The following is a 111,843-nucleotide window of genomic DNA, read 5'->3' as shown; positions in this document are numbered from 1 at the left end:
TTGCCTACTTTTCTTTGCGGCGGCAAAGAAAAGTAGGTGCCGCCCCGCACAGGGGCGACGCTTGAAGCACGAAGGCAAATCGCGGATGCCAGCGCAAAGGCCAAACACGGATGCCAGCACAAAGACCAAAACACCAATCCGCCCGCGCCGCGAAAAAACACCATCCCAGACTTCAGATAGTTTTTCTATCCCACCCCCAAAGATCTTCTCATTTGTCGCCAAGCGCGCCAGCGCCGATAGTTCAGTCACCGAGACGCGAACAGATTTCAGATCTCAGGTCTCTCAAACCGAACACCGAACTGGAGCACATCATGAAGCTTGCAAACAAGATCGCATTGGTAACGGGCGGCACGTCGGGAATTGGCCTGGAAGCAGCCAAACTCTTCCGCAACGAAGGCGCCAAGGTCATCATTATCGGTTCAAATGCACAACGCCTGAAAGAAGCAGAACAAGCCCTCGGCGAAGGGATCACAGCACTCCGCGCCGACCTCCGAGACCCATCGCAAATCGACCGCGCCATCGCAGAAGTAGTCGAAACACACGGCCGCATCGACGTGGTGTACGCGAACGCTGGCGCAGGCAAGGCCGCACCCCTCGAAGCCGTGACGCGTGAACAGATCGACGAGCAGTTCGGGCTGAATTTCAATGGCCTCTTCTTCACGATTCAAAAGGCAGCGCCCTATCTGAGCAATGGCGCCAGCATCGTCGTGACGACATCGTTCCTCAACGCCGTCGGCACACCGGGTCTCTCGATTCTGTCCGCAACGAAGGCCGCTGTACGCTCGCTGGTTCGCTCACTAGGCGCGGAACTCGCGCCGCGTGGAATTCGCATCAACGCCGTCAGCCCCGGTCCGATCGACACGCCTTTCGCAACCAAGCTGGGTATCCCGGATGCCGACTTGCAAAAGACGGGGGAGGCGCTCACCGCAGCAGTGCCGCTCAAGCGCTTCGGCACGGTGGCCGAAGTCGCAAAGGCAGCGCTTTTCCTCGCGAGCGACGACTCGTCGTTTGTCACGGGAACGGAAGTGGTCGTCGACGGTGGTCTGTCGCAAATCTAGATTGTCAGTTGAGACGCCGGCGCAACCGTATTGCGATTTCGCCGGCGACGATTGCCAGTGCCTCATTTGACCGCTGCCGGGCTCGCCGCCAAAATCGGCAAGACGCCAATCTTCTGTCTCTGAAAATGCGAGCTCCGAACAATCTGAATGCCCTGCGCGCCTTCGAAGCGGTTGCGCGTCACTTGAGCTATCCGGCGGCAGCCGCTGAGTTGAACGTGACGCCTGCCGCCGTCGGTCAGCTGATTCGTGCATTGGAAAGTTATCTCGACGTCGAGCTGTTTCATCGGTCGACATCGGGTCCGTCGCGGCTAACCTTGACCGACGCCGCGCGGACCGCGCTGCCTGATCTGCAAAGTGGCTTCGACCTGCTCTCGACGGCAGTCGAGCGACTCAGGGCGAGCAAGTCGCGCATCATCTTCACCGTGACCGTCCCGCCTGCTTTCGCGGACAAATGGCTGCTGTGGCGCCTCGAGTCGTTCCAGAAGCAGCATCCGTACTACGACCTTCGAATCGACACGAGCCGGCATCTGGTTGATTTCACCGCCGACCGGGTTGACACGGGCATCCGCTACGGCGCTGGAGCGTGGCCGAATCTGGTCTCGATGTTTCTGCTCCGAGACGAGTTTTTCCCGGTGTGCAGTCCCGCGCTCCTGAAAGGAATACACGCTTTGAAGGACCCTGGAGACCTTCGACATCATCCGTTGATCCATGACATCTCGATGACCAACTTTGGCGTGTTTCCGACATGGCGTTCGTGGCTCCAGAAAGCCGGATATGGAAAGACCGTCGATTGCGATCGCGGGTTGCAGCTCAATGATTCGGCTGCAGCGATCCAGACGGCCATCTCGGGAAATGGCGTTGCACTCGGCAGAACCACGCTCGTCGAACGAGACCTCGCCGAGGGACGACTGGTGCGGCCTTTCCACGAGATTCAAGGCTGCGAACTTGCCTACTATCTGGTGTTCCGAAAGGAAAGCGAAAACTCAGCGCCCGTCGTGGCGTTCAGAGAATGGCTACTCGCTGAAATTGGATCGCGGTGAATGAGCGTCGGCAACGAACTAGCTCAAATGCTCAGCGAGCATCTCCCTGACACCCGATACAAACGACGGCTCGCCGCAACGTGGCGGAACCAGGCTGAACTCGACTTCCGGCAATTGCGGCAACTGCATGTGGTGTTCGAAAGGCGCAGCCGTCGAAGGAATCGCAGAAGCATTCACACAAGCGACGCCGAGTCCCGCCGCCAGCGCCAAATGCAATCCACCGATATTCGTCGCCGAATGCGCAATCGAATACGCAATGCGATGCTCATCCAGCATCCGTATGACAAATCGCTGCAACGAGCAGGTTTCGGGCAACACAATCAGGGGAAGCGGAACGCCGTCCGGTAAAACAAAAGACTTGTCCGCAACCCAGTGCATAGGCTCGCAGCCCAGCATTCGGCGCTCGCCCGGCGCGACATCCAAAGAATATTCATCGTGCAGCACCCTCATCGACAACCCAATATCGAAAGTGCCCGTATGCGTCTGCTCTTCGATCAACGCGCTATTTCGAAGCGCCACACGAAGCCGCAACTGCGGAAATTGCGCGCCTACGCGCTCGAAAATACCCGGCAAGGCATGAGGGCGAAAATAGTCGGTGACTGCGAGTCGTAGCTCAGTGCCCGATTCTGCACCGCGCAGGTCTCGCAAGGCGGCATTGCTGAGTGCCAGGATCTTGCGCGCATGCACGACCAGTCGTTCGCCAGCGGGTGTGAGGCTCGCACCCATCTTTCCGCGGACCATCAGTGACAGACCGCATACCTGTTCGAGTTTTCGCAACCGCTCACCGACCGCAGAGTGAGACCGGTACAAGCGAGACGCTGCCGCTGACAGACTGCCGGAGTCTGCGACGACAACAAGCGTGTTGAGAAGATCCAGATCCAAAGCGCGAGGCATCTATCCACCAAAAGGCACACGTCGTCGCGAATGGACGCGGCTATCCGCGCTGAGGAAATGCCTGCATCAGTGATGCGCAGCGCGCAGAGGTGGGATGCAATGGGAGAGCCGCACGCAATCCGTACGCGACGATTGATCCCGCAAGAATATCACTATGATAATCATAGTGCAACACGACGCGATGAAGGTAGCCGGAACCTCGACGGCCCCGGCCTACCGGAATGCACGCAGTGATCGTTCTGTTCCGGCGACTTCACCGCAAACGCTCAGCCCGGCAACTTGCTAGCCGGCCTGCTCGCGGACGATGAATTCGGCGTACCAGTCAGGCCAGTTTTCATCGTGCTGACCGGTCGTTTTCTCGTGTTCGCCGTGCGCGGCGGCAGCGCGGCGAAGCGCGCCCGCAAGTTCCTTGGACGAACCGAATGTCGTGTCGCCCGCCTCCACCCGGCCGGGGAGCCGTGTCGTCACTTCCTGGAAAACCCAGCCATTTCCATCTGGGTCGCTGAACGATGCGAACGAACCATAGGTGGCGCGCGACGGATGCGGGCCGCTCAGACGCCCTTCTTCACCAGCATGATGGAATACGCCGCCGACATCGTGGAAGACTTCGCTCACCTCGACGCCCCGCTCCACAAGCTCCGCGTGCGCGGCCTCCACGTCCGACACGATGAGGTGAAGTCCCTGCACTGAGCCGGGTTCTTCCGTCGTCACACCCTTGCCAAACAGGACCGAGCAATGCGAGCCTGGCGGCGTGAAGTGCACGACCCGAAACTGATCGTCTTTCACGAGATCGATGTCGAGCCTCCAACCCAACTGCGTGTAAAACTGCTTCGCGCGGTCGACGTCCGCCACGGGAATGACGACAACCTCCAGTTTCATGTCGACCGTTCTCTGTCCATTGCTCATGTCTAGCTCCTCACGATTGGCCAATCCAAGGGGGCAAATGCAAACAGGCAAGCTACAGCGGGGGAAGCAGACGGCCGGATCGAGTGGACGGGATAGCGGTCGGGTGCTGGCTCAGGGCTGCGGCGGCTTGCGCACCTGATAGGCAAGCAGCGCCAGCACCGATTGACCGACCGAATCTTCGTACAAGCGGGATCGCCACGGATCGCTGCGCCTCACTCAAAGTCTGTGAAAGACATCCAGATTCGTCAAGAGAATTTCCGGTGAAAACCCTCTGTTGTTATGCAACACATTCACGCGTCCGCAGCTTAAACATATCGTCATTAGCACAATCGTGCAGACAAGCGCCTTCCCGCCTCTCGCCGCGGCGCAGACGGAACCCGCCTTCCATCGACAGCTGAGACGCAACGAGTCTACAGCCAGCCCGTTTCAAATCCGCATGATGTGAGCGGCTCGCAACCGTGCTCCGTGAGGACGACCTGCTGTTCGAGTTTCACGCCCTCGCTGCCGCCATCCGCGCCGATATAACTCTCGACGCAGAGCGTCATGCCGGCTTCGAACTGGCCGTCGTAGCCACCGCTTTCCCAATCGACCTGATGCGCAATGGACGGATATTCGTCCACCATACCGATGCCGTGCGCAATGCAGCTATATCGGTTCTTCAGATACGCATCTGGGATCTTCCACGCTTTCTCGGAGAACTCACGGAATGTCATCCCCGCACGCAGCAGACTCATGTTGAAATGAACCTGCGAATAAGCGGTTTCATAGAGTTTGCGCTGCTCGTCCGACGGTCGAGTGTGGCCGACTGTCCACGTCCGGGAGATATCCGCGCAGTAGCCATTCGGCCCGACCATATCGGTGTCGAACGCCAGCAATTCCCCATGCTGCAGCACACGCGCAGAGCATTCCTGCATCCACGGATTGGTCCGGTCACCCGAAGACAGAAGGCGCGTTTCGATCCACTCGCCTCCGTGGCGGATATTTTCATAGTGAAGATGCGCCCAAAGATCCTGCTCGGTAATGCCCGGCCGAAGCTCGTGATGCATGCGCTCGATGCCCTTCTCGCACGCACGGATCGACTCGCGCATCAGCACCTGTTCATCCAGCGACTTGATGCTCCGCGCCAGCTCCATCATCGCTTGCCCGTCCAGCAGCGTCACGCCGCTTTCGACAAGGCAAGCCGCACCGAATGGATCGAGCCGGTCGACCGCAAGACGCGATTCGTTCGGCGCATGTGTGCGCAACACATCGATGATTTCCGCGCTCCAAACCTTCGCACGACGTTCAGCATCGTGCCCCGCGTTGAAGAAGGTCCAGCTGATTGCATGACGCAACTCGACGTTCAGGCTCAGCCCTTTCCACACATGCTCACAGCTATGAAACTCCCAACCGATGACGCGGCCATCGGCGAATACCATCACATACCGCGACGGGTTTCGCCCCGTCCATATCTGCATGTTCGACGTATCCGTGGCGTAGCGGATATTCACCGGGTCATAGAGCAATATCGCGGGACAGTTGGCCTTTCTTAGCTGCTCCTGCACGCGCGCCAGGCGGTACGCCCTGACATCGTGCAGCGTGTGGTTCGTTCTCGTCGAATCGACAAGCGCGTCGATGACCTCGCATTCAGCCATGCGCTCGCTCCAAACGTGTCAAAGTTCCAGCACCAGATCGGACGTCGGACGGCTGCAACATAAAAGCCTGAAGCCCTTGACGACTTCCCGGTCACGAATCCCGCCGTTGTGTTGCATATCGACGCTACCTTCAAGCAGCTTCGTCTTGCAGGTTCCGCATACGCCCTGGCTGCACGACGATGGGATCGGCACGCCGGCCTTTTTCGCTGCGGCGAGCACCGTTTCCGTCGCGGTCATCGTGAACGACCTCGCCGAGCGGGACAGCTTGACCGTGTACGTTTCCTGGCTCACAGCGCTCTCGGACGGACGTGACGCCGGCGCCTGCACGACGACATCGGACGCGATGTCGAAACTTTCCTGGTGGTAGCGCGCCGGATCGTGACCGCCTTCGCGGAGAATCTCCCTCGCCGCGTCCATATAGCCTGCCGGCCCGCAAGTGAACACCTCGCGCTCGGTGTAATCGGGAATCCACTTTGCAAGAAGCGCGAGACTGAGCCTGCCTGTCTCCCCCGTCCAGTCGAGTTCATCGCCGACGCCTTCGCATACGAAGAACAGCCGAAGACGCGGCGACAGCTTCGCGAGCCTGCGCAGCTCGTCGCGAAAGACGATGTCGGCGGGCGTTCTCGCGCTGTGCACGAACGCGATATCGCGGTCGAGGCCAAGGTCGATGCTGGCGCGCGTCATCGACATCAACGGCGTCACACCCGAACCCGCCGACAGATACAGTGACTTCACCGCGCAAGTACCCGTCGGCGTGAAGGTGCCGGAAGGCCCGTACGCCTGCAACTGGTTCCCCGGCTTCATATTGTCGTGAAGCCAGTTGGACATGACGCCGCCCGGAACCCGCTTGACCGTAATGGACAGCAGCCAGGGACGCGTCGGCGGCGACGAGATCGTGTAGCAGCGCTCGACAGGTTGCCCCTCCACATTCGCCGACACCGTCAGGAATTGCCCTGGCTCGAAGCGCACCGGCAAGCCGTCACCCGTGCGGAACTCGAAGCTCTTCACATCATGCGTTTCGTCCACCACGCGGCAGCACGTCAGCACCTGCCGCTCGTTGCTCGGCCAGAGCCTGCCGCCGGACTCCCACGTGCTGGCATCAGTGAACCGGTCCGCTGCATCGGGCGCCGGGTCGAATACCCTTTCGACAGAATTCATGACAGTGACCTCGCTCAGATGCCGTGCGCGCTCAAACGCGCTGCATACCAGCGCGAGAACTGGTCCACATAGGTTTCGGTGAACGGCGAGAACGTGCCCGGCGTGTAGGCCGGATCCTGCGTGCCCTCATGCGTGATTTCGACGAGGTGCTTGTCTTGCGTGTTGGTCGCGACCCACACTTCGGTCAGGTCCGACACCTTGTAATCGACGCCTTCCACTGCATCGGCATGAACGAGCCATTTCGACCGCACCAGCGTCTTGTCCGGCGCTAGCGGAATGATGTAGCTGATCACTGCGTGGTCGCTCATCACATGGGTCCATGAGTTGTGCGTCCAGAGGTGCATATCGCCGAGATCGCGGCGCTGCAGATTGCCTAACAGCCTGGTACTCGCCACTTTGGTGCTGAGCGTTTGCGATTCGCCGTTGCCCGCAATGACCAGTTGCTGCGTTCTGAACTGGGTGACGGCATCCTCGTCGAGCCGCTCGAAGGCGGCACTGATAAAACCGTCCCGCTCCCAGCTTGCCTGACACGCCGCGTTGCGCGATTTGTATTCGTCCAGCGCGCGCAGCGATTCTTCGGTCAGATTGTCCGGGCAAAAGCCGAAGTCTTCAGGAAGAAACGAGGCCGTCAGTTCGGGATGCGTGGCCGCGCAGTGATAACACTCGCGGTTGTTTTCCATCACGAGTTTCCAGTTGCCTTCTTCGATGATCTCCTGCTCGAAAGCAATCTTCGTATTCCGCAGGTCATACGGAGCGAAACGCGGCACCATGGTTTGTTCGAGTTTCGCGATGTCTTCGGGCGGTTCCGCGGCGAGGCACACGAAAATATGCGTGCCGACAATTTTCGTATGCACCGGGATCAGGCTGCGACACGTGGCATCGAAATCCTTGCCCATATGCGATGCGTGGCGCAGGCTGCCTTCGAGGTCATAGGTCCACTGGTGGTAAGGACAGACCAGCATGCCCACCGTCGACTTCCCCGCCTCCTTCAGGCGCGCGCCGCGATGGCGACAGACGTTCCGGTAGGTGCGGACGTTTTCATCGTCATCCCGCACGATCATGATCGACGCCTTGCCGATATCGACGACGGAAACGTCGCCCGGTTCGGGAACGTCCGCTGTCACGCCGACGAGAATCCAGTGCCTGTGAAAAAAGACCTCGACGTCCGTCTCGAACACGTCCTGACGGCCGAACAACTCGCCAGGCATGCCGTGACCGGACTGACGGCTGCGGATCAATTCGCCATGGGTTTTGAATGACACTTCGGACATCGTCTTCTCCAACGTTCGGGGGATGTGGGAACGTCGAACGTTCCCGCGATGAACCCAGTATTGGATTGACGAAAAAGAGCGTCAATGCGCTTTATTTTCGGTCTGGCATTACTTTGGATTATGTGAGCGAATCCTGCCGCAGCCAGTCGATCAGGCCGTCCGTGGCGGCCGTGATGGTGCGCCCATGCGGCACCACGATGAAGTACGCGTCGTTCGGCTTGAGCGACGCGACGGGCAGCCTCACCAGTTCACCGGCTTCGACGAGATCGTGAACGAGCCTTCCCCAGCCAAGCGCGATGCCCTCGCCATAACGCGCGGCCTGGATCGCGTCCGTGTAGAGGCTGCAGCGCAGCGCGAAGTTCAGACGCAGCGGCCGCAGGCCCACGGCGTTGAACCACGCTTCCCACCCCATCCAGCCTTCCGACGTCGAATCCGACTCGATCAGCGCCGCGTTCGCGACGTCCTGCAGCGATTCCGGCATGCCGCGCAACTCCACCCACTTCGGCGAGCACACGGGAAAGACTTCCTCGTCGAACAGCAAGGTTGCCGTGCCGTCGCTCCATCGTCCGTTGCCGAAGCGCACCGCGACATCGATCTCCTTGTGCCGCAGGTCCGCCGTGAACATCTGGGTGGAAAGGCGAAGCTGAAGATTCGGCTGCGCTTTCTTGAGCGAGGCGAGACGCGGCAACAGACGAAAGTGCGAGAACGCCGACGTCGCCGCCAGCACCAGTTCCTGCTGCACGGGGCCGCTGGAAAGCCGGTCGAACACGCCGGCAATTTTCTGCATCGACTCGGCGACGACGAGGTACAGCGCCTCGCCTTCGTCGGTAAGCTCGATCGAACGATGCAGGCGGTGAAAGAGCCGCACGCCGAGCGTATCTTCGAGGAATTTGACCTGCCGGCTGACGGCCGCCTGCGTAACGCCGAGTTCGTTCGCCGCGACCGTGAAGCTGCTCAGGCGCGCGACCGATTCGAACTCGACGAGGGCCGTCATCGACGGAATGAGACGTCGGTATCCTTTGGTCCCTGCAATGGCCGGTTTCATCTCGACTCTCTGGTCAAATAGCTGAACTCATTCGGCGCTTATCGTCGTCACGGGTACCCATTTGCCGTTCTTCACCTGATACAGCGTCGACGTCGGATGCTTGAGGTCGCCGTATGCATCGAACTCGATCTTCCCGGTGATCCCGTCGTATTGCGTCGTGCGCAGCGTGGGCATGAACACCTCGGGCTTTGCGGAGTTCGCCTGTTTCATCGCGTTGATCGCCACCCATGCGCAGTCATAGGCGAATGGCGCATAAGTCAGCGTGTCCGCGCCGAAGCGCTTCTTGAACTTTTCCGCGAACGCCTTGCCTTGCGGCAGCGACTCGACAGGCCGCCCGTACTCCCACGCCATCGCGCCTTCGGCCGCACTGCCCGCGACACTGAGGAAGATGCTATCGGCGATGCCGCCGCTGCCGACGAACTGCGCGCGCATGCCGAGCTGTCTCATGCGCTTGGTCAGCAACGCGGCCTGATTGTCGAGTCCGGCGAAGTACAGCAGATCGGCATTGGCCGCCTTGATGGTCGTGAGTTGCGCGTTGAATTCGACGGCCTTCTCTTGCGTGTATTCCGACGCGACGATCTGGCCGCCCGCCGCCACCGCGGCCTTCTTGAATTCGTCCGCGGCGCCCTGGCCGAATGCCGTGCGGTCGTCCATCACGGCGATCCGTTGCGCCTTGGTGACGGTGACTGCGTACTTACCGGCATTGCCGGAGTTTTGCGCATCGGTGGCGATGATGCGGAACACGTTCTTCAGGCCTTGTCGCGTGATCGCGGGATTGGTCGCGGCGGGGTCGATCAATGGGATGCCCGCCTTGGCGAATATCGGCGATGCGGGTAATGCGACACCCGAGTTGTAATAACCGACCACGGCCACCACGCCGTCGTCGACCAGTTTCTGCGCCACCTGCACGCCGACGCGCGGGTCGCCCTGATCATCCACGGAGGCCATCTCGAAGCGCACGTCCTGCCCGCCCAGCTTGATGTGCTGGGTGTTGGCTTCTTCGATGGCAAGCCGGACACCGTTTTCGATGTCCTTCCCGTTGGCCGCTCCGACACCCGTCAACGGCGCTGACACGCCTATCTTGACGATCTGCTGTGCAACGCATGGGTGACTTGCAAGCGTCATCGCGACGGCAGTCAGCGAGGCGAGAAGAAATCTTCGTGAAGTATTGACCATCGGTTCACCTCCGTTTGTGGGCACATGAGGCGCAAGACCCACTGAGGTTGCTTCCTGCTCAGTCTTGCGCGCGAGAAACGATCGTCGAGCCGGTATGCGCGACCACCAGCACGGTGCAGCCGCCTTCTGACGACGTGCTATGCCGCGAACCCGCCGCGTAGCACACCGTCTGGCCGGGAAGGAAATCGGTGCCGTCGTCGTCCGTGAACACGCCGTCGAGAATCATGATCAGCTCGGTTGAATCGTGCTGATGCTCGAAAGAGCGCGCGCCCGGTTGCAAACGCATCCAGTAGCTGCTCCACGCGCCGCGTTCGTCTTCGGCAACGGGAATCCAGAAGAAACCGGGCAGCACCGTGTCGCCGATCTTCATCGCGCGCCAGTCGCGCTCGTCGATCGAATACCAACGGCGCGCGTCCTTGACGTTCAGGCCGAAGAGAACCAGTTCATCACGCAGTTGCGCGGTCGTCATGGGGTGTCGTTCCTTTTGCCTGGGTTGTACGTGCTCACCGCACCTGTCAGCTGGCGGCCAACGCGGGTGAGTGGCTTTGCGGCCTCGCCACGCGATACGCGTTTGGCGATTCGCCGAATTCTTTTCTGAACTCGCGGCCAAGATGCGAAGCGTCGGAAAAGCCACACGACGCGGCGATATCGGCAACCGTGCGGTCCGAACTCGTCAGCAGCCACGACGCCATGCGTATGCGAATCTGCCGTCCATACGCATGCGGCGACTTGCCCGTTTCGGCCGCGAACAGCCGCTCCAGTTGCCTGACCGACATATCCAGCCGTCGGGCCAGTTCCGCGAGACTCAACGGCTGCCCGATATGCTGCTCCATCAACAGGATCGCGCGCCGCACCTTCGGGTGTGTTGCCGGTTCGAGCCCCGGCGGATGCGGCTGCGGCGCGTTTCCTTTTTGCGCATCGTCGACCAGCATGATGCGCAATGCCTTCTGTACGATCGTCGCCTCGACATGCCGCAGCAGGATCGCGGCAGCGACATCGATCGATGCGCGCCCGCCCGAACAGGTAATACGCCGCCCGTCGATCACGAACAACCGGTCCGCAACCAGATTGCGCTCGTCGACGCCTGGAAAGCGTTCGACGAAATCCCAGTAGTGGAACCAGCTCACGCAGAGGCGATAGCCGTCCATCACTTCGGCTCGCATCAGCGCGAACACGCCCGTGCATATGCCGACCAATGTCGCGGAGGTTTTCGCGGCGTCCCGGATGAACTGCAGCGTGGCCTTGCTGGCGGACGGCCCCGAATGCAACAGGCCGCCGACGACCACCACGTAATCGAAGGCGCCCGCTTCATCGAACGTGATCCACGGCGCGACCTGGATGCCGCAACTCGCCCTGACGGGCACCAGCGATTCCCCGACGATGGTCCACGAACAGCGCACGGGCCGGCTCATGTCGCCTTCATCGCTTGCCAGCCGGAGCAGATCGACGAAACCCGAAAACGCCGTCAACGTGAAATTCGGCAGCAACACGATCCCGAAGCGCAAGGGTCGGGACGTTCGGCTTTCGGCGTGAAGGGTGTCGCTCAACATGGCACTGCCTGCGTCGACGTTTTGTGAATCGTGGCCGCTCACGCGGCCTGAACGGATATCGGTCAATCTATTTCGCAGCTTCGGTTTCGACGCTTCGCCATTCGCGCATCATCGCGCCGACTTCTTCGCCGAGCCATTCACGGAACTGCACATACTCGGGCCGTAGCTTCGCGTTCTTGTGCGTGATCACATAGTGATGACGGTCGTGGAATTCGAGCGCGTCCTGCACCGGACGCAACAGCCGGCCCTGCTCGACCTGACGATGCACGAGATGATGCCAGCCGAGCAGCGTGCCCTCGCCCGCCTCGGCCTGCGCAACCAGCAGCCGGTAGTCGTTGCTCTCCAGGTGCTCGTTGTCGACCAGCCGGTCCGAACCGTCGCCTTGCTGGAACCAGTTGCGCCACACGCGCCAGTCGACATGCTCGCAAACCTGAGCGCGCCCCAGCAGCGACAGATTCAATGTGGGATACGACAACAGATCCAGCGGCTTCAACGATCTGCCGTGAAAATGCCGTTCATGAAACGACGGGCTGCACACGGGATACACCACGTCGTGAAAGAGCGGCTCGATTTCGTACTCCGGCTCGCGCGGCGGATTCTTCGTGATGATGACGTCGGGTTCCATGAGGTCGTCCAGCTCCATGAAATGCTCGGTGACCATCACGTGCAAACGGATGTCCGGAAAACGCTTGCGAAACGACGGCAGCCTGAACGACAGCCACAGCGCCGAGAAAGTGTGCGAAACGCACACCGTCAGCGCATGCCGGTCGGTGCGGCGCACGGCTTCGGCCGCTTCGGCGATGTTCATGATCGACAGATAGGACGCGTTGTACAGAATGCGCCCGGCATCCGTCAGCGCGATATGCCTGCCCGTCCGCTCGAACAGCGCCACCTCCAGCGAATCCTCCAGTTCCTTGATCTGCCGGCTGATGGCGGCTTGCGTGACGCACAGCACTTCGGCGGCTTGCGTGAAGCTCTCGTATCGGGCAGCCGTGACGAAGCATCTCAGTGCCCGCAGAGAAGGCATCTGCGCGAGCAGCCGGTCGGCGAACAACTGTTTCTTTTGCATGGCTTTCACCTGTGAAGCGGATGCGCAATGCGGCGACGGCGCGTCGAGCAGACAGCTCCCGCGAAAAATAGTGTGCGATTCTTCCTGGCAACTGGCAATGGCGGGCAACCCGAGGATGCAGCCGCATCCGCCGCGCCCGCAATAGCCTGCAGTCGCCTGCGTCTAACGATTATCCGCTGCTGCCGCGCTCACTGCGCATTCGCGCGCCAGCCGCTAGGCGCGGCCCCTGATACGCCGCAGCACGCCGTCGAGCGCTTCGCCGTAGTAAGCGTATGCCCCACGGCGGGAAAGCTCGGTATGTACCTGTTCGTTGATGCCGCCCGGTGTCATGCAATGCATGACCATTGCTGAAAACGGTTGCTCCGTCCGGGTCGTGTCGTGGGCGAGTCCCACACAGTAGCCGGACAAAAATGCCCGCGCGTCGGCGTAGTCGATGCCCTGCTTGGCAAGCCACGACGCCTGGGTTTCGAGCACGGCGTAGAAACTCGCCATCGTCGCTGTCACGGCGGACAGCGCATCGAACTTGTCTTCGCTGTCGACTTCGACGGCTTCACCGAGTGCCGCGAAGATCGCTTTGGCGACCTCGTCGGCGGGGCAGATCGCGGTGCTGCCCTTACCCTCGGCGACGGCGGGCAGCGGCACGGCGCGCGCGATCTTGCCGCTCGTGCGGACAAGGCCGCGCAACTGATCGAGAGAAATGCCTGCCATGAAGCTGATGACGTGATGACGCGCGTCGAATTCAAGTTCGCCCAGCACCTCGGCCGCGATTTGCGGCACAACCGCAAGACAGGCGACATCCGAGTTATCCAGCACTTCCTGGTTGCTTGCGCAAACGTGGATGCGCCCGTCGAGCGCGGCAAGTTCCGCCGCCGTTCGCGCGTTGCGCGGCGACAGCGATATCCGCTCGAACGGCACGCCGAATCTGAGCATGCCTGTCACGACCGCTTGTGTGATCGTGCCCGTTCCGATGAATCCAGCTCGCATTTGGCCTCGCGTGTGTGTGATGCGGACCCAGCCTGCATGGCTGGGTCATCAGTTGTGTCGAACCGGTCTAGTCGAGCTTCAGCCAGGTGGTCTTCAACTCGCAGTACTGGTCGTGTGCATAGACGGATTTGTCACGGCCGCCGAAGCCCGATTGCTTGAACCCGCCGAACGGCGTCGACAGGTCGCCCTCGCCGAAACAGTTCACCGTCACCGTGCCCGCACGAATCCGCGCCGCGATCTTATGCGCGTGGTTCACGTTGTCGGTCCACAGCGAGGCAGCGAGGCCGTAGCAGGTGTCGTTGGCAATCTGCACAGCTTCGTCGATATCCGCATATTCGATGAAGCACACCACAGGGCCGAACACTTCGTCGCGCGCGATGCTCATTTGCGGCGCCACGTTGTCGAAGATCGTCGGCTCGACGAACCAGCCGCCCGAGTCGGTACGCGTAGCCTTGCCGCCGCATGCGACGCGCGCGCCTTCCGCCTTCGCTTTTTCGATATGTGCGAGCACCTTTTCGTAATGCTTCTCCTCGATCAGCGAGCCGAGTTTGACGTCGGGGTCGAGTGGATCGCCCGTTTTCCATCCTTCCAGAACCGCTTGCATTTTCTCCAGCAAGCTCGCCTTCAGCGACGACGGAACCAGAATGCGCGAGCCTGCGCTGCAGTTCTCGCCCATGTTCCAGAACGCGGCGGCGACGGCCTGCTCGGCGACGGCATCGAGATTCGCGACGTCGGGCAGCACGACCTGCGGGTTCTTGCCGCCGCATTCGAGCACGACGCGCTTCAGGTTCGTATCCGCCGAGTAATGCAGAAACCGCTTGCCCGTTTCCGTCGAACCGGTGAACGCCACCAGATCGACGTCCGCGTGGCGGCCCAACGCCTGACCCGCGCTTTCGCCGAGGCCGGTCACGACGCTCAACACGCCTGCGGGCACGCCCGCTTCCAGCGCGAGATCGGCGATGCGCAGCGTGGACAGCGAGGTCTGCTCCGCAGGCTTCACGATCACGCTATTGCCGACCGACAGCGCCGGGCCGATTTTCCACGCGAGCATGAGCGCCGGAAAATTCCACGGCAGCACCGCGCCCACGACGCCGATCGGTTCGCGCGTGATCATGCTGACGACGCTCGCGCCCGACGGCGACAGCGCGTCGTATCGCTTGTCCGTGACTTCCGCGTGCCAGCGGATGCACGCCGCCGACTCGGGAATGTCCAGTCCCAGGCATTCGCTGATCGGCTTGCCTGCCTCGAGTGCTTCTAACAGCGCCAGTTCTTCCGCGTTGTCGTCGATCAGTTGCGCGAGCCGCAGCAGCACCGCTTTACGTTGCGCGGGCGCGGCCTTCGACCACACGCCGGATTCGAATGCCTCCCGCGCCGCCGCGACCGCGCGGTCGATATCTTTCGCATCGCACTTTGCGATGTCGGCCAGCACTTTACCCGTCGAAGGATTGAGCGTCGCAAACGTCTCATTCGACGCCGCGTTTGCGCGTTGCCCCGCGATAAAGGCTCTACCGTCGAGCGACAAGGCTTGCGCTTTCTGCTTCCATTCCTGATACGTCGTCATGTCCTGTCCTCACAGATTTAAAGCTCGGCCCCGGCCGAAAATTCCTTGACCCAGATCGCCGCCGACACCGCGACGTCCGCAATGGGACGCACGGGCAGCGAACGCGGATGCGGCTGATTCAGAAGCTGACGGACGAGATCGCTGGACTGACCGAGCGCGTATTCGGCGATCAGCTTGCCTGACGCCGACCCTCGGCTTAAGCCCAGGCCATTGCATCCAACCGCTTCGAACACGCCATCGGCCCTGCGTCCGAATAAAGCGCCGTTGTTCGCCGACAGACACAACGGACCGCCCCACGTGTATTCGAGTTCGACGTCCTTCAACATCGGAAAGCGCCGGTCGAATGAGCGTTGATGCAGGCTCTTCGCTTTCGCCAGATCGGCTGGCGATACTTCGAGGTTCGGCCGGAACGCAAAGTGATTGCGAACGCAAATGCGGTCCGTGATCAGGCGGCGTACGGTCGAACCCATCGGGTCAGCGGGAATCAGCGACCATGAGCGCGTGCCGCCGAGCCGCCGTACTTCTTCCGGCTTCATCACGCGTGTCATCGACGCGAACGTGTACACAGGCAATAGGCCGTTCGGATGTCCGCCGAACGTCGCCGCGTAGGCGTTGGTGCAGAGAATCACACGCTTCGCGACGATCTTGCCTCCCGCGAAGGTCAACACCTTCGAAAGCCCCTGGTCTTCTATCCGCGTCGCCGCGCTGAGTTCGAACACCTGCACGTTCGCGGGCAAGCTCGCAGCGAGACCGCGCATCAGCGCCGCGGGCTGTACCGTGCAGCACCCAGGCGTAAAGAGCGCGCCCTCGTAGAAGTCCGTGCCCGTCACCTTCGCGATGGCGGCTTCGTCGAGCCACTCGAATGCTTCGTCGATGCGTTCCAGGCCTTCGGCGAAATGCGCAAGCGCCGTATGTCCCTTCCGGTTCACCGAAGCGTGAAATTTCCCGTCGTCGCGCCAGTCGCACTCAATGTTGTGTGCCTTCACGACCGAGCGCACATAGTCAATGCCGTGACGCTGGAAGCGGACGTCCGCCTTGTCCGCTTCCACGCTGCGCGAATAACTCTCGCTGCTGATGTCGTGCGGCAGATCGACGAAGAAGCCGGAATTGCGCCCGGCCGTCGTGCGCCCGATACGATCCGCCTCGACCAGCGCAATCGACGCATCGGGCGCAAGCTCGGCCAGGCGCCGGGCCGCGCACAAGCCCGTAATACCGCCGCCGACCACGACCCAGTCGTAGCTGCGCTCAGACGACACCGCGACCGCAGGCGCGGGCGGCGGCAGGCTTTCCCACCATCCGTTCACACCATCGGGGGCGGGAAACCGCGCGAATTCCAGTTTCGAGGTCATGCACGTTACTGAGCGTTAGGCAACAACGGGCGTACGAGCTTGGCGAAGCCGCTGCGTTCGTTTTCATCGAGCGTGCCGAGCGGCGCGCGTGCGACGCCGACGGGCGTGCCTGCCAGCTCGCAGCCGTATCGGACGTATTGAATGAACTTGCCGCTGCGTTCCAGCAGCTCCAGCACGGGCAGCAACTGCGCCATCAGTTTGCGGCCGGTTGCGAAGTCGCCTTGCTTCACGCAGGCATCGAAGAGCGCGGTGTGCGCTTCGGGCAGGAAGTTGGACGCACCGCCCACCCAGCTCTTTGCGCCCCAGACGAAGAATTCGAGCGCCTGGTCGTCCATCCCGCAGCTCAGCACCAGTCGCTCCTTGAAGTGCGTCGCGAGATGATGCAGATGCGAAATATCGCCCGTGCTCTCCTTCATCGCGATGAAGTTGGGACGCTCCAGCAGTTTCGACAGCACGTCGTCGCTGATGTCCGTTCCCGTGCGCGCCGGAAAGTTGTACAGCATGACGGGCATGTCGAGGCTGTCGTCCACCTTCAGCAGATGGCTCAGCAGTTCGTCCTGAGTCGGCTGCGCATAGTACGGCGCGGCAAGCAGCAGCGCGTTCAGACCCGCGCGCTTCGCTTCCTCGCCGAGGCGGATCACTTCTTTCGTCGTCGTCGCGTTGATGCCGGCCGTCAGCCAGGTCTTGCCACCCGCCGCTTCGGCGACGGTATTGAACGTCTGCACGCGTTCGTCGAAACTCAACGCGTAGTATTCCCCCGTCGTTCCGCCAATGCCGAGGCCCGAGACACGCCCGGCGAGATTCGCGGCGTGCTTGCCGAGCAACGTGTGATCGATTTCGCCATCCGCCTTGAATGGGGTGACGAGCGGTGTGTGTACGCCCTCGAAGCTCATTTCGATTCTCTCTTGAGTAGGTAATCGGCGAATCGCTTTACACAAGCGCTTCGGCATGCGAGTAAATGGGGAACTGGCTGCACAGGTCTCTCACGCGACTACGGACAGCGCGCTCGACCTGTTCGTCGCCCGCCGGTTCGTGTTCCAGCGCGGACAACACTTCCAGAATCATCTGGCCGATCTGCTCGAATTGCACAGTGCCAAAACCGCGCGTCGTGCCTGCCGGTGTGCCGAGGCGAATGCCCGACGTGACCGTAGGGTTCTCCGTGTCGAACGGAATGCCGTTTTTGTTGCAGGTGATGCCGGCCCGCTCCAGCGCCTTCTCGGCCTGCGTACCCGTCAGACCCTTCGGGCGCAGATCGACGAGCAGCAAATGGTTGTCGGTGCCGTCCGTCACGAGGCTCAGTCCGCCCGACTTGAGCACATCGCCGAGCGCCTGTGCGTTGCGCAGCACCTGGTCAATATACGCGGTGAACTCCGGCCGAAGCGCTTCGCCGAATGCGACCGCTTTGCCCGCGATGACATGCATCAGCGGCCCGCCCTGCAAGCCGGGGAAGACGGCCGAATTGATCTTCTTCGCGATGTCGCCGTTGTTGGTCAGGATGAAGCCGCCACGCGGACCGCGCAGCGTCTTGTGTGTCGTGGACGTCACGACGTCGGCGAACCGAACCGGGTTCTCGTGCCGCCCCGCTGCGACGATACCGGCGATGTGCGCCATGTCGACCATCAACAGCGCGCCCACGCTATCGGCGATTTCGCGGAACGCGGCGAAGTCCAGCGCGCGCGGATACGCTGAATAGCCCGCAATGATGAGCTTCGGCCGATGCTCTTCAGCCAGCCGGCGCACCTGCTCATAGTCGATGCGATACGTTTGCGGATTCACGCCGTACTGGACCGCGTTGAACCACTTGCCGGACAGCGCGGGACGCGCGCCGTGCGTCAGGTGGCCGCCCGCATCGAGCGACATGCCCATCACCGTGTCGCCCGGCTTGACGAGCGCGAGCATCACCGCGCCGTTCGCCTGCGCGCCCGAGTGCGGTTGCACGTTGGCGAACTCGGCTTCGAACAGCGCCTTCACGCGGTCGATGGCGAGCGCCTCGATGCGGTCCACATGCTCGCAGCCGCCGTAGTAACGCTTCGACGGATAGCCTTCCGCGTACTTGTTGGTCAGCACGGTGCCTTGCGCTTCCATCACCGCCGCCGAGACGATGTTCTCGGAAGCAATCAGTTCGATCTGCGTTTGCTGGCGGCGCAACTCCAGCGCAATCTCCGATGCGATGACAGGGTCGCGGCTCTGGAGCGGTTCTGCAAAAAAGCGCGAGTTCTCGTTCACGTGGTTACTCCGGGAAAATTCGTGAAGCATGTAGTGCAAGACGGCAACAACCGGTTGATGCCATACGGGGTGCTCTGCGGCTTATTGCTGCAACCAGGCCTTCAGCTTTTCCGGATGTGCATCGACGAATTTCTTCGCCGCCGTCGCGTAGTCGTTCGTGCTGTTGCCTTCGAATTCAATCGCCTCGACGTCGGCGAGGCTCAGCTTGAAGTGCTTGAAGAACACGTCAGCACGGGGGAATTTCGTTGCGAACTGCTTCGATGCGAACGCGTGTACCTGCTCCTCGCCGCCCAACGTGCCTTTCGGGTCCTTCAGGTAACGCATCTGCCATTTCTGGAACAGCCAGTGCGGGCTCCAGACCGTGGCAACGATCCATTGTTTCGACTGATAGGCGCGCGACACGCCCGCGAGCATGCCCGCCTCGCTCGACGATTGCAGGTTGTAACCGTTCAGGTCGTACGCCTTGAGGGCTTTTTCGGATGCCTGCATCAGACCGCCGCCGGGTTCGATACCTTGAATGGTGCCGTTCAGCTTGCTCTTCACGTCCGGCTTTTCGAGGTCGGAAATCGTTGCAACCTGCGACTCGGGAATGTAGGCGGGGACCGCCCAACCGTTCTTGCCGCCCGTATAGATTACGCCGACGTCGTCCATGTCGTTCTTGTACTTCGCGTAGTAGGCGCCGTGCGTCACTGGCAGCCATCCGCCGACCATGATGTCGAGATCGCCGCGTGCAACGCCCTGGTACTGGATGCCGATATCCGCCTGCACGAACTGGACGGGCTGCTTGAGACTGGTCTCGAGCGCGTACTTGGCCACGTTGGCGACGGCCAGCACGTCCGCCCAGTTGGTCACCGCAATCTTGATCGGCTCGGCCGCCACAGCGTGGCCAGCGCTTATCGCAACCATCGTCGATACAGTCAGTTTCGCAACCAGCGATTTGAACAGATTGATCTTCATACAGTACTCCTACGCGATTATGAAAATTTTAGAAAAATGGACAAACTTAGCGTTGTGGTGTGTTGTTGCTTTACTGCGAGTGACGGTGTGCGCTGGCGTCAGGTGCGCACCGCCGCGTTCGTGCCGGGTTTTGCGGTTCGTACGGTGCGCTTCGCCTTCTTTGCCTTCACGCCGAAGCTCTCCGTGAGGCGGTCGAGTACGATGGCAAGCAGCACAACGCCCAGCCCACCCTCGAAGCCGATCCCGATGTCGAGCCGCTGGATGCCGCTCAACACGTACTCGCCGAGACCGCCCGCGCCGATCATCGATGCGACCACGACCATCGAAAGCGCCATCATGATGGTCTGATTCACGCCGGCCATGATCGACGGCAGCGCATTCGGCAACTGGATTTTCCAGAGCAGTTGCGAATCCGTGCTGCCAAACGAGCGTCCTGCTTCCAGCAGTTCTTCGCGCACCTGGCGAATGCCCAAGGTGGTGAGGCGTACGACGGGCGGCATCGAGAACACGATGGTGGCGATCACGGCGGGCACCCGGCCCAAACCGAACAGGATGACGGCGGGAATCAGATAGACGAATGCCGGCATCGTCTGCATGAAATCGAGCAGCGAGCGCAGAACCATTTCAACGCGTTTGTTGCGCGCGCCCCAGATGCCCAGCGGCACACCAATAACAAGACTGAAGACCGTCGCCGCCATCACCAGCGCCAATGTCGAAACGGTCTGCGCCCAGAGTCCCATGTAGTGGATCGCCAGCAGCGCAATGCCCACGAAGACCGAGAACACGACGCCCCGCCGCCACAATGCGAACGCGACGAGAAGCACGAGCATCGCGACGAACGGAACGGCAGCGAGTCCATCTTCCAGCAACTTGATGACTGCGCCCAATGCGGCAGAGAAAGCGTCGAAGCCGCCGCGGAAATGCTGAAAGAGAAAGTTGACAGCGTTTTCCGCAAACTTCCCGATGACTGACGAGTTCATGCTGCTCTCCGTTCCATGACCTGCTTGAGAATCGTCCGGCAGGACACGACGCCTGCGAGCCTGCCGGCTGTATCGGTGACGGGTACGTCGTGTTGCTGGCTCAAGGCGATCGTGGCCAGTTGATGCAGATCCGTATCCAGCGCAACAGCGTTCACGTCGTTCACGAACGCTTCCCGGATCGAATGGGCACCCGTCTTGTGCAGCGAAGCCGGCGTGACGCAGCCCTGATATCGACCCGCTTCGTCGCACACGTAGCCGCATTCGACGCCGCTATCGATAAGCTGATTCAGGTAGCGCTCCGAAGGCGCGGCGACGTCGCAGGAAATCAGCCCGCGCTCGACCGTCGTCATCAGGCTTGAAGCTTTCAGAAAGCGCGAAACATCGACATTGCGGAAGAAGTCGCGCACGTAGGCATCGGCGGGCGACTGGATCAGTTCGGCAGGCGTGCCGACCTGAATGAGGCAGCCATCTTTCATGATGCCGATACGGCCGCCGATCTTGATCGCTTCTTCGATGTCGTGCGAAATGAACACGATGGTGCGCTGCTCTTCTTTCTGAAGCCGCAGCAGCTCGCTTTGCATTTCGAAGCGGATCAGCGGATCGAGCGCCGAGAAGGCTTCGTCCATCAACAGCACGGAAGGATTCACCGCAAGGGCGCGAGCGAGGCCGACCCGTTGCTGCATGCCACCGGAGAGTTCGCCCGGCAGCAGCTTTTCATACGAACCGAGACCGACCCGCGTCAGCGCGGTGCGCGCAATGTCGTATCGCTCGGCCCTCTTGAGACCCGCGACTTCGAGTCCGTAGGCGATGTTGTCGAGCACCGTGCGGTTCGGCAGCAGCGCGAATGACTGGAACACCATCGCCATCTTCTTGCGGCGCACATCGCGCAGTTCCGGCGTCGACATGGGTGCAATGTCGCGGCCCTCGAGGATGACCTGGCCGGAGGTCGGCTCGATCAGCCGGTTGAGCAGACGCACCAGCGTCGACTTGCCCGAACCGGACAGGCCCATGACGACGAAAATTTCGCCTGCCTTGACGCTGAGGCTTACGTCGTTGACGGCAACCATGTTGCCCGTCTGCTCGAAGATTTCATTCCGGCCGAGACCTTGCCTGATCAGTTCAGCGGCACGCTCGGGCTTCGGTCCGAAGATCTTCGACAGGTTCTTGACCGTGAGAATATCGGTCCCGGAGATAGCGACAGGTTTCACCGCTGCGGAAGTATCTTCCGCTCCGAAGGTACCCGGATGGATCATACTGTCCGGCGCGAATGTCAGGTTTGGCGTCATTCTGTCATCCCAACTGGCGAGTTCAGGAAATCGGCGCCGCGCATTGCGTTTGCTTGATATGCGGCAGCACTCGATTGCGAACCCGGGTTTCTCCGCGCAATATGCCGCCTGTCTTCTGACGGGCAGAAGATTTGTGCGTCACATCCGGCGAACCGCGGGCTTAATGCATGAAGTGCAGCGTATCAAGCCAATTTGCTTCATCCAGCTACATTTTCTGCGCTCTTTCCCATACCTCAGGTAATGCAAGGTTTTCGTGCATTGGGTGCAAGAGCGTGCATTCGACGTTGCAATGACTCGCGCTTCGAGATGGGGCGGGGGTTTGCGGGCGAATGACTCGCCCGGCGGCGGGGGAATGGGTCGCGAGGGACCCGCGCTGTTCTAGCGGCTTTGTAGGGAATGTACCAGGGCGGGGTAGTTATATAGCGGAATTGCCCCGTGGGACAAGGCTCTCAGCCGGCCGGAAGCGTGAAGCTTGCAAATCACTTCCGGCCTGTGGCGCATGCGGCGCCGGTGTCGCGATTCAGCGAGCCGGACCATCCTCGATGAATGCCGGCGGATCGCTCGCCGGGAACGAGTCGTCGAGCGCTTCGTCGAGGCGCGCTTCGGAGTGCTCCTCGGCTGCTGCCTTCGCGCTTCGACGCGGCTTCCTGGCTTTGGTCTTGCCGCTGCTTCCGCCTGCCTTCGGTGCATCTTTCGCGGTGACGTCTTTCGACGCAGTCGGCGAGGCAGTCTTAGAACGCGGCCGGCACCGCTCCAGCCGGGTGGAAGTCGCGTTCGAGCTTCTCGCTTTTATAGCGTTGGAAAGCTTGCTCGTCGCCCTTCAGCAGACAAGCACATGCATTGGCGTCTCGATAGAGAAAAACATCGACATCGCCTCGTTTTATCTTCACGATGCGCCCGGACGGCAAGCTGTCTACTCCGAGTTCTTTTAGTTCGTTAGCCGGAACCGTCTTGAAGCCCGCCGTTGATAGCAGGTTTTCCTTCGCGCTCGCGCTCTCGCCAACACTCGTGCATGCGCCAAGCAGCAATGCAGCTATTAAGACCGCACCACGTATGATCGACGTTCTCATCAGAAAACCTCTTGAACTGCTATCGCATCTGCCAATTGCAAGCATCGAGATCACGCGTGACGTGATCCTCGGCACAGTAGAACGAGATCGATACAGCCGCCGTGGTCTTGACCACAACTTCCACGAGCGACAGATAGAAGAAAGTGCGCGACAGCGTGTACAAATCAGGCAGCGTCACGCCGATCACGACGATGCTAACCACGCAGAAGAATGCACACGCCGCAAGCGCAATGAACGAGCCGCACAGCGCGGCCAGCGCAATGCCCGCGATGATCAGCTTCGTGAATAGGATGATGGCAATGTGGATCTTACCCATCGGGTAAAGCAGATCCCAATACGTTTCGACAAGCGACCACAACAACATCGCTGCAATGGACGCTCTGCATGCGATGCCGGGCGTGGCATGCGAAGGTTGCGTAGCTTCGTCGCGCTCAAGCTCCGCGACCAAGGCATATTGTTCGGCGCGCATGGCGACCTCCTTCCAGACACAGCGAGTGAATCGATTTCACCGAGTATCCAAGGATGGTCGTGCGCGCAAGCTCGCGTTCTCTACGGAAATTGCCGATATGAACGGCGTCGTGCGCGTCAGATCGTGCTCTATTTGTTCGCGGGCTCGGGACGCCGCAATTCCTCACGTCCATCGTCATCGCGCGCGGGGTAACGATGCTGGCCATACCGAAGGATGTACACGCTGATCGCGAGCACGGCGATACCTAACGTGGTGAGCAGAACGTGCTGGTCAGCCGTGTCACCAGCGCGGAGTATCAGGTCCCGCGCAAGCGACGCCATCGCGATGTACAGTGGAAAGCGAACGGGCATTTGCCCGAGACGCAGATAGCGCGCGTCCATCGCCAGCACTTCCAGATACAGAAACATCAGCAACAGATCGGTCAGCGAAACTTGCCCGGCCATCAACACTCGCCAGGCTTCGATCGCCATCGCATACGCGGTCGCAAGACCGATCAGGATCAGGCCCGCAAGTTCGACGACGTTGATGAAGCGATCGAATCGGCGCCGTATGTTCTCGGTCAGATTCTGTTCAGGACAATCTTTCATATCGACAATCTCGCCATCTCAGCATGCAATGGCACAGAGCTTATCGCGTCCAATTAGTCCGAATGACGTACACATCCATCGCTTCATGTGAAGCACAGAATACGTGTCACGACGGCAGATCTTCCGTCGAGGCATGTTGTGCAACGGTGAGATTCGGCAACTGTTCACGCAAGAACTGAATCCACGTCTTCAGCCTGGTATTGAACGAGTGTCGCGGTGGATAAATCGCAAAGTACTGAACCTGTTGCGTGCTGTACTCGGGTAACAGATGAACGAGCTTTCCAGTGCGCAAATACGGCAGCGCATCCGCGATCGGCAGAATGCCCACACCCATCCCGCGACACAATGCCACTGCCATCGCATCGGCCAGATTGACGGAGAATACGATCCTTCCCGGCACGGCCGATTCTTCGCCATCTGGTCCGTCGAAATGCCACTCACTTTGTGGCGCAAGCGGCGACCGCAATTCGAGGCATGCATGCTGTTGCAGCTGGGCAAGCGAGGCCGGCGAACCGTGACGCTCCACATACTCCGGCGACGCACAAAGAATGCTGTGCGCGCTGCCGACACGTTGCGACAACAAGCCGCACTCCGCAAGCTCCACCCCCTGAACCAGCGAGACGTCATACCCTTCCTCGATCAGATCGGGCACTCGCTGAGCCAGCGTGAGTTCGATCTGCACATTCGGAAAGCGTTCGCGATAACGTGAGATGACGGGAACGACATAGTGTTGCCCGAAGCCCGTGACGCAATGAATCTTCAACTTACCGGACGGGTTCGGCAGACCGCTTTCCGCTTCTGTTTCGGCTGCGTCGACGCTAGCAAGAATGTGGACGCACTGCTGCAGGTATCGCTGGCCTGCTTCCGTCGGCGAGATGCGGCGTGTCGTGCGATTCAGCAAGCGGGTGCTGAGGCGCAACTCGAGATCGCTCACGGCTCTCGATGCATTCCCGACTGTCGTTCCGACATCACGTGCGGCCGCCGTAAAGCTCCCTGTTTCGACGACGCGCATGAACATGCGCATGTTTTCGAAAGTATCCATCGTGACGCTCTTCAATGTTCATCTGCGTCGGATTCTTGCATGAAGCACTCGCGATATTGCGCGACATTTCAGCAAGATTGCCTTGTCCATCGAGAGGTAATGCGCTGACCGGATTCCACGACATTCGGCAAAGCAGATTTCAAGGCGAGCGGGTTTATTCCCGCGCGCTGGGCGCCTAGACTGAACCTCAGATTCGCGAACAAACGCTTCGCGATGTTACCGGCCCAGCCACGAGGTAGAGATCATGAAGAACTTGTTGAAGGCTGCTGCACTGGTCGCAGCGATTGCAATGCCGCTGACGTCTTTCGCGCAGACCACCCAACCCGTCACACGCGCACAGGTAAAAGCCGAACTGGTGCAGTTGGAAAATGCGGGCTACCACCCGTGGGACTTCAGCGACACGGACTACCCCGACAAGATCCAGGCGGCCGAAGCGAAAGTCGCCGCGCAAAACCAGCAAGCACAAAACAGCGGATATGGGCCGTCCACGACTGGAGACTCGCAGTCGGGCCATCGTTCAACGGACACACTGACTCCGTCTTCCAACCCAACCTATGACCACCACTGAAAGCAATGCCGGCTGCTCCATCTTCATGACGGATTAGCCGGCAACATCGAACGCCATAATTCGCCCTCCAGCGTCGCAATCACTGCGACTGCTTCGACATCACAAACCCAAACAGCTCTTCGCTCAACAGCGCGCCTTCTTCGGATAGCGCCGCATAGCCGCGCCCATCGTCTGCGACTTCAAACCTAACCAGATCCGCCGACTCAAGATCGGTCAACGCCCTGCGCAACGTGCTCATCGGCAACGCGCTACGCTTCGATAACTTCGCAAGCGACCAGGGTTCCTCGCGCTCCTCATTGAATGCAGTCCACAGCTGTTCGAGCACATCGATAAACACCGGGTCGAATTCGATGCTTGCGGGTCCGGCTTCGCTATCCAATTCCATCTCCATCACGGTTCACAAAGACGGCGCGATTGTAGTCACGAACGTGCGGCTCGCACTTTCTCCGAAGCACTGCATTGCGCAGAGGAACGAAGCGTGCATTTACGAAAGAACGCGCGCTATCCGGTCTTATTTCGCAGTGAAAACGGCAGTACGGCTGTGCTTTTCCAACTGTACTCTTCAGCACCCCGTCAATGTGTGCGCTCCGGTCAACTGTATTTGAATTTATTCTTCCCTCCAGTCGGATGCGTGAATGAAGAACCTGTTTCCAGGCTTCAGCGCAGCACAGTCAACGGGAGCCGAACTCATGGACAAACCGAAGCAGCAGGGCCGTATCGAGCCATATCATCACCCCGCAGCAGGCTGGGGCGCACTCAAGTACGTCGCCATCAATCTGATCAAGGAGCGGGTGGCAGGCGGAAGCTACCGCACGCTCTTCAAGCAGAACCAACCCGATGGTTTCGATTGCCCGGGTTGTGCATGGCCCGATCGCGAGCACGCATCCACCTTCGAGTTCTGCGAGAACGGCGTGAAGGCCGTTGCCGCCGAAGCGACGACCAAGCGCGTCACGCGCGACTTCTTCGCGGCGAACACGACAGAAGCGCTGATGAAGCAGACCGACTACGAGCTTGAGCAGCATGGCCGGTTGACCGAGCCGATGGTGTACGACCCGATGACCGACACGTACAAGCCGATCGAGTGGAACAACGCATTCGCACTGATCGCCGGGCATCTGAACAAGCTGGCGTCGCCGCACGAAGCCGCGTTCTACACGTCGGGCCGCGCGAGCAACGAAGCCGCGTACGTGTATCAACTGTTCGTGCGGATGTTCGGCACCAACAATTTCCCCGACTGCTCGAACATGTGCCACGAAGCAACGAGCCGAGGCCTCCCCGGCACCGTCGGCGTCGGCAAGGGGACTGTGACGCTCGAAGACTTCGAGCACGCTGACACGATCATCATCTTCGGCCAGAACCCGGCGACGAATCACCCGCGCATGCTCGGCGAACTGCGCGAAGCCGCGCGTCGCGGCGCAACCATCGTGTCCGTCAATCCGCTGCGCGAGCGCGGACTGGAACGCTTCGCGAGCCCGCAGCACCCCGTCGAAATGCTGACGATGGGCAGCACGAAAATCGCATCGCTGTTCATCCAGCCGAAACTCGGCGGCGACTTCGCGCTGATCAAAGGCGTCGCAAAACACATCCTGGAACTGGACGACATTGCCGTCGAAAACGGCACGGAACGCGTGCTCGATCTCGACTTCATCGCGCGTCATACGCTCGGCTTCGAAGCATTCGCCGAAGACTTGCGCAATGAAGATTGGTCACTGCTCGAACGCGAATCGGGTGTCGCGCGCGAAGACATCGAAGCACTCGGGCGCATCTATGCGAACGGCAAGCGCACCATCGCGACGTGGGGCATGGGCCTTACCCAGCACAAGCATTCGCATCAGACGGTTCATATCCTGTCGAACCTGATGATGATGAAGGGCAATATCGGCCGGCTCGGTGCGGGTCTTTGCCCGGTGCGCGGACATTCGAACGTGCAAGGCAACCGCACGGTCGGTATCGAGGAACGTCCAACGGCTGAGTTCCTCGACCGCCTTGCACAGGTCTACAGTTTCGAGCCGCCTCGCGGGCAAGGACTGGACGTGGTCGAAACCGTGGAAGGCATGCTCGAAGGTCATGTGAAGGTTTTTATCGGATTGGGCGGCAATTTCGCCATGGCGACGCCCGACACGTACCGCACATGGGACGGGCTGCGCGCCTGCGATCTGACGGTTCACATCACGACCAAACTCAACCGCAGCCATCTCGTGCACGGCAAGCACGCCCTCATTCTGCCGACGATGGGCCGCACGGAAATCGACGTCCGCAACGGCGTCTCGCAAGGCGTGACGGTCGAAGACTCGATGAGCATGGTGCACATCTCGTATGGCATGAATACGCCCGCTTCGAAGCATTTGATGTCCGAGACGGCCATCGTCGCGAACATCGCGCATGCGACGCTCGGCGACAGCAAGGTCAACTGGCTCGCATTTGCGGACGACTATTCGCTGATCCGTGACGACATCGCCAAGGTGTTCGACGACTTCGCCAACTACAACGAACGCATCAAGCATCCGGGCGGCTTCCATCTGCGCGTCGCGTCACGCGAACTCGAATGGGAGACGTCGACGGGCAAGGCGAACTTCGTCATCCATGCCGTTCAGGAAGACACGCCTATCAAGCGCGCGCAAAAGATTCACGGCGAACGTCTGATGACGCTGATGACCACGCGCTCACACGATCAGTACAACACCACCATCTACGCGCTCGACGATCGCTATCGCGGCGTGTTCGGCCAACGCCGCGTGGTCTTCATCAATCCCACCGATATCGAAATGCTGGGATTCAAGAATGGCGACTGGGTCGACATGACGACGGTCTGGGATGACGGCATCGAACGACGTGCGAATTCGTTCCGCCTCGTCGAATACGACATTCCGCGCGGCTGTATTGGGGCTTACTACCCGGAGACCAATCCGCTCGTGCCGCTGCATAGCGTGGGCGACGTCTGCAATACGCCGACCTCGAAGTCGATTCCGGTGTTGCTGCATCACTCCGCCGAACCGGCCGTCGCGCATCCGTTCTGAGCCGTCAGCGTCACTTTTGTATCGCGCCGGGCGCGGCGTCCCCTTCGCGCCCGGCGTCAACCTGGAAAATGGTATCCGTCATGTCTCTGGAAGCCCTACACCTCGCACGCGGCCAGTTCGCGATGACCGCGATCTTTCACATACTGTGGCCGATTCTCACGATCAGCCTCTCCGCGTTCCTGCTCGTAGTGGAAACGCTGTGGGTCAAGACGAATGAAGTCGTCTGGTACCGGCACGCGCGCTTCTGGAGCAAGCTGCTTCTGCTGAATTTCGCCGTCGGCGTGGTCAGCGGCATTCCGATGGAGTTCCAGTTCGGCACCAACTGGGGCCCGTTCTCGAACTTCACGGGGCAATTCTTCGGCAACATCCTCGGCTTCGAAGGCGCGATGGCGTTCATGCTCGAAGCGGGCTTCGTCGGCATCATGATGCTCGGATGGGGCCGCGTGCCCAAAGGCGTACACCTGTTCGCGACGGCGATGGTCGCGCTCGGCTCGACGCTGTCCGCGTTCTGGATCATGGTCGCGAACTCGTGGATGCAAACGCCCGCCGGTGTGGCCGTGGAGAACGGAAAACTGGTCGTGACGAGCTACATGAAGGCCATTTTCAATCCAGACATGATCTGGGGTGTCACCCACATGTGGTTCGCCGCGCTCGAAACGGGCCTCGTCGTCGTGGCGGGCATCTCCGCGTACTACCTGTTCAAGCGCCGCAACCCGGAGTTCTTCGTCCGCTCGTTCAAGGTTGCGCTGCTTTTGCTCGCGTTCATCGCTCCCGTGCAGATCTGGCTCGGCGATTCGAGCGGCGTCGACGTGTTCGAAACGCAGCCTGCAAAGGGTGCGGCCATTGAAGGCCACTGGGAAACCAATGCACCGGGCACGGGCGCCTCATGGTCGCTGCTCGCGTGGCCCGACAAGGCGAAGCAGGGCAACGACTGGTCGCTCGAAGTACCGGGCATGCTGAGTGTGCTCGGCACGCACAGTCTGCACGGCCAGGTTAAAGGCCTGAAGGATATTCCCGTTGCCGACCAGCCGCCGATGCTGCCGCTGCTGTATTACGCATTCCGCGCAATGGCGGGCATTGGCTTCCTGTTCATGGTGCTCGCATTCTGGACGATCTATGTGTTCCGCAAGACGCGCGGCAATATGCAGGCGCTGCTTGATCAGAAGAAGCTGTTCCTCGCGTGGGTGCTTGCGATTCCGCTGCCGTATATCGCGGTGGAATGCGGCTGGATCGTGCGCGAAGTCGGTCGCCAGCCGTGGGTCGTGTATGGACTGTTGCGCACCGAGCACGCCGCGTCCGCGATCTCGCCGACGGCGATCAGCGGCAGCATGCTGATGTTCGCGGCGTTCTATGTGGTGCTGATCACGTCGTTCTTCGTCTTCGCGCGACGCTGGCTCAAGAATGGCCCCGACCTGACGCTGACGCCGCCCGCCGAACCCGCGCCGCGCACGACGCAACAGGCAATCGAATACTGATCTCTTATCGACAGGCTGAAAAATGAACGCCGTGACAACACAGGAATTACTCAGTAACGCATGGTTCGGCATCATCGGACTCATGCTCGTCTTCTACGTGGTGACGGACGGATTCGACCTTGGCGTCGGCATCCTCACGCTGTTCCGACGCGACGAATCGGACCGCGACGTCATGATCCAGTCGATCGGTCACGTATGGGACGCCAACGAAACGTGGCTGGTCGCACTCGGCGGCGCGCTGTTCGGCGCGTTCCCGGCGGCGTACTCGCTGCTGCTCACCCAGCTGTACGTGCCCGTGATGCTGCTGATCGCGAGCCTCATCATGCGCGGGGCGTCGATCGAGTTCCGCCATGCAGCGCATCGCAGCAAGCGGGTCTGGGATGCCGTGTTCGGCATCGGCAGCCTGCTCACCGCGATCTGCCAGGGCATCGTACTCGGCAAGGTGTTGACGGGATTGGTCCCGGGCGTCGACAGCGCCGCCTTCATCGCGATCACGGCGATCGGCGTGGTGTCCGGCTACTCGCTGCTCGGCGCGACGTGGCTCATCAAGAAGACGACGGGCGCCATCGAGGACGCTTCGCGCCGTTACGCAACCTACGCGGTCTTCACAACGGTGATCGCCGCCATCGTGGTGTCGCTGGGCACCGTGAAGATCACCACTGTTGGGGTGACGCGCTGGGACGACGTCGGCGTTTTCCACGTGCTGCTTGCGCTTGCCGTGCTTGCCGCCGCCGCGTTCGTGTATATCCTCTACGCGATCCGGATGCGCGGCGAACATAGCCCGTTCATTGCGTCGATGGTGTTGTTCGTCGTGTCGTTCGCGGGTCTCGCGATCAGCCTGTTCCCGTACATCGTGCCTGGACAGCTGTCGATTGCATCCGCTGCGTCGGACGGCACGACGCTCGTGTTTATGCTGTTCGGCATCGGCATCGTGTTCCCGGTCATGATCGGCTACAACCTGTTCCAGTACCACCTGTTCCGCGGCAAGGTCGTGCCCATCAAGCACTGATTCTCACGCCCGCCACGCAACGCCGGTGCCGCACTCGATGCGCGCACCGGCGTATGCGTCAGACTCGCGGCTTAAAGCCGCATACCTTTGTGTGATTTCATCGCACTATGCATCTTTGTAGACTGGCGGGAACAGTGTCACGCATTGCAACGGAATTAAGAATATGGACCTGACGGAGTGCGACGGTACGGTGCAGCAGCGTGTGACCCGCGTGCGCGACAGCGCAGTCAGCACGGCGGACGATCTCGTCGTGCAGGAAATGCCCGTTTCCCTCGTGTATAACGGCATTTCGCACGCCGTGATGATGTGCACGCCATGCGACCTCGAAGCGTTCGCCGTGGGGTTTTCGTTGACGGAAGGACTTGTCGATCGCGCCGCCGATATCCTCGACGTGGCAGTCGAACGTCATGCGGACAGCGTCGTGATTGACATGACGGTCGCCAGGGAAGCGTTCGCACGAATCAAGCAGACGCGGCGCACGCTAGCTGGCCGGACCGGCTGCGGTGTATGCGGGATCGAAAGCATCGATCTGCTCGACCTTCAACCGCAACCTGTCCGCGATTCGAGCGCCGCGCGCGAAGTGCGTGCGGCGGCGATCGGGCGCGCCGCGAGAGAGTTTCCCGAATGGCAGAACCTGATGCGTAGCACGGGCGGTGCGCACGCTGCTGGATGGTGCTCGCTGAACGGCGCTGTACTGGCTGTGATGGAAGACGTCGGCCGGCACAATGCGTTGGACAAGCTGATCGGCACGCTCGCAGGGCGTGACGTCGATCTGACATGCGGCTTCGTCTTCATGTCCAGCAGGGCGAGCTACGAACTCGTGCGCAAAGCGGCGAGACTGGATATTCCAATGATCGCGACGATTTCCGCGCCCACGTCGCTTGCGATACGCATCGCTCATGACGCGCAGATGCGTCTCGTGAGCTTTTGCCGCAGGGACGGATTCGTCGAATATTGCGCAACGTCTGCGTTGAAACCGGCATGAGGTCCGATGCAATGAGACAAAGTCCCGACACGTGCATCGCTGAAAAGCCGGATGTGCTCGCTGACTTCGATTCGGTGCAGCAGTCGCTACTCGCCAGTACCTTTTCTCTCGATCTATGCGAGCAGGTATCGGTCGAAGAATGCGCGGGGCGTGTGCTGCTCGACGACGTGATCGTCGTTCACGATATGCCGCATGCCGACAACAGCGCAATGGACGGCTACGCCATTCGTTACGCGGACTTTGCCGCGAGTACTGCATTTCCCGTTCAGGACCGTCATTACGCCGGCGCGATGCCGGCGCCGCTCCAACTGGGCAAAGCAACGCGGCTCTTCACGGGCAGCCTGCTGCCTGAAGGCGCGGACACCGTCGTGATGCAGGAGCACGTATCCGTAGACGGCGAACGCATCGAGATCGACAGGCCCGTGCGTGCGGGACAACATGTTCGGCGTCGCGGGGAATTCGCACGGCGCGGCGATACGCTGATCGCCAAAGGCACGGTGCTGAATGCGGCACACGTCGGATTGCTCGCAATGCAGGGAATCGATTGGGTCCGCGTGCAGCGCAAGTTGCGCGTCGGCATTCTGACGACGGGCGATGAACTCGTGCGCGTCGGCGAGCCGATGCGGCCCGAGCAGAGCTATGACAGCAACGGACCGATGCTGTCGGCACTGGTGCGCGGCATGGGCGCGTCCGTCAGTTCGCGGCTTCACGCAAAGGACGAGTTCGCGCAAACGCGCGGCGCCATTGCTCATCTGCTTGCACATTCCGATGTCGTCATCAGCGCGGGCGTCATTTCGACGGGAGAGAAAGACCTGTTGCGGTCCGTGCTCGATTCGCTTGGCGGCGAGCTAGAGGTTTGCAAAGTACGCATGAAACCCGGCAAGCCCTTTTCCGTCGGCACCGTGGCGGGCAAGAAACTGGTCTGCTTGCCGGGCAATCCGGGCGCGGCGTATGTCGTGTTTGCGTTGTTGGTCAGCCCGATGCTGCGACAACTCCAGGGGCGACGCGCTGCGCTGCCTCGCACGCAGATGCTTCCGTTTAGCGGCCACACACGCGTTGCCGGCCACCGCGACGAGTTCCTACGAGTCGAGTTGCGCGTCGCGCCCGACGGCACACCACAACTGCATCCGTTCGATCAGCAAAGCCCGGGATCGCTCAACACGCTGGCCGCAGCGACGGGCCTTGCGCGCATCCGGGCGGGCGGCACCGTGAACGACGGCGAGCTTGTCGAGTACTACGACTTCGGGACGTGGCTCGCGTAACCAGCCGCGCGCCCCTCTCCCGCCGCGATGTTCATGACCGGCGACGTGCGATTACACAAGCAGATTCGCACGTAGGGCCGCACCATCGAGCCATTGCCCGTGCCACGCCCGTACCGATCACTCAAAATCGAAATCCGAGTCTTATGGACATGATTCAAAACATGCGCGTATTCACACGCGTTGTCGAAAGCGGCAGCTTCACGGCTGCCGCTTTGACCTTCGATGCGGCGCCTAGCGCCATGTCGCGTGCAGTCACCGAACTGGAGACGCACCTGCGCGTCCGGCTGCTGACGCGTTCCACGCGCAGTCTCGCGCTGACGCCTGCCGGGCAGGTGTATCTGGAGCGCTGCAAGCGGATTCTGTCCGACATCGCGAGCGCCGAAGAAGCCGTGAGCGAAGCGCATCAACGTCCGGCCGGGACGCTGCGCATCGTCAGCTACGCGAGCATTGGCCAGCACTACATTCTTCCCGCGATCTCGAAGTACCGCTCGATCTATCCCGACGTGCGCGTGGAGTTGACGCTGACGCAAAGTACGCCTGCGTTGTATGCAATGGGCGCGGACGTCGCTATTTTTCCGGCGTCGTCGCTGTCCGACTCGGAGATGATTTCGCACACGCTCGGTTCTACGCGCAACGTGCTGTGCGCTTCGCCGGAATATGTTCGCGCGCGCGGATTGCCGAATGCGCCCTCCGAACTCGCGATGCACGATTGCCTGACGCTCAGCATGCCTGGATTTCCAACCTGCGAATGGATGTTCGAGAAGTCCGGCGACACGGAAGTCGTGCACGTCGACAGCCTGTTGCAGGCCAATATTGCCGAATCGCTGATCGTCGCGATACGCAACAGCATGGGAATCGGCGCACTGCCTTCCTATGCGGCCGTTCCCGCGTTGAAAGACGGTAGCCTCGTGCGCGTGCTGCCGCAGTACTCGCTGCAGAAAATGAACATCTACGTGCTGTATCCCGCGGGCAAATTCGTCGATGCGCGCACGAAGACGTGGGTATCCTTCGTTCGCGATTACGTCTCCGAGCTGATCACACGCGATGAGGCCGCGCTACAGCAGCCCGTTATCGAGAGTCTCTGCTCGACCTGATTGTCCGCCCCTGCCCCGCTCTAGCCGAAGTGAAACGGCGCTTCCGTATCGACGAGCGTGCTGCGCATGAAACGCAGACACGCTCGCATACGCCGCACCTGCTGGATCTTCTGCGTCGCGCCATATAGTTCGTCGATCATGCGGCACGTCACGCTGATTTGCGCGTCGATCGCCGCAATGCATTGCGCGAGATTCGACTGCGACGGATCGTCGAACAGCCGTGCGAGACCGTTCATGGTCTTGTCCGTCAACGCCTGCCAGTCGGGACGTATGATCGAAACGAAATGCGCTTCCCGGTTGCCCGTTCTCAGATCGATTGCGGCATGGCCGATTTCGAGCACGGCCAGCATCCATAGCAATGCGTCGTCGTAGCCCTTCGGATGTTGCGGCGAAAGCGCCCGAAGTTGCGCCGTCATGTCGTGCGTGCTCGACTGGAAGACTTCGTTCAGGCCTTCGAGAGACTCCGTGCACGTCAATCGAACCTGTCCGCGCAGATCACGTGTCAATGCAGCAAGCCGCCACGGAATTTCGACGGGAAACACCACAGCGAAGGCGAGCGCACAGGCCAGCATCGATATCGTAATTGCAAGCCCATTGTTCAATAACTGCTGCGGCATGTAATGGATCACGTTATCGGGCCCAGCCAGCACGCAGAAGAAGATGCAGAAGCTCACGCCGCAGCCCGTCAGCTTCGGACGCGTGGCGAGAAATGCGCCAAAGCCCAGCACCGGCGCGAGGACGAAGCACAGCAGCGGAAAACCCGTGATGTTCGGATACAGAAAGCCAAGCGCGACATAGCCCATCGCCGTGGCCATGACGGCGCCGCCTGCCATCTGCATGCAGAACTTCGCTGGCGTCGGAGAATTCGAGCTGAGTGCCGCAGTCGCCGCCGCGCCAATGATCGCGTATCCGCCGCTCGGCCAATCACTCGACAGCCAGAAAGCGCCAATCGTTCCGAGTATCACGGCCGCCGTGACGAACGTGAGCAGGACCACGTAGCGGTTCGTCTTGACCACGTACTTCACTTCAGTATCTTCGAGTGCATGCCGCTGGTAGGCAAGCGACACATAGGTTTGCGCATACCGCACATAGCCCGATGCAAAGGCGTCGAGCAATTCGATGGCCGTATCGAAGTCGAGTTGCTCTTCGTCGTTCAGCAGTTCGCCGGTGTCGTTCAATGCCGCGCGTGCCTGACTCGATAGCGTATTGCGAAACGCCGCGGCATTGGCCGCTTTTTCACCGACGTAGACATCGTCCACCAGCGCAGGATCGTGATGCACGGCAATCGCGTGCGCCAGTTCTTCACAAAACGGCCTGAGGACATCGACGATGCGATGCCGGTCCGACGCGCCGATTCGCGTCATGAAACGATGCAACGCATGCAGCCGCGTGCAGAGATCCATGAAGTCGCTATTGAGCCGCGCGAGCCGTTTCGTTCTTGCGCGGATGTCCGGGTCTTCGAACGAGGCGAAGGCGCGCGTCGTTTCGAAGCCCACCACGCTATCGACGAATTCGCCGTATTGGGTCCGGAAAACGGCCGCGTCGATCTCTTCGCTCAGCGACCGCGCGGCAAAGCTCGAGAAATTGCCGAAGCGTTCGCGCCGCATATGCTTGAGCCGCGTACCCGACCATTGCGGAAACACAATCGCGCTGACAAGGCCCGAGCACAGAATGCCGAGAAGCACTTCGGCCGCGCGATTCAGCGCAGCGATAAAGAGACCATCGGGATTGAGCACCGTCGGAATGCCGATCAGCGCAGCCGTGTATCCGGCGAGCACGAACGCATACCACTGGAAACTCCGGTAGCGCAGCGCCGCCGCCGTGCACAGCGCAACCCACAGGCTCATGCCGGCGACGTACAACGACGCCTGCTGCGGAAACAGCGCACCGAGCGCGACGGCGGCGATGGCGCCCGCCGCCGTGCCCAGCACGCGGTAGAAGCTCTTCGACAACACCATGCCGCTGAGCGGCTGCATCAGCACGAAGACGGTTGCCATCGCGGTTCGCGGCGCGGGGATCTCCAGCTTCATGGCGATGCCCATCGCGAGGAACGCGGCCGTCAATGTCTTCGCCAGATGCAGCCAGATCAAGCCGTTCGTCGCGGCCCAATGCGACACGTGCATGCGGATCGATCTGAGCCAGGCGCGCTCGACTCGCGAGACCGTCATTTCCATGGAAAAGCCTTTCTTCGATGTTGCCTGGGATGCTCGCCTTGCAGCGACTAAAAAAATACCCAAGCCGCAGGGGCTTGGGCGAATCCATCAGGGTCGATGGAGAGAGTCGACACTATCTTGAACGTTCGATTCCGCCCCCGCTGCCCTGCGCGAACGGAATTTTCGATAACGCCCGCTACCTGCGGGTTTCAACTGTCCCCTGTGGGACTCGGTGCAACTGTGCATCCCGTGCGCCGCGCACGCCGGTATTGTGTGGACATGAGGCAGCCCCTTTCATCCGGCTGCCCGCTACACATCGCGACGTCATATGGAACACGACACATACACTGAAGAAACCCTGCTGAATCTGCTGCGCGTGATCGCGCAAGCAACCGATCCCCAGGGCAAGCTCGTCACCACGAAAGCCATTGCCGAGCAAACGGGTTTGCCGCTCGAACTCGCCACCCGATTCATCTTCGGCCTCGCCGACGCGGAAGCCGTCGAACTGGAGTCATGCGGAAGACGGGACACGTCGGTACGCATCACGCGTTTCGGGCAGGAGATTCTCCAGACGGAATCCTGATGTCACAAAGTCGCGCCGTGTAATGAAAGCGGCCGCGTCTTGTCGTCGCTCTTGACGACGACGGTGCAGGTCGTTCCCGCTGCAAGTTCGACTCCATCGGGCACCGAATCGATCTTGATCCGCACGGGCACGCGCTGCGCCAGTCGCACCCAGTTGAACACGGGATCGACGTTCGCAATCAGTTCCTTGCTCTCGGGGTTGTCCTGATCGTAGATGCCGCGCGCAAGGCTCTCTACATGCCCTTGCAGCACGCCGCCACTCAGCAGCCGCATTTCGGCCTTGTCGCCGACTTTCACGTGCGGCAGCTTGGTTTCTTCGAAGTACCCGTACACCCAGAACGAATGCGCGTCGACCACGGCGAGCTTCGCCGTCGAGATGGTCGCGTAGTCGCCTTGCCATGTCGTCAGGTTCGTCACGTAGCCGTCGACGGGAGACACGACCCGTGTTCTCGACAGATTGAGCTTCGCGGCATCGAGCGCGGCGACGGCTTCTTCGTAAGCGGCTTGCGCGGCGTCTGCCGTGTGCTGCGAGTCTTCCTTCGTTTCCGTCGATACCACTTCGTTATCGAGCGCCGCGCGTCGTTGCGCGTTGTCGCGTCTTAGCGCCAGTTCCGCCTTGCGGGCGGCAACCGTGGCTTCTGCCTGCTGAACGGCGATCTGGTAGTGCGACGGATCGATCTGCATCAGCAGGTCGCCTTTCCTGACGTACTGATTGTCATGAACCGGCAAGCCGACGATGATGCCCGACACGTCAGGCGCAACGGTCACGATCTCGGCATGCACGCGCCCGTCGCGCGTCCACGGTGCGTACATGTAGTGCACCCATAGCGTGCGTCCCACCACGGCAGCGATCAGAACGAACAGCGTCGTCGCGAGCGCCCCTACGATTTGCTTGCCTTTCATTTCGTCCTCTTGTTCTCGTCACCGGTACACAAACAGACTCAGGCCGCCGCAGACCATCACGAGCAGACTCGCGCGAAAGAGCGCCGGATGCCACACGAACTTGTAAATCGACACATAGGCGAGCGCGCGATCGAGCAGCCACGTCAAACCCGCGCCGCCGACGCAGATCAGGATCAGGCTCGGCATATAGGTGTCGAAGAATGCAATTTCACGCGGCATGGCGGGTTCTCCGTGTGGAGCTTGAATGAAGTTCGAAGCGCGTCATTGGCTCAGTCCAGGCGCAGCGGGCTTTTCGCCCAGTCCAAATGGATGAAGACTCGCCTTCGGCGCGGTCTGATCGGACGACGGGCCGTCTGAAGGTTGCACCAGCCCGCCGCCCAACGCGACCACGAGCGACGCGCGATTGTCGAGGCGTGCCGCCTGAACCTTCGCGACGCTTTCCTGCGCGTTCAACAACTGCGTCTGCGCGATCAGTACGTTGACGTAATCGGTCAGGCCGCGCGTGAAGCCCTTTTTCGCGAGGTCATAGTTCTTCTGCGCAATCGATACGGAACGCTCCGCGTCGTCCTGTTGCGTCTGTAGCGAACGCATGTGCACGACTTCGTCGGAGATTTCCTTGAGCGCGTTGACGATAGTCTGGTTGTACCCGTCGACAGCTTCGTCGTAGCTCGCCGAGGCCGCGCCCAATTGCGAGCGCAAGCGGCCGCCGTTGAAGATCGGCAGCGATAGTGCCGGGCCTGCTGTCCAACTGCCGCTCATCGATTTGAAGAACTGGAATAGCGGACCGGCCGCAGCATAACCGCCCACCGATGCGAGCAGATTGATGTCCGGATAGAACTCAGCTTTCGCCACGTCGATGCCGCGCGCCTGCGCCGCTACCGTCCATCTTGCTGCAACGACGTCGGGGCGATGCCCGATCAGGTCGGCGGGGAGCGTCGAGGGCAGACCGATTGGTGTGTTCATCGACAGACTCGGGCGCGTCAACGCGTCGCCTGCGCCCGGCCCTTTTCCCGCCAGCGCGGCAAGCCGGTTCTTGTTCAACGCAATCGATTCTTCGACGGCATCCACGCGCCGCTCGTAGTCGGGAATAGGCGTCTGCGCCTGCGTGACTTCGAGTTCCGTGCCGAGCCCGCCGTTGAAACGCCGCACCGCAATGTCCGCGATCTTCTTCTGTTGATCGAGCGTGGCATTGGCGATATCGAGCAACTGATAGTTCAGCGACAGGTCGACATACGTCCGCACGACATTCGCTTCGAGTTCGAGCTGCGCCGCTCGTTCATCCGCCGCAGTCGCGTGCGCGAAGTCGAGCGCCTTCAGCGTGTTGTTCTGGTCCTTGCCCCACACATCGAGGTGATACGAAAACTGCAGCGCGGCCGTGTTGTCCCAGGTGGTCGCATCCGCGAGCGGCCCCGGTCCATAGAACACGTTGTCGGGCCAGCCGTGACGCTGCACGGACATCGTGCCGTTCACCTGCGGTGCCATCGCCGAACGGGCAATGCCCGTCATCGATTGCGCTTCGCGAATGCGCGCCTGTGCCGCCGCCAACGACGGACTGCCGCTCACGGCCATCGCAATCCATGCATTCAGCTGCGGATCGCCATACGCGGTCCACCAGTCCGATGCGGGCCATTGCGCGTCGGTATCGGCCGCACGTATCGCATTGCCCGCATCGAGCGACGCGGGATCGAGATGCTTTGCCTGAGCGTGGATGCCACCTGTGCTCGCGCATCCGACTAATGTCAACGAAGCGCCGAGAACCGTAGCGATGGCCACTCGTTTCCATATTGGCGCCAACACAGTTCAACCTCTCCAAAGAAACCCGACGAATGGCGTTTATGTTTTTGCCAGGTCAGACACGAAACACGATACGGGCTATCGCGCCCGCTCACTTTCGGAATCCTTCCGTGCGCATTCGAAATGCACGCTGACAGTAAGGACACGCCGTGCCCGTCGATCGAAGGCGAAAGTCTAAGAGCGCGCGCAAACACGAATAAGGGGGCGATCCGGTAAGGAGATTTGCTCGATTTCGTCGATATCGACCGGCCCAGATGCGCGGATTCGACAACATGGCATTTCGGTTTGCGGATTACTCACGAATCCGGCAAGTAAGCGTTCCCACCAGAGGCCTTATTCTCTTCGGCTTCGCCTTATAGACTGGTTTCAACGTTGACGCACATCCGTTCAACGAATTTTCGATCCCTAAACTGTTTCTGGAGGTACCAGCCATGAAAACCAAACTTGTCGCCGCCGCCCTTCTCGCCGCTACCGCTTTCGTATCGGCTCCCGTCTTCGCAAGCGGCTTCGGTCCGGCTCCTTACTACAACCCGATCGCTGGCGCGCCTGCTTCGGAACGTGGCCCGGCTGCCACGACGGCTCAAGGTGGTGATACGGGCGCAACGTCGTACGGCGGTGTTGCTTCGGGCACGTCGCAAACCGGCTCGGGTGGTCTGTTCCACAAGCACAATACGGGCGCTAATTCGTGTGTCGGCCCCGTCAGCTACTGCAACATCTACTTCGGCAGCTGATCGTCCATGCGCGGTCTTGCGTTGGACATGAATTTCCCTTTACATCAGCGGTTCGCTTCTCTTTGAAGCTGCCGCTGACCTGCATCCTTTATCTTCTCTTCGCCATTGCACTGATTAACGCTGATCAACGCGTTCAGCGAATCGCCAGGTCCCGTTCCTCGCCTTCCTCTTTGCGTTCAAGCGCCGCATATCGCGACGCCAGTTTGCCGAGCGTGACGACTGCGCCTTCGATTTCGGGCGTCCATGCATAGCTATAGTTCAGGCGAAACGCGTCGCCGAAATTCCCCGACCTCGAAAACATGCAACCCGGTCCGATCGTGATGCCGTTGTCGAGCGCGCTTTTGTATAAGCGCATCGAATCGGTCGAGTGCGGCAGCTCTACCCATAGCAGATAGCCGCCTGCCGGGTTCGTCATCTTCGTGCCTCCAGGAAAGAATCGTTCGACGGCGCTGCGCATCAGACTGGCATGCTGCATCAGCGTGCGCCTGACGCGTCGCAAATGATGGTCGTAACTGTCGTTCTCCAGAAACTCGGCAATCGCGAGTTGCGCGCTGGAAGGCGTGGTAAGCGTATTGAGCAGCTTCAGCCTCTCGATATTCGCGCGATAGCGTCCCGCCAGTACCCAGCCGATACGCAATGCAGGCGTCAAGCTCTTCGAGAACGACGCACACTGCAATACCAGTCCCTCCGTGTCGTAGCTTTTCAAGGTGCCCGGCGGTGCGTCGCCGAAATATAGCTCGTTATAGACGGCATTCTCGATCACCGGGACATGATGTCGATTCGTCAGTTCGACGAGTTCACGCTTGCGCTCGTCGGGCATCTGATAGCCAAGCGGATTGTGAAAGTTCGGCATCAGCAGGCATGTATCGACCTGCTTCGATTCAATCAGCTTTGCAAGCGCGCTCACGTCGATGCCCGCTTTCTGATCGGTCGGCACTTCTACCACGCGCATGCCCATCCGCTCGATGATGTGCGATATCGCGTAGAACGTGGGCGACTCGACAGCAATGGCGTCGCCGGGCCGCGCCACCGCCTGAAGGCAGAGATTGATTGCTTCCGTCGCGCCGAGCGTGACGACGATCTCATCGGGATCGACGGCTGCGCCGTTCTCCAGATAACGGCGCGCGATCTGCCGGATCAGTTCGGGCTTGCCGGGCGGCAATTCGGACGGCACGCCCCAGAACGTCTGTTGACGCGCAATCGCATGCGCGTAGCGGTTGATCCGCTGCAGCGGAAACAGCGCGGTATCGGGATACGGCGAGCCAAGCGGCACAGCGCCATCGACGCCAATCGACTGCAGCGTGGACAGCACCAGACCGCTGATGTCGATCTGCGAAGGCTCCGGGCTCGCATCCGGGGTGGCGGCCTGAAGTGTCGCTGGCTTTGTCCCCGCGACGCTGCGGACGCGCACGAAGTAGCCGGATTGCGGCCGGCTCTCGATCATCCCGCGGCTTTCGAGCAACAGGTACGCCCGAATCACCGTCGTAATGCTCAAGTGATGATTCTGGCTAGTCTGGCGGACGGAAGGAATGCGATCACCGGGCAGCAGCACGCCGCGCTGGATCTGATCGCCGATAGCGTCGGCCAGCTTTTCATATAGCTTCACAGTCTGTCATCCAGCAAAATGCACGTCCAGCGGCAGGATGAATTGCATCGTCGTGCCTTCTCCTTCCTGCGACTCGGCCCAGATGCGCCCGCCATGCGCTTCGACAATCGAACGGCAGATCGACAGCCCGATGCCCATGCCCTCCTTCCTCGTCGTGAAGAACGGGCTGAACAGACGCCGGCTGTTCTCTTCGCTGATGCCCGTGCCCGAGTCTTCGACGCGCAATTGCGCATGCCCGTCATCGACCTTGTGCGTGACGATCTTCAGCCGGCGCGCGCGGTTCTTCACCGCCGACATCGCCTGCACCGCGTTCATCATCAGGTTGATGACGACCTGCTGGATCTGCACACGGTCGACGGACACGCGCAGAACATGCTGCAGATTGCCTGTCTCGACTTCGATTGCGTGCGCTTCCAGTTCACGCCGCAACAGTTCGATCGCCTCTCGCGCGAGCGCATTCAGATCGAGCGGCATGGGACTCGGATCGCGCTTCTGCGCCATCGCGCGTATCTGCCGGATGATGTCGGTGGCGCGTTTCGCGTCGCGCGTCATGTGGCCGATCGACAGCCCAACCTCGTCGAGATCCGGGCGCGGCCGGTTGAGCCAGCGCGCCGCCGCGTCGCCTGCCGTGACGATCGCCGCGAGCGGCTGCGTGACCTCGTGCGCGATCGACGCCGCCATTTCGCCCAGCATCGTCACGCGCGTGACATGCGCGAGCTCGGCCGTCGAGCGGTCCAATGCTTCCTGCGCGGTCACGCGGTCCGTCACGTCCATCAACGCGCCGACATACTCGACCTTTCCGGAAGCGGGCGCCGACAGATGCGCGACGTAATGGACATGCTTGACCGAGCCATCCGTCAGCAGCAACCGGAATTCGCTGTCGATGTGCGACTCACCTTCCAGCGCCCGTTCATGCGTGCGCTTCACGACGTCGATATCGTCGGGATGAGTACGCGCGGCGATCAGCTCGATGGTGGGCGTCACGTGACGGGGTATATCGAAGATGCGATACGTCTCATCCGACCACCACATGTCGCACTCCGGCACGCGCGTGGCGATGCTGCCCGTGCAGCTCAGGCGCTGCGCGTCCGACAGGAACGCCTCACTGCGTTCGAGCGCCTGCTGCGTCTGCTTGTGCTCTTCGATATCGGTATTCACGCCGTACCAGCGCACGATTTCCCCATTCGCGTCGCGCAGCGGCTCCGCGCCAATGTGCATCCAGCGGTACACGCCGTCCTTGCGCCTGATGCGCGCGGTCGTGTCGAGCGCGCTGCCCGTGGCGACGGCTTCGGCCCACGCGGCCTGCATCGCGGGAAGGTCGTCGGAATGCACGATCGACTGCCAGATATCGCGAATGTCGTCGGCAAGCTCCACGCCGTACTCGTTCCAGCGACGGTTCATGTAATCGGGGCAGCCGTCGCGCGACGAACTCCAGACCATGCCGGGAATCGCGTCGATCGTCGCGCGCAGTTCGTCCTGCTGGCGCTGCAACTCCGCTTCCATCTGTTTGCGCGCGGTAACGTCGTTGCTGGTGGCGAGGATTGCGAGCGGCTTGCCCCTGTCGTCGCGCCACAGCGTGCAGCGGCTGGAGATGTAAACCGTCGCGCCGTCGTTTCGTATGCGCTCCAGCTCGCCGTGCCAGCCGCCGTGAAGCAAGGTCTCGCGGCGAATCTCGTCGATGGGCATCGTCGATGCCCGCGTTTGCGTGAGTTCGTGCAGCGGCTGGCCCATCGCCTGTTGCGCCGTCCAGCCGTACAGCCGCTCCGCGCCCTGGTTCCAGAACGTGACGCGGTCGTCCATGTCGTAGACGATGATCGCGTCGTGCGTGAGGTCGAGCATTTCGAGCTGCTTGCGCAGCATGTCGTTGCTCGCCTGGTTTCGCAGCGCCAGCATCGACGTGGTCGCGATGGCGAGCAGACTGACCACGCAGCGAGCCACCGAGCCATCCGAGTAGTGCCCGTCGTGAGACAGCATGAATCCCAGCAGCGTCAACGCGACGCAACCCCATGCGACGTTGGCCGTCGTCGCGCGGGAACCTGCCGAGGCGACCAGCAACACTACCGTCGCGTACAGCACGGCGACGGCGATATCGATCATCGTGAATGCGTCGATGACGAACACGGCCGCTGCAATCGCAGCGGCCGCCGGATAGAGCGCGCGCGTGCCCCGGACGCGGCCTGCAGACAGGATAGGCAACGCATCCAAGATCATCGCGCTCCCGCCGGCGGCTGCGCCGCAGAGGCGCGGGATGCGTGCGTTCGCACCGATTCGAGGCAGCGTGTCACATCGGTCACGTCAACGGGCTTGCTGAGCATGCAGACGGCGCCCGCGTCGAAAGCCAGCCGGCGGGTTTTCTCCGATGCGAACGCGGAGATGAAAATGATCGGCGTCAGCACACCGCGTCCTACGAGCTGCCGGTACATGTCGATGCCGGAAATGCCCGGCATCTGCACATCTGAAATGATGCAGGTCACGTCGCCGAGGTTGCCCGACGCCATGAACTGCTCCGCCGACGCATAGAGCCGGGCCTTCCAGCCAAGAGACCGAACGAGGCTGGAGGTCGCGACGCGCACGGACTCATCGTCGTCGATGATGGAGACAATCGGGTTGTTGCACACGGCACGGGCCCTTCAACAATGAAGCGCCGCGCGCTCGATGGCCCGTCAACGGTTGATGGCCTGCAGCGCGCGACTGGATAGATCGTCGCTGTCGTGATCGACAGCCTGCATGGAACCGATTATCGGAGCCGGGGGACGCGTGGATCCCTCGTTCCACCCGGTATTTCTCTATTCGCACGGCACGCAACGCACGCGCAGCAATCTTTTCAGTCAGCCTGCGAGGCGTGGCGGAAGCGGGCTTTCGTCGAATTGCGACATAATCGAATGCCGAACCGCACGGAGGATGAGATGGACTATGTGAAACTGGGCCGCACCGGACTCGATATCTCCCCGCTCTGCCTGGGTTGCATGACGTACGGCGTACCCGAGCGAGGCCCGCACCGGTGGACGCTGAACGAGGACGCAAGCCGTCCGCTGATCCGCCAGGCGCTGGAAGCGGGCATCAATTTCTTCGACACCGCGAACACGTATTCGGACGGCACGTCGGAAGAAATTGTCGGCCGCGCGTTGAAGGAATTCGCGCGCCGCGACGAAATCGTGCTCGCGACCAAAGTGTTCTTTCCGATGGGCAACCGCGCCGACGCGAAGAAGCCGAATGGATCGGGCCTGTCGCGCAAGGCGATTTTCCAGTCGATCGACGCGAGCCTGTCGCGTCTTGGCACCGATTACGTCGACCTGTACCAGATCCACCGCTGGGATTACGCCACGCCGATCGAAGAAACGCTGGAGGCGCTGCACGACGTCGTGAAGGCGGGCAAGGCGCGCTACATCGGTGCGTCGTCGATGTTCGCATGGCAGTTCGCGAAGGCGCTGCACGTGGCGGAGCGAAATGGCTGGACGCGTTTCGTGACGATGCAGAACCACCTGAACCTGCTGTATCGCGAGGAAGAGCGCGAGATGCTGCCGCTGTGCGCGGACGAAGGGATCGGCGTGATTCCGTGGAGCCCGCTCGCGCGCGGCCGTCTGACGCGCGACTGGGACGAGACCACCGAACGCCAGCAATCCGACTCGTTCGGCAACAGCCTTTACGACAAGACGGCGGACGCGGATCGTCGCGTGATCGAAGCGGTCGCGAAGATCGCGCAGGCGCGCGGCATTCCGCGTGCGCAGGTGGCATTGGCGTGGGTGATCGGCAAGGCGGGCGTGAGCGCGCCGATCATCGGCGCGTCGAAGGCGCAGCATCTGGATGATGCGATTGCGGCGCTCGGTGTGAAGCTCACTGCGGATGAACTGGCGTCGCTCGAAGCGCCGTATGTGCCGCACGACGTGGTGGGCTTTCAGTAGGCGTCTTCTCGCTCGCGGAACGGCGGCGTGCGCCGCTGCTTCGCGAGCGAGTTCGATGCATGCTTACCAGTGGTAGTTCATGCCCGCGAACACCTGGCGTCTGGCGCCAGCGTGGCGCGCGTGATCTCGCTAAGTCGCGGGGGCCTGGATCATTTTCCAGCCGTTGCCGGCGGGGTCGCGGAAACCCGCATCGACGCTGCCGAAGCGTTCTACCGGCTCCTGGATGAATTCGACGCCCCGCGCTTTCAGTTGCGCATAGCTCGCGCGACAGTCCGCCACCGAGAGCACGAGGGGCGGCATGGCGCCCTTTGCGACCATCGCGCGCAAAGTCTGAGCCGTGGCCTCGTCATGCACGGGCGGGCCAGGCGTGAACAGGCCGAGTTGAAACGAAGGCTGTTCCGGATGCTGCACCGTGAGCCACCGATACGCGCCGTTGCGCACGTCCGTGTGGACGCGAAATCCCAGCTTGTCGACATAGAACGCGAGTGCTTCGTCCTGATCGTCGACATACAGGCCCACTACGTTGATTCCCTGGTTCATCACGACACCTCCTCGATTGGTTGCCGAAATGTACCTTTGGCCTTACGCCGACGCTTCTCCAAAACTGCTGTGGTGAGGTCCGGCCGCTGCGCGGCCTTCAGAATGCAGGCCGGCACGCGAGCCAGCTGGTACCCGTTGGCGCGCGCCTCGACGCGCATCGCGCTGGGGCTTCGGCCCGTCACGTCGCGAAACGTGCGACCAAACGTGCCGAGGCTCTCCCAGCCGGTGGCGAAGGCAATTTCCGTAATGGCGAGTTCAGTGTCGCGCAGCAGCGTCGTGGCCTGTTCGATGCGCCGTGTCAGCAGGTATCGGTGCGGCGGAACGCCGAAGGCGCGTTTGAAACAGCGAGCGAAATGGGCCGTGGAAACACCGCTGATCCCGGCGAGGCGCTCGACGGGCCAGGCCTCGTGCGAGGCTGCGTCCATGTGGTCTTTGGCGCGTAGCAGGCGGCGCAGCAAAGCCGGATCTTGCAATGGATCATCGACCGGTTCGGCCGACGAGTGCGCGTCGTGGTCGTGGCAAGCTGGCATGGGTTCGGGAACGGGGAACGAAAGGCTAGTTTAGGCCGAACGCCAGCACCCGCAAAGCGGCGCTTGCTTCGCGGAATGCCGCTGCCGTTCGCGTCGACGCGCCTGTCATCGCTTCGAATCGAAGACTATCCAATCAAGGCAGCACGTCGCTGTTACTTTGGAAAGAGAGGTCGGCATGTTCAAGAGTCGAGTGACAGGAACGGGACAACAGGCATCGCTGCCCGCAACGCATACCGGCACGAAAGACGATAAAGCGGCGCGCGACAATCAGACTCGACGGTCCGCGCCGCCGTCGCAATTCAGTCCGTTGCTCGCACGCAGAGGCAGTACCAGTTCGATCTCGTCCGAGGGTTCATCGTCGAGCGATGCCGAAACGTCAGGCGACGAATCGGATGCCGGCAGTTCAGCATCCTTTCGCCGCACGAGCTTCTCGACATCGGATTCGCGCGCAAGCTCGCCGAAGGGGCGCTATTTCGATAGCCAGACGTCGTTGAGCGACTTTGTCAGCGAGGACTTCGACGACAGGCATCTCGCCACGAGCGACGAAGAAGCGAAGACAAAAGCGAAACAGCGGCTCACCGAAAACCCCCGTTTGGCGAACAGCACGGTGGCGGTTCTTTCCGACAAAGACAAAGCCACCCTGCGCGACGAGTTGAAGTTTCGCAACGAAACCGGCCACTTCGATACGTCGCCGTCAGGCAAGATCAATGGCGTCGATCACCGGCTCGTGGCCACCGACCACAATCCGCCCAGCAAGCCCGGCAAGCCGGTCAAGAGCGGGCCGGTCGAGAACTTCACGTATCGAACCAATCATCCTTATCGCTTTTACAACATGAAGAAAGGCGACAGTGAACCTGTGGAAGACAGCGGTCATCTGCTCTACAACGTGGCCGAAAATGGGCATACGCGTATTGCTTCGCATCTGACGGGAATCGATCCCGTCAATCTCGACGAGAACGGCGTTGCCACGAAGAAGCCCGGTTACGAGCAGTACTCGACTACGCTCAAGCGGATGGATGACGAGGAGTAGGCGGACGGGCGAAATACAGCGCGCCGCCCATCACAGCATCGGCAGCAGCAACCGGATGTGCTCCGCAAACGCCGCCGTCAACAGCGACGGACGCGCCCTCGCGAACTTCAGCGAAACACCGATGGCAGGCAATGCCGGAAGCCCGGCATCCGCATTGAGCACGCTTAGATCCGCGGGAACCGCCGTCTGCGTCATGACGGCGAACGCCTGCCCCGACCGAACCAGCGCAGTGAGACCCGCAAGACTGCTGCTCGCATACGCGATGCGGTAAGCCCTGCCCGTGCGTTGCAGCGCTTCGCGGGCGGCGATGTGATCGAGCGTGTCCGGGTCGGAGAGCGCCAGCGGCAACGGATCGAAATCCGCCGAATCCAGCCCCGGATAACCAATCCAGACAAGTTGTTCGCGTCGAATGATGTCGTCGTGCGCACCGCCTTCGGGTAACGAAATCATCGCGAGGTCCACCTCGCGCTTTTCCAGTCGTTCCAGCAATCGTGGCGTAGGCCCGCACACTACTTCGACCAGCGCATGCGGATGCTGGCTCGAAAACTGCCGCAACAACGGCGGCAAAAACACAGCGGCGTAATCGTCCGGACAGCCGAAGCGGATCGTTCCCGACAGCCCCTTGCCGGACAGATCGGCCATCGCCTCGTCATGCAGCCGCAAGATGCGTTGCGCGTGAATCAGCAGACGCTCGCCGGGATTCGTCAGCACCACGCCCCGGCCGGTGCGCTGAAAGAGCGGCTGATCGACGATTTCTTCGAGCCGCTTCATCTGCTGGCTCAACGCGGACTGCGTCCGGCCGACGCGGCTGGCCGCGCGGCTGAGCGCCCGCACCTCGGCTATCACGGCAAACGACCGCAACAGATCGATCTCAAGAGAAAGACTCAAGGTATTAGATCCTCTTCTATCTCACATTAGAACTATTCGATTCTATAAAACCAGAGAGCCGCCTAGACTGCAAGCTATTCCCACCATCGGCGAGGAGAAGCACGGTGTCCAACAACAACGACGCAGCCTTCTGGCACAACGCCAGACAGCATCTGATCCGCTACGGCGGCACGTTCGAACCGATGATCATCGAGCGCGCGCAGGGCAGTTTCGTCTATGACGCGGATGGCCGCGCGATCCTCGATTTCACGTCGGGACAGATGAGCGCGGTGTTGGGGCACAGCCACCCCGAGATCGTGTCGGTGATCAGCGAGTACGCCGGCAAGCTGGACCACCTGTTCAGCGGCATGCTCTCGCGCCCGGTCGTCGATCTGGCGACCCGGCTGGCCGACATCACACCCGACGGACTCGACCGCGCGCTATTGCTCAGCACGGGCGCGGAATCGAACGAAGCGGCCATTCGCATGGCGAAGCTCGTCACCGGGAAGTATGAAATTGTCGGCTTTGCGCAATCGTGGCACGGCATGACGGGCGCCGCCGCGTCCGCCACCTATAGCGCGGGCCGCAAGGGTGTCGGTCCCGCTGCCGTCGGCTCGTTCGCAATCCCCGCGCCGTTTCTCTACCGGCCGCGCTTCGAGCGCGACGGCCATTACGACTACCTCGCTGAACTCGACTACGCGTTCGATCTCATCGATCGTCAGTCGAGTGGCAACCTCGCGGCCTTTATCGCCGAGCCGATCCTCAGTTCGGGCGGCATCATCGAGCTTCCCGAAGGCTACATGGCGGCGCTCAAGCGCAAATGCGAAGAGCGCGGCATGCTGCTGATCCTCGACGAGGCGCAAACGGGCGTCGGCCGCACGGGCACGATGTTCGCGTGCCAGCGCGACGGCGTCACGCCGGACATCCTCACGCTATCGAAGACGCTCGGCGCCGGTTTGCCGCTCGCGGCCATCGTGACGTCCGCGCAAATCGAAGAGCGCGCGCACGAACTTGGCTACCTGTTCTACACGACGCATGTATCCGATCCGCTGCCTGCCGCAGTCGGTCTGCGGGTGCTCGACGTGGTTCAGCGCGAAGGATTGGTCGCGCGGGCCAATGTTATTGGGGACCGGCTCAGACGCGGGCTGCTGGATCTGATGGAGCGCTTCGAGTGCATCGGCGATGTGCGCGGGCGGGGCTTGCTGCTGGGCATGGAGATCGTCAAGGACCGCCGCACAAAGGAACCCGCCGATGGACTCGGCGCGAAGATCACGCGCGAGTGCATGAATCTGGGGCTCAGCATGAACATCGTGCAGTTGCCCGGCATGGGTGGCGTGTTTCGGATCGCGCCGCCGTTGACGGTGGCCGAGGAAGAGATCGATCTGGGTCTGGAGTTGCTGGGAGAGGCGATTCGGCGGTCGACGTAGTTCGTCGAGCACGGACAACGCGCGTCAGGCCACGCCGCCCACCCGAAACACCGCGACCTGCCGGGTCAGGTCGCGTGACTGCTCGTCGAGCAACTGAGCGGCCGCGCTGGCCTGCTCGACGAGCGCCGCGTTCTGCTGCGTGATCGAGTCCATCATGCCGAGCGCCGCATCCACCTGCTCGATCCCGGTGCGTTGTTCTTCGGCGTCGGCGGCGATGCCGCTCATCATTTCCCTGACACGACCGGCTGCGTCGAGCACGGCCCGGATCGACTGTTCAGCGTCGGCGACGAGCGTCGAGCCGTCCGCCGCCGCGCCCACTGAATCCGCCACCAGCACACCGATTTCTCTCGCAGCCGTCGACGCATGCTGCGCAAGCGAACGCACTTCAGACGCGACGACCGCGAAACCTCGTCCGTGTACGCCCGCTCTTGCTGCTTCCACCGCGGCGTTCAACGCGAGTATGTTGGTCTGAAACGCAATGCCCTCGATGATCCCGGTGATATCGGCGATCTTGCGCGAACTCGCCTGGATCCGCGCCATTGTGCTGCTCACCTGATCGACGGCGACATTGCCTTCGTTCGCCGCGTTCGCCACTTCGTCGGCGATCGCGTAGGCGTCACGCGCGCGCACCGCGTTCTGCCGCACCGTGTCGGTGAGGCCGCTCATGCTTGCCGCCGTCTGTTCGAGCGACGCGGCCTGTTCTTCCGTACGCGACGATAGATCGAGCGTGCCCGCCGCAATTTCGCCGACCGCCGTGCCAATCGATTCGCAGCTATCGCGCACTGCCGTCACGGTGTGCGATAGCCGGACCTGCATCTGCCGCAGACCGTCGAGCAACTGTCCCATTTCATCGGCGCGATGACGTGGAATAGCGCGGCTGAGATCGCCTGCGGCGATCGCGTCGAAGTGCGTCAGCGCGTCGCCGAGCGGCGCCATGATCGCGCGGCGCAGCGAGCGCCAGCTGAATGCCGCCGCCGCGATGCCGAATGCGATCATCGCCGTCGACGCGACGACGAACAGCCTGAAATAGCGCTCCGCATCGTCGTAGCTGCGCTTTGCGTTCGCGAAGAGCGCGCGCTTCAGTACGTCGTTGGCGGCGCTCATGTCGTTGAACAGCCCGCTCAGCCGCAACGTGCCGATGCGTTCGGCACTCGTGCGGTCACCTGCTTTCAGTGCATCGACGAAGGCGCGCATCGCACGGTGCAGCGCTTCGCGGCGCTGGCCCGCTGCTTCGATCAATGCAGCCTCGCCCGCTTCGTGCACGCCGGCTACGAAGCTGCGCCATTCCTCATCCGATTGCACGAAGAAGCCGTCGGCATGGCGAATCTGTTCCGTGGCACGCGAGGTGTCCGCCTGGGCCATCGCGCCGCCGAGCACGAGCCGCGTGCGCGCGATCAGCAATTCGGCGTTGCCGATATGCATGGCCGCTGTCAGCTTGTTCTCGTAGGTGTCGCGGTTGGCACGGTTCGCGCGCCACGCGCCCGTCAGCCCGAGCACGCCGATGGCCGTCATCAACAAGGCCAGCAGTGCCATCGTCAACACGATGCGCTGTTGCAGCGACATCGTCTTGCGGCGCGCTTCGGGTGCTTCGGCGAAAGAGGACGTGAGCGCGGCGGCATCGGCGGTGAGAGTGGATAGCATCGTATGAACCCTTGACTGAGCGATCACGCGATCGACTGGGCTGCATCGCGTCGCCGGTTCCAACCCAGCCACACCGACAGCAACGCGATGAACACGAAAACACCCGACACGTTCAGGAATAGCTGCGCAACAGGCAAATGCATCGCCAGCAACACGCCGCCCAGCACCGAACCGACCACCGACCCAAGCTTGCCGACGCCGATAGCGGAGCCCACGCCCGCTGAACGCAGCATCGTCGGATAGAGCATGCCCGCCACGGCATAGAGCGCGAACTGGCAGCCGATCACGCACACGCCGCTCATGAACGATGCGCCATATAGCCAGAGCGCGGGCATCGGCATGCCAAGCGATATGCACACGGGAAGACCCACCATCGCGAGCGACAGGATCACCGCGACTCCGTAACGGTCCACGCAGCGACTCAACGCAAGCGCGCCGACCGTGCCGCCCACCGGGAACATCATCGCGGCTTTCGCAGCCTGCGCCGCTGGCAGGGCGCTCATGCTGAAGAGAATCGGCAGCCAGTTCTGCAGAAAATGCAGCGCAAGCGAGTTCAGCACGAACAGCACCCACAGCAAGGGTGTAACACGGGCCAAGCCGTTGCTGAACAACGCAAGCGGCGTCGCGCGCACGCGCTTTTCATCGTCGACGACGTAGCGCACGTCCGCGCCGCTTCGTTCGATACGCGGGTCGAGCCGGCCCACGATGCGCGAGATGTGCCGCACCGCGCGGCCATTGAGTATCAGAAAGCGAACCGATTCGGGCAACAACCAGACCGACGCGACGGCGACCACCACAGCCGCCACGCCGCCGACTTCGAAAAGCACGGGCCAGCCGTAACGCGGCAGCAGCCACGATGCAATTGCGCCGCCACCACCCGCGCCGATCGAAAAGCCCGAGAACATCAGCGTGATCCACGTCGCGCGGCGTGCCTTCGGCGCGTACTCGGACACGAGCGCGACCGTATTCGGCACGACGCCGCCCATGCCGATGCCCGCGAAGAATCGAAGCACGGTCAACTGATCCAGCGACGTCGCTTCACTGCATGCATACGTCAAGATGCCGAACCACAGCGAGCCGTAAATGATCGTGAGCCGCCGTCCGATGCGATCGCCGATAAAACCGAGCAGCAACGAACCGACGAGCACGCCAGACAGGCCGACGCCGAACACATGGCCGAATTCAGCGGCATTCACGTGCCACGCGCGAATCAAGGTCGGCGCCGCATACGCCGCGGCCACCTGATCGTAGCCGTCGATCAGCACGATCAGGAAACACCATGCGATCAGGCACAACGAGAAGCCGCGCAGTTTCTGCCGTTCGATCAGCGCGGTCACGTCGATGGTGCGAGTGGTCTGCGAGACGGTATTCATCGCTGCTTTATCCAGGGAGATCGCATCAGGCCAGGAAGACGAGCGGGGACGGCCGGACGCCGGCTCGCCGAAGCGAGCCTGACATCAGGCATCGACAAGTCTAGAAAAAACGAGCGCGTTGCTAGGCGCGCGCGGCGATCAGGAATCGCCCAACGCGGAGCGCATCTTGATGGCAGAGTTGTCCTTGCCGTGCTCTTCGCCGAACCGCGCCCTGTACAGCACGGCCAGCACCGTCGAAAAGATGGCCGCGACGAGGAACAGGCCGGACGCCGCGTAGAACATCTGCGCGAAGGGCAGATGCATCGACAGCAGAATGCCGCCTATCACGGGACCGGACACCGAGCCGATCTTGCCGACCGAGATCGCGCTGCCCACGCCCGCCGAGCGGAACGACGTCGGATAGATCATGCCCGCGACCGCGTAAAGTCCGTACTGCGCGCCGACTACGCAGAAGCCCGTCGCGAACACCGCGAACATCAGCCACGCTTCGGACATGCCGTGCCCGAGCAACGCGACAACAGGACAACCGATCGCCGGCAACGAGATGATGGCCAGCACGCCATGACGATCGACGAAGCGGCACAGAATCAGCCCGCCGAGCACGCCGCCCACCGAGAACATCGTCGTGATGAGGCCCGCGCTTTGCGGATTGATGCCGACGCCTTCCATCAGGATCGGCAACCAGTTCTGCAGGAAATACAGCGCCATCGAATTGACGATGAAGACGATCCACAAAAGCGGCGTAATGCCGCGCAGGCCGTCCGAGAAGATCAGCTTGAGCACGAAGCGCTTCTTTTCCTGCACTTCGCCGGGCACGAATTGCGCGTCCGCGGGCAACGCGATATCGGGACGCAGACGCGCGACCAGCTTGCGCACCGTTTCGATGCCGCGCTCACGCACGACCAGCAGCTTCGCCGATTCCGGCAGCATGAAGATCAGCAGCAGCGCAACCGCGAGCGAGCCGACGCCGCCCACGACGAACATCACGGGCCAGCCATAGCGATGAATCAACGCGGACGAAACCAGACCGCCCGAGCCCGCACCGATCGAGAAACCGGAGAACATCAGCGTGACCCACGTCGCGCGCAAACGCTTCGGTGCATATTCGGCCACCAGCGCAACCGAGTTAGGCACCACGCCGCCCATGCCGAGCCCCGCGATGAATCGCAGCAGCATCAACTCCGGCAACGACGTTGCCCACACGGACACCAGCGTCAGCAGCCCGAAGAACAGACTGCCCGAGACGATGGCCCGCTTGCGGCCGAAACGGTCACCGAAATAGCCGAAGATGAACGAGCCGATCAGCGTGCCGAACAGACCCGCGCCGAATACTGGACCGAAGCCGCCACGCGCGACGTGCCACTCCTTGATGATCGCGGGCGCCGCAAACGAAACCGCCGTCTGGTCGTAGCCGTCCATCAGCATGATCAGGAAACACCAGAACAGCAGGCCAACGGCGAAACGTCCTGTCTTTTGCTCTTCGATGAGGGTCGATATGTTGAATGTGCGGTCTGCTTGCATGTGCGTTCCAATGTGCCTGATCGGCCGGCAACGCGTTTGCTGCGCGCCGCCGCCCCGTGCTGCTTGCCTTTGGCGCCGCCGCCGGGAGCCTCAATATACGGCCCGCTGGCAAGCGACAGAATCAAAAAATCTCGATGATCAGATCGAAAAAGGTGAAGAAAGCCCTACCCCGTTGCCCTTCCCCGCTCCACAGCCGTCCTCACGCCATATCGCCTCCAGCCACACGCGTCAGAACATGTGATTGATACCGATGCGTCCAACCGTCTGCGCGCTCGAACTCGACGGCTGATAGCCGAACTGCTCGGCCTTCGCGCCCGTGCCCGACGCGCGCTGCAAGCCGGCGCCCGCGTAGATCTGCGTGCTCTTGGACAGGTAATGGGTCAGAAACAGGTTGTACTGGTTGTACGTCAGCCCTTCGAACATCGAGCGGTTGTACGAGATTCCCAGCACGTAGAAGCGCTTGCCGCCGCTCAGATCGATGTTCACGCCGACCTGGTAGTTACGCTCCGTCACCGAGCCCTGCGGATCTTCGAGCTTCACGTCGGTAAACGTTGCGTGCGGGATGAAATCGCCGACCGAGACCGAGCCGCCGACGGCAATCGTGCTGTACCGTTCCGCGTTGAACTGCACGCCCTGCTTCAGGGTCTGGCCGAGCACCAACGTCACGCCGAACGTGCCGAACAGGTCGGCAGTGCGGTTGTGCGACATCGTATACGCCGCGCCCAGTTTCACGGTGCCATTCTGGTAGCGCGCGCCGATGCTGTACTGGCGCCCGTCGCTGAAGTTGGTCTGATTACCGAAGCTGTTCATCACGCCCGCCTGAAAGCCGCGGAAATCGATCGTCTCGTACTTCACCGAGTTGTCGAGCGCGCGGGTGTTCGCGAGTCCGTCCAGATTGCCGACCGTGTAGAACGACGAGATGCCGGGCACCGAGTTGTTCAGTCCGCCCACGTATTCGTATACGTAGTCGGGAATGTGGCCGAGGCTCAGCGAGCCGAAGCGGTCGTTCGAAATGCCCACGTACGCATCGCGGTTGAAGAAGCTCGTCGGATTGATCTGCGCGCCCGTGTTGGTCAGGAAGCCCGACTCGAGCCGTGCGAATACCGTGTTGCCGCCGCCGATATCCTCCCTGATCAAAAAGCCGAAGCGATCCGGCGTGCGCTTGCCCGCCGATTCCTGATACAGATGCGCGCCGTGCGAGTTCGTAACGAAATCGACGCCGACGTCGATGCTCCCGTACAGCGTCACCGATGACTGCGCGAACGCAGGGCAACTCAGCGCGACCGCACAACCGCCTACCAGCAGACTCGTCGTTTTCAACCAGTGTCTCCAATGTCTTTATTGTCGCCAGCCGGCTGCGTGCCGGCTGATCCCCATCTGGCGCGTGCAGCGAATCCGTACCCGGATGCCCGTGGTCTGCCATATGTTGCCGAGAGTGTATCCAACGTATTTACGGCTTTGAATCGCGAATTATTTATCAACCAATCGAACAAAACGAACAAAGCTTTTAATGGATCGGTAAAAACACCAGGAGCGGAGATTAAATCGTCTTTTACGCTTCTTTTAGCAGAAACCGGGTGCTAACATCCGCCGCGTCACGCGAACCAGGATTGGCATTCGGGAGAATCTTATGGATATGAGAGGCATGCCGCCACGGCGCATGGTGGTCGGCATCAGTGGCGCGTCTGGCGTCATTTACGGTGTGCGGCTGCTGCAACTGCTGCGCAAGCTCGACATCGAAACGCACCTCGTGATGAGCCGCTCCGCGCAGGTCACGCTCGCGCACGAGTCGGACTACAACGTCGCCGACATCCGCGCGATGGCGAGCGTCTGCCATTCGAACACCGACATCGGCGCGTCCATTTCGAGCGGCTCGTTTCCCGTGATGGGCATGATCGTCGCGCCCTGCTCCATCAAGACCTTGTCGGAGATCGCGACAGGCATGACGGCGGGCCTGCTCTCGCGCGCCGCCGACGTCGCGCTGAAGGAGCGCCGCCGTCTCGTGCTAATGGTGCGCGAAACGCCACTGCACCTCGGCCACCTGCGCAGCATGACGGCCGTGACGGAAGCGGGCGCGATCGTCTATCCGCCCGTGCCCGCCTTCTACGCGAACCCGGAGTCGCTAACCGACATGGTCGATCACACGCTCGGCCGCGTGCTCGATCTGTTCGGACTCGACACCGCGACGGTGCAGCGCTGGGGTATGTGAGCACGCAACGATCCGCTTTCTTCCGCCGATAAAGGGTTTATCCCAGGCGTCTGCGAATTATCAAATTTCATTGATGATCCATTCGGATTAATTTGCTTCTTTCGCGTGATTCGCTGATTTAAAGTGATTTCCGATTTCACCGGGTTAGTCACTCACAAATATTATCGATTGATTGATAAGCAACGTCGATAAAAAGCGCCCATTACGAAAGAGGTCGAATCGTCGAATGAAGATAGTTATTGCAGGCGCCGGTATCGGCGGATTGACGGCCGCGGCCGCGCTATTGAAAAAAGGTTTCGATGTCACGGTGTTCGAACAGGCACAGGCGCTCAAGGAAATCGGCGCGGGCGTACAGCTGAGTCCGAATGCGACGCGCGTGCTGTTTCGGCTTGGCGTCGGCGATGCGCTCGAAGGTCTTGCATGCGAGCCGCTCGGCAAGCGCGTTCGGCTCTGGAACACCGGGCAGACCTGGCGCCTCTTCGACCTCGGCGCGGAATCCCGCGAGACGTACGGCTTCCCCTACTTCACGCTGCATCGCGCCGACCTGCATGAAAAACTCGCCGACGTCGTGCGCGCGCTCAAGCCCGACGCGATCCGGCTCAATCACAAGGTGGAAGGGTTTTCGCAGCAGAACGGCAAGGTCGTCGTGCAGGCAGTCAGCGGCGAAACCTGCGAAGGCGATCTGCTGATCGGCGCGGACGGCGTGCATTCGCGCGTGCGTCGCGCGCTGTTCGGTCCCGACGAGCCGGTATTTTCCGGCGTGATGGCGTGGCGCGGCGTGATCGACGCGTCGAAGCTCCCCGAACATTTGCGCGAGTCGTACGGCGCGAACTGGGTCGGGCCGGGCGCACACGTGATTCACTATCCATTGCGCGGCAGCAAGCTGATCAACTTTGTCGGCGCAATCGAAAAGTCCGGCTGGCAGGTTGAATCGTGGTCCGAGCGCGGCACGCTCGACGAATGCCTCGCCGATTTCGACGGCTGGCACGAAGACGTGCGCACGCTGATCTCGGCCATCGACATTCCGTACAAGTGGGCGCTGATGGTGCGCGAGCCAATGGCGCGCTGGAGCCACGGCCACGCAACGCTGCTCGGCGACGCCTGTCATCCGACCCTGCCGTTTCTTGCGCAAGGCGCGGGCATGGCGATCGAAGACGGTTACCTGCTAGCACGCTGCCTTGAACGTTACGCCGACGATGTGCCTCTCGCGCTGCAGCGCTACGAAGCACTGCGGCTCGACCGCACGGCGCGCGTGGTGCGCGGCTCCGCGGCGAATGCGACGCGCTTTCACAATCCGCAGCTTGCGCACGCGGAAGGCGCAGCCGCCTATGTGGATCGCGAATGGAGCGAGGAGCGTGTGAAAGAGCGCTACAACTGGCTGTTCGAATACGACGTCGATAGCGTCGAAGTCTGATACGGCACACGCCGAATCCAGCGACAGCCTGTACGAACCGCATTACAAGGAGACACCGTGTCCAACTCCAGCCCGGCGCCCGTGCTCGGCCTGCATCATTTTGCGTGGCGCTGCCGCGACGCCGAAGAAACGCGCCACTTCTACGAAGACATACTCGGCCTGCAGCTCGTCCATGTGATCCGCCTCGACCGCGTGCCGAGCACGGGCGAGTACTGCCCATACGTGCACGTGTTCTTCGAAATGGCCGACGGATCGAACATCGCGTTCTTCGATCTCGGCGATGCGACGGCTGCCTTGCCTTCGCCGAACACGCCGTCGTGGGTCAATCACATCGCGCTGCGGCTCGAAACGCTCGAGCAGCTCGAAGCGATGAAAGCGCGCCTGATCGAACACGGCATCGACGTGCTCGGCGTCACCGATCATCATTTCGTGCGCTCCATTTATTTCTTCGATCCAAACGGACTGCGGGTTGAACTGACCGTCCCGGTTGCGCCCGTCGAAGAGCTGGCAGGCTATAAAATGCGAGCTCGGCCGGCGCTCGACGCCTGGACCGCTGAAAAAGATAAAGCAGTATCGGAGACACGCCCCGCATGAGTGCACTGAATATCACGCACGATCCGGCGCGGCGAAGCTGGATCGAATCAGCGAATGCCGGCGAAACGGATTTCCCCATACAGAATCTGCCGTTCGGCGCGTTCGTGCGCGGCGGCGAAACGCGCACGGGCGTGGCGATTGGCGACCGCGTCGTCGATCTGCGCGCGCTGCACGATCTGGCCCTGCTCGACGGCGATGCGGCGCTCGCCTGCGCGTCGGCCTGTGACAGCACGCTGAACGCGCTGATGGCACTCGACGCGCGCCATGTGAGCGCGCTGCGCGCCGCGCTGTCGGATCTGCTGAAACACGATGCACCCGCGCGCTCGCGCCTCGCATCGTCGATCGACGCGGTGCTGCCGCTCGTGGCCGACGTCGAATTGACGCTGCCGTGCGCGATCGGCGACTACACGGACTTTCTGACCTCGCTGCATCATACCGAACGCCACGGCCGCTACAAAGGTCTCGCCGATCCGCTGCCCGCCGCTTTCAAATCGCTTCCGATTGCCTATCATGGCCGCGCTTCGTCGTTGCGCGTGAGCGGCGGCGACGTGCGGCGTCCGTATGGCCAGTTCCGCGACACGGACGGCAACGTACGTTTCGGCCCCGCGCCGATGCTCGATTTCGAACTGGAACTCGCGGCCGTCATCGGTCGTGGCAATGCATTGACGCGCCCCATTCCGATCGACGACGCGCGCAATCATGTATTCGGCTATTGCCTGCTCAACGACTGGTCGGCCAAGAGCATTCAGTGGTTCGAACAGGTGCTGGGTCCGTTCCTCGGTAAGAGCTTCCATTCCAGCGTATCGCCGTGGCTTGTCACGGAAGAAGCGCTCGCGCCGTTCCGCAAGGCCGCGCCTTCGCGCGCGGCGGGCGACCCCGCGATCCTGCCGCATCTTCGCGGCGCGCACGATCAGCAAAACGGCGGCCTGAATCTGGACCTGTACGCGCATCTGTCCACCGCCGCGATGCGCAGCGATCGCATGCCCGCCATGCAGATCACGCACACGCATCCCGACAATCTCTACTGGACTTTTGCGCAGATGATTGCGCATCACACGAGCAACGGCTGCAATCTGCGCACGGGCGATCTGCTTGGCAGCGGCACGATTTCGGGCGCCAGCGACGCATCGCGCGCGTGCCTGACGGAACTCAGCGAAGCGGGCAAGAAGCCGCTCGCGCTGCCGAACGGCGAATCGCGCATCGCCCTCGAAGACGGCGACGAGATTGTGTTGAGCGCGCGCGCCAGCGCGCCGGGTGCCGTATCGATCGGCTTCGGCGAATGCCGCGGGCGTATCGCCGCCGCGTTGCCGTATCCACACGCCGAGGAGCACTGAATCATGACGACGCTCAACGGCTTCCGGCAGTTCGGACACGGCCCGCACAAGGTGATCGCGCTGAACGGCTGGTTCGGCAGCTCGGCCGACTGGCATGCGCTCACGCCCGCGCTCGATCCCGAACGCTTCTCCTATGCGTTCTTCGACTATCGCGGCTACGGGCTTTCGCGTGATATCGATGGCGCGTTCACGTTCGATGAAGTCGCGCGCGACGTGCTCGCGCTTGCGGATCATCTCGACTGGCAGCGCTTCAGCCTGATCGGCCATTCGATGGGCGGCATGGCGATGCAGCGCGTGCTGCTCGCCGCGCCCGAACGGATCGTCAAAATGGCGGGCGTGTCCGCCGTGCCCGCGTGCGGCTCGCGCATGGACGAAACGCGCGTCGCGATGTTTTCCGCCTGTATCGACGAGACGAAGCGCGCAGGCATCATTCACTTTTCGACAGGCAGCCGGCTCGCCTCGCCATGGAGCGCGCATCTCGCGCAACTGTCGCTGCGAGACTCGCGGCGCGAAGCGTTCGCGGGCTATCTGCCGCAATGGGCCACGGGCGACTTCGCCGCGCAGGTCGACGGCAATCAGACGCCCGTGAAGCTCTTCGTCGGCGAGCACGATCCGACCATCACGGCAGACCTGATGACGCGCACATGGCTCGCGTGGTATCCGAACGCCACGCTGGAAACGCTGCGCAACGCGGGACATTACGCGATGTACGAAGTACCCGTCGCGCTGGCCACTGCGCTGGAGAACTGGCTCTCGGAGCCGTAACAGGCCATAGCGGTCAACACAGAAGTCCGGCATGCGCGAAGACCACGCCTGCCGCAGGAGACAACATGTACGAGACGACTTATCTGCGCGCAGCGTCGCTTGCCGAAGCGGTCGCCTGGTTGCGCGAGCATGACGAAGCGCGGCCGCTGTCGGGCGGCATGACGCTGATCCCGACACTCAAGCAACGCCTCGCGGCGCCTTCGCATCTGATCGATCTCACGCGAATCGGCGAACTGCGCGGCATCGAAGTACGCGGCGACACGCTGCATGTCGGCGCGCTGATGAAGCATGCGGAAGTTGCCGCATCCGATACCGTGCGCGAAGCGATTCCCGCGCTCGCGCATCTGGCCAGCGTGATCGCCGATCCGCAGGTGCGCAACCGCGGCACGATGGGCGGATCGGTCGCGAACAACGATCCCGCAGCGGACTATCCGTCCGCCGTGCTGGCACTGAACGCGCACGTCATCACCTCGTCGCGGCGGCGCATTCCCGCCGACGACTATTTCATCGACACATTCGAAACCGCGCTCGAAGCCGACGAACTCGTCACCGCGATCGAATTCGCCATTCCGCGCCGCGCCGCCTACGCGAAGTACCGGCATCCCGCGTCGGGTTACGCGGTGACGGGTGTGTTCATCGCGCAGTACGACGATGCCGTGCGTGTCGCCGTGACGGGCGCGGGCGCGTCGGTGTTCCGCTGGTTCGATGCGGAGGCCGCGTTGCAGCAGGACTTGTCGGAGGCCGCGCTCGCATCGCTGTGGATCGACCGCGATACGCTGCCCGACGACGCCAACGCGTCGGCATCGTACCGCGCGCATCTGATCGAAACCTATACCCGCCGCGCGTTGCAGGCGCTGCTCGCGTCGTAACGACGCCGCTCAATTCAGGAGAACAGGATGGAATTCACCGGATCGCAAACCATCGCGGCATCGCGCGAACAGGTATGGCAAGGACTCAACGACGCGACCGTGCTGCAGGAATGCATTCCCGGCTGCGAAGCATTCACGGCGGAAAACGAAGACGAGTACAAGGCCGTCGTGGTCGCCTCCGTCGGGCCCGTGAAAGCGCGCTTCAAGGGCACGCTCGAACTGTCCGAACGCGATGCGCCGAATGGCTACCGGATTGTCGGCCAGGGCGAAGGTGGCATTGCGGGCTTCGGCAAGATGACGGCGACCGTCACGCTCGCCGATGCCGAAGACGGCACGCTGCTCACTTACGTGGCCGAAGCGCAGGTTGGCGGCAAGCTCGCGCAGATCGGCTCGCGGCTCGTCACGTCGGTGGCGAACAAGCTGGCCGCCGAGTTCTTCAAGCGCTTCAACGCGACGCTCAGCGCAGCGAACGAACCCGCCGCCGAATGAGTGCGCTGCATGAACGGGAAAGACAGGTGAATCATGGTTGAAGTCCAGCTTCAGGTGAACGGCACGGACGTCTCGCACGAGGTGCCCGACAACACGCTGCTCGTCGAATTTCTGCGCGAGCATGTGCGGCTGACGGGCACGCATGTCGGCTGCGATACGAGCCAATGCGGCGCGTGCACCGTTCATCTCGACGGCAACGCCGTCAAGTCCTGCACCGTGCTCGCCGCTCAGGCGAGCGGCGGACAGGTGGTGACCGTCGAAGGTCTGAGCACGCAATGCGGCGGCAAGCTGCATCCCGTGCAGAACGCGTTCGTGCAGTGCCACGGCCTGCAGTGCGGCTTCTGCACGCCGGGCATGATCATGGCCAGCGCGTTCTATCTGCGCAAGGAACCGGCGCTCGACGTGGCGAGCATCAGTCACGCGCTGGAAGGCAACATCTGCCGATGCACGGGCTACGTGAACATCATCGAAGCAGTGCGTCACGCAGCGCGCGAGATGTACCCCGATGCGCCGTTCGCGAAGACGGAGGAACACGCGTCATGATCGGCAAACCGATACCTCGCGTCGAAGACCAGCGCTTCGTGACGGGCAACGGCCAGTACACCGACGATATTCGCGTCGATGGCCAGCTGCATGCGGCCTTTCTGCGCTCGCCTCACGCGCATGCTGGATTGCGCTCGGTCGACATCAGCGCCGCGCAGGAAGCGCCCGGCGTCATCGCCGTGCTGGTAGGCCAGGACTATCTCGACGATGGCTTTCAGGGCGTCGATCATGTACCGAACCCCGTCGATGCCGTCGACGCCACGAAGAAAGCCTTCCTCACGTCGCTGACGGGCTCGATCTTCAATCAGTTTCATATCCCGCTGCCCGTGGACCGCGTGCGCTACGTGGGCGAGGCGATTGCGATGGTGATCGCCGAAACGCCGTTGCAGGCGCGCAATGCGTCGGAGCTGATCGAAGTCGATTACGACGTGCTCGATGCCGTCATCAACGGCGCCGACGCGATGCAACCCGACGCGCCGCAACTGTGGGACGGCGCGCCCGGCAACCTGTGCTTTCAGACGCAGATCGGCGACCGCGAAGCCGCGCGCAAGATTCTCGCGGAAGCCGATCACGTGATCCGCCGCGAGTTTCATCACAGCCGGCTCGTCAATTGCCAGATGGAACCACGCAGCGCGATCGGCATGCACGACGCGGCCAACGACGTCTACACGCTGATCTCCGGCAGCCAGGGCGCGGTGCGCCAGCAACTGGTCCTCGCTGCCGCGCTGAAGGTGCCGCCTGCGCGGATGCGTGTCGTCTGCCCCGATACGGGCGGCGGCTTCGGGCCGCGCTCGTTCGTCTACGTCGAGCAACTGGCTGTCGTGTGGGCAGCGCGCCGCGTGGGACGTCCCGTCAAATGGACGAGCGACCGCAGCGAGGCATTCCTGTCCGACTACCAGGGGCGCGACGCGATCATTCGTTCCGCCATCGGCTTTTCGAAAGACGGCCGCATTCTCGCCATCGACAACGAATGGATCGGCAACGTCGGCGCGCATACGGTGTCCTACGTGCCGATGTCGAACGGCACGCGCATCATGACGACCGTCTACGACGTGCCCGTAGCCGCCGTACACGTCAGTGCCGTCATGACCAACACGGTGCCGACTGCGCCCTATCGCGGCGCGGGCCGGCCCGAAGCGACGCACGTGATCGAACGCATGCTCGATCTCGCTGCCGCCGAACTCGGCATCGACCGCGCGGAAATTCGCCGCCGCAATCTCGTCACGCACGACAAGCTGCCGTACCGCAGCCCGATGGGTCTCACGTACGACAGCGGCGAATTCGAGCGCAACATGGCGCGTGCAATGACGCTCGCGCAGTGGGACAGCTTCGAGGAGCGCCGCGCGCAATCGCGCGCGAATGGCCGCTTGCGCGGCATCGGGCTTGCAAACTACATCGAGTCGCCCGTCGGCGCGCCGCGCGAACGCATCGAGCTGACGGTACGCGCGGACGGCAGCGTCGATATCGTGTCGGGCACGCAGTCGACGGGCCAAGGCCACGAAACCACGTTCGCGCAGGTCATCGCGCATCATCTGGGCGTGCCGATGGAAGCCGTGAAGCTGCGCACGGGCGACACGGCATTCGTGAGCGTCGGTGGCGGTAGCCACTCGGACCGCACGATGCGCCTCGGCGGCATGCTGCTCGTCGACACGGCGCAGCAGATCATCGCGACGGGCAAGCAGGTCGCCGCCGCGCTGTTCGGCGTGGACGCTTCCGGCATCGAGTACGCGGGCACATCGTTCACCTCGTCCGCTTCGGGCAAGCGGATCAGTCTCGCGGAAGTCGCGCATCAGGTTTCGAAAGATGGCGTGCCAAGCGATCAGTCGATGAAAAAGCTCTACGCACACGCCGAAGTCAACACGCGTGTGCCCGCGCATCCGACGGGCGCCGCGATCTGCGAACTCGAAGTGGACCCCGATACGGGCATGGTGGAGCTTGTGAACTACACATCCGTCGACGACGTGGGGCAGCCGATCAATCCGCTGATCGTCGAAGGTCAGGTGCATGGCGGGCTCGCGCAAGGCATCGGCCAGGCGCTCTCGGAAGGCTTCTACGTGGATCGCGAGACGGGGCAGGTGCTGACGGGTTCGTACATGGATTACGGCATGCCGCGCGCCGGCGTGATTCCGCCGCTCAATGTCGAACTGACGGAAGACCCGACGCATGGCAATCCGCTGCGCGTGAAAGGCGGCGGCGAAAGCGGCATCACGCCCGCCACGGCGACGATTTTCAACGCGCTGGCCGATGCGCTGCGCGAGTACGGCAACGACGAACTCGCGATGCCCGCCACGCCAAAAGTAGTCTGGGAATACATTCATCGCGCTCAAGGAGGCGCACATGTCAACTGAATCCGTCGCAATCCGCCGTAAGGGCGCGCTGCTCGACATCGTGCTCGACCGGCCCGAGAACGGCAACCTGATCGATCAGCCGATGAGCGATGCGATCATCGCCGCCGTCACCACGATCGATGACGATACGAAGCTCGTACGCATTGTCAGCAGCGGCAAGGACTTCTGCAAAGGTCGCCAGTCGCCGATGCCGCCTCAAGGCGCCAAGCCGTCGGCGGAAACGTTGCGGCGCGTGGTCGCCGCGCCGCCGCTCGCGCTTTACGATGCGTTGAAGGCCGTGCGCGTGCCCGTGCTTTCCGTGGTGCGAGGTGAAGCGATCGGGGTCGGCTGCGCGCTGGCAGGCGTGTGCGACGTCGCGCTCGCCGCCGACGACGCGATCTTCCAGATCCCCGAAATGGAGCGAGACATTCCGCCGACGCTCGTCATGTCCGCATTGATCGGACGCGTCCCCGTGAAGACGGTCGCGCACATGGTACTGAGCCGCGTGCGGCTGTCGGCGCAGGAAGCGCTCGTTGCGGGTCTCGTGAGCCGTGTCGTGCCCGTTGCGTCGCTCGACGACGAAGCCGATGCGCTCACCGACACGCTGCTCGGCTGCAGCGCCGTCACGCTGCGCGCCGTCAAGCAGTTCCTGCATCTCGCGCCCGACATGCCCGCCGCGGGTTCGAGCGGCTTTGCCGCGCATCTCGCGGCCACTGCGCTGTCAGCACGCTTCTGAGAGCACGCACCGCGTAGCGCCCTGCACATAAGGACACGACATTGAGACCCAAGACAGCCATTCCTTCGACCGCGCAAGGCGCGGAACTGCCTGACCTCGAACGCTTCCGTCTGCGGCGTTTTCTCGCGTCGCTCGACGACACGGAACTCGAACGACGCGACGAGCCTGTCGATCTCGCCGATGTCGCCCGCATCATGGAAGGCAACCCGCGCGCGGTATGGTTCCAGCAGCCGGCGGGCGGCACGGTGTCGCTCGCGGGCAGCGTCGCGGCAAGCCGTACGCGCCTCGCCAAAGCCTTCGACACCACGCCCGCACAACTGCTCGAAGTCGTGCGCGACCGTCTGCGCAGCAAAGGCAAGCTCGTCGAAGTGCGCCGCGAAGATGCGCCCGTGCAACAGGTCGTGCTGACGGGCGACGACTGCGACTTCACTGCCCTGCCCGTGCATCTGCAGCACGATCTGGACGGCGCGCCGTATATCTCCGCGTCGATCGACTTCGCGGTCGATCCCGACACCGGCTGGACCAACGTCGGCATTCGCCGTCTGATGCTGCGCGGCCGGCGCACGGCGGGCGTCGATCTGGTCGCGCCGTCGGATCTGCGCGCCATCGCCATCGCCCATGCAAAGCGCGGCGAACGGCTGCCGATCGCATTCGCCGTCGGCACGCATCCCATCGACCACGTCGGCGCGACGATGCGCATTCCCACCGACGAACTCGAACTCGTCGCCGCATTGCGCGGCGCGCCGATGGGCGTCGTCAAATGCGTGACGAACGATCTGCTCGTCCCCGCCGACGCGGAGTTCATCCTCGAAGGCTATCTGGATGAACGCGGGCACGCGGAGCCGGAAGGGCCGTATGGCGAATTCCTCGGCTACTACGGCGGCATCAAGACGAACCCGGTGTTTCATCTGACGGCCATCACGCATCGCAAGGATGCCGTGTTCCAGACGTGCACGATCGGCGGCCGCACGATGGCGCGCACCGATACCGCTCAACTCGCCGCGCTGCGCACGGAAGTGACCGTCTGGCGCGCGCTCGAAACGGCAGTGCGCGAGATCAAGGACGTGTATGCGAGCCCCGCGACGGGCGGCATGTTCAACGTGCGCGTCGCGATGCAACAGCGCGTGCCCGGCGAAGCGCGCAATGCGATCGCCGCCGTGTTCGCGTCGCTTGCGAACGTCAAGCATGTGTTCGTCGTCGATCCCGACATCGACATCTTCTCCGACGAGCAGATGGACTGGGCGCTCGCGACACGCTTCCAGGCCGACCGCGATCTCGTGATGCACAGCGGCATGCGCGCGATGCCGCTCGATCCTTCGCTCGATGGCGCGACGGTGACGGCAAAGGTGGGCTTCGATCTCACGCTGCCGCTGCTGCGTCCCGGCGAGGAGCGCGATCTCGAACACCGCGTGCCGACGCCCCCGGCGTTCACGGGCGCGCGCTTCGACTCGCTCGAAGCCGCCCTTGCAGATGGCCCGAAGCGCTTTACCGAGCTGATGTCCGCAACGGGCACGCGCGACGGCCGCGAAATTGTGCGCTGGCTCGAAGATACGGGCGCCACGCGGACGATCGTCCGCGACGACGAAGGCCGGTACGCATTCGCGTAAAAAACGCCGTGCCCGCCCGCGCTTTCGCTTGAAACACGCGCGGTTGCAACGTTTGCGCGGCATGTTCCGCCGCCGCGTCACGGCGGCAGCGTGCCCGCGATCGGGTCTTGTCCCGGTCGCGGACACGCCTGCACGGCGATAGAATCCGGGCAGCCCTACCGTGCCCTGCCTCAAGGATCGCCGTCGATGAACCTGTCCCTCAAACAACTCAAAGTCTTTCTCGGCGTCGCGAACGCATCGAGCTTCACGAAGACCGCGCAGAGCATGCATTTGAGTCAGGCCGCGCTGAGCGCGATCATTCGCGAACTCGAAACGCAGCTCAACTGCCGCCTGTTCGAGCGCACCACGCGCACCGTCGCGCTGACGGAAGCGGGCCGCCTGTTCTACCCGACGGCGATGAAGATCGTCGAGACGCTCGAAAAATCCGTGATCGAGCTGAACGAGTTGGGCCGGCAAAAACAGGCCTCGTTGCTGCTGGGCTGCACGCCGATGATCGCCGCGAGCCTGATGCCGCAAGTGCTCGCGCGTTTTGCGGAGACCAACCCCGACGCGCAGATCGAACTCGTCGACCGTCCGCCGGGCGAACTGCTGAAGATGGTCGAGGAAGGCGATCTCGATGCGGCGTTCGGAATTTTCTTCTCGCAGCTTTCCGGCATCGATCGCGTGCCGATCTTTCCGACGCGGCTCGTCGTGGTCTCGTCGACGATGGAAAGCGCGCATGGCATCGGCAAGGTGCCGCGCGACGGCGTGCAATGGCGCGCGCTCGAAGGGCTCCCGCTCATCACGCTGCCGAAGGACAACCCGTTGCAGCGTCTGATCGAGGCATCGCTGTCGAAAGAAGAGGTCACGACAGGCCGCCGGACGGTGATCGGGCATCTGCAGACGGCGATTGCGATGGCTCACGAAGGCCTTGGCGTCGCGATCATGCCGTCGTTCTGCGAACACATTTGCCGGCACTACCAGGTGCGCATCGACGTGATCCGCCCGGAAGTGGAATTTTCGTTTTACCGGATCACGCGCAGCGGACGCGACACGCTCGCGGCACTCGATCAGTTCACGGAGATGTTCGCCGCCGCCGCGCAACTGAGTCCATTCGATACGGCGGCTAACGCGAAGTAATTCGCTTCGGAGCGTGCGTTAGGCGAAGCACGCGAGGTCCGGATCGACGATGGACGACGCCATGCCCTGTGCGCTCTTTGCCGCGCCGACCTGCAACGACGGCGGCATGATCACACCGTTCTTCACGGCCGTGACTTCGGCGAGGATCGACACGGCGATCTCAGGCGGCGTTCTGCTGCCGATATAAATCCCAACCGGCCCATGCAGCCGCGCGAGTTCCGTCTCGGTGAGATCGAACTCCTTGAGCCTTTCGCGCCGCGCCGCGTTATTGCGCCGCGAGCCCAACGCGCCGACGTAAAACGCAGGCGTTTTCAACGCTTCCATCAGCGCAAGATCATCGAGCTTCGGATCATGTGTGAGCGCGATCACGGCGCAGCGCTCATCGAGCTTCATATCGAGCACGGTATCGTCGGGCATCGTACGAACGATTTTCGTGCCGGGCACATCCCACTCGTCCGTATATTCTTCGCGCGGATCGCACACCGTCACCTGATAATCGAGCCCCACCGCGATATTGCACAGATAGCGCGACAATTGTCCCGCGCCGATCACCAGCATCCGGTAACGCGGGCCGTGTATCGTCAACAAATACTTGCCGTTGAAGTCGACACCATCGGTCGCTTGTGCGGGACTCAAACGCGCGATACCCGTTTCCATATCGAGTGCGCGCGCAACGAGCCGTCCGTCTTCAACGGCATCGCACAGTTCAGCAATGCCGCTCGCCTTCGTCAAAGGCTCCAGCACGAGCTGGATCGTGCCGCCGCATGGCAAACCGAAGCGATGTGCCTCTTCCGCCTTGATGCCGTATTTGACGACTTCAGGCTTCGTCTGCTCGATTCCGCGCTGACGCACGCGGTCGATCAGATCGTCTTCGATACAGCCGCCCGACACCGAACCCACCACCGCGCCATCTTCACGCACGACGAGCATCGCGCCTTCAGGACGCGGCGACGAACCCCACGTCTTCACCACAGTCACGAGCAGCACGCGATGTCCCTGTTCGAGCCAGCGCGCGCTGGACTTCAACACTTCGAGATTGACACTGTCCACTATCGACACCTGATCGCCATGAGTCTCCGACAGGCAGTGTATGCGCCGTACCCGGCAACGTGAATCGGCAAATCTGGATCACGTCATCGAAAATGCCGAAGAATCGCCGCCCTCCCGTTCGAGCCATGCGCAAAACGTGATGACCAGTTCATCCGTCAACTTCGCATCCGGAACGTACGTGCAATAGCTGCGCGACGGCAGACGCGGACGATCGAACGGCATGACGAGCCGGCCCGCTGCGAGATCGTCGGCGACCAGCGCAGTCGGGCCCATCGCAATGCCGATGCCATCGACAGCAGCCTGCAGCGCGAGATAGAAGTGATCGAACGTGAGGTTGGCAGCGGGTACGAGTGCGGGCATCTCTACCTTCGCCAGCCAGTTCGGCCAGACTCGCGGCAGACTCGACGTGTGCAACAACGTGTGCCTGCGAAAATCGTCGAACGTCCGAAGGGGAATGCGTTCAAGCAGAGCCGGACTGCAGACGGGAATCCTTTCCTCGGAAAGAAACGGCCGCATCGTGTATCCGTAGAACGTGTCCGGCCCGCCCCGGATGATCACGTCGTAAGTCTCTTTCAGGTTTTCCAGCGGTTCGTTCGACGTCTCCACCATCACGTCGATCCCCGGATGCGCGTCGCGAAAGCGCGCGAGCCGCGGCACCAGCCAGCGCAGCGTGAAGGTCGCCACGGCGTTGACGGTCAGCGTTCGCGAAACCCTTCCCGCTACGCCGTATCTCGCGGTGGCCTGCGCGAGCTGCTCGAAGACGGGGCCAACTTCATCGAGGTAAGCCTTCGCAGCCGGAGTAAGCTCGACGCGCCGGTTGTGCCGCTCGAACAGCGGCGCGCCGAGCCACTCTTCGAGCAGACGCACCTGCTGGCTCACTGCGCCATGAGTGACGTGCAATTCGGCCGCGGCTTCCTTGAAGCTGCCCAACCTTCCGGCAGCCTCGAAAGCGCGCAACGCATTGAGCGGGGGCAGGATTCGCTTCATTCGGGTTAGTTTATTTAACGCGAATGGCCAATTTATCTGGTTTGTCCGGTCGTCACAAGATAGATATTCTCCTGTCAGATACAGGAGAGTCGAAACCATGTCCACAGGTGTCATGCTGCTGGTGCTTTTCGCCGCGTTGCTTCATGCAAGCTGGAATGCCGTCGTGAAGTCCAGCCCGGACAAGTTTCTCGACATCGTATTCGTGACGTCCAGCGCAGCCGCCTTTTGCCTGGTCTCGCTGCCGTTCCTGCCGTTGCCTGCTGCGAGCAGTTGGCCCTACATCGCGGCATCGGGCGTGATTCACATCTTTTATTTCGTGCTGATCGGCGCGGCGTATCGCAGCGGCGACATGAGCCATGCGTATCCGTTGATGCGCGGCGCGCCGCCACTGCTCGTTGCGCTGGCAAGCGGTCCGATCATCGGCGAGCGGCTCACGATGGGCGAATGGAGCGGCATCCTGCTGATCTGCGCGGGCATATTGGGCCTGTTGCTCGTAACGCCGGCGGGCGGCAGTACCGCGCGCACAAGCCGTTTCGCGCTCATGAATGCCCTTACCGTCGCGGCCTATACGCTCGTCGACGGAACGGGCGTGCGCATGTCCGGGCATCCTGCGTCGTACACGATGTGGATGTTCGCGCTTACCGCACCGCCTATTCTCGTGTGGGCAGTCGCGCGTCGCGGCGAAGCCGCCCGGCGACATCTGCGCGCCCGCTGGCATCTTATGTTGATCGGGGGCGCCTGCACGCTTGCCGCCTATGCACTCGTGCTATGGGCGATGACGCGCGCGCCGATTGCGATGGTTGCCGCTTTGCGAGAATCGGCAATTCTCTTCGGCACCGCGATCTCCGTCTTCTTTCTCAAGGAGCGCAGCGGCTATGGCCGCTCGATTGCCGCCGTCGTCATCCTGTCCGGCGTGGTGACGCTCAAGCTGACTTGAAATAGCGCGGAGGATCGTTCTCCGCCGACGTCCAGATCGACTACTCTTCTCTGGCGAGATCGTGCCTGCGGACTTGCCTTTTGTCATTGGTCTAACGGTTGAGGATTGGCCCGGCACATCACCCGCGAAAGAAATCTTGCACACACAACTGCATCCGGACGTCCCATCTACGCAGCGGGAGCGCCATCATGCACATCGCAAGTCTGATATTGCCGATCTTCGCGATCATCCTGACGGGCTGGCTCGCCCGCGTAGGGGGCTATCTGCCGCACACGGTCGCCGGGCCGCTGATGCAGTTCGCCTACTACGTCGGGATGCCGGCGCTCGTCTTTCTGACCGTCGCCAAAGAACCGCTCGAATCGCTTCTGGAGTGGCGCTTCCTCGCCGCGTTCGGCGCAGGCTCGCTGATCTGCTTCGCCGCCGCGCTCGTCGTCGCGCGCACTGTGCTGCACGCGAGTCTCGGGAAAAGCGCCATGCTCGGCGCGATCGTTTCGATGACGAACACGGGTTTCGTCGCGCTGCCCATCCTCAGAGCGCTGCAAGGTCAGCATGGCGTGCTCGCCGCAGCCGTCGCGACGGTGTTTGTCGGCGCAATCATGTTTCCCGCCCTCGTCGTGCTGCTCGAAGTCGATCAGCAGACCGGTTCGCGCAAGATACGCGGCGGCGCGCTCGCGAAGCAGATCGGCACGAACCCGGTGATTCTTGCCACGATCCTCGGCTTGCTGTGGTCGGTCGGCGGGCTCACGCTGCCCGCGCCCGCCGCCACGTACCTCGGTATCCTCGGCGAAGCGCTGACGCCATGCGCGCTGTTCGCCATCGGCCTCGACCTGTCGATCGACGAACTGCGCGGCCATCTGAGCCGCTACGCGTTGCTCGCGGCACTCAAACTGATTGCGATGCCGCTCGTCGTGTATGGCCTTTGCGTCGCGGTCGGGCTGGACAGAACGACGACCCTTGCGGCCGTCATCTGCGCTGCCGTGCCCACGGCCAAGAGCGCCTACGTGCTTGCGGTCGAGTACGACGTCGAGAAGACATCGACGGGCGCCGCCATTTCGACGACGACGCTGTTTTCCATCGTGACGCTGCTGGCGTGGCTCTACTTGCTTTAGACGCCGCTGCTATGCGGCCAGTGACTCGAGCGCCCGCGTGACCTGCCCGGCCGTTGCATAGCCCGAAGTGAGACGGCCAATCTTTCCATCGACTTCAACGAACAACGACGGAAACCCTTGCACGCCCAGGCGGCGCGTCAGAGCGAAATCGCGCTGCGCGGCATCGATAGCCTCGTCCGAACTGAACACTTCGAAGAACGCACCGGCTGTAATAGCGATGCCTTGCTCCGCGATCGCCTTCGTGCCGATTTCCGCGAGCACCTCGCCATCCGTCGTATCGAGTCCGTCGACGTAAAACGCGCGTTGAAACGCACGGAACACCTTCAGCAGATCGACGCCGGGCGCAACCATCCGCGCCGCCACGACAGCCCGGCAAACCGGCTCCGTATCGTAGACAAAGTCCTTGCGCGCCATCAGCGCTTCACGGTTGAACTCCGCGCCGCTCATCTGCTCGACGCGCGCCCAGTGTGTCAGCCTGAACTGTTTCGCTGCATCATCGAGCACCTGGGTCGATCCCGCCGCCATGCCGCCCACGACAACCTGCACTTCGAGATCCGGCATGCTTTGCGCAATTGCGCTCATTTCCTTGCCGAAGCCATAGCACCACGAGCACATCGGATCGCCGACAAATATCAGTTTCATACGCTGTTCCATCCTCATCTGATCAGGCGCGGCCCGGCGGGCCACGCGTATCAGTCGGCTACGCATCGCCGACGCACGGGCCGACTATACGTTCGACGCACGAAGACATGAACGGCGTACGACTCACATCACTCTTTACACGGTGTAAGTACGCGGGCTCAGAAAAACGAAATGTCGTACCCGAAGCGTGATGCGGCGCTCACGATATGCCGACCCATGAGTTCGCGCGCAGCAGCGCCATCCTTGTCGATGAACGCCTGAATCAGCGTCTCGTGCTCCGCGCGCGCCGTATTGGGGATCTTGCCGAACATCGGCCCTTGCCTCGCGAAGTTCGCCGCGATCAGCGGACGCATTGGTTCGAGCACGATGCGGATCATTGCGGCGAGATAGTCGTTGCCCGAAGCAGCCGCCACCGCGCGATGGAAGTCGAGGTCCGCGTTGACGGTGTCCGATGTCGGCGCGCCTTCGTAGCGCATCCGTTCGACGGCTGCCTGAATCGGCTTGAGCCTGCGCGGCGTCATATGTACGGCTGCGAGCGCGGCGGCCTGGCTCTCCAGCACGGCCCGCACTTCGAACATGTTGCGGATCGTGTCGTCGCCTTCCAGCAGTTGCGAACTCACCGGCTGTAGCGGTTCGGACGGCTGGCGCGCCGCCGCGACGAACGCGCCGACTCCCTGGCGCGACTCGATCAGGCCTTGCGCACGCAGGCTCGCAATCGCCTCCCGAACCACATTGCGGCTGACGCCGAAGTTCTCGGAAAGAAAGTGCTCGGTAGGCAGACGGTCGCCGGGCTTCAGCCGCCCGGACGCGATCTCGTCGCTCAGCGAGCGTGTGATGTGCTCCGCGAGATGGGGCCGCCGTTCGACGCGCCGCACGTTGAGTTCGCTCATGGTCGTGTAGGGGCTGTTGCTTGTCTTCTTATTCTACATCCTGACGCAAATACAGCCCTTCCCCGCGTGCGGCGCTTTACCCATCAGCACGCGCAAAACCCTGCCATCACGCCCTATGTTGCACGGCGCGCTCAAGTGATTTGCACAAAAGGAACAACCTGTTCACTTGAAGGACAACAGGATGTCTCATACCATGCAAAACATACGGCGGGCTTTCGTCGGCCCGCTCCGCAACCCGATCGAGGTACGTCCAGATGAAAATTGCCAGCATCGAAACCATTCCCCTGCGCATTCCCTTTACGACGGGCGGACCGTCGGCGGGCGGCGTGTGGGGACCCAAAGACCTGCAAGTGGTCGATTCGCTCGTCGTCAAGGTCACCACGGACGACGGCACCGTCGGCTGGGGCGAAACCTTCGGCTTCACGGCGATCCCCGCCGTGAAGCTCGTCATCGACGGCATGCTTGCGCCTGAGCTGATTGGCCGCGACGTCGCGCTGCGCGAGAAGTCGATGTTCGAGTTGCAGAAGAAATTCCACGTATTCGGCCGCAGCGGCGCGTTTATCTATGGCCTGTCGGCGATCGATATCGCGCTGTGGGACATCGCGGGCAAGGTCGCGAACCAGCCGGTTCATCAGCTTCTCGGCGGTGCCGAGGCGACGTCGCTGGCGTGTTACGCGAGCCTGATCCGTTACGCCGACCCGGAACTGGTCGCGCGCAACGTGCGGCGCGCGGTGGAGAGCGGCTACCGGCATCTGAAGCTCCATGAAGTCACCGTCGAAACCGTGCGCGCCGCGCGCGAAGCGGCGGGCCCCGACATCGAAATCACGCTCGACGTCAATTGCCCGTGGACGGTTCGCGAAGCGCTCGACATGACCGAGCAATTCCGCCCGTTCAATCTGCGGTGGATCGAAGAGCCCGTGTGGCCGCCCGAAAACTACGCGGGTCTCGCCACAGTGCGCAAGCAAGGCGGCATTCCTGTCGCGGCGGGCGAAAACGCGTCGACGTTGATGGACTTTCAGCATCTGCTCGAAGCCGGTTCCGTCGATTTCATCCAGCCCAGCCCCGCGAAGATGGGCGGCATCACGGAACTGCAAAAGGTCTTTGCGTTGGCGAACGCGCACAACGTCGCCGTCATGGTCCACACGTTCTACGACGGCCCCGGCCTGCTCGCGAGCGTGCACGCCAGCGCGGCGCTCGGCGGCCCGAAGTCGCTGATCGAATGGCGCTACTTCGATCTCGAAGCGCAGCTCTATGGCGACGCCATCATTCCGCGCAATGGCCGCATCGACGTGCCGCAAGGCCCCGGCCTCGGCATCGAGCCGAACCCCGATGTGATTCGCGACTATCGCATCAACCTTTAAACGAACACCGCTACGGCATCGCATAACAAAACTTGGAGTCAGGAGATGTTAGACAGGATTGTTGGACCACTTTTACCCGTTGCGTTTGTGATCGTGCTCGGCTTTATCGCCGGCAAGCGCAAACGTCTGAATCATTCGGACAGTCTGCTGATCAGCCGGCTCGTGCTCGGCTGGATTTTCCCGGCGTTGCTGCTGGTCGGCATGGCGAGCACGCCGCGCTCGCAGCTGTTCGACTTCAAACTGATTCTTGCGACGTTCATTGGCATCATGGGGATGTACACCATCGCGCTGTTGCTCGGCTGGTGGCGCTATCGCGAACTGAAGGCGGCGACGCTCAAAGGCTTCGTCAACGGCTATCCTGATGCCGCGTTCATGGGCATTCCAATCCTGCAGGCGATGTTCGGTCCCGGCAGCATTTATTCGGTGCTCATTCTCAATCTGATCGCAAGCCTCGTGATGATTCCGTTGACGACCATGCTGCTGACCGTCGCAAGCGGAGAAGGAAGCGGCACGCAGGCGTTTCTGGCGAGTATCAAGAGCGCGGTGCGCCGTCCGTTGATGTGGGCGCCGGCGCTTGGCATCGTCTGCTCGCTGCTGCAGATCAAGTTTCCGCCCGTGCTCGCCGAAGCCTTCAACCTGCTCGGCAAGGCAACGCCAGGCGTTTCTCTGCTTTGCCTCGGGCTGATCATGTCGTCGGTCAAGCTGAAGCTGTCGAGCGAAGTCTGGGCCAACCTCGGGCTCAAGCTGTTCATTCACCCTCTGTTGATGTTCGCAGCGACTGTCCTGCTCGGCGTGCATGGTCTCTACGCGCAACAGATGATCCTGCTTTGCGCACTGCCGTCGGCGACCATTCCCGCGATGTTCGCCAACGAGGCGGGCGCCTATCAGAGCGAAGCCGCGACGTCGATTCTCATCAGCACGGTGCTGTCGATCGTCACGTTCTCGGCGGCTATTTATCTCGTCGATGGTGGCCTCGCCGCTGCATAACGACAGGTAGCGAAGCGCCCGCTTCGCTACCACATCACATCACCCGCAATGCGATCAGTGCGGCAGCCGGTTCGCCACTTTGGCGACACCCGCAGCCGCACACACTTCATCCTTGTCTCCGCCTGGCGCCCCGCCGATTCCCAGCGCGCCCACCATCTCGCCGCCCGCCTTGAACGCCACAGCACCTGGCAGTGCCATCACGTTGTGAACCGTTGCGAGTTGCGGTGCGTAAGGACTCGTTTTGATCAGTTCGAAGAATCCGCTCGAACGGTCGAAGCCGAATTCCGGCCCAAGCGTGACGACCGTAAATGCTTTTCTGAAACTCGATTCACCCGTGTGCACCGTCGCGTGATCGCCGCGTATGACGACTTGCGGCACACCGTCCATATCGACCACCGTCGCAGTCACCCAGTACTGCTTCTGTTCACACACGCGAATCGCTTCTTGCGCTGCCTCGACGGCGAGACTGGTCGGCAACGTGTAGTGATATCCGGGCTGAGGCTGCTGTTGCGCATGCACCGGCATACACGTGATCGACAGGCCGCAAAATAACGCGAACGACAAAGGCAATCTCATATCAACCTCCAACACGGATCAGAAGAACACAACGGGAGCGGCCGACGACCGTCGCGCAAGCGAGCACACATCGGCTGCGCCGACTGCGAAGCCGCGCCCCCTGTTCGTCGGCATCATCGAAAGCATTGCGTTTCACACCAAGATTCTTGCGCTCAATGCAGCCGTCGAGCGGTCACGCCTGGGAGCGCGCCCGTCAACTGTTCCTCCATGTGACGCATCGAATAGACACAGTCTCATTCTTTTCCAGCCTCTTCAAATGCCTTTCAGGCTTTATTTCAACGGAGTGCAAACTTATATTGACCCGTTTACGGCATTTGTAGGCGTGAATTTTAAGAAAGATATAAAACTGTCTTTTGAACAGATGGAAATAGATGTTGGCACAACGAGCGCGAACAGCGTAAAGCGCGACGCGCCGCGAATCAGTTCGAACTCGTCTGCCGTTGATCGATGCCAAGTGCCTCTGCTTTTCGAACGAGGTCGGGAAGCGAGCGCGATGCCATTTTCTTCATCACCTGCCCGCGATGAATCTTCACGGTGATTTCGCTCAGATGAAGCTCATAGGCAATCTGCTTGTTCAACATGCCGGCCACCACGAACTTCATCACCTCGCGCTCGCGTTGCGTCAGAGATTCATACGACTCTTGCAGCGTCGCCAATGCGTGTTCCGACTCGCGGCGCTCGGCGTCGCGCTTGAGCGCGTGAGCGATCGCGTCGAGCATGTCCTGATCGCGGAATGGCTTGGCGAAGAAATCCAGCGCGCCCGCCTTCATCGCCTTTACCGTCATCTCGATGTCGCCGTGCGCCGTGATGAACAGGATCGGCATGCGCACGCCGCAGCGATGCGCTTCCTGCTGGAACGCAAGACCGCTCTCGCCTCGCAATCGGACATCGAGAATCAGGCAACTGGGTGCGTCGTACTTGGGAAACGCGAGGAAATCCTTGGGTGACTCGAATGTCTCCACATGCAGACCCACCGAGCGCACCAGCCCATTCAATACAAACCGGATCGATTCATCGTCGTCGATGACATACACGACTGACGGCTTGCCTTCGCCATTTTTTGTGATCGAAGTCGAACTCGGTCCTGGGACCATTTCGCCTCCTTATTAACGAGTGAGGAATCCTTTCGCAGACCGCGGATTGTCTGATGCAGATACAGCAACACACTACATTGTTGTCCCAAACGACGACGAGCGCAAAGCAAAGTCGCGCGTGGATTGCTGTGTGAAGGGCTAAAGTGAGGGGAGCGTCAAACAAGAAACGATTGGATGCTATCGCGTTGCGCGCGGCGATTGCAGCAGCAACGGCACGCAACGCTAAACCTATATTTCGCTTATTGGTTTTTGGCTGCAAGAAATCCACGTATCAGCTCGGCAATTTCATCGGGCTTTTCGTCGAGTGCGAAATGTCCGGCATCCAGAACGTGAATCTCGGCCTTTGGAAGATCGCGCCGATATGCGTCCGTTTCTGCCGGCAGGAACGACGGATCGTAACGGCCCCACACGACGAGCGTTCTCGGCTGCGTCTTTTGCAGCCACGCTTGCCAGCGCGGATAGGACGCTACATTGGTTCGATAGTCGTAGAAGAGATCGCTTTGAATTTCTCGCTGTCCGGGCCGGCTGAGGAACGCGTATTCATCCGTCCATAGATCGGGATCGTACGACTCGACGTTCGGACTGGTGCCGATGTGGCGCTGCTTCGCCGCCTGCAATGACATCAGGTTTTGCTCGACGGCTGCCTGGTTCGCCTGACGGTCGGCCCAGAACGCGCGGCGAGTCTTCCATAGCGGGCCAAGCCCGTCTTCATGCGCGACGGCATTCTGGATGATCAGCGCGTTCACGCGTTCGGGGTGCGCCATCGCAACGCGAAATCCAACCGGTCCGCCGTAGTCCTGCATATAGATCACATACGACTTGAGTCCGAGCGTCTCGACGAATCGGTTCGTCACAGCCGCGATATGGTCGAACGTGTATGAAAAGCTAGTGGGCGCGGGCGCATCGCTATGCCCGAAGCCGGGAAAGTCGGGCGCGACCAGATGATACCGATCGCCAAGTCGTTTCAACAACGGCTCGAACATGCGTGACGAAGAAGGAAAGCCGTGCAGGAGAAGAACGGTGGGCGCATCGCGTGGACCTGCCTCGCGATAAAAGATAGACACGCCATCCACGTTTGCGACCCGGTACGACACGCGGCTGTCGTGCCATGTCTGGCCCGCGGCCGGCGCACTGCTGATCGCGGCCGTCAGCAATATGCCGAACAACGAGCGGATTCGAACCTTTCCCATCATGAGCGGCTCCAGGTTGAATGTAGCGAGGGCTTCAAAAAGCAAACACGAGATCAAGGCAGCGGCCCAGCCTCGGACCGCGCGACATCGAGAAACGCACGCATAGCGTTCGACAGATAAGCGTCGCGCCGCCGAACGAAGAGCGTCTCCATGCGCGCCGTGTCAGACTGAAGCGCGTGGACCGCGACGTGATTCCTCTGCTCCGCGTTCGACACGAGCCCTCGCGGCAACAACGTAATGCCGATGCCCGCCGCAACGCACGAGAGGATCGCGTCGATCGAGCCGAATGCGAGTGCCGCGACCGACAGTATCCCCATTTCGGCGAGCAGCAAATCGAGTCGCTCGCGATACGAGCAGCCCTGACTGAATACGATCGTCTTCAGATTTCCAACGCTTCCCACTTCGTTCAACGAGCGCATCGCCGCCGGTGTCACGAGCACGAGCTCTTCGCGGAAGACCGTCTCGACATCGAGGCCGGGATCGTCTTGCGGACCTGCAACGAATGCGCCATCCAGACGGCACTCGGCTACAGCGTCGGTCAGCCCATCGCTCGTGCCTGTCGTCAACGACAATCCGACTTGCGGATACAGGCTCGCGAAGTGGCTCAACGCACGGCTTAGCTGCAGTGCACCTGTGGTCCACAACGCACCAATTGCGAGCGTGCCGCACGGCGGACCATCGTCGAGTGCGGCAAGGCGCGCGTCCGCGACCAGCCGGGCCGCTCGCGCCGCGTAGGGCAGCATGCGCTGCCCGGCGGGCGTCATCTTCACGCCGCGCACATGCCGCTCGAATAGCGCCACGCCCACCTCGCCTTCGAGGGACCGGATTCGTCCCGTGACATTCGACTGCACCGTATGCAACTCCAGCGCTGCGCGGCTCATGCTTCCGAGGCGAGCGACAGCGTCGAATACCTTCAGATCCGCCACGTCCATGATGTGCACCCCGATGAATCGCCATCGAGCGTAAGGGCTCGCGTCGACGTCTTTCGTGTTAGCTCACGTCCCTGATCCAACAGGAATAGCCTAACGAGGGTGCAACGGGCGCACCAGCCTACTATTGCTTGCACTTTGACCCACCATCGCATGACGTGCTCATACCGTCGTATGTAGCGGGCAGGCACGATCCGCGCATGGGTCGTGCAGCCAGAAGTCAGCTAGCGGCATCGCCGGCTGGAAGCGTGAAATGGAAGCGCGCGCCGCCGTGCACCGAGCCGTTATCGGCAGCAATACGCCCGCCGTGCGCTTCGATGATCGTGCGGCAGATCGGCAGGCCCATTCCCATGCCGTTTTCCTTGGTCGTGTAAAAGCTCTGAAACAGCCGGTTGAGGTCTTCCGGCGCGATGCCGGGTCCGCTGTCTTCCGTCGCGCAGTAGACGGTCGCGTCCTCGCGCGTCGCCGTGCGGATCGTGATCTTGCGCTCGGAGCTGCCCGCCTGCTCCATCGCCTGCATCGCGTTGACGAGCAGATTGACGACTACCTGCTGCAACTGAATGCGATCGGCGAATACCATCGGCAGCACAGCGGCACGCTGGCGCAACACGATGACGCCGCGCGACTGCACTTCATGCTGCAGAAAAATGAGGGCTTCGTCGATCAGTTCGTCGAGTTGCGCGACCGCGCGCTTCGGGCCGCGCCGAAGCGCCATGCCCCGAATGCGATCGACGATGTCCACCGCGCGCCGCGCATCGGCGCCGATCCGCACGTTGATCTGCCGCGCCTCCGCGACGTCGGGCACGGCACGATCGAGCCAGCGGTTGCCGATCGCGCTGTTCATCGCGATAGCGGAAAGCGGCTGGTTCAGTTCGTGAGCGACGGAAGCCGTCAGCTCGCCCAGCATCGAAATGCGCGCGGCGTGCGCGAAGTCGGCCTGGAGCCGTTGCAGCATATCCTGCGCGCGCACGCGCTCGGTCAGATCGACGAGACTGATGAGCGCGATGCCCAGATCTTCGGCCGAACTCGGACGCGCGATCGTAAAGAGAACGTCGATAATCCGCCCGTCCAGCGTGGGCAGCTTGGTCGTTTCCTGAAAAATCGCCTTGCCGCCATAGCGGCTTTCGAGCGCCCGCCGAAACGTTCCGGGGCTTTCCCGCCAGACCCACGGCAGCGGCCCGAGCAACGCGCTCCTGTCCTTCGCGCCGAACATCTGTGCCGCGTGGTGATTGACCTCTTCGACGATCAGCATTTCCATCGCACGATCCAGCCAGCCCGGATGGTCGTCGATATACGTGGACAGATCGTCGACGCCTTGCGCGCGCAGCTCCGTGAGCAGCGCCATCAAGGGCTGCGCCTCGATCTGCCAGAGTCCCACGGGCATGTCGAAGAACAGGCTGCGATAGCGGTGCTCGCTGCGTTCGAGCGCGGCATGCGCCCGCTTGCGCACTGTGATGTCCTTGAGCGCGCCGAGTACGCGCAAGCTGTTTTCCGCGTCGACCACGACGCGCGCCACCACTTGCAGATACCGGATCGACCCGTCGGGCATCAACAGCCGGTGTTCGACGTCGAACGGCTGGCGGTCGTGCGTCGCGCGGTCGAAGGCGAGGCGCACGAAGGTGATGTCGTCGGGATGCACGCGGCCGAACATCATGTCGACGGTCGGATTGGCGCCGGCGTCGAAGCCGAAAATCCGGAAGCTCTCTTTCGACCAGATCAGTTCACCGCTCGACACATGCCAGTCGAAGCTGCCCGTGTGGCTCAGCTGTTGCGCGTCGGCCAGCAGCGCTTCAGCATCCTGCAGATCGGCGTAGAGACGCGCCGTTTCGAGCGACAGCGCGGCCTGCGACGCCAGCAGCCGTAGCACCGCCGTGCGGGCGGGCGTGAAGGCATCGGAAGTCAGGTTGTTTTCGAGGTAAAGCACGCCGATCAGCCGCGTTTGCTTGACGAGCGGCAGGCACAGAATCGAACGGCAGTCGTGACGGCGCACGTACTCGTCCGACGAAAACGGACTGCGCGCCGATGCATCATCGAGCAGCACGCTGTCTCCCGTGCGGATCACATAGCGCAGCACCGATTCGGGAAGCTCGCTGCCCGTCGCGCGAATTTTCGGCAGGCGCACGTCCACGCCGTCATGCACCGTCGTTGCTTCCGCTTCGATTCGCAACTCGTTGCCGCGCTTGAAGATCAGCAGGCCGCGATTCGCGCCCGCGTGCTCGAGCGCGAGCACCATCAGCGTGTGGATCAGCTCGTTCAGGTCGATGCCGCTGAAGATCGCGCGCGACACGTTGACCACGGTCGCGAGATCGAGTTGTTCGTTCGAGGTCGCGATCGTGCCATCGAGACTCGCCGGCTCGTGCCGCAACTGAGCGTACGTTCGTGCCAGTTGATGAACCTTACCTTTCGCGCCCCAGCGTTCGTAGCAGGAACGCGCATTGAAAAGATAGGTGTCGGCGATGGTTTCGAGGCCGCGCGCCGCATGAAACTGCGCGGCCAGTTCATGGGCGAGCGCCTGATACTGGATGAAGCCGTGCTCCCGCGCCGCGCGGATCGCTTCCTCATAGAAATGCATTGCGTCGGAATCGCGGCCTTCGATGCGCGCAATTTCCGCGGCGAGCAGCGCATGACGGTGACGGAAATTCTCGGGACAATGCGTGCTCCACGATTCGAACTTCGCCAGTTTTTCCGCGAGCCGGTCGCGCCACGCCTGTTGCTCTTCCACGCTGGCAGCGGGATAACGCGCCGCCAGCGTCAGCGCGTCGAAGAAGTGAAACGTCGGTTCGATGGGCAGCGCCATCGCCGCGCCCAGCATCGGCGCCGCGTCGCTCGCGGCCTTCGACGCATCGTCGTACCGGCCGTCGTGAAACGCGAGGATCAGCTTCATGATGTGATAGAAGACGATCCCGCAGCCGAAATTCGCTTTCTCGATCGCGCTGAAACAGGCGGCGTCGTCGAACATCGCGTCGCCCAGCTTGAGCGGGTCAGTCGTGAGGCCACGCAGGCTGGCGACGAATTGCTGTTCGAGCCGGATCGTTTCGAGCACGGCGTCGTTGTGACTTTGCCGCGCGAACGCGGCATGCTTCTCCGATAGCGGCTGAACCTCGTCGAGCACCGCCCCTTTCTCGATGGTTTGCCATACCGTCGTGAAGGCGAGGTATCCGGCGAACACGAGGTCGCCCACTTCGAGGCACGCCACACTCGCGCGCTCCAGGATCGGCAGATCGGTCACGATATGCCTCCGCCAGAAGTTGATGTGGTTGCCATGCAGGTGCAACAGCTTTCCGTAGAAGCGCCGGTTGTCGAACTTCTCGTTCAGACGCAGCGACATGTCGGAAAACTGCACGGCAGAGGGAATGTCGCCGAGGCTCGACACCAGCATCAACGCGTAATTGCCGTACGCAAAACTCGAGTTGTCGGTATTGCCGTGCTGCAGCGACAGGATGACGGCCTTCAGCGTGATGAGCGGATAGTACGCAGGCCGCGCGATAAAGGCGCACGGCATCGCTTCGACCAGAAGATCGACCACCGCGCGTATGGCGGGGTCTTGCGCGACGGGCGCATCGACGAGTTCGCTGATCGCCCGTCCCGCGAGGTACGACGGAATCTGCTGCAACACGGCATCGACGGCAGGCCCGACATCGTGTTCGGCGTCGGGAAGCAGCACGCCGAAATCGCGCAGCGCAAGCCGCGCGACATCGAAGCTCTCGTCGAATCGCCCGGCCACCTGGTAGGCCGACATTCGCAGGCCGAACACCTTCGCGCGGTCCAGATTCGAGCGCGCGCGCTCCAGCAGCATGTCGAACAGCGCATCGGCATCGGTGAAATCGCCGGCGAGGTATTCGCATTCCGAGTAGGCCAGATACAAATCGAACGTGCTCTCGTAGCGTTGCGTCCAGGCATCTTGCGAAAGCAACGCGACGCCTTGCGCCAGATAGCGTCGTGCCGATGCATATGCCGTCGATCGCATCGCACGCCTGCCCGCCATCAGGTTCAGCGCGACAGTGCGCTCGCGTTCTTCGTCCGTCTCGATCAACGCGGCGCCGCGATTGAGCTGGTTGACGATATCGAAGATCGATTCTTCGAGCGCTTCGGGCGCCGTCCGCGACGCGAGCGCCCGGCCGATCCGCACATGCGTCGCCGCGCGCTTCTCTATCGGAATGAGCGCGTAGGCCGCCTCCTGCACGCGGTCGTGCGCGAACGCGTAAGCCCCGTCAAGACGAAAGATGAGGCCCGCTCGCACGGCCAGCCACAGCTTGGCGTGTATCGACGCCTCCGGTTCGCCATGCACGAGCGTCAGCGTCGCGAAGTCAGCGGCGTTGCCGAGGCTCGCAAGCTGCCCCAATGCTTCGCGTGTCGCATCGGGCAGACGCGTCAGCTTTGCCGCCATCAGGTCCGCGACGTTCTCGGTGAAGCCCTTCCCGCGGATACGCGGCAAGTCCCAGGTCCATCGCGAAGCGTCGTGGTCGAAGGCAAGCAGCGATTCGTCTGCGAGCGTGGTCAGGAACTGGATCGCGAAGAACGGATTGCCGCCCGTCTTTTCGTACACCAGTTGCGCGAGCGGGGCCGCCGTCGCGGCCGGGCAGTGCAACGCATCGGCGACGAGTTGCACTACGCTGTCGGGCGCGAGCGGCGCAAGCTCGATCCGATGCACGTTGCCGCAAGCGCGAGCGATCGCACCAAGCGTGCGCGCGAGGGGATGCGCATCGTCGACTTCGTTGTCGCGATAGGCGCCGACCAGCAACACGTGCTTCACATCGGGGTGCGTGACGAGATGTTCGAGCAGATCGAGGGTGGTGGTATCGAGCCACTGCAGATCGTCGATAAAGAGCGCGAGCGGATGCTCGTGCCGCGCGAACACACCGAGAAAGCGGCGAAACACGATCTGAAAGCGGTTCTGCGTCTCTTGCGGCGGCAGCGCCGGAACGGGCGGCTGCTCGCCGATGATGAGCGCAAGCTCCGGGATCAGATTGACGATCACCTGGCCGTTCGGCGCGAGCGCATCCAGCAGCGCGCGCCGCCACGGTTCGATCTCCGCATCGCTCTTGCTCAGCAGATCGCGCACCAGCGACTGGAAGGCCTGGGCGAGCGGCACATACGGAATATCCCGCTTGTACTGATCGAACTTGCCGGATGCGAACAGACCGCGCGGCGGCACCAGCACCTTGTGCAACTCGTTGACGACCGACGACTTGCCGATGCCGGAATAGCCGGAGATCAGCACCAGCCCGCTCGGGCCGCCCGCGACGACCCCGTTGAACGCCGCCACGATCTCGTCGATCTGCGCCTCGCGCCCATACAGCTTTTCGGGGATCAGCAGCCGGTCGGAAGCGTCGCGCGTGCCGAGCGCGAACGGCACGATCTCCTCGTTCGTTTCGCAAGCGGCGAGGCACGCACGAAGATCCGCCTCGACGCCAGCCGCCGTTTGATAGCGGTTTTCCGCCGTCTTCGCGAGCAGCTTGAGCACGATCTGCGCGACAGGCGCCGGAAGGTCGCTCACGCGCTCTTCCGGCGGCACAGGCCTGCGTGCGATATGGCAATGAATCCACTCCATCGCATCGGCAGCCGCGAAAGGCAGCGCGCCCGTGAGCATCTCGTAGAGCGTGACACCGAGCGAGTACAGGTCGCTGCGTGCGTCGATCGAGCGGTTCATGCGGCCCGTCTGCTCAGGCGCCATGTAGGCAAACGTACCAGCGATGATTTCAGGCGACGCTGGCGGCTGATGCTCGAGCAGCAGTTGCGACGCGATGCCGAAGCCGGTGAGCCGAACACTGTCGTCGCCGTCGACGAGCACGTTGGCAGGCTTGATATCCTTGTGAATGAGGCCGCGTCCATGCACCTGGCCGATTGCATGCGCGAGATTGGCGGCGATGCGCAGACATCGCGCGAGTTCTAGCGGCTGGCCGAGCAGGCGCACCAGCGGGTCGCCGCCGTCGTCGTCGAGAAGGAGCATCGGCGGCACTCTGCCGAGGTCGAGCGCGACCGGCTGCGCGGCCCAGCGCGTATCGAGCAGCGAGGCCAGCTCGTATTCGTGTTCGAGGCGCGTGACGCTTTGCGATGCCGGGCGCGTGGCGATCAGCGCGAGCAGCGAGACAGGGGTGTCGGGCCGTGAGGCGCGACACAACGATAGATCGCAGTCGTCGTGGAGCAGCTCCAGCTGAAACCCAGTGAAGTCCATGACGAAGCCCCCGGTTTCGCCTCACGTAACGAATCGGGAATAGCCTAACATGCAAGAATGCGATCGCGCCCCGAAGGGCCGCGTTGCTGGAAACGACGGTTGCGGCCACAACGGGCGCGCGCAACCTTCGTCGGAGAAACGCGTTGTCTTGCGGGCTAGCGCCCCAGCGTGCCCGTGTAATAGCCGAGCCGCGCTTCCACATCGTGGTTCTTCTGCAGCCCGAGCTGCATCAGTTGCGCGATCCGTTCCTGCGCCTGCGGACGGCCAACCGACGCGATGAAAGCGTCCCATTCGGGCGCGACGTCCTTGTCGGGCGGCAAGGTCACGGCATTCACCTGACGCTTGATCGCGACGAGCGCCTCTCTATCGAACGACGCGATTCTCGAAGCTAGCCCGTCCACGAATGCGTCGAGTTCGCTGTCCGCGAATGCGCGGTTCACGTAGCCATAGCGCTCCGCCAGTTCGCCGTCGATATCGTTGCCGCTCAACAGCACTTCCAGCGCGCGCCCGCGCCCGATCAGACGCGACAGGCGATTCATCGGCCCGCCGCCCGGCACCAGCGCGGCGCCGACTTCCCACTGCGAAAGCAGCGCTTTTTCGCGGCTTGCAAAGCGCATGTCGCTGGCGAGCGCCAGTTCGCTGCCGACGCCCGTCGCGCGGCCTCTGATCGACGCGATCGATACGACGGGCGCCCGCCCCAGCCGCGAGAGCATATCCGGCAACGGCGGCATGCCTGTCGGCCCCGGCGGCATGCTCGTGGTCTCCTGCAAGGGAGGAACGAAGTCGTAATGCGTGAGGAAGAAATCCGGCACCGCGCTTTCGAACACCACCACCTTGACTTCGGGATCGGTTTCGAGCGCCGTCACGACGGCATTCAACTGCGGCATCGAGTCCGGTCCGAAGATGTTGAAAGGCGGGTTGTCGATGATCACGCGCCAGTAGGCCTGGCTGCGACGTTCAATCCGAAACTGCTGATTCGAACTGTCGTTGGTCATATCAATCTCCATCCTTCAGGCTGAAGCGGCCCTTCTTTCGGGGCAGCCAGGTTCAATGGGCGCAACGCTCGTTATTTCGAATGCAACTGATCGAGCACTTTGAGCAGGTCGCGTGCACCGGCCGTGGACGAAGCGGGATTCTGCCCCGTGATGAGGCGGCCATCGATAATCGAAAAGCTCTGCCAGTCGTCGACCTTCTCGAACAATCCGCCCAGCCGCTTCAGTTCGTCTTCGACGAGAAACGGCACGACCTTCGTGAGTTGCACGGCTTCTTCTTCCGAATTGGTGAACCCGGTCACGCGCTTGCCCTTGACGAGCGGCTCACCATTCACCTTCACATGTCGTAGCACGCCCGGCGCATGACACACGAGCGCGACGGGCTTGCCGGCGTTGTAGAAGTTCTCGATCAGCGCAACGGATAGCGGGTCTTCCGCCAGATCCCACATCGGGCCGTGTCCGCCCGGATAGAACACCGCGTCGTAGTCGTCCGCTTTGACCGTGCTGAGTTTCACCGTGTTGGCGAGCACCTTTTGCGCGGCGGGATCGTTCTTGAAACGCTCTGTCAGCTCTGTTTTGCCTTCTGGCATGTCGCTCTTCGGATCGAGCGGCGGCTGTCCACCCTTAGGTGAGCTGACGGTTATCGTCACGCCAGCATCGAGAAACGTGAAATAGGGAGCCGCGAATTCCTCTAACCAGAAACCTGTCTTCTTCCCGGTGTTACCGAGTTGATCATGGGACGTCAACACCATCAGGATTTTCATTGTCGCACTCGCATGATGAAAGAATGATGTAGCTACCGATTGAACGGGGCGATCCACGTAAAGTGGCAAGTGCAATATAGCCCTTGCCGGTAGCGCCGACAAACGAAGGGCCGTGCGCTAATACCAAAGTATAGGTGTCGATACGTATGTGCTATCGACTCGATGAACCACTTGCGGTTTCATCATTCCAGGTGCCGCATCCACCCCGCCGACAGACCGTTCGCCTTTGCGACCCTCCCGCTTTCCAAACTGATGCGGATCATTCGAGAAGCAGTTGTCTACTCGTGAGAAACGAACATGAAGGCCAGTAGCATCGACGTCAATCTGTCGACCCGGGAAATCCAGGTACGTGGGACAGCCATCCCGTTGGGCAGCCGCGCATTCGATATTCTTACCGTGCTGATGGCGGCGCACGGCCAGGTCGTGTCGCTCGAAGATATTCTTCGTAAAGTGTGGCCCGACACGGTCGTCGAGGAGTCGAACATACGCGTGCACGTTTGCGCTTTACGCAAGGCATTGGGCGAAGACCGGCGCCTGATTCAGAACATACCGGGACGCGGCTACCGGTTGACGCCTAAATGGGACATGCCGGCTGCGAGGGCCGGCATGTCGATGGCGGGGGAAGAGCGATAGCCGGTCATTTCCGCCAGCGTGACCGCGACAGGCGCGGCACTATCCGAACGGGTTGCATCTGCAAGCGAACTGCGTTGCGGCGCAGTTCGTGCAGTGGCCAGAGCGCTAAAGCGTCAGAACGATTCGCCGGCCATTTCTTCCGTCTTGCGCCATAACGCCTCGGCATTCGCAGCGTCGAGCGCGTATTGGCGTACGCCTTCGCTGACGGGCGTAATGACGACGTCGTCGGCGACGACTTCGCTCACGTGGCAGTTCTCGCAGTATCGGCCGCCGACCTCGTCCGCCGATGCAACCACGGCTGCCCACACCGAAGTCGCGGCGCCCTGCGGAACGGTCTTGAACTGGAACGGCGCCTTTCCTTCGGACGCAAGCTGACTGTTGATTGTTTCCAGCAGCCCGGCCATTTGCCCTTCGTCCATGTGACGGGCGAGTTCCGTCTGAATGCCGCCCGGATGGACCGCTGCCGCGCGCACGCCGCGTGCCTGATGCCGCTGGTCGAAGGCGACCGCGAACAGGATGTTCGCCGTTTTCGCGCGTCCGTACGCAACGAAGGGATCGTAGGGCGTGCGTTCGAAGTTCGGATCGTCGAGATCGACGTTCGCGAAACGGTGCCCCGACGATGCCAGTATGACCACGCGCCCACCCGATCGCAAAAGCGGAGCGAGGCGATTCACGAGCACGAAGTGGCCGATATGGTTCGTGCCGAACTGCGTTTCGAATCCATCCGCTGTTCTGCCGAAGGGCGTCGCCATCACGCCCGCATTCGCGATGATCACGTCGAACGGTTTGCCTTCGTCCAGCAGTTTGTCAGTGCATGCGCGCACGCTCTCAAGACTCGCGAGATCGAGCGAGACCAGATCGATGCTGCCCTCACCCGAGGCCGCGTCGCTGCGCGCTGCGGCGATTGCGCGCGCCGCCTTGTCGAGGTCGCGCGCAGCGCCAACGACGTTCGCGCCACACGAGGCCAGCGAACGCGCCGTCTCCACGCCGAGTCCGGCAGACACGCCCGTGACGAGAATCCGCTTGCCGCGTAGATCGATGCCCGCAAGCACGTCGTCTGTCGTCGATGTCGCACCCAATTTTTCAGCCATTTCCGCCTCTCTGTTCGCAGTAAGGTTGACGTTTTGCGTCATGAGGGATAAAACGGAGTCCCTCTCCGTTTTTACAGGATAAGCGGAGACAGTCTCCGTTTGCAAGCACTAAAAGGTACGACAAAGGGTTAAATGAATCACTCGACGCCAAAGGAACGGAAGCCGCGCGCCGATGCGCTGCGTAATCGCGAGCGTATTCTCGAAGAGGCGAAGAAGGCGTTCACGCGCGAAGGCGCCGATATCAGTCTCGAAGACCTCGCCCGTCAGGCGGGCGTCGGGCCTGGCACGCTTTACCGGCACTTTCCTACCCGCGACGCGCTACTGGAGAGCGTCTACCGCGCCGAAGTCGAGAAGCTCGCGAAAGAAGAGCGCAGGCTGAGCGAGACGATGCCGCCCATCGATGCGCTGAAAGCGTGGATGCTGCTGTTCGTCGACTACATCGCGACGAAGAAGATCATCGCGCCCGCGCTGAATTCGCTGGTGGGCGGCCCGTCGAAGGTGTTCGAATCGTCGGGCGCGCAGATCGTGGACGCGATTCATTCGCTCGTCACGCGCGCAATCGAAAGCGGCGATATTCGCGCCGATCTCGATCCGCTCGACCTGTTTCGCGCGCTCGTCGGGGTGTCGAACGTCGCGTCGGCGCCGGACTGGCAACAAAGCGCGCGCAGGCTGGTGGATATCCTGCTGATCGGGTCGCGGCCGGGCGCGTGAGTCGCGCCTGGCGCAAATGACGTCGAAAATGTCATTTGCGGCAATGGCTCGGACGCGGTTTTCTGATTACATTGGTCCTGTCCGATCTCGGACGACCTCCGATCAATCTTCGCAGCTGGAGCAATCATGAGCAGCACGGCGCATCGTTCGACAACAGCCAACCTCGACCGCCCGATCTGGACGGCGCTCACGACGCGCCAGGCGCATCTCGGACTCGGCGATGCGCTCGCGCGCCGCTATCACCCCGACGTGGCGCCGTTCGCGGCATTGGCGTCGGATACGCCCGCTGCATACGAGGCGCTGCACCAGCTTCTGCAGCCGCACGAACAGGTTGCCTTGTTGTCGCTGGAGCCTCTCGCTGGAATCGAAACGCTTCAGGTCGTTCATGCCGGCACGATCCATCAGATGGTCGCTGCGGGTGACGCAGCCGAAACCGCAGACGATCTGGACGTGATCCGTCTGGCCAACGTCGACGCGAAAGAGATGCTCGATCTCGCGCAAAAAACCAAACCGGGCCCGTTCGGCACGCGTACCCACGAAATGGGCCACTACATCGGCGTTCGCGATCAGGGGCGGCTGGTTGCGATGGCGGGCGAACGGATGAGCCTCGACGGATACGTCGAAATCAGCGCCGTCTGCGTGGATGACGACTGGCGCGGCAAAGGCCTCGCAGGCCGGCTGATCAACATCTTGCGCAGAGAAATCACGCAGCGCGGAGAGACACCTTTTCTACACGTGTTCAGTCACAACACGACAGCGATCCGCCTGTATGAAAAGCTCGGCTTCGAGTTGCGCCGCGAGTTCGTTCTCAACCGGATCGGCCATGCGATGCAGGCGTGAATACCGCTCGTCACATTTGATTCACAAAAGTCCGCACGCTCGCAAACCGCGCTTTCCGCTCTCCGCAACCGTCAAGTTCTCATTCATGTGACCGTTAACAAGGCCGCAGCAACGTCCTGCGGCCTTTGCTCTCGCGCTCGGCTGCGGGGGGACAACATCGTGGCTCACTGTGAAAACGAAAACTATGAAATTGAAGAATCTGCCCGTGCGGACGGGCTTTATCGCGGTTCTCTCGCTGTTTGGCATGCTGGTTCTGGTCACCGCGTTGCTTGGGATCTATTCGCTCACGAAGAACAACGGATTGTCGGAGCGGATCAGCACTCTCAACGCCGAAACGGTCGACCTCAAAGACGTCTATATCAACAACCTGAAAGCCCGTAGCGCGTTGAGCCGGGCTTTCATCGCGCTGTCCACGAACCCCGCTGACAAGGACGCCGCCGTCGCCGCAGCTCGAAGCTACTACGACCTCGCGAAGAAGTCGTTCGCCGCGTTCGAAAACATCACGAAGGAAACAGCCGCTCAACAGGACGCGGCAAAACGGGTCGCCGACACGTTCACTGCGCACGCCAACGCGATCGATCTGCTGTTCACGGCAATCGGCTCCGGCGATGTCACCGCGTATGCTGCAACGAACGAAGGGCCAATGACGCAGACGAGTGCGGCATTCGGCAAGTCGGCGGATGCGTTCTTCAAAGTGGCCGAGGATGAAACGACGCAACTGAAGGATGAGAAGGCGCACGCCAAATCGGTGTTGATGGGCGTCGCAATCGGCTTGCTGGTGTTGTCGTGCGCGTTGATTCTGCTCGTTTACTACACGCTCGAGCACACCGTCGTGCTGCCGCTCAAAGAAGCAATGAGCGTCCTCCAGCACGTGGCGCGCGGCGACCTCACCGTGCAGATCCGTCACGAATCCACGAACGAAATCGGCCAGCTGTTCGACTCGATGAAGGAAATGAAGCGCAGCCTCGCCGGGATCGTGCACGCGGTACACGGCGGCACGGACACCATCGCGACGGGCGTGCATCAGATGGCAAGCGGCAACACCGATCTGTCGCAGCGTACCGAGGAACAGGCGGCGGCATTGCAGGAGACGGCGTCGTCGATGGAACAGTTGACGAGCACGGTGCGCCAGAACGCCGACAACGCGAAGCAGGCCACGCAACTCGCGATGAGCACGGCGATGATCACCGAGCAAGGCAACCGCGCCGCGCAGGAAGTCGTGGCGACGATGCAAGGGCTGTCAGATCTGTCGGGCCGGATCGCCGACATCACGAATGTGATCGAGGGCATCGCGTTTCAGACCAACATTCTTTCGCTGAACGCGGCAGTGGAAGCCGCCCGCGCCGGCGACGAAGGCCGCGGCTTCGCGGTGGTGGCGAGCGAGGTCCGCTCGCTCGCGCAGCGTAGCGCGAGTGCCGCGAAGGAAATCAAGGAGCGCATCACCGATTCGCTCGGCCGCGTGGAAGCGGGCGCGCAACAGGTCGACAAGGCCAGCCAGGTGATGGCCGACATCCTGATCTCGGTGAACCGGGTCAGCGATCTGATGGGCGAGATCGCGGCGGCATCGGAAGAACAATCGGAAGGCATCGAGCAGGTGAACCGCGCGATCACGCAAATGGATCAGGTCACGCAACAGAATGCCGCGCTCGTCGAGCAGGCTTCGGCGGCTGCGCTCGCACTCGAAGAACAGACGGTTGCGTTGAAGAGCACGGTGTCGGTGTTCCGCGTCGAGCGCGCTTTGGCTCACGTGTGAAGTGATTCGGGACGTTTTCGCGGGCCGTGGCTGACAATCGTTTGACGCCACGATTCATCCGCAAGCTACCCGAAAGCGCGCGCCGTCAAATCGGCGCGTTGCACGTTAAACGAACGCCGCGTTGTCTTGACATACAACGCGCATAAGACGAATAATGAAGCGTTCGTTTAACGAAACCATGTTCGACTAACGAACATCAGCAACGCAAGACGAATCACACGCAAAGCGCGGACGCGCCACCCATCTGTTGCGTCCAGGCCTGAGCTTCACCCCGGAATTCCTGCCCCAACAACCACCTGACATTCAGGTGACGTCAAGCTTTCCAGCGGTGCATGCGTCACGCACTCACACGCCGCGTGTCGATTCCGTCCGCGCCGCCCACAGGCGGACCGACGCCACACCGAGCGAGAAACATGAAGCGAGACACCTCCCCCACCGCCGCCTTCCAGCCCGCCGCGCCGCGCGGCATCGTCGAAGGCCTTGTCTATGTTTTCGAGCGGGTCATGCCTGACCCGTTCGTGCTGTCCATCTGCCTGACGTTCGTCGTGGCCGTGCTGGCGCTGCTGATCGCGCCGACAGGCAACGTGCCCACGCTGCTCGACTCGTGGTACACGGGCACCTTCGGCATTCTGGCTTTCGCGCTGCAGATGATCCTGATTCTCGCGACGGGCTACGCGATCGCCGAGGCGCCCATCGTCCAGCGCGGCTTGCGCGCGCTGGCGGCCCACGCGCAGACACCCGCGCGCGCTGCGCTGCTGGTGTTCCCTGTCGTCGCGATCGCCGCGTGGCTCAACTGGGGACTCGGCCTGATCGTCGGCGCGCTGCTGTCGCGCGAAATCGCCCGGCGCGTCCATGTCGATTTCGCGTGGCTCGTCGCCGGCAGCTATTCGGCGTGGTCGATCTGCAATAGCGGGCTGTCCAGTTCGATCGCGCTGTCGCAGGCTTCGCATGGCAACGCGCTCAATCTCGTCGAGAAGGCGACCGGCCATGTCGTGCCGCTGACCGAGACCATCTTCGCTCCGTTCGTGTTTATCCCGACGGTGCTGGTCGTCGTCGTGATGACGGCGATCTTCATCAAGATGCATCCGAAATCGGACAACGTGGTCGCGTTCAGTGATGCGGGCGATACGAGCGACGACGCATCCAGCGCCGACCCACACGCACGCAGCAGCGACGGCCCGGCAACCTTCGCATCGCGCCTCGAACAGTCGATGCTCGGCACGCTGCTTCTGCTCGTGCTCGGCGTCGGCTACCTCGCGATGGAATGGCGCGAGAACAAGTTCGACCTCGACATCAACACGACGATCCTGATCTTCCTGCTGATCGGCCTCGCGCTGCAGCGCACGCCGATCGCGTATGCGAACGCGATCCGGCGCGCCGCGCGCCAGACGGGTTCGATGCTGCTGCAATACCCAGTGTATGGCGGCATCATGGGCATCATGAAGGGCACCGGGCTCGCGTCGATGATCGCCAAAGCCTTCGTGACGATCGCAACGCCCGCCACACTGCCTGTCTGGAGCTATCTGAGCTCGCTGATCATCACGTTGCTCGTGCCGAGCGCGGGCGGTCACTGGGCCGTGCAGGGTCCGTTCGTTCTGCCCGCGGCGATCAGCCTGCACGCGTCGGTGCCGCGCACCGCGATGGGCGTGGCAATGGCCGAGAACGTATCGAACATGCTGCAGCCGTTCTGGGCCGTGCCGATCGTCGCGATTGCCGGCATCCGCATTCAGCGCGTGATGGGCTATACGGCCGTCACGTTCGCCGTGTCGCTCGTGATCTACGCGGCGGCACTCTGGCTCGTGCACTAAAGCCCATCAAGCTCCCGTCACGCCGCAACCTCTTGCGAGACTTCGCCGAGGTTGCGGACCAGCTGACGATATTCGTCGCCACGCGCCGCCATCTCCGCTTCGCTGATCGATCCGCGTCGACTCAACGGCCCCACGTTATATGTGATGAGCGGCTTGCCGTAGTGCATGCCCGCGAGATGCGCGGATTGCTCGAACGGCATCAGCAGCGCGTCGACGATCTGCGTGCCGTGCTGCTCGACAAGTTCCGGCTTCAGATATGGCCGCAGGACGTCGTCGGCCCACACGTGGTCGTTCGTCTCCGGAAAATAGCGTTCGCGAATCCGGCCGATGGTGACGGCCAGTTGCAACGTGCGCCCATCGAGCACCAGTGACTTCTCCGGCGCGCTGCCGAACAGCGTGTCGTTGACCACATCGTCCAGCCATTTCTTCAGCAGCGACGGGCTGCTATACCAGTACAACGGAAACTGCAGCACGATATGGCCGTGCTCGCGGATCAACTGCTGTTCGCGCGCGGCGTCGATGTTGAAGTCCGGATACAGCTTGTACAGCTCGCGGACCGTGACGTCCGGCTCTTGCGCGATCGCATCGCGCAGTGCCTTGTTGCCACGCGAGTTCTCGATGTCGGGATGGGCGATGATGACGAGGGTTTTCATGTCGGCTCCTGCAGACAGACGCTAATCGATTCGCTTCCAGGCTGGCGGTGAAGCGCGCCTCGAAGCACTTGCGATGACTATACTGAGTGGCCCCTACGCGATAAACCGGGCACAGTCCAATTCACCTTTCGAGTAACTCAAAAGATGGACCGCATCGATGCGCTGCGCCTGCTGATCGATGTCGCCGAGATCGGCAGCTTTTCTGCCGTGGCGAGACAGCGAACCATGGCGACGTCTTCCGTGACGCTGGCGGTGAATCAGCTGGAGCAGGAAGTCGGCGCCACGCTGATCACCCGCACGACGCGTCGACTCGTCTTCACGCACGAGGGTCTGGCGCTGCTGGAAAGCGCGCGGCGCATCATCGCGGAATGGGATTCGACGCTCGCGAGCCTCAAGGAAGACGGGCCGCTCGCAGGTCCCATTCGCGTGACGGCCACCAACGACTTCGGCCGCGTTCAGTTACGGCCCCTGCTCGACCGCTTCCAGGCGCTTCACCCGGGCATACACATGAGCCTGTTGCTGAGCGACAGCACCGTCGATCTGATCGACGAGCATATCGATCTGGCGCTGCGCAACGGCCCGCTCGCGGATTCGAATCTGCACGCGCGTCTGCTGGTGCGCGGCGAGCGCGTGGTGTGCGCATCGCCGGACTATTGGCGTGTTCATGGCAAGCCCACGTTGCCCGGCGATCTGGCGAATCACAATTGTCTGATTCTGGCGCGGCCCGGCGCGCCGCTCGCCGCGTGGCGCTTTCGCGTGGCGGGCAAGCAGATCAACGTGAAGGTCTCAGGCGACCGTCAGGCCAGCGACGGCGTCGTGCTGCGCGAGTGGGCGGTGGCGGGTTTGGGCGTGATCATCAAGAACCGCTGGGACATCCGCACGGAGCTGGCGGAGGGAACGCTCGAAACGGCGCTAGACGATTGCATCGCGGAGCAGGTCGATCTGTACGCGGTGTATCCGGCCGCAGCGCCTCACCGTCGCGTGACCGCGCTGATCCAGTTTCTATCGGAAGAACTGGCGCGTCCGTGAGCGCTTGAATTGCGAATCGGGCCGCCGATCAAGCCGCTGCCGAGCGCGCGTCGGCGCGCGCCTCTTCGAGCCGGTTGCCGCCCAGCGATTTCGCGCGATACAACGCCTCGTCGGCGGCGGCGAGCAGATCGCCCAGGGTGGTGCCATCGCTGCCGGCTTGCGCCGCGCCGATGCTGACGGTGGCCTGGATGCCCGCGCCGCTGGCATTGAGCGTGATGGTCTCGCCGAACGATTCGACAAGCGCTTCGCCCGCCGCTTTCGCATGGGACAAATCGTGACCGGGCAACAGGGCCGCGAACTCCTCGCCGCCGATGCGCGCCAGCAGCACGTCGGCGCCCAGCACGCTGCGGGCAATGTCGGCGAACGATGTCAGCACGCGGTCGCCCGTCTCGTGGCCGTAGCGATCGTTGATCTTCTTGAAGTGGTCGAGGTCGATGGCGAGCAGCGAAACGGGCCGCGTCGCGCCGCCGTCACGGATCATGCGCGCGCCCTGCTCGAAGAACCATCGACGATTGCCAAGGCCCGTCAAAAAATCCGTCTGCGATTGCTGCAGCAGTTGCCCGTGCGATTCGTCGCGCACCAACCGCAGCAAGGTCATGGGGAGAACGACGGAATACAGCACGCCCTCATACATCGTGATCTTGCTCGCGGTCATCAGGAAGTCGAACCCGAACTTCGCGACGAGCCAGGGCAGGATCAACGCCCTGAATGCGTACAAGACGGCATGCGCGCCCGACACCAGCATCGCGATCTGCTGCCCCTGCAGGCGCTTCCTGCCGTCGCCGCGCGCCAGTTCGAACGCCGTCATGCCGGAGGCAACCGAGATCGGAATCGCGCTCGGATACATCCACATCACGTCCTGCCATTTCGCGCCGGCAATGACCCACGCAAGCGCAAGCAGCACGAGCACGGCGAGCGAAAGGCGCACATGCTTGCGGCCGTTCAGCGCGGCCACGCCATGCAGAACCAGTAGATAACCACTGACAATGACGAGATTGCTCAGCGCGGAGCCGAGCGCGCCGGGAAGCTCGCGACGCCAGGAAGCCGCCGCGCAGCCGATGGCCAGCGTGGCGAAACCCGCTGCCAATATTCCCAGTTCCCTGCTGCGCTTCGGGTGAACGCGTCGCTCCCAGAGCGTCATCAACGCACTGGCGAGGAGAGTCCCGATTAGAAGGAGATAAAGCGTATTAAGATCGACATGCATCGCTGACGTAAGGGCACTACGCCGGTACATGGCGGCGGCAGTGGCATTTTACGCTGAAAATAAGGCTACATCATGATCGTCAGGCATCGCTTCATTACCGTTGTCAACGTGGGCATGCGCCATGCTGTGTGATGCATACCGTCCGGCAACGAACGCCATCGGGCGTCCGCGATTTATGTCACCCTATGACCGATCCGATCGATCCCGAGCGCAACGCCACGCAGTCCGCAGCCGACGCGGCCTCTGATCCTGATCCTGATCGCGATCCCGCCGATGCGTCCGGCATCGACGATGCGGCCAGCCCGGCAACGCGACGCCGCGCGCCCCGGCCTCGCCGCATCCCGACCAGGCGCGCCGCGCCCGCGCCGGACGCATTCACACCCACCGCCTACGCGCCCGACCCCGACAAGGCAAAGACACCGTTCGATGCCCGCATCCAGCAGTGGTTCGACACGCGCGATTGGCAGCCCTTCGCTTTCCAGCGCGACGTGTGGCATGCCATCGCAGACGGCGCCAGCGGACTGCTGCACGCGACGACGGGCGCGGGCAAGACATGGGCGGTCTGGTTCGGCGCGATGGCCGCATTCGGCGATCACACGCCGCACGCGCTCGCGGACCCGCTAACGGTGCTGTGGATCACGCCGATGCGCGCACTCGCCGCCGACACCGCCCGCGCCTTGCAAAGCGCAGCGCGCGAACTCGGCGTGCCGTGGACGATCGGCTTGCGCACGGGCGACACCAGTTCGACGGAGCGCGCCCGCCAGAGCCGGCGCATGCCGAGCGCGCTCGTCACGACGCCCGAAAGCCTGTCGCTGATGCTCACGCGCAGCGATGCCCGCGAAGCACTGAAGCATGTGCGCCTCGTCGTCGTTGACGAATGGCACGAACTGCTCGGCAACAAGCGCGGCACGCAGATGCAACTTGCGATCGCGCATCTGGCGCGCTGGCGCGCGGATCTTCAGGTATGGGGACTATCGGCGACGCTCGGCAATCTTCCGTTCGCCGCCGACGTGCTGCTCGCGCCCGTTCGCACGCCTCGGGTGTCGATGAGCGGCATGCAGCCGAAGACGCTCATCATCGACACGCTGATTCCCGCGACGATCGAACGCTTTCCGTGGGGCGGCCATCTAGGCACGCGTCAGGTCGGACCCGTCGCCGAGGGCATCGACGAAGCGCGCACCTCGCTCGTGTTCACGAATACGCGCTCGCAGACCGAGATCTGGTATCAGGCGCTGCTCGAATTGCGCCCGGACTGGGCCGGGTTGATTGCGCTCCATCACGGCTCGCTTGCGCAGGAAGTACGCGAATGGGTCGAGGATGGCCTGAAGACGGGCAAGCTGAAGGCTGTCGTCTGCACATCGAGCCTCGATCTCGGCGTCGACTTTCTGCCCGTCGAGCGCGTGTTTCAGATCGGCTCGCCGAAAGGCGTCGCGCGACTGATGCAACGCGCGGGACGCTCAGGGCATGCGCCGGGCCGCGCGTCGCGCATCACGATCGTGCCGACGCACGCGCTCGAACTCGTCGAAGCCGCGGCGGCGCGGCGTGCCGCCGAAGCGCGGCGCATCGAAGGCCGTGATACGCCGCGCAAGCCGTTCGACGTGCTGGTCCAGCATCTCGTCACGGTCGCGATCGGCGGCGGCTTCAAGGCGCCCGAACTGTTCGACGAGGTTCGCACGACGTTCGCGTATCGCGAGTTGACTCAACAGGAATTCGACTGGGCGCTTGCGTTCGTGGAGCGCGGCGGACCGTCACTGCGCGCGTATCCGGACTTTCACCGCGTCGTGCGTGACGATGACGGCGTGTATCGCGTGCTGCGCGACGATCTGATCCGCCGACACCGCAGCAACGTCGGCACGATCGTCGCCAACGCGACGCTGCACGTCGCGTGGCTCACGGGCGGACGGATCGGATCGATGGAGGAATCGTTCATCTCGCGCCTGAAGCCCGGCGACGTGTTCACGTTCGGCGGCCGCACGCTCGAACTGGTGCGCGTGCGCGAGATGACGGCCTATGTGCGGCGCGCGACTTCATCACGAGGCGCGATGCCGCAGTGGGCAGGCAGCAAAATGCCGCTCTCGTCCGAGCTGGCGGACGCGACGCTCGCGATGCTCGCCGAAGCCGATCGCGGCGTGTACGTCGAGCCGGAGATGATCGCGATCCGGCCGTTGCTGGAGTTGCAGACGAACTGGTCGGCATTGCCGGAAACGGGACTGCTGGTCGCCGAAATACTGCGGACGCGCGAAGGCCATCACTTCTTCTGTTATCCGTTTGCGGGGCGCGTCGCGCATATCGGCCTTGCGTCGCTGCTCGGCTGGCGCGCGGCGCGCGACCGGCCGGGCACGTTCTCGATTTCCGCCAACGACTACGGCTTCGAACTGTTGTCGTCGCAACCGTTCGACTGGGCGACGCTGATTGCCGAAGGTCTGTTTTCTTCCACGCGCCTTGCCGACGACATCATGGACAGCCTCAACGCCTCCGAACTCGCAATGCGCCGCTTCCGCGAAATCGCGCGCGTCGCGGGTCTCGTCTATCAGGCGCATCCGGGACAGCAGAAAAGCGCGCGGCAATTGCAGGCGTCGAGCGGCCTGTTTTACGAGGTATTTCGAAAGCACGACAACGACAATCTGCTGCTGACGCAGGCCGACGCCGAAGTGAAGTTGCAGGAACTCGATCTCGACCGCATCCGGCGCGCGCTCGACGCGATGCGCGCGAGCCGCCTTGCGCTGACGCAGCCGAAGAAGCCCACGCCGTTCGCGTTTCCGCTGATAGTCGGGCGTATCCGCGAAAAGGTCAGCACCGAAAAGCTCGCGGACCGCATCGAGAGGATGCTGGCCGAACTCGACAAGGCAGCGCGCTGATGACGTTCGAAACCGTGACCGTCGATGTGGGTGGTTATCCGCTGCAATTGTCCGCGCAGCGCGCCGCTTTCGATCCGCAACTGAAGAGCCTGTTTATCGCCGATGCGCACTTCGGCAAGGATGCCGTGTTTCGCGCGCATGGCGTACCCGTGCCGGCCGGCGCGACGGCCGACGATCTCGCGCGGCTCGATGCGCTGATCGCTGCGCACGCGCCCGAGTCGATTGTGTTTCTCGGCGATCTGCTGCATGGGCGCGAATCGCTCGGCAGCGCGACGATGCAGGCGCTCGGTGAATGGCGCGCGCGGCATGCGTCGGTGCGCATGGTGATGGTCGAAGGGAATCACGATCGGAGTGCCGGACTGCTGCCGCCGTCGCTCGGTGTCGAGACGGTGCTAGAACCGTGGCGGCATGGGCCGTGGGCGTTGTGTCATTACCCGCAGGTGATCGACGGCGCGTACGTGCTCGCGGGTCACGAGCATCCCGTCTATGTGATCGCGAGCCGCGCGGATTCCGTGCGCGTGCCCTGCTTCCGCTTTGCCGCGCGATGCGGTGTGCTGCCGGCGTTCGGCGCGTTCACGGGCGGTTTCGTCGTCAACCAGTCCGCCGACGATGCGGCGATCTATGCGGTCGCGCAGAACCGAGTGATTGCAGTGCGCGAGCGTCGATAGAAGCGTCGCGTATTGGCAAGGCTCCGACCGCTTCGTATCGCGCGACATGCATGCGCGTGCTGACGGCTTCACTCGCCGCTCCGAGCCAGACTGTGCGGACGTTCAATGTCCGGATCGTCACGGGAGGTCGTTTCATCATGCCCAAAGTCAACGGCGGTTCGCCGTCCCATATCGCCGCAACGTCCACTGCCGGCCCGAGCCAGCCGACGCCGTCAACGGCAGGTGTCAAGCGTCGTGCCTCCAGCCCGTTGCCCGGCATGCCGCCGTCCGCGAGGCAGAAGAAGACCGCGTCGACGAACGACGCGCCCGCCGACTGGCATACGGAAGCGACCCGGTTCGGCATCTCCGGAAACGGCATTGCAAAGGCGTCGGGCGGCAAAGGCAAGTCACTCGCAACGCACGGCGAGGCAACGCTGCACGACCCGTCGGCCTCACCCATCGGCGCGCTTGGCGCAGCAAAGCCGGGTGATCTGATCAAGAAAACAGACGCGCCGAATGCCGGCGATCACTCTCCGTCGATCTCATCCGTCAATCGCACGCAATCTGACGAGGCGAAAGTGCTCGGCCGTGGCGCCACGGCGGTTGCCGGCGCGTTCAACGTCCGTGAAACCGACGTGCCGACTTTGCAGTTCAGCAACGACAAATTCCAGATCGACAAGGACAACCATAACAAGCCGAGAGACTCCGCCGCGCACAGCGCATTCACGTCGTTGCGCGAGATGCATGGCGTCGGCGAGAAAAGCGCGCACGCAAACATGGACTCGCTGCTCGATGCAACGGCGCGCGCCTACTCTCCGTACAACGCACACGGCGAGCCGGCAAAAGGCGGCGTAGCGCTACCGAAGACCAACGTTCACTCGGAAAGCGCGCGCGGAGCGACCTTGCACAAGTCGTCCCAAGGCGTCGATCCGATGGTCGGCCAACAGATGATGAACATGTGGTATCGCCAGAACATGGACGGAAAGCCGATGCTCGACGAACTCATCAGAAACCGTCAAACGAACGCCGCGAACAACACCACCGACGATCCGATGGACACGACGTCATGAGCACACGCCGTCACGCATGCCCGCGAAACGTCGCGCAGATCCTGAACGCATCCTCCGATAGCGGGATCTCTTTCGCGCGGCAATAGCGCGTGGTCAGCTTCAACAGTTCCTTGATGTCCCGTCCGCTCGATTGTGGCCACGCGTTGGTGAGCGCTTCGATCAGTTCACCGCCGAGGTCCGCGCCCAGTTGCGCGGCCAGCAGCGTCCACAAGCGGACCGCGTCGGTTCTTGGCGGCGTCGCGTAGTGAATCTTCGCGATGCAGCGCGACAGGATGGCGTCGTCGACATCGTCGATCCGGTTGGTCGTCATGAACAGCAAGCCGTTGAAATACTCGAGCGTGCGCAGGAACTCCGCGACGATCGCATTGTGTTCGAGATCGTTGTCGCGACGTCGGATGTAGACGTCGGCTTCGTCGAGCAGCAGGATCGCGTCCCAGCGTGTCGCGCGCTGCAGGATGCCCGACAGCGCCGCGCCCACTGACGCCGCAGTCGTCCCAAGCTGCCCCGAATGCACGCGATACAACGGCTTGCCGACCACTTCCGAATAGACCTCCGCGGTCAGCGTCTTGCCCAAGCCAGGCGCGCCCTGACAAAGAATCGTCGTGCCGCCCGATTTGCCCGGCACGAAGTCCTGCACGAACACATTCGTCTTCGACGTCAGAATGTCGATCAGATCGCGGTGATTGGACGGCAGGACCAGCTTGTCGCGCAGTTCCGGCTGATAGCGGTATACCGCCATATGCTGGACATGCACCCAGATATCGCGGTGCCATTCCATGTGAAACAGGCACACGTAGCAATGTAGCGGCACCTTGTCGAAGCCGCTGTCGATGTTCGCGTCGCGCCAGAACTCGGCGTCGGCTGTCATCAGGAAGCGGCGCTCCAGCGTCTCTTCGTCGTTCACGCACTTTGCGCTCACGCCTTCGGGAATGCGGATCAACTCGGCGCCGGCTTTTTCATCGATCGTATACGCAGCCTTCGACACCACGAACTGCGCACCGAAACGCGGCTGAAATTCGAGGAAACGCTGCGCGTGCCGTTCGTATTCGAGCTTGAATTCGGCGCATTCCTTGTAGAAGCCGAATTCGGCGAGCAGTTCGGGAATCGTGCGGTTCACGATGTCGTGCCGGTTGATCACCAGCGACGTCGTCATGCCGGCGTGCCGCATGTGATGCTCGGTGCGCTCGGAGTTCGCGGACTGCATCGTATTCGCCAGCATGTCGACGACGACGTACGGCATGCCCTGTTCGGGCTCGACCACGCGCATGCGGCGCACTAGCCACGGCAGCAACGTGCCGTCCTTCGCGCGGCTGTAGAGCCAGCCGTCGATCGCGTCGCGCGACAGATACGCAACCAGGCCCGGCACGAGCTGATCGAGGCCCGGAATGATGCGCGCTTGCGGCGCGTTGTAGATGTTGTCGAGCGCGAGCATCTGGAACATCAGCGCGCGTTCGTTATTCGCCTTGCTCAGCGAATACAGCGTATTCAGCGATCTCGAATCGAACAGCGCGCTCGATACGACCATGCTGCCGTGACATGCGCCGTGCTGATTGAGCTGTCTTGCGAGCGGCGATTCCGATTCGATCATCGCAAGCAGCGGATGCACCAGTGATTCCGGTATTTCAAAGTCCATAGACGCACTCGTATCTGAGGGTGGCGGCGACGCGGGTGACGGCAGCGCGCCAGCTAACTGAGAAAGAACTCGATCGCCATGCTTGTGATGGCAGGCTGGATCGCATGCAGTCCGTTGAATTCGATGTATTGCACGTCATAGCCCGCGGCTTTCAGCTTGGCTGCGTTCGCGCGGCCGCTGGTCTCGATGGGCAGTTGTTCGTCGGCCAGGCCGTGCGCGATGAAAACCTTGGGTGCGCCTTCCTGTGTGAAGACCGACATGAAGCCGCCAGAGAACGCAATCACGTGACTTGCGATATCGCCGTTCGTGATGCCGATCGACAGTGCGTAGCTTGCGCCGTCCGAGAAGCCGGCGAAGGCGAGGCGGTTATGGTCGATCTGGTAGCGGGACGTCACTTCGACCAGCGCGCGTTCGAGCCGCTCCAGGTCCGGGCCGCTGCCGCCGATCACGATGTCCCAGGTTGCGTACATCGAATGCGGCGCAAGGACGAGAAACTTGTCGCGCTCGGCGTGCTCTTCGATGAAAGGTAGAACCTTGTCCGGAAAGCCGCCTGCGCCATGGAACATCACGAATAGCGGTATGGGCTCGCGCGTGTCGAGGTCGGACGGGACGAACAGGATGGCGTCGCGGTCACCGGCGATGCCGAGCCGGTTGCGGCCCGGCGGTAATGGTGCTTTGGCCGCGTCGGCGGGAATGAAGGACAGGCGGCCAAGCAGCGACGGATCGAACATGGTGGAACCTGTATTGAGCGCGTGGCGCGCACGGATGAGTATTCCTGCCAGTTGCGGCTATGAGCCGGGTAGGCGGTTAAGGCGCTGGTGATGATGCGAGCGGCAGCGACTGTTGTGTGTTGATATGTAATATATCATGAAGCGTGGGTGTGGGGATGGAGTTTGGGAACCACGCTGGTGGTGACGGACAAACGAAACCTGACCCGGAACAAACAAATCTGACGTGACGAATTTAGACAAATAAGGCTGATCCATGGGCATAGCATTATGCTAGCGGACACTTACAAATGGTTCTGACCTAGACGCAACTCCTTGTTTTAAATTGGCCTTGTCAACCATCGCTGCACCGACGATTGCAAAGGTCGAGCGTTGAAAAATCTACCGCACCCGAACGGTCGAAGCGATGTTTTCAGCCGATCACCGTCGCTTCGGCTCCGCAGGCATCGCGGAACAAAGCAATCTGATCCCGATGGGTACACAAACAAACAATTCTGTTCCCGATGTCCGCAAGCCCGATTGAGTGCCGCAATCAGTGAGGCGGCCATCCATGCGAGCGAAATCCACGCACTGAGAGTTCCTCTTCCGGTTGGAAGGGAACGAATGCAGCTGACGGCAAGCTTGATGTCCGATACTTTGCATCCCAGTAACGCAGCAATCGATGAGAGTGTGTCGAGGGACGGGTTCCGTCCGAGTTCTATTAGGGAGATATATTGACTCGAGAGCCCCGATGCGATCGTGTGCATATATGCGGCGGCATTTGATCGGCATTCGCGGAACCATCGACTTTGGAGAAAGGCGTGATTCGAGGCGCGTCGGAGAAATGGGACTCGTCAGCGCTCCGCGAAGACAGTCGAGCGTGATTTATCACCACATGGCCAGGAAAGTATGCAGGAGCACCCGACGCAGAATTGCCACAGGCGTTTCTCTCATGCTTCGGCCCGATCCGGCAGCACTTCGCGTTGCCCAGACATCAGATAAACGCGGCACGTCATCGCGCCACAATAAAAGAACGCCTCGCCACATGGCATGACTGGGCTGTCTCAACCGTAGCCGAATGAGTTATCTGATAAGGATAACTGCTCTTTAGACAAACACGTAGCCTACGCTCGTCAACTTGACAGTGCCGTCCCAAGCTATTTTCAGTTCGCCGTCGATGCGGACCAACCCGCTGTTGCCCGCTCGTCGCGAATGGCCGGTGTGGCCGAACTGAGACGGTCGTGACAGGCAGAAAGTGTTTAATCGGGCAGTGGCAATTACCCGGGAGTAACATCATCCCGGGAGGCAACACGAGAAACTATGAGTGGATCACCATGCGAAAACTCACCCCCGCCGGCCAGCAATTGATCGAAGAAGTAGCGCAGCGACATGGGTTCAGCACGGATGCCGTGATGAGCATGCTGGAGTCTGTAATTCGCGGTAACGGCAGCATGGCCCAGTTCGATCACGCCGAATTTGGTGGCTCCGGCCAGTGGATGCAGGGGGGAATGACCATGGTCTCCGACATGTTCAACCACTACCTGAAGGGCCGGGTCGACGGGCTCTGTTCTGAGCTTTCCCGCCTGGTGGCAAACCAGCCCGACCTGATTCGCAGCGGCAGCTTCCAGTCGCAGAACCAGGGTACCCACCAGCAGGGCAACCACGGCGGCGGCCAGCAACAACAGCAGAGCGCTGGCTACGGTGGCAGCAACCAGCAGCAGACTGCAGCCGGACCAGTCGGACCGGTGAGTCTGTTCGTTCCGCCTGCGCCCGGCACCTCGGGCGACTGGTGGCCCGCCGATCTGGGGCGGCCCAACACAACCGGGGCGCAGAACGACGTCCGCTATGCCTACTTCGCACCGCCCCGGCGCCTGGCGATCGAAGTGAACGGCAAGGTGACGGTCTACGATACGCTCGATCACCAGATCAGCGGCTTCTCGCAGCAGCAGTCCCGCGGCGCGTCCCTCACATTCGCGAGCCAGCACGGCCTGGTTGCTGTCGCCAGCCTGCCGGTTGTTTCGTTGGGCGAGGTTCCGCAGCCGGTGTCGCCGTTGATGCAGGAGGAGCCCGTCAGCACTCAGTCGGTCGCCCGCGAGGCAGACGTGTTCGCCACCATAGAGAAGCTCGCCGCACTGCACGCGAAGGGGATTCTCAGCGATGAGGAGTTCGCCGCCAAGAAGGCGGAGCTACTGAGCCGTTTGTGAGCGTCCCGTCATCGCGCAGCGCAACGGGGCACGATTTCGATAGGTAGCGAATGGCGGCTGACCTGTGATGGGCGCGAGTTTTTGACGTCTGCAGCCCCGAATGCCTTTGAAGACGCCTGAAGCGCGACTTGTACGCTGGAAACATCCATGGGCTTTCGTGGAGACAACCCGAGTGCCAGCCACGGTACAGTGGCCACCAAAGGCAACAGCAGTTGGCCGAAGCGCGCCCCAACGTCCAGCCAGCTGGTTTCATACTGCCGCATGTGGGGGATTCCTGGCCTGAGGGGGGAACATGGACCGGTCAAGGCATGCGCTGCTTGAATATCACGAACGCAGCAAGCACCGCGTCAACTTCTACGCGCCGGGTCCCGGGACGCTCGACTGGACAACCCAGCCGGATCCGTTCCGGGTGTTTCACGGCACACCGCGCGTAGGTCTGCCGTTAGCCGCGGACACACTGGCTACACGCTACAACGCGTTGCGCTGTGGCGCCCTGCCGCCCGCGCGCGCATTCGATCTAACCAGTCTGGCAATCCTGTTCGAACTCTCGCTCGGCCTGTCGGCGTGGAAATCCTATGGCGCCCAGCGGTGGGCACTGCGCTGCAACCCTTCGAGCGGAAACCTGCATCCGACCGAGAGCTATCTTCTGTGTCCGGCTCTGCCCGGCTTGTCCGCCGGGGTCTACCACTACCTGAGCCGGGACCATGCGCTTGAACATCGCGCCGCAGTGGACGATCTGCGATGGACTGAGGCGTTTTCGGACAGCGGTGTCCTGGTCGGCATAAGCTCGATCCACTGGCGCGAAGCGTGGAAATACGGTATGCGTGCCTGGCGCTACTGCCAGCACGATTGCGGCCACGTCATCGCTGCGCTGAGTTACGCAGCGACTGCGCTCGGCTGGCAGACGCGGCTGGTGGAGGCGGCTACCGATGATGAACTGGCCGACTTGCTCGGATCGGACCGCAGCGAAGAGTTCGTGGACGCCGAAGCAGAGGCGCCGGATGTGTTGCTCTGGATCGGCAATCCTGAATGGCGGCCTGATCTTGAGCGCATGCTGACCGCTATGGATAAGGCACAGTGGTACGGACGCGCGAATCAGCTGAGCTCGGGACACGTAAAGTGGCCGGATATCGATTCGATCCATCGCGCCACGCACAAGGCCCGGACTCCCGAACCGACTTCGCCGAATCCGGAACTACGTCCGTCGCCCGCGACGCCCGCCCTTGATCTCCGCTTTGCCCAGATCGCCCGGCAGCGTCGCAGCGCGGTGAATTTCGATGGTACGACGCGTATCGCCAGCGCAGCTTTTTTCAGCATGCTGGGGTGCCTGTTGCCACGTCGCGACACGCCACCGTGGAATGCGCTGATATCTCCTGCGGCAGTGCACGCGGCGCTATTTGTACACCGCGTCGACGGCCTGGAGCCGGGTCTGTATATGCTCGTGAGAAATCCCGGAGCGCTGTCGGCTCTCAGGCAGTCTCTGCGTCCAGAATGGCTGTGGAAGAAAACCGGGCCGGACTATCTGCCGCTCTATTTTCTACTGCCTTACGATTTGCGCGCCGTGGCAAAGTTGATCTGCTGCCACCAGGATATCGCCGCCGACGCCTGCTTTGCGCTGGGAATGATCGCGAGATTCGAAATCGCCCTGAAGCAACCATGGCGTTACCGCCACCTCTTCTGGGAATGCGGCATTCTCGGCCAGGTTCTCTATCTCGAAGCCGAAGCCGCCGGAGTGCGTGCCACGGGGGTTGGTTGCTTTTTTGACGACGAAATGCACACACTGCTCGGAGTGAAGGATCACGTCTGGCAGAGCTTGTATCACTTCACAGTCGGTGGCGCGGTGGACGATCCACGCCTCTCTGCATTCCCGCCGTATGAGGTTCAGCCCTGAAGCGAGCGTCCCACGTTCCGCCCCTGGCGAGACGGCATTCCCCATGATCAACCGGCGACTGAATGTTTCTTACGCGATCCTCATCTTTTTTATTAACGCGAACCCGGTCCCGCAGTGACCGCCGCAGGTCGCCCTCAACGGCCGTTCGCTACCCCGCATATGAATCTGCAGATCGCACGGCTTGGCGGCCATCCATACGGTCCGTTCGGTTTAACGTTCTCGGCAATCGCAGGCGGCAGTATCACGATTGGTTCCTTCCATATTCGTCAGCATCCCCATACATCGGTTCCCCCGTCTCCGTACGGATTCACCGGCGACATAGAAAGGCGCGGATGCATTAGAAAATAGCTTGCCGTAGAGACTTGCGACTTTCCACGCGACCTATGCTTTGACAGTGTGACTTCGTCAGAACGATCGAGACATCCACACCATCGCCAAAGTTTGCTGACGGAGATGAAAAATGGCTATTGCGTCGGCGCGAAACTTGAAGATACGCGGAATCGTCGATACCCAGCTTTTTGGGCTTGAGGGCCACAGCGTTTTCCTTGACAGGGATAAATCCCGCGAAGGTTGCGGCCGACTTGCCATCTTGACGGGTGAACCTATCCAGCACGGGAGGAGATCGTGAAACGTGATATGAATCTGGCACATGCGATACTGATTGCTCTTGAGAAAGGCAAGTCCCCGCACCTCAGCGAATTCGACATTGAGAGCGCGCTCAAGAAAACGTTCGATGTTTCGAACCGAGGCGTGTGGTACCACCTGAACCTGCTGGCCGACGCAAACCTCGTGTGCTCGATGGGGACCGATTGGCGGCTAAGCTGGGATGGCCACGAGTATTTGAAGTCCGCGGGCCCGAGTGCCTTTGAGGACACTTAGAGGTCTGGCCTGCGCGCCAGGGAAATCTCGTCGGTTCTCGCAGAGACAATACGGATCTGAAGGCCAAAGATGACAATGCATCGGACTCGCCCGATGCGTGACTAACCAAAATCGAACGACGGCGACCCGGCCTTTCCATCAGGCCGGATAGACGTTCATGAATCACTGTACATCCTGCAGGAAAGGTATACAGTGGTCTTTGTTGCAGCGCGGCATTAACAATGCCGCGTCACTCCGACCTGCAGATCATTAGCGACACACTCGCCTCCGAAATCTCTTGGACGTACGTGCCGGGTCGATCAGGAGCATTCATTGAACACCACTGCTGTTGAGCAATCCGCTGACTTCGGCCTGCGTACTTTGCCGGGAATTTTCGGCTTGCAAAACGAAGCATTTGAGCGACTGCAAAAGCTGACTCATCTCAATCTCGCAGCACTAAAGGCGATGCTGGAAGAAGGACAAGCCGCGCTGTCGCCGCAGCAGTCAGGACTGCCGCCCGCCTTTGGTGCGGTCGCCTTGTCTCAGCGATTTGTCGAGCACACTTTGTCGTATTCCACGCATGTCCGTGAAATCGATTCACAGTTCATGGCCGCAGTGACACGCGCGGGCGAGGACCTGCGTAACCAGTACAACACCCTCTGGCCGCAGGTTGCAGCCAACTTTGGCCAGATCTCCCCTTTTGGCTCTGACGCGGCCACTACCGCGATGCAGTCTGCAATCGGCGGGATGATGCGAGCCCAGGGAATGATGCAGGAAACCATCAGCCAGGCGGCCGGCACCCGGACGCCGGGCACCCCGGTACCTGACATCGCGTAAGCAATAGCGTTGCGCGGCTCAAGCGCAACACCAAAACGACGTCCTGCACAAGCAGGTCGTTGGGCGGTCTCACCGCCTGATGAAGAAGCCGGCAAGACGCCGGCGTCTTTTTATTCGGTCACGATTTGGCTTGCTTTGCCACGACGGATGACACCGCTCGCGCTCGACGGACGCCAGGCACCAGACCGGACTTGCGATATGTCGTGTCGCATCGTCCCCGCTGTGGGGCGATGCCGACCGCCTGTTGGCGGAATCCGTTTTTATTACTATAGGAGTGCATAGTGATTGATGACCAGGTGAATGCGGAAGAACTGGCGGAAAGCAGAAGACTGAGAGAAGCCGCGGAGAATGCGACGGATGACGGCATGCGGGTGGGCCCGGAAGACAAAGAGCGAGACGCGGAAG

General features: G+C 62.0%; 100 protein-coding genes (1 of these 100 cut by a window edge). 45 read left to right on the top strand and 55 right to left on the bottom strand.

The window, feature by feature from the left end; genetic code table 11:
* A partial coding sequence (locus SB822_RS26185) for a hypothetical protein (protein ID WP_410855976.1) occupies positions 1 to 249 on the bottom strand: 249 nt, incomplete at its 3' end.
* 62 nt (positions 250 to 311) lie between these two features.
* Between SB822_RS26185 and SB822_RS26180 the strand changes: the two genes are divergently transcribed.
* Together SB822_RS26180 and gcvA (SB822_RS26175) are read left to right on the top strand one after the other, a co-directional pair.
* Positions 312 to 1,058 (top strand): SDR family oxidoreductase, encoded by a 747-nt coding sequence (locus SB822_RS26180; RefSeq protein WP_007584673.1) that lies wholly within the window; start codon positions 312 to 314, stop codon positions 1,056 to 1,058.
* Positions 1,059 to 1,183: 125 nt separating this feature from the next.
* A complete protein-coding gene (gene gcvA, locus SB822_RS26175; RefSeq protein WP_410855975.1) occupies positions 1,184 to 2,098 on the top strand; it encodes a transcriptional regulator GcvA in 915 nt (304 codons plus the stop codon).
* 18 nt (positions 2,099 to 2,116) lie between these two features.
* On the opposite strand, the gene SB822_RS26170 is transcribed toward gcvA (SB822_RS26175), so the two are convergent.
* From SB822_RS26170 to SB822_RS26065, 22 genes are all read right to left on the bottom strand, one after another.
* Positions 2,117 to 2,992 (bottom strand): LysR substrate-binding domain-containing protein, encoded by an 876-nt coding sequence (locus tag SB822_RS26170; RefSeq protein WP_410855974.1) that lies wholly within the window; start codon positions 2,990 to 2,992, stop codon positions 2,117 to 2,119.
* A gap of 282 nt (positions 2,993 to 3,274) precedes the next feature.
* Positions 3,275 to 3,898, bottom strand: coding sequence for a VOC family protein (locus tag SB822_RS26165; RefSeq protein ID WP_079503332.1), 624 nt, complete (start codon positions 3,896 to 3,898; stop codon positions 3,275 to 3,277).
* Between the two features lie 410 nt (positions 3,899 to 4,308).
* Positions 4,309 to 5,532: a M24 family metallopeptidase gene (locus SB822_RS26160; RefSeq protein WP_007745018.1), complete on the bottom strand. Its 1,224-nt coding sequence runs from the start codon at positions 5,530 to 5,532 to the stop codon at positions 4,309 to 4,311.
* A gap of 18 nt (positions 5,533 to 5,550) precedes the next feature.
* Positions 5,551 to 6,690 carry a 2Fe-2S iron-sulfur cluster-binding protein gene (locus tag SB822_RS26155; RefSeq protein WP_410855973.1) on the bottom strand — a complete coding sequence of 380 codons (1,140 nt, stop codon included), beginning with the start codon at positions 6,688 to 6,690 and terminating at the stop codon, positions 5,551 to 5,553.
* A 14-nt stretch (positions 6,691 to 6,704) separates the two neighbouring features.
* Positions 6,705 to 7,961, bottom strand: a complete 1,257-nt coding sequence (locus SB822_RS26150; protein WP_410855972.1) for an aromatic ring-hydroxylating oxygenase subunit alpha — start codon at positions 7,959 to 7,961, stop codon at positions 6,705 to 6,707.
* 118 nt (positions 7,962 to 8,079) lie between these two features.
* Positions 8,080 to 9,006, bottom strand: coding sequence for a LysR substrate-binding domain-containing protein (locus tag SB822_RS26145; protein ID WP_410855971.1), 927 nt, complete (start codon positions 9,004 to 9,006; stop codon positions 8,080 to 8,082).
* A gap of 27 nt (positions 9,007 to 9,033) precedes the next feature.
* Positions 9,034 to 10,182, bottom strand: a complete 1,149-nt coding sequence (locus tag SB822_RS26140; RefSeq protein WP_079491374.1) for a branched-chain amino acid ABC transporter substrate-binding protein — start codon at positions 10,180 to 10,182, stop codon at positions 9,034 to 9,036.
* A 58-nt stretch (positions 10,183 to 10,240) separates the two neighbouring features.
* The gene (locus tag SB822_RS26135; RefSeq protein WP_007745009.1) at positions 10,241 to 10,651 is read right to left on the bottom strand and encodes a cupin domain-containing protein; all 411 of its coding nucleotides are present in this window, start codon (positions 10,649 to 10,651) and stop codon (positions 10,241 to 10,243) included.
* A gap of 46 nt (positions 10,652 to 10,697) precedes the next feature.
* Positions 10,698 to 11,732, bottom strand: a complete 1,035-nt coding sequence (locus tag SB822_RS26130; protein ID WP_114223994.1) for a GlxA family transcriptional regulator — start codon at positions 11,730 to 11,732, stop codon at positions 10,698 to 10,700.
* A 67-nt stretch (positions 11,733 to 11,799) separates the two neighbouring features.
* Positions 11,800 to 12,801: a LysR substrate-binding domain-containing protein gene (locus tag SB822_RS26125; RefSeq protein ID WP_079491370.1), complete on the bottom strand. Its 1,002-nt coding sequence runs from the start codon at positions 12,799 to 12,801 to the stop codon at positions 11,800 to 11,802.
* 213 nt (positions 12,802 to 13,014) lie between these two features.
* Positions 13,015 to 13,785, bottom strand: coding sequence for a pyrroline-5-carboxylate reductase (locus tag SB822_RS26120; RefSeq protein WP_086917202.1), 771 nt, complete (start codon positions 13,783 to 13,785; stop codon positions 13,015 to 13,017).
* 67 nt (positions 13,786 to 13,852) lie between these two features.
* Entirely contained in the window at positions 13,853 to 15,346 is a 1,494-nt protein-coding gene (locus tag SB822_RS26115) for an aldehyde dehydrogenase (RefSeq protein WP_410855970.1), read from the bottom strand.
* Positions 15,347 to 15,363: 17 nt separating this feature from the next.
* On the bottom strand, positions 15,364 to 16,695 hold the full coding sequence (locus SB822_RS26110; protein ID WP_410855969.1) for an NAD(P)/FAD-dependent oxidoreductase: 1,332 nt from the start codon (positions 16,693 to 16,695) through the stop codon (positions 15,364 to 15,366).
* Positions 16,696 to 16,700: 5 nt separating this feature from the next.
* On the bottom strand, positions 16,701 to 17,588 hold the full coding sequence (locus tag SB822_RS26105; protein ID WP_410855968.1) for a dihydrodipicolinate synthase family protein: 888 nt from the start codon (positions 17,586 to 17,588) through the stop codon (positions 16,701 to 16,703).
* 37 nt (positions 17,589 to 17,625) lie between these two features.
* Complete coding sequence (gene glyA, locus SB822_RS26100; protein WP_410855967.1) at positions 17,626 to 18,921, bottom strand: serine hydroxymethyltransferase; 1,296 nt, start codon at positions 18,919 to 18,921, stop codon at positions 17,626 to 17,628.
* Between the two features lie 81 nt (positions 18,922 to 19,002).
* Positions 19,003 to 19,878, bottom strand: a complete 876-nt coding sequence (locus tag SB822_RS26095) for a glycine betaine ABC transporter substrate-binding protein (protein ID WP_410855966.1) — start codon at positions 19,876 to 19,878, stop codon at positions 19,003 to 19,005.
* Between the two features lie 98 nt (positions 19,879 to 19,976).
* Positions 19,977 to 20,858, bottom strand: coding sequence for an ABC transporter permease (locus tag SB822_RS26090; RefSeq protein ID WP_007584651.1), 882 nt, complete (start codon positions 20,856 to 20,858; stop codon positions 19,977 to 19,979).
* Complete coding sequence (locus tag SB822_RS26085) at positions 20,855 to 22,144, bottom strand: quaternary amine ABC transporter ATP-binding protein (protein WP_410855965.1); 1,290 nt, start codon at positions 22,142 to 22,144, stop codon at positions 20,855 to 20,857. Before SB822_RS26085 ends, SB822_RS26090 begins: the two co-directional genes overlap by 4 nt.
* A gap of 731 nt (positions 22,145 to 22,875) precedes the next feature.
* Positions 22,876 to 23,214, bottom strand: a complete 339-nt coding sequence (locus SB822_RS26080; protein WP_410855964.1) for a hypothetical protein — start codon at positions 23,212 to 23,214, stop codon at positions 22,876 to 22,878.
* Between the two features lie 19 nt (positions 23,215 to 23,233).
* Positions 23,234 to 23,683: a hypothetical protein gene (locus SB822_RS26075; RefSeq protein WP_410855963.1), complete on the bottom strand. Its 450-nt coding sequence runs from the start codon at positions 23,681 to 23,683 to the stop codon at positions 23,234 to 23,236.
* A gap of 128 nt (positions 23,684 to 23,811) precedes the next feature.
* Positions 23,812 to 24,270, bottom strand: a complete 459-nt coding sequence (locus SB822_RS26070) for a phosphate-starvation-inducible protein PsiE (RefSeq protein ID WP_007584646.1) — start codon at positions 24,268 to 24,270, stop codon at positions 23,812 to 23,814.
* Between the two features lie 106 nt (positions 24,271 to 24,376).
* Positions 24,377 to 25,312, bottom strand: coding sequence for a LysR family transcriptional regulator (locus tag SB822_RS26065; protein ID WP_410855962.1), 936 nt, complete (start codon positions 25,310 to 25,312; stop codon positions 24,377 to 24,379).
* Positions 25,313 to 25,556: 244 nt separating this feature from the next.
* On the opposite strand from SB822_RS26065, the gene SB822_RS26060 reads away from it, so the two are divergent.
* Entirely contained in the window at positions 25,557 to 25,880 is a 324-nt protein-coding gene (locus SB822_RS26060; RefSeq protein ID WP_007740763.1) for a DUF4148 domain-containing protein, read from the top strand.
* A 79-nt stretch (positions 25,881 to 25,959) separates the two neighbouring features.
* On the opposite strand, the gene SB822_RS26055 is transcribed toward SB822_RS26060, so the two are convergent.
* Positions 25,960 to 26,265 (bottom strand): helix-turn-helix domain-containing protein, encoded by a 306-nt coding sequence (locus SB822_RS26055; RefSeq protein ID WP_410855961.1) that lies wholly within the window; start codon positions 26,263 to 26,265, stop codon positions 25,960 to 25,962.
* Positions 26,266 to 26,569: 304 nt separating this feature from the next.
* Between SB822_RS26055 and SB822_RS26050 the strand changes: the two genes are divergently transcribed.
* The 6 genes from SB822_RS26050 to SB822_RS26025 all read left to right on the top strand — a co-directional run bounded on the left by SB822_RS26050 (position 26,570) and on the right by SB822_RS26025 (position 34,722).
* Entirely contained in the window at positions 26,570 to 28,897 is a 2,328-nt protein-coding gene (locus SB822_RS26050; protein ID WP_410855960.1) for an FdhF/YdeP family oxidoreductase, read from the top strand.
* Between the two features lie 80 nt (positions 28,898 to 28,977).
* Positions 28,978 to 30,372: a cytochrome ubiquinol oxidase subunit I gene (locus SB822_RS26045; RefSeq protein WP_079494484.1), complete on the top strand. Its 1,395-nt coding sequence runs from the start codon at positions 28,978 to 28,980 to the stop codon at positions 30,370 to 30,372.
* A 22-nt stretch (positions 30,373 to 30,394) separates the two neighbouring features.
* On the top strand, positions 30,395 to 31,381 hold the full coding sequence (cydB, locus tag SB822_RS26040; RefSeq protein ID WP_007584637.1) for a cytochrome d ubiquinol oxidase subunit II: 987 nt from the start codon (positions 30,395 to 30,397) through the stop codon (positions 31,379 to 31,381).
* Between the two features lie 163 nt (positions 31,382 to 31,544).
* A complete protein-coding gene (gene fdhD, locus SB822_RS26035) occupies positions 31,545 to 32,366 on the top strand; it encodes a formate dehydrogenase accessory sulfurtransferase FdhD (protein WP_410855959.1) in 822 nt (273 codons plus the stop codon).
* Between the two features lie 11 nt (positions 32,367 to 32,377).
* Positions 32,378 to 33,628: a gephyrin-like molybdotransferase Glp gene (glp, locus tag SB822_RS26030; protein WP_410855958.1), complete on the top strand. Its 1,251-nt coding sequence runs from the start codon at positions 32,378 to 32,380 to the stop codon at positions 33,626 to 33,628.
* 161 nt (positions 33,629 to 33,789) lie between these two features.
* Entirely contained in the window at positions 33,790 to 34,722 is a 933-nt protein-coding gene (locus tag SB822_RS26025) for a LysR family transcriptional regulator (RefSeq protein WP_410855957.1), read from the top strand.
* Between the two features lie 20 nt (positions 34,723 to 34,742).
* On the opposite strand, the gene SB822_RS26020 is transcribed toward SB822_RS26025, so the two are convergent.
* Entirely contained in the window at positions 34,743 to 36,896 is a 2,154-nt protein-coding gene (locus tag SB822_RS26020; RefSeq protein WP_410855956.1) for an FUSC family protein, read from the bottom strand.
* Positions 36,897 to 37,203: 307 nt separating this feature from the next.
* Here SB822_RS26020 and SB822_RS26015 point away from each other — a divergent pair, with 307 nt between their 5' ends.
* On the top strand, positions 37,204 to 37,458 hold the full coding sequence (locus tag SB822_RS26015) for a hypothetical protein (RefSeq protein ID WP_410855955.1): 255 nt from the start codon (positions 37,204 to 37,206) through the stop codon (positions 37,456 to 37,458).
* Positions 37,459 to 37,460: 2 nt separating this feature from the next.
* Here the strand turns inward: SB822_RS26015 and SB822_RS26010 are convergent, their stop codons facing one another.
* The 3 genes from SB822_RS26010 to SB822_RS26000 are packed head-to-tail and all read right to left on the bottom strand — an operon-like array spanning position 37,461 to position 40,133.
* Positions 37,461 to 38,360 carry an efflux RND transporter periplasmic adaptor subunit gene (locus tag SB822_RS26010; protein ID WP_410855954.1) on the bottom strand — a complete coding sequence of 300 codons (900 nt, stop codon included), beginning with the start codon at positions 38,358 to 38,360 and terminating at the stop codon, positions 37,461 to 37,463.
* Between the two features lie 18 nt (positions 38,361 to 38,378).
* Positions 38,379 to 38,579, bottom strand: a complete 201-nt coding sequence (locus SB822_RS26005) for a DUF1656 domain-containing protein (protein ID WP_007584626.1) — start codon at positions 38,577 to 38,579, stop codon at positions 38,379 to 38,381.
* Between the two features lie 42 nt (positions 38,580 to 38,621).
* Positions 38,622 to 40,133: an efflux transporter outer membrane subunit gene (locus SB822_RS26000; RefSeq protein ID WP_410855953.1), complete on the bottom strand. Its 1,512-nt coding sequence runs from the start codon at positions 40,131 to 40,133 to the stop codon at positions 38,622 to 38,624.
* 452 nt (positions 40,134 to 40,585) lie between these two features.
* On the opposite strand from SB822_RS26000, the gene SB822_RS25995 reads away from it, so the two are divergent.
* Positions 40,586 to 40,885, top strand: coding sequence for a hypothetical protein (locus tag SB822_RS25995; protein ID WP_007584622.1), 300 nt, complete (start codon positions 40,586 to 40,588; stop codon positions 40,883 to 40,885).
* Between the two features lie 133 nt (positions 40,886 to 41,018).
* Here SB822_RS25995 and SB822_RS25990 read toward each other — a convergent pair whose 3' ends face one another.
* The 3 genes from SB822_RS25990 to SB822_RS25980 are packed head-to-tail and all read right to left on the bottom strand — an operon-like array spanning position 41,019 to position 45,109.
* Positions 41,019 to 42,491: a PLP-dependent aminotransferase family protein gene (locus SB822_RS25990; RefSeq protein WP_410855952.1), complete on the bottom strand. Its 1,473-nt coding sequence runs from the start codon at positions 42,489 to 42,491 to the stop codon at positions 41,019 to 41,021.
* Between the two features lie 6 nt (positions 42,492 to 42,497).
* Positions 42,498 to 44,702, bottom strand: coding sequence for a PAS domain S-box protein (locus tag SB822_RS25985; RefSeq protein WP_410855951.1), 2,205 nt, complete (start codon positions 44,700 to 44,702; stop codon positions 42,498 to 42,500).
* Positions 44,699 to 45,109 (bottom strand): response regulator transcription factor, encoded by a 411-nt coding sequence (locus tag SB822_RS25980; protein WP_007584616.1) that lies wholly within the window; start codon positions 45,107 to 45,109, stop codon positions 44,699 to 44,701. The genes SB822_RS25985 and SB822_RS25980 overlap by 4 nt, the downstream gene beginning before the upstream one ends.
* A gap of 288 nt (positions 45,110 to 45,397) precedes the next feature.
* Here SB822_RS25980 and SB822_RS25975 point away from each other — a divergent pair, with 288 nt between their 5' ends.
* A complete protein-coding gene (locus SB822_RS25975; protein WP_410855950.1) occupies positions 45,398 to 46,393 on the top strand; it encodes an aldo/keto reductase in 996 nt (331 codons plus the stop codon).
* A gap of 129 nt (positions 46,394 to 46,522) precedes the next feature.
* Here SB822_RS25975 and SB822_RS25970 read toward each other — a convergent pair whose 3' ends face one another.
* Together SB822_RS25970 and SB822_RS25965 are read right to left on the bottom strand one after the other, a co-directional pair.
* Positions 46,523 to 46,933 (bottom strand): VOC family protein, encoded by a 411-nt coding sequence (locus SB822_RS25970; RefSeq protein WP_007584612.1) that lies wholly within the window; start codon positions 46,931 to 46,933, stop codon positions 46,523 to 46,525.
* Positions 46,933 to 47,463 carry a helix-turn-helix domain-containing protein gene (locus tag SB822_RS25965; RefSeq protein WP_079491312.1) on the bottom strand — a complete coding sequence of 177 codons (531 nt, stop codon included), beginning with the start codon at positions 47,461 to 47,463 and terminating at the stop codon, positions 46,933 to 46,935. The genes SB822_RS25970 and SB822_RS25965 overlap by 1 nt, the downstream gene beginning before the upstream one ends.
* 175 nt (positions 47,464 to 47,638) lie before the next feature.
* Between SB822_RS25965 and SB822_RS25960 the strand changes: the two genes are divergently transcribed.
* Complete coding sequence (locus SB822_RS25960; protein WP_410855949.1) at positions 47,639 to 48,493, top strand: hypothetical protein; 855 nt, start codon at positions 47,639 to 47,641, stop codon at positions 48,491 to 48,493.
* A 30-nt stretch (positions 48,494 to 48,523) separates the two neighbouring features.
* On the opposite strand, the gene SB822_RS25955 is transcribed toward SB822_RS25960, so the two are convergent.
* Positions 48,524 to 49,381 carry a LysR family transcriptional regulator gene (locus SB822_RS25955; protein ID WP_007584608.1) on the bottom strand — a complete coding sequence of 286 codons (858 nt, stop codon included), beginning with the start codon at positions 49,379 to 49,381 and terminating at the stop codon, positions 48,524 to 48,526.
* Between the two features lie 104 nt (positions 49,382 to 49,485).
* Between SB822_RS25955 and SB822_RS25950 the strand changes: the two genes are divergently transcribed.
* Positions 49,486 to 50,787 (top strand): aspartate aminotransferase family protein, encoded by a 1,302-nt coding sequence (locus SB822_RS25950; protein ID WP_007584602.1) that lies wholly within the window; start codon positions 49,486 to 49,488, stop codon positions 50,785 to 50,787.
* A gap of 24 nt (positions 50,788 to 50,811) precedes the next feature.
* On the opposite strand, the gene SB822_RS25945 is transcribed toward SB822_RS25950, so the two are convergent.
* From SB822_RS25945 to SB822_RS25930, 4 genes are all read right to left on the bottom strand, one after another.
* Complete coding sequence (locus SB822_RS25945) at positions 50,812 to 52,428, bottom strand: methyl-accepting chemotaxis protein (protein ID WP_410855948.1); 1,617 nt, start codon at positions 52,426 to 52,428, stop codon at positions 50,812 to 50,814.
* Positions 52,429 to 52,451: 23 nt separating this feature from the next.
* Complete coding sequence (locus SB822_RS25940; protein WP_410855947.1) at positions 52,452 to 53,801, bottom strand: MFS transporter; 1,350 nt, start codon at positions 53,799 to 53,801, stop codon at positions 52,452 to 52,454.
* Between the two features lie 138 nt (positions 53,802 to 53,939).
* Positions 53,940 to 55,322: an MFS transporter gene (locus SB822_RS25935; protein ID WP_410855946.1), complete on the bottom strand. Its 1,383-nt coding sequence runs from the start codon at positions 55,320 to 55,322 to the stop codon at positions 53,940 to 53,942.
* Between the two features lie 228 nt (positions 55,323 to 55,550).
* Positions 55,551 to 56,642: a porin gene (locus tag SB822_RS25930; RefSeq protein WP_410855945.1), complete on the bottom strand. Its 1,092-nt coding sequence runs from the start codon at positions 56,640 to 56,642 to the stop codon at positions 55,551 to 55,553.
* 12 nt (positions 56,643 to 56,654) lie between these two features.
* Here SB822_RS25930 and SB822_RS25925 point away from each other — a divergent pair, with 12 nt between their 5' ends.
* The 13 genes from SB822_RS25925 (at position 56,655) to SB822_RS25865 (ending at position 69,328) form a co-directional block, all read left to right on the top strand.
* Complete coding sequence (locus tag SB822_RS25925) at positions 56,655 to 56,906, top strand: hypothetical protein (protein ID WP_410855944.1); 252 nt, start codon at positions 56,655 to 56,657, stop codon at positions 56,904 to 56,906.
* 46 nt (positions 56,907 to 56,952) lie between these two features.
* Positions 56,953 to 57,531, top strand: coding sequence for a UbiX family flavin prenyltransferase (locus SB822_RS25920; protein WP_007740728.1), 579 nt, complete (start codon positions 56,953 to 56,955; stop codon positions 57,529 to 57,531).
* Between the two features lie 226 nt (positions 57,532 to 57,757).
* Positions 57,758 to 58,945, top strand: a complete 1,188-nt coding sequence (locus SB822_RS25915) for an FAD-dependent monooxygenase (protein WP_007740726.1) — start codon at positions 57,758 to 57,760, stop codon at positions 58,943 to 58,945.
* 57 nt (positions 58,946 to 59,002) lie between these two features.
* Positions 59,003 to 59,539: a VOC family protein gene (locus SB822_RS25910; protein ID WP_079491296.1), complete on the top strand. Its 537-nt coding sequence runs from the start codon at positions 59,003 to 59,005 to the stop codon at positions 59,537 to 59,539.
* Complete coding sequence (fahA, locus tag SB822_RS25905; protein WP_410855943.1) at positions 59,536 to 60,873, top strand: fumarylacetoacetase; 1,338 nt, start codon at positions 59,536 to 59,538, stop codon at positions 60,871 to 60,873. The genes SB822_RS25910 and fahA overlap by 4 nt, the downstream gene beginning before the upstream one ends.
* A 3-nt stretch (positions 60,874 to 60,876) precedes the next feature.
* Entirely contained in the window at positions 60,877 to 61,638 is a 762-nt protein-coding gene (locus SB822_RS25900) for an alpha/beta fold hydrolase (RefSeq protein ID WP_410855942.1), read from the top strand.
* A 65-nt stretch (positions 61,639 to 61,703) separates the two neighbouring features.
* Positions 61,704 to 62,507, top strand: coding sequence for an FAD binding domain-containing protein (locus SB822_RS25895; protein WP_410855941.1), 804 nt, complete (start codon positions 61,704 to 61,706; stop codon positions 62,505 to 62,507).
* A 27-nt stretch (positions 62,508 to 62,534) separates the two neighbouring features.
* Entirely contained in the window at positions 62,535 to 62,996 is a 462-nt protein-coding gene (locus tag SB822_RS25890; protein WP_007740721.1) for an SRPBCC family protein, read from the top strand.
* Positions 62,997 to 63,029: 33 nt separating this feature from the next.
* A complete protein-coding gene (locus tag SB822_RS25885) occupies positions 63,030 to 63,539 on the top strand; it encodes a (2Fe-2S)-binding protein (protein WP_410855940.1) in 510 nt (169 codons plus the stop codon).
* Entirely contained in the window at positions 63,536 to 65,887 is a 2,352-nt protein-coding gene (locus SB822_RS25880; protein ID WP_410855939.1) for a xanthine dehydrogenase family protein molybdopterin-binding subunit, read from the top strand. The genes SB822_RS25885 and SB822_RS25880 overlap by 4 nt, the downstream gene beginning before the upstream one ends.
* Entirely contained in the window at positions 65,877 to 66,602 is a 726-nt protein-coding gene (locus SB822_RS25875) for an enoyl-CoA hydratase/isomerase family protein (RefSeq protein ID WP_007584575.1), read from the top strand. The genes SB822_RS25880 and SB822_RS25875 overlap by 11 nt, the downstream gene beginning before the upstream one ends.
* Positions 66,603 to 66,643: 41 nt before the next feature.
* Positions 66,644 to 68,209 carry a UbiD family decarboxylase gene (locus SB822_RS25870; RefSeq protein WP_410855938.1) on the top strand — a complete coding sequence of 522 codons (1,566 nt, stop codon included), beginning with the start codon at positions 66,644 to 66,646 and terminating at the stop codon, positions 68,207 to 68,209.
* 186 nt (positions 68,210 to 68,395) lie between these two features.
* The gene (locus tag SB822_RS25865) at positions 68,396 to 69,328 is read left to right on the top strand and encodes a LysR family transcriptional regulator (RefSeq protein ID WP_007584573.1); all 933 of its coding nucleotides are present in this window, start codon (positions 68,396 to 68,398) and stop codon (positions 69,326 to 69,328) included.
* Between the two features lie 18 nt (positions 69,329 to 69,346).
* Here SB822_RS25865 and SB822_RS25860 read toward each other — a convergent pair whose 3' ends face one another.
* Positions 69,347 to 70,378, bottom strand: coding sequence for an XdhC family protein (locus SB822_RS25860; RefSeq protein ID WP_410855937.1), 1,032 nt, complete (start codon positions 70,376 to 70,378; stop codon positions 69,347 to 69,349).
* A 78-nt stretch (positions 70,379 to 70,456) separates the two neighbouring features.
* Positions 70,457 to 71,365, bottom strand: coding sequence for a transcriptional regulator GcvA (gcvA, locus tag SB822_RS25855; RefSeq protein WP_410855936.1), 909 nt, complete (start codon positions 71,363 to 71,365; stop codon positions 70,457 to 70,459).
* Positions 71,366 to 71,462: 97 nt separating this feature from the next.
* Between gcvA (SB822_RS25855) and SB822_RS25850 the strand changes: the two genes are divergently transcribed.
* A complete protein-coding gene (locus SB822_RS25850) occupies positions 71,463 to 72,302 on the top strand; it encodes an EamA family transporter (protein ID WP_410855935.1) in 840 nt (279 codons plus the stop codon).
* Between the two features lie 188 nt (positions 72,303 to 72,490).
* Positions 72,491 to 73,411, top strand: a complete 921-nt coding sequence (locus SB822_RS25845; protein WP_410855934.1) for an AEC family transporter — start codon at positions 72,491 to 72,493, stop codon at positions 73,409 to 73,411.
* A 9-nt stretch (positions 73,412 to 73,420) separates the two neighbouring features.
* Here SB822_RS25845 and SB822_RS25840 read toward each other — a convergent pair whose 3' ends face one another.
* Positions 73,421 to 74,053 carry a DsbA family protein gene (locus SB822_RS25840; RefSeq protein ID WP_086917166.1) on the bottom strand — a complete coding sequence of 211 codons (633 nt, stop codon included), beginning with the start codon at positions 74,051 to 74,053 and terminating at the stop codon, positions 73,421 to 73,423.
* A 158-nt stretch (positions 74,054 to 74,211) separates the two neighbouring features.
* Positions 74,212 to 74,943, bottom strand: a complete 732-nt coding sequence (locus tag SB822_RS25835) for a FadR/GntR family transcriptional regulator (protein WP_007584563.1) — start codon at positions 74,941 to 74,943, stop codon at positions 74,212 to 74,214.
* Between the two features lie 254 nt (positions 74,944 to 75,197).
* On the opposite strand from SB822_RS25835, the gene SB822_RS25830 reads away from it, so the two are divergent.
* Entirely contained in the window at positions 75,198 to 76,304 is a 1,107-nt protein-coding gene (locus SB822_RS25830) for a mandelate racemase/muconate lactonizing enzyme family protein (RefSeq protein WP_114223980.1), read from the top strand.
* Between the two features lie 45 nt (positions 76,305 to 76,349).
* Positions 76,350 to 77,291 carry an AEC family transporter gene (locus SB822_RS25825; protein ID WP_007733848.1) on the top strand — a complete coding sequence of 314 codons (942 nt, stop codon included), beginning with the start codon at positions 76,350 to 76,352 and terminating at the stop codon, positions 77,289 to 77,291.
* A 54-nt stretch (positions 77,292 to 77,345) separates the two neighbouring features.
* Here SB822_RS25825 and SB822_RS25820 read toward each other — a convergent pair whose 3' ends face one another.
* The 7 genes from SB822_RS25820 to SB822_RS25790 all read right to left on the bottom strand — a co-directional run bounded on the left by SB822_RS25820 (position 77,346) and on the right by SB822_RS25790 (position 89,011).
* Positions 77,346 to 77,867 (bottom strand): GlcG/HbpS family heme-binding protein, encoded by a 522-nt coding sequence (locus tag SB822_RS25820; protein ID WP_410855933.1) that lies wholly within the window; start codon positions 77,865 to 77,867, stop codon positions 77,346 to 77,348.
* Between the two features lie 419 nt (positions 77,868 to 78,286).
* The gene (locus SB822_RS25815; protein ID WP_007584554.1) at positions 78,287 to 78,961 is read right to left on the bottom strand and encodes a response regulator transcription factor; all 675 of its coding nucleotides are present in this window, start codon (positions 78,959 to 78,961) and stop codon (positions 78,287 to 78,289) included.
* A gap of 239 nt (positions 78,962 to 79,200) precedes the next feature.
* The gene (locus SB822_RS25810; RefSeq protein ID WP_410855932.1) at positions 79,201 to 80,154 is read right to left on the bottom strand and encodes an alpha/beta fold hydrolase; all 954 of its coding nucleotides are present in this window, start codon (positions 80,152 to 80,154) and stop codon (positions 79,201 to 79,203) included.
* A 50-nt stretch (positions 80,155 to 80,204) separates the two neighbouring features.
* Positions 80,205 to 81,083, bottom strand: coding sequence for a LysR substrate-binding domain-containing protein (locus tag SB822_RS25805; RefSeq protein WP_410855931.1), 879 nt, complete (start codon positions 81,081 to 81,083; stop codon positions 80,205 to 80,207).
* Positions 81,084 to 81,300: 217 nt separating this feature from the next.
* A complete protein-coding gene (locus SB822_RS25800; protein ID WP_410855930.1) occupies positions 81,301 to 87,255 on the bottom strand; it encodes an AAA family ATPase in 5,955 nt (1,984 codons plus the stop codon).
* Positions 87,256 to 87,410: 155 nt separating this feature from the next.
* The gene (locus tag SB822_RS25795) at positions 87,411 to 88,250 is read right to left on the bottom strand and encodes an enoyl-CoA hydratase/isomerase family protein (protein WP_007584548.1); all 840 of its coding nucleotides are present in this window, start codon (positions 88,248 to 88,250) and stop codon (positions 87,411 to 87,413) included.
* Between the two features lie 71 nt (positions 88,251 to 88,321).
* On the bottom strand, positions 88,322 to 89,011 hold the full coding sequence (locus SB822_RS25790; protein WP_410855929.1) for a type 1 glutamine amidotransferase domain-containing protein: 690 nt from the start codon (positions 89,009 to 89,011) through the stop codon (positions 88,322 to 88,324).
* 297 nt (positions 89,012 to 89,308) lie between these two features.
* Here SB822_RS25790 and SB822_RS25785 point away from each other — a divergent pair, with 297 nt between their 5' ends.
* Positions 89,309 to 89,644 carry a transcriptional regulator gene (locus tag SB822_RS25785; RefSeq protein ID WP_007584546.1) on the top strand — a complete coding sequence of 112 codons (336 nt, stop codon included), beginning with the start codon at positions 89,309 to 89,311 and terminating at the stop codon, positions 89,642 to 89,644.
* Between the two features lie 113 nt (positions 89,645 to 89,757).
* Here SB822_RS25785 and SB822_RS25780 read toward each other — a convergent pair whose 3' ends face one another.
* Complete coding sequence (locus tag SB822_RS25780) at positions 89,758 to 90,735, bottom strand: SDR family NAD(P)-dependent oxidoreductase (protein ID WP_410855928.1); 978 nt, start codon at positions 90,733 to 90,735, stop codon at positions 89,758 to 89,760.
* A gap of 132 nt (positions 90,736 to 90,867) precedes the next feature.
* Between SB822_RS25780 and SB822_RS25775 the strand changes: the two genes are divergently transcribed.
* The 4 genes from SB822_RS25775 to SB822_RS25760 all read left to right on the top strand — a co-directional run bounded on the left by SB822_RS25775 (position 90,868) and on the right by SB822_RS25760 (position 95,847).
* Entirely contained in the window at positions 90,868 to 91,446 is a 579-nt protein-coding gene (locus SB822_RS25775) for a TetR/AcrR family transcriptional regulator (RefSeq protein WP_007584544.1), read from the top strand.
* A 126-nt stretch (positions 91,447 to 91,572) separates the two neighbouring features.
* Positions 91,573 to 92,286 carry a GNAT family N-acetyltransferase gene (locus SB822_RS25770; protein WP_410855927.1) on the top strand — a complete coding sequence of 238 codons (714 nt, stop codon included), beginning with the start codon at positions 91,573 to 91,575 and terminating at the stop codon, positions 92,284 to 92,286.
* A gap of 184 nt (positions 92,287 to 92,470) precedes the next feature.
* The gene (locus SB822_RS25765; protein ID WP_410855926.1) at positions 92,471 to 94,039 is read left to right on the top strand and encodes a methyl-accepting chemotaxis protein; all 1,569 of its coding nucleotides are present in this window, start codon (positions 92,471 to 92,473) and stop codon (positions 94,037 to 94,039) included.
* 413 nt (positions 94,040 to 94,452) lie between these two features.
* Positions 94,453 to 95,847: a short-chain fatty acid transporter gene (locus SB822_RS25760; RefSeq protein WP_007584536.1), complete on the top strand. Its 1,395-nt coding sequence runs from the start codon at positions 94,453 to 94,455 to the stop codon at positions 95,845 to 95,847.
* A 17-nt stretch (positions 95,848 to 95,864) separates the two neighbouring features.
* Here SB822_RS25760 and SB822_RS25755 read toward each other — a convergent pair whose 3' ends face one another.
* Positions 95,865 to 96,500 carry an NAD(P)H-dependent oxidoreductase gene (locus SB822_RS25755; protein ID WP_410855925.1) on the bottom strand — a complete coding sequence of 212 codons (636 nt, stop codon included), beginning with the start codon at positions 96,498 to 96,500 and terminating at the stop codon, positions 95,865 to 95,867.
* 144 nt (positions 96,501 to 96,644) lie between these two features.
* Between SB822_RS25755 and SB822_RS25750 the strand changes: the two genes are divergently transcribed.
* Entirely contained in the window at positions 96,645 to 97,529 is an 885-nt protein-coding gene (locus tag SB822_RS25750; RefSeq protein WP_410855924.1) for a LysR family transcriptional regulator, read from the top strand.
* Positions 97,530 to 97,557: 28 nt separating this feature from the next.
* Here SB822_RS25750 and SB822_RS25745 read toward each other — a convergent pair whose 3' ends face one another.
* Positions 97,558 to 98,733: a diguanylate cyclase domain-containing protein gene (locus SB822_RS25745; RefSeq protein ID WP_410855923.1), complete on the bottom strand. Its 1,176-nt coding sequence runs from the start codon at positions 98,731 to 98,733 to the stop codon at positions 97,558 to 97,560.
* 185 nt (positions 98,734 to 98,918) lie between these two features.
* Between SB822_RS25745 and SB822_RS25740 the strand changes: the two genes are divergently transcribed.
* The 3 genes from SB822_RS25740 (at position 98,919) to SB822_RS25730 (ending at position 103,308) form a co-directional block, all read left to right on the top strand.
* Positions 98,919 to 101,591: a ligase-associated DNA damage response DEXH box helicase gene (locus SB822_RS25740; protein WP_410855922.1), complete on the top strand. Its 2,673-nt coding sequence runs from the start codon at positions 98,919 to 98,921 to the stop codon at positions 101,589 to 101,591.
* On the top strand, positions 101,591 to 102,259 hold the full coding sequence (gene pdeM / locus SB822_RS25735) for a ligase-associated DNA damage response endonuclease PdeM (protein WP_410855921.1): 669 nt from the start codon (positions 101,591 to 101,593) through the stop codon (positions 102,257 to 102,259). Before SB822_RS25740 ends, pdeM begins: the two co-directional genes overlap by 1 nt.
* Before the next feature lie 137 nt (positions 102,260 to 102,396).
* Entirely contained in the window at positions 102,397 to 103,308 is a 912-nt protein-coding gene (locus tag SB822_RS25730; RefSeq protein ID WP_410855920.1) for a hypothetical protein, read from the top strand.
* A 10-nt stretch (positions 103,309 to 103,318) separates the two neighbouring features.
* Here SB822_RS25730 and SB822_RS25725 read toward each other — a convergent pair whose 3' ends face one another.
* From SB822_RS25725 to SB822_RS25715, 3 genes are all read right to left on the bottom strand, one after another.
* Complete coding sequence (locus SB822_RS25725) at positions 103,319 to 104,941, bottom strand: AAA family ATPase (RefSeq protein ID WP_410855919.1); 1,623 nt, start codon at positions 104,939 to 104,941, stop codon at positions 103,319 to 103,321.
* 53 nt (positions 104,942 to 104,994) lie between these two features.
* The gene (locus SB822_RS25720; RefSeq protein ID WP_410855918.1) at positions 104,995 to 105,672 is read right to left on the bottom strand and encodes an alpha/beta hydrolase; all 678 of its coding nucleotides are present in this window, start codon (positions 105,670 to 105,672) and stop codon (positions 104,995 to 104,997) included.
* A gap of 317 nt (positions 105,673 to 105,989) precedes the next feature.
* A complete protein-coding gene (locus tag SB822_RS25715) occupies positions 105,990 to 106,415 on the bottom strand; it encodes a helix-turn-helix domain-containing protein (RefSeq protein WP_410855917.1) in 426 nt (141 codons plus the stop codon).
* Between the two features lie 567 nt (positions 106,416 to 106,982).
* Here SB822_RS25715 and SB822_RS25710 point away from each other — a divergent pair.
* From SB822_RS25710 to SB822_RS25690, 5 genes are all read left to right on the top strand, one after another.
* Positions 106,983 to 107,852 carry an SHOCT domain-containing protein gene (locus tag SB822_RS25710; protein WP_086917154.1) on the top strand — a complete coding sequence of 290 codons (870 nt, stop codon included), beginning with the start codon at positions 106,983 to 106,985 and terminating at the stop codon, positions 107,850 to 107,852.
* A gap of 292 nt (positions 107,853 to 108,144) precedes the next feature.
* Positions 108,145 to 109,743, top strand: coding sequence for a SagB/ThcOx family dehydrogenase (locus tag SB822_RS25705; RefSeq protein ID WP_410855916.1), 1,599 nt, complete (start codon positions 108,145 to 108,147; stop codon positions 109,741 to 109,743).
* A gap of 624 nt (positions 109,744 to 110,367) precedes the next feature.
* Positions 110,368 to 110,622: a DUF2513 domain-containing protein gene (locus SB822_RS25700; protein WP_410855915.1), complete on the top strand. Its 255-nt coding sequence runs from the start codon at positions 110,368 to 110,370 to the stop codon at positions 110,620 to 110,622.
* Between the two features lie 312 nt (positions 110,623 to 110,934).
* Positions 110,935 to 111,438: a phasin family protein gene (locus tag SB822_RS25695; protein WP_007584520.1), complete on the top strand. Its 504-nt coding sequence runs from the start codon at positions 110,935 to 110,937 to the stop codon at positions 111,436 to 111,438.
* 281 nt (positions 111,439 to 111,719) lie between these two features.
* Positions 111,720 to 111,843, top strand: partial view of a hypothetical protein gene (locus tag SB822_RS25690; RefSeq protein WP_007584519.1) — the 5' portion only. Its footprint extends 83 nt past the window's final position; the window shows 124 of its 207 coding nt (coding positions 1-124); the start codon lies at positions 111,720 to 111,722; its stop codon lies beyond the right edge, outside the window.

Source organism: Paraburkholderia sp. SIMBA_054 (assembly GCF_046534875.1).
Taxonomy (GTDB): Bacteria; Pseudomonadota; Gammaproteobacteria; order Burkholderiales; family Burkholderiaceae; genus Paraburkholderia; species Paraburkholderia hospita.
Note: the sequence above shows the minus strand (reverse complement) of the source record. Positions and strands in the feature narration are given on the sequence as shown.

What these genes read in the sequence shown, in the direction of transcription:
- SB822_RS26180 (WP_007584673.1), top strand. Translation starts at nt 312, where the DNA reads ATGAAGCTTGCAAACAAGATCGCATTGGTAACGGGCGGCACGTCGGGA.
- gcvA (WP_410855975.1), top strand. Translation starts at nt 1,184, where the DNA reads ATGCGAGCTCCGAACAATCTGAATGCCCTGCGCGCCTTCGAAGCGGTT.
- SB822_RS26170 (WP_410855974.1), bottom strand. Translation starts at nt 2,992, where the DNA reads ATGCCTCGCGCTTTGGATCTGGATCTTCTCAACACGCTTGTTGTCGTC.
- SB822_RS26165 (WP_079503332.1), bottom strand. Translation starts at nt 3,898, where the DNA reads ATGAGCAATGGACAGAGAACGGTCGACATGAAACTGGAGGTTGTCGTC.
- SB822_RS26160 (WP_007745018.1), bottom strand. Translation starts at nt 5,532, where the DNA reads ATGGCTGAATGCGAGGTCATCGACGCGCTTGTCGATTCGACGAGAACG.
- SB822_RS26155 (WP_410855973.1), bottom strand. Translation starts at nt 6,690, where the DNA reads ATGAATTCTGTCGAAAGGGTATTCGACCCGGCGCCCGATGCAGCGGAC.
- SB822_RS26150 (WP_410855972.1), bottom strand. Translation starts at nt 7,961, where the DNA reads ATGTCCGAAGTGTCATTCAAAACCCATGGCGAATTGATCCGCAGCCGT.
- SB822_RS26145 (WP_410855971.1), bottom strand. Translation starts at nt 9,006, where the DNA reads ATGAAACCGGCCATTGCAGGGACCAAAGGATACCGACGTCTCATTCCG.
- SB822_RS26140 (WP_079491374.1), bottom strand. Translation starts at nt 10,182, where the DNA reads ATGGTCAATACTTCACGAAGATTTCTTCTCGCCTCGCTGACTGCCGTC.
- SB822_RS26135 (WP_007745009.1), bottom strand. Translation starts at nt 10,651, where the DNA reads ATGACGACCGCGCAACTGCGTGATGAACTGGTTCTCTTCGGCCTGAAC.
- SB822_RS26130 (WP_114223994.1), bottom strand. Translation starts at nt 11,732, where the DNA reads ATGTTGAGCGACACCCTTCACGCCGAAAGCCGAACGTCCCGACCCTTG.
- SB822_RS26125 (WP_079491370.1), bottom strand. Translation starts at nt 12,801, where the DNA reads ATGCAAAAGAAACAGTTGTTCGCCGACCGGCTGCTCGCGCAGATGCCT.
- SB822_RS26120 (WP_086917202.1), bottom strand. Translation starts at nt 13,785, where the DNA reads ATGCGAGCTGGATTCATCGGAACGGGCACGATCACACAAGCGGTCGTG.
- SB822_RS26115 (WP_410855970.1), bottom strand. Translation starts at nt 15,346, where the DNA reads ATGACGACGTATCAGGAATGGAAGCAGAAAGCGCAAGCCTTGTCGCTC.
- SB822_RS26110 (WP_410855969.1), bottom strand. Translation starts at nt 16,695, where the DNA reads ATGACCTCGAAACTGGAATTCGCGCGGTTTCCCGCCCCCGATGGTGTG.
- SB822_RS26105 (WP_410855968.1), bottom strand. Translation starts at nt 17,588, where the DNA reads ATGAGCTTCGAGGGCGTACACACACCGCTCGTCACCCCATTCAAGGCG.
- SB822_RS26095 (WP_410855966.1), bottom strand. Translation starts at nt 19,878, where the DNA reads ATGAAGATCAATCTGTTCAAATCGCTGGTTGCGAAACTGACTGTATCG.
- SB822_RS26090 (WP_007584651.1), bottom strand. Translation starts at nt 20,858, where the DNA reads ATGAACTCGTCAGTCATCGGGAAGTTTGCGGAAAACGCTGTCAACTTT.
- SB822_RS26085 (WP_410855965.1), bottom strand. Translation starts at nt 22,144, where the DNA reads ATGACGCCAAACCTGACATTCGCGCCGGACAGTATGATCCATCCGGGT.
- SB822_RS26080 (WP_410855964.1), bottom strand. Translation starts at nt 23,214, where the DNA reads ATGAGAACGTCGATCATACGTGGTGCGGTCTTAATAGCTGCATTGCTG.
- SB822_RS26075 (WP_410855963.1), bottom strand. Translation starts at nt 23,683, where the DNA reads ATGCGCGCCGAACAATATGCCTTGGTCGCGGAGCTTGAGCGCGACGAA.
- SB822_RS26070 (WP_007584646.1), bottom strand. Translation starts at nt 24,270, where the DNA reads ATGAAAGATTGTCCTGAACAGAATCTGACCGAGAACATACGGCGCCGA.
- SB822_RS26065 (WP_410855962.1), bottom strand. Translation starts at nt 25,312, where the DNA reads ATGGATACTTTCGAAAACATGCGCATGTTCATGCGCGTCGTCGAAACA.
- SB822_RS26060 (WP_007740763.1), top strand. Translation starts at nt 25,557, where the DNA reads ATGAAGAACTTGTTGAAGGCTGCTGCACTGGTCGCAGCGATTGCAATG.
- SB822_RS26055 (WP_410855961.1), bottom strand. Translation starts at nt 26,265, where the DNA reads ATGGAATTGGATAGCGAAGCCGGACCCGCAAGCATCGAATTCGACCCG.
- SB822_RS26050 (WP_410855960.1), top strand. Translation starts at nt 26,570, where the DNA reads ATGGACAAACCGAAGCAGCAGGGCCGTATCGAGCCATATCATCACCCC.
- SB822_RS26045 (WP_079494484.1), top strand. Translation starts at nt 28,978, where the DNA reads ATGTCTCTGGAAGCCCTACACCTCGCACGCGGCCAGTTCGCGATGACC.
- cydB (WP_007584637.1), top strand. Translation starts at nt 30,395, where the DNA reads ATGAACGCCGTGACAACACAGGAATTACTCAGTAACGCATGGTTCGGC.
- fdhD (WP_410855959.1), top strand. Translation starts at nt 31,545, where the DNA reads ATGGACCTGACGGAGTGCGACGGTACGGTGCAGCAGCGTGTGACCCGC.
- glp (WP_410855958.1), top strand. Translation starts at nt 32,378, where the DNA reads ATGAGACAAAGTCCCGACACGTGCATCGCTGAAAAGCCGGATGTGCTC.
- SB822_RS26025 (WP_410855957.1), top strand. Translation starts at nt 33,790, where the DNA reads ATGCGCGTATTCACACGCGTTGTCGAAAGCGGCAGCTTCACGGCTGCC.
- SB822_RS26020 (WP_410855956.1), bottom strand. Translation starts at nt 36,896, where the DNA reads ATGGAAATGACGGTCTCGCGAGTCGAGCGCGCCTGGCTCAGATCGATC.
- SB822_RS26015 (WP_410855955.1), top strand. Translation starts at nt 37,204, where the DNA reads ATGGAACACGACACATACACTGAAGAAACCCTGCTGAATCTGCTGCGC.
- SB822_RS26010 (WP_410855954.1), bottom strand. Translation starts at nt 38,360, where the DNA reads ATGAAAGGCAAGCAAATCGTAGGGGCGCTCGCGACGACGCTGTTCGTT.
- SB822_RS26005 (WP_007584626.1), bottom strand. Translation starts at nt 38,579, where the DNA reads ATGCCGCGTGAAATTGCATTCTTCGACACCTATATGCCGAGCCTGATC.
- SB822_RS25995 (WP_007584622.1), top strand. Translation starts at nt 40,586, where the DNA reads ATGAAAACCAAACTTGTCGCCGCCGCCCTTCTCGCCGCTACCGCTTTC.
- SB822_RS25985 (WP_410855951.1), bottom strand. Translation starts at nt 44,702, where the DNA reads ATGATCTTGGATGCGTTGCCTATCCTGTCTGCAGGCCGCGTCCGGGGC.
- SB822_RS25975 (WP_410855950.1), top strand. Translation starts at nt 45,398, where the DNA reads ATGGACTATGTGAAACTGGGCCGCACCGGACTCGATATCTCCCCGCTC.
- SB822_RS25970 (WP_007584612.1), bottom strand. Translation starts at nt 46,933, where the DNA reads ATGAACCAGGGAATCAACGTAGTGGGCCTGTATGTCGACGATCAGGAC.
- SB822_RS25965 (WP_079491312.1), bottom strand. Translation starts at nt 47,463, where the DNA reads ATGCCAGCTTGCCACGACCACGACGCGCACTCGTCGGCCGAACCGGTC.
- SB822_RS25960 (WP_410855949.1), top strand. Translation starts at nt 47,639, where the DNA reads ATGTTCAAGAGTCGAGTGACAGGAACGGGACAACAGGCATCGCTGCCC.
- SB822_RS25945 (WP_410855948.1), bottom strand. Translation starts at nt 52,428, where the DNA reads ATGCTATCCACTCTCACCGCCGATGCCGCCGCGCTCACGTCCTCTTTC.
- SB822_RS25940 (WP_410855947.1), bottom strand. Translation starts at nt 53,801, where the DNA reads ATGAATACCGTCTCGCAGACCACTCGCACCATCGACGTGACCGCGCTG.
- SB822_RS25935 (WP_410855946.1), bottom strand. Translation starts at nt 55,322, where the DNA reads ATGCAAGCAGACCGCACATTCAACATATCGACCCTCATCGAAGAGCAA.
- SB822_RS25925 (WP_410855944.1), top strand. Translation starts at nt 56,655, where the DNA reads ATGTCTTTATTGTCGCCAGCCGGCTGCGTGCCGGCTGATCCCCATCTG.
- SB822_RS25920 (WP_007740728.1), top strand. Translation starts at nt 56,953, where the DNA reads ATGGATATGAGAGGCATGCCGCCACGGCGCATGGTGGTCGGCATCAGT.
- SB822_RS25915 (WP_007740726.1), top strand. Translation starts at nt 57,758, where the DNA reads ATGAAGATAGTTATTGCAGGCGCCGGTATCGGCGGATTGACGGCCGCG.
- fahA (WP_410855943.1), top strand. Translation starts at nt 59,536, where the DNA reads ATGAGTGCACTGAATATCACGCACGATCCGGCGCGGCGAAGCTGGATC.
- SB822_RS25900 (WP_410855942.1), top strand. Translation starts at nt 60,877, where the DNA reads ATGACGACGCTCAACGGCTTCCGGCAGTTCGGACACGGCCCGCACAAG.
- SB822_RS25895 (WP_410855941.1), top strand. Translation starts at nt 61,704, where the DNA reads ATGTACGAGACGACTTATCTGCGCGCAGCGTCGCTTGCCGAAGCGGTC.
- SB822_RS25890 (WP_007740721.1), top strand. Translation starts at nt 62,535, where the DNA reads ATGGAATTCACCGGATCGCAAACCATCGCGGCATCGCGCGAACAGGTA.
- SB822_RS25885 (WP_410855940.1), top strand. Translation starts at nt 63,030, where the DNA reads ATGGTTGAAGTCCAGCTTCAGGTGAACGGCACGGACGTCTCGCACGAG.
- SB822_RS25880 (WP_410855939.1), top strand. Translation starts at nt 63,536, where the DNA reads ATGATCGGCAAACCGATACCTCGCGTCGAAGACCAGCGCTTCGTGACG.
- SB822_RS25875 (WP_007584575.1), top strand. Translation starts at nt 65,877, where the DNA reads ATGTCAACTGAATCCGTCGCAATCCGCCGTAAGGGCGCGCTGCTCGAC.
- SB822_RS25865 (WP_007584573.1), top strand. Translation starts at nt 68,396, where the DNA reads ATGAACCTGTCCCTCAAACAACTCAAAGTCTTTCTCGGCGTCGCGAAC.
- gcvA (WP_410855936.1), bottom strand. Translation starts at nt 71,365, where the DNA reads ATGAAGCGAATCCTGCCCCCGCTCAATGCGTTGCGCGCTTTCGAGGCT.
- SB822_RS25850 (WP_410855935.1), top strand. Translation starts at nt 71,463, where the DNA reads ATGTCCACAGGTGTCATGCTGCTGGTGCTTTTCGCCGCGTTGCTTCAT.
- SB822_RS25845 (WP_410855934.1), top strand. Translation starts at nt 72,491, where the DNA reads ATGCACATCGCAAGTCTGATATTGCCGATCTTCGCGATCATCCTGACG.
- SB822_RS25840 (WP_086917166.1), bottom strand. Translation starts at nt 74,053, where the DNA reads ATGAAACTGATATTTGTCGGCGATCCGATGTGCTCGTGGTGCTATGGC.
- SB822_RS25835 (WP_007584563.1), bottom strand. Translation starts at nt 74,943, where the DNA reads ATGAGCGAACTCAACGTGCGGCGCGTCGAACGGCGGCCCCATCTCGCG.
- SB822_RS25830 (WP_114223980.1), top strand. Translation starts at nt 75,198, where the DNA reads ATGAAAATTGCCAGCATCGAAACCATTCCCCTGCGCATTCCCTTTACG.
- SB822_RS25825 (WP_007733848.1), top strand. Translation starts at nt 76,350, where the DNA reads ATGTTAGACAGGATTGTTGGACCACTTTTACCCGTTGCGTTTGTGATC.
- SB822_RS25820 (WP_410855933.1), bottom strand. Translation starts at nt 77,867, where the DNA reads ATGAGATTGCCTTTGTCGTTCGCGTTATTTTGCGGCCTGTCGATCACG.
- SB822_RS25815 (WP_007584554.1), bottom strand. Translation starts at nt 78,961, where the DNA reads ATGGTCCCAGGACCGAGTTCGACTTCGATCACAAAAAATGGCGAAGGC.
- SB822_RS25810 (WP_410855932.1), bottom strand. Translation starts at nt 80,154, where the DNA reads ATGATGGGAAAGGTTCGAATCCGCTCGTTGTTCGGCATATTGCTGACG.
- SB822_RS25805 (WP_410855931.1), bottom strand. Translation starts at nt 81,083, where the DNA reads ATGGACGTGGCGGATCTGAAGGTATTCGACGCTGTCGCTCGCCTCGGA.
- SB822_RS25800 (WP_410855930.1), bottom strand. Translation starts at nt 87,255, where the DNA reads ATGGACTTCACTGGGTTTCAGCTGGAGCTGCTCCACGACGACTGCGAT.
- SB822_RS25795 (WP_007584548.1), bottom strand. Translation starts at nt 88,250, where the DNA reads ATGACCAACGACAGTTCGAATCAGCAGTTTCGGATTGAACGTCGCAGC.
- SB822_RS25790 (WP_410855929.1), bottom strand. Translation starts at nt 89,011, where the DNA reads ATGAAAATCCTGATGGTGTTGACGTCCCATGATCAACTCGGTAACACC.
- SB822_RS25785 (WP_007584546.1), top strand. Translation starts at nt 89,309, where the DNA reads ATGAAGGCCAGTAGCATCGACGTCAATCTGTCGACCCGGGAAATCCAG.
- SB822_RS25780 (WP_410855928.1), bottom strand. Translation starts at nt 90,735, where the DNA reads ATGGCTGAAAAATTGGGTGCGACATCGACGACAGACGACGTGCTTGCG.
- SB822_RS25775 (WP_007584544.1), top strand. Translation starts at nt 90,868, where the DNA reads ATGAATCACTCGACGCCAAAGGAACGGAAGCCGCGCGCCGATGCGCTG.
- SB822_RS25770 (WP_410855927.1), top strand. Translation starts at nt 91,573, where the DNA reads ATGAGCAGCACGGCGCATCGTTCGACAACAGCCAACCTCGACCGCCCG.
- SB822_RS25765 (WP_410855926.1), top strand. Translation starts at nt 92,471, where the DNA reads ATGAAATTGAAGAATCTGCCCGTGCGGACGGGCTTTATCGCGGTTCTC.
- SB822_RS25760 (WP_007584536.1), top strand. Translation starts at nt 94,453, where the DNA reads ATGAAGCGAGACACCTCCCCCACCGCCGCCTTCCAGCCCGCCGCGCCG.
- SB822_RS25755 (WP_410855925.1), bottom strand. Translation starts at nt 96,500, where the DNA reads ATGAAAACCCTCGTCATCATCGCCCATCCCGACATCGAGAACTCGCGT.
- SB822_RS25750 (WP_410855924.1), top strand. Translation starts at nt 96,645, where the DNA reads ATGGACCGCATCGATGCGCTGCGCCTGCTGATCGATGTCGCCGAGATC.
- SB822_RS25745 (WP_410855923.1), bottom strand. Translation starts at nt 98,733, where the DNA reads ATGCATGTCGATCTTAATACGCTTTATCTCCTTCTAATCGGGACTCTC.
- SB822_RS25740 (WP_410855922.1), top strand. Translation starts at nt 98,919, where the DNA reads ATGACCGATCCGATCGATCCCGAGCGCAACGCCACGCAGTCCGCAGCC.
- pdeM (WP_410855921.1), top strand. Translation starts at nt 101,591, where the DNA reads ATGACGTTCGAAACCGTGACCGTCGATGTGGGTGGTTATCCGCTGCAA.
- SB822_RS25730 (WP_410855920.1), top strand. Translation starts at nt 102,397, where the DNA reads ATGCCCAAAGTCAACGGCGGTTCGCCGTCCCATATCGCCGCAACGTCC.
- SB822_RS25725 (WP_410855919.1), bottom strand. Translation starts at nt 104,941, where the DNA reads ATGGACTTTGAAATACCGGAATCACTGGTGCATCCGCTGCTTGCGATG.
- SB822_RS25720 (WP_410855918.1), bottom strand. Translation starts at nt 105,672, where the DNA reads ATGTTCGATCCGTCGCTGCTTGGCCGCCTGTCCTTCATTCCCGCCGAC.
- SB822_RS25715 (WP_410855917.1), bottom strand. Translation starts at nt 106,415, where the DNA reads ATGCACACGATCGCATCGGGGCTCTCGAGTCAATATATCTCCCTAATA.
- SB822_RS25710 (WP_086917154.1), top strand. Translation starts at nt 106,983, where the DNA reads ATGCGAAAACTCACCCCCGCCGGCCAGCAATTGATCGAAGAAGTAGCG.
- SB822_RS25705 (WP_410855916.1), top strand. Translation starts at nt 108,145, where the DNA reads ATGGACCGGTCAAGGCATGCGCTGCTTGAATATCACGAACGCAGCAAG.